The 105,708-nt window shown below is 58.5% G+C and carries 93 protein-coding genes and 4 tRNA genes; 56 read left to right on the top strand and 41 right to left on the bottom strand.

Annotated features, from left to right (window positions below):
* The 4 genes from IV01_RS0124700 to pvdM all read right to left on the bottom strand — a co-directional run.
* Nucleotides 1-6,117 (bottom strand): non-ribosomal peptide synthetase (locus tag IV01_RS0124700; protein WP_032626897.1); only part of this gene is annotated, 6,117 nt, incomplete at its 3' end.
* A gap of 270 nt (nucleotides 6,118-6,387) precedes the next feature.
* On the bottom strand, nucleotides 6,388-8,046 hold the full coding sequence (locus IV01_RS19150; RefSeq protein WP_032626899.1) for a cyclic peptide export ABC transporter: 1,659 nt from the start codon (nucleotides 8,044-8,046) through the stop codon (nucleotides 6,388-6,390).
* 245 nt (nucleotides 8,047-8,291) lie between these two features.
* Entirely contained in the window at nucleotides 8,292-9,170 is an 879-nt protein-coding gene (locus IV01_RS19145; protein ID WP_032626900.1) for a formylglycine-generating enzyme family protein, read from the bottom strand.
* Nucleotides 9,171-9,366: 196 nt separating this feature from the next.
* On the bottom strand, nucleotides 9,367-10,704 hold the full coding sequence (gene pvdM / locus IV01_RS19140) for a pyoverdine-tailoring dipeptidase-like protein PvdM (RefSeq protein WP_032626901.1): 1,338 nt from the start codon (nucleotides 10,702-10,704) through the stop codon (nucleotides 9,367-9,369).
* A gap of 416 nt (nucleotides 10,705-11,120) precedes the next feature.
* On the opposite strand from pvdM, the gene IV01_RS19135 reads away from it, so the two are divergent.
* Both IV01_RS19135 and IV01_RS19130 read left to right on the top strand, forming a co-directional pair.
* The gene (locus IV01_RS19135) at nucleotides 11,121-12,743 is read left to right on the top strand and encodes a hypothetical protein (protein WP_032626902.1); all 1,623 of its coding nucleotides are present in this window, start codon (nucleotides 11,121-11,123) and stop codon (nucleotides 12,741-12,743) included.
* A gap of 115 nt (nucleotides 12,744-12,858) precedes the next feature.
* On the top strand, nucleotides 12,859-14,193 hold the full coding sequence (locus tag IV01_RS19130) for a lysine N(6)-hydroxylase/L-ornithine N(5)-oxygenase family protein (RefSeq protein ID WP_032626903.1): 1,335 nt from the start codon (nucleotides 12,859-12,861) through the stop codon (nucleotides 14,191-14,193).
* Nucleotides 14,194-14,346: 153 nt separating this feature from the next.
* Here the strand turns inward: IV01_RS19130 and dkgB are convergent, their stop codons facing one another.
* The 5 genes from dkgB to IV01_RS19105 all read right to left on the bottom strand — a co-directional run bounded on the left by dkgB (nucleotide 14,347) and on the right by IV01_RS19105 (nucleotide 17,344).
* Nucleotides 14,347-15,150: a 2,5-didehydrogluconate reductase DkgB gene (gene dkgB, locus IV01_RS19125; protein ID WP_032626904.1), complete on the bottom strand. Its 804-nt coding sequence runs from the start codon at nucleotides 15,148-15,150 to the stop codon at nucleotides 14,347-14,349.
* Nucleotides 15,151-15,439: 289 nt separating this feature from the next.
* Entirely contained in the window at nucleotides 15,440-15,946 is a 507-nt protein-coding gene (locus IV01_RS19120) for a DUF1003 domain-containing protein (RefSeq protein WP_032626905.1), read from the bottom strand.
* A 193-nt stretch (nucleotides 15,947-16,139) separates the two neighbouring features.
* Nucleotides 16,140-16,337, bottom strand: a complete 198-nt coding sequence (locus IV01_RS19115; protein ID WP_032626906.1) for a hypothetical protein — start codon at nucleotides 16,335-16,337, stop codon at nucleotides 16,140-16,142.
* Nucleotides 16,338-16,459: 122 nt separating this feature from the next.
* Nucleotides 16,460-16,942: a GreA/GreB family elongation factor gene (locus tag IV01_RS19110; RefSeq protein WP_032626907.1), complete on the bottom strand. Its 483-nt coding sequence runs from the start codon at nucleotides 16,940-16,942 to the stop codon at nucleotides 16,460-16,462.
* 3 nt (nucleotides 16,943-16,945) lie between these two features.
* Nucleotides 16,946-17,344, bottom strand: coding sequence for a hypothetical protein (locus IV01_RS19105; RefSeq protein WP_032626908.1), 399 nt, complete (start codon nucleotides 17,342-17,344; stop codon nucleotides 16,946-16,948).
* 119 nt (nucleotides 17,345-17,463) lie between these two features.
* Between IV01_RS19105 and earP the strand changes: the two genes are divergently transcribed.
* A complete protein-coding gene (gene earP / locus IV01_RS19100; RefSeq protein WP_032626909.1) occupies nucleotides 17,464-18,621 on the top strand; it encodes an elongation factor P maturation arginine rhamnosyltransferase EarP in 1,158 nt (385 codons plus the stop codon).
* Between the two features lie 84 nt (nucleotides 18,622-18,705).
* On the top strand, nucleotides 18,706-19,275 hold the full coding sequence (locus IV01_RS19095; protein ID WP_032626910.1) for an elongation factor P: 570 nt from the start codon (nucleotides 18,706-18,708) through the stop codon (nucleotides 19,273-19,275).
* 201 nt (nucleotides 19,276-19,476) lie between these two features.
* Here the strand turns inward: IV01_RS19095 and IV01_RS19090 are convergent, their stop codons facing one another.
* Both IV01_RS19090 and IV01_RS19085 read right to left on the bottom strand, forming a co-directional pair.
* Entirely contained in the window at nucleotides 19,477-19,896 is a 420-nt protein-coding gene (locus IV01_RS19090; protein ID WP_020290626.1) for an organic hydroperoxide resistance protein, read from the bottom strand.
* 324 nt (nucleotides 19,897-20,220) lie between these two features.
* The gene (locus IV01_RS19085) at nucleotides 20,221-20,688 is read right to left on the bottom strand and encodes a MarR family winged helix-turn-helix transcriptional regulator (RefSeq protein ID WP_032626914.1); all 468 of its coding nucleotides are present in this window, start codon (nucleotides 20,686-20,688) and stop codon (nucleotides 20,221-20,223) included.
* 201 nt (nucleotides 20,689-20,889) lie between these two features.
* Here IV01_RS19085 and IV01_RS19080 point away from each other — a divergent pair, with 201 nt between their 5' ends.
* Entirely contained in the window at nucleotides 20,890-21,636 is a 747-nt protein-coding gene (locus tag IV01_RS19080) for a sulfite exporter TauE/SafE family protein (RefSeq protein WP_032627035.1), read from the top strand.
* A 6-nt stretch (nucleotides 21,637-21,642) separates the two neighbouring features.
* Here IV01_RS19080 and IV01_RS19075 read toward each other — a convergent pair whose 3' ends face one another.
* Nucleotides 21,643-22,524, bottom strand: a complete 882-nt coding sequence (locus IV01_RS19075) for a LysR substrate-binding domain-containing protein (protein WP_032626915.1) — start codon at nucleotides 22,522-22,524, stop codon at nucleotides 21,643-21,645.
* Between the two features lie 67 nt (nucleotides 22,525-22,591).
* Between IV01_RS19075 and IV01_RS19070 the strand changes: the two genes are divergently transcribed.
* Both IV01_RS19070 and IV01_RS19065 read left to right on the top strand, forming a co-directional pair.
* Nucleotides 22,592-22,819, top strand: coding sequence for a DUF1127 domain-containing protein (locus tag IV01_RS19070; RefSeq protein WP_032626917.1), 228 nt, complete (start codon nucleotides 22,592-22,594; stop codon nucleotides 22,817-22,819).
* Between the two features lie 49 nt (nucleotides 22,820-22,868).
* Nucleotides 22,869-24,086, top strand: coding sequence for a winged helix-turn-helix domain-containing protein (locus IV01_RS19065; protein ID WP_032626919.1), 1,218 nt, complete (start codon nucleotides 22,869-22,871; stop codon nucleotides 24,084-24,086).
* A gap of 85 nt (nucleotides 24,087-24,171) precedes the next feature.
* On the opposite strand, the gene IV01_RS19060 is transcribed toward IV01_RS19065, so the two are convergent.
* Entirely contained in the window at nucleotides 24,172-25,518 is a 1,347-nt protein-coding gene (locus IV01_RS19060) for a class II 3-deoxy-7-phosphoheptulonate synthase (RefSeq protein ID WP_032626921.1), read from the bottom strand.
* A gap of 264 nt (nucleotides 25,519-25,782) precedes the next feature.
* Here IV01_RS19060 and IV01_RS19055 point away from each other — a divergent pair, with 264 nt between their 5' ends.
* Nucleotides 25,783-26,538, top strand: a complete 756-nt coding sequence (locus IV01_RS19055) for a spermidine synthase (protein ID WP_032626923.1) — start codon at nucleotides 25,783-25,785, stop codon at nucleotides 26,536-26,538.
* 165 nt (nucleotides 26,539-26,703) lie between these two features.
* Here the strand turns inward: IV01_RS19055 and IV01_RS19050 are convergent, their stop codons facing one another.
* Nucleotides 26,704-27,495, bottom strand: coding sequence for a crotonase/enoyl-CoA hydratase family protein (locus IV01_RS19050; protein WP_032626925.1), 792 nt, complete (start codon nucleotides 27,493-27,495; stop codon nucleotides 26,704-26,706).
* A 387-nt stretch (nucleotides 27,496-27,882) separates the two neighbouring features.
* Here IV01_RS19050 and IV01_RS19045 point away from each other — a divergent pair, with 387 nt between their 5' ends.
* The 7 genes from IV01_RS19045 to csgH all read left to right on the top strand — a co-directional run bounded on the left by IV01_RS19045 (nucleotide 27,883) and on the right by csgH (nucleotide 34,085).
* Nucleotides 27,883-29,595, top strand: coding sequence for a DEAD/DEAH box helicase (locus IV01_RS19045; RefSeq protein WP_195758757.1), 1,713 nt, complete (start codon nucleotides 27,883-27,885; stop codon nucleotides 29,593-29,595).
* Between the two features lie 459 nt (nucleotides 29,596-30,054).
* Entirely contained in the window at nucleotides 30,055-30,498 is a 444-nt protein-coding gene (locus tag IV01_RS26185; RefSeq protein WP_080290230.1) for a CsgE family curli-type amyloid fiber assembly protein, read from the top strand.
* 14 nt (nucleotides 30,499-30,512) lie between these two features.
* On the top strand, nucleotides 30,513-30,932 hold the full coding sequence (locus tag IV01_RS19035; protein WP_050507319.1) for a curli assembly protein CsgF: 420 nt from the start codon (nucleotides 30,513-30,515) through the stop codon (nucleotides 30,930-30,932).
* A gap of 74 nt (nucleotides 30,933-31,006) precedes the next feature.
* Nucleotides 31,007-32,341: a hypothetical protein gene (locus IV01_RS19030; protein WP_032626935.1), complete on the top strand. Its 1,335-nt coding sequence runs from the start codon at nucleotides 31,007-31,009 to the stop codon at nucleotides 32,339-32,341.
* Nucleotides 32,342-32,394: 53 nt separating this feature from the next.
* Complete coding sequence (locus tag IV01_RS0124705; protein WP_032626937.1) at nucleotides 32,395-33,258, top strand: CsgG/HfaB family protein; 864 nt, start codon at nucleotides 32,395-32,397, stop codon at nucleotides 33,256-33,258.
* 22 nt (nucleotides 33,259-33,280) lie between these two features.
* Entirely contained in the window at nucleotides 33,281-33,787 is a 507-nt protein-coding gene (locus IV01_RS19025; RefSeq protein ID WP_032626939.1) for a curlin-associated protein, read from the top strand.
* Nucleotides 33,788-33,791: 4 nt separating this feature from the next.
* On the top strand, nucleotides 33,792-34,085 hold the full coding sequence (gene csgH, locus IV01_RS19020; protein WP_032626940.1) for a curli-like amyloid fiber formation chaperone CsgH: 294 nt from the start codon (nucleotides 33,792-33,794) through the stop codon (nucleotides 34,083-34,085).
* 28 nt (nucleotides 34,086-34,113) lie between these two features.
* On the opposite strand, the gene IV01_RS19015 is transcribed toward csgH, so the two are convergent.
* Complete coding sequence (locus IV01_RS19015) at nucleotides 34,114-34,881, bottom strand: DODA-type extradiol aromatic ring-opening family dioxygenase (RefSeq protein WP_032626942.1); 768 nt, start codon at nucleotides 34,879-34,881, stop codon at nucleotides 34,114-34,116.
* A gap of 102 nt (nucleotides 34,882-34,983) precedes the next feature.
* Here IV01_RS19015 and IV01_RS19010 point away from each other — a divergent pair, with 102 nt between their 5' ends.
* Complete coding sequence (locus IV01_RS19010; protein WP_032626944.1) at nucleotides 34,984-35,640, top strand: thiopurine S-methyltransferase; 657 nt, start codon at nucleotides 34,984-34,986, stop codon at nucleotides 35,638-35,640.
* A 488-nt stretch (nucleotides 35,641-36,128) separates the two neighbouring features.
* Here IV01_RS19010 and htpX read toward each other — a convergent pair whose 3' ends face one another.
* Together htpX and IV01_RS19000 are read right to left on the bottom strand one after the other, a co-directional pair.
* A complete protein-coding gene (gene htpX, locus IV01_RS19005; protein ID WP_032626945.1) occupies nucleotides 36,129-37,016 on the bottom strand; it encodes a protease HtpX in 888 nt (295 codons plus the stop codon).
* 321 nt (nucleotides 37,017-37,337) lie between these two features.
* Nucleotides 37,338-38,549, bottom strand: a complete 1,212-nt coding sequence (locus IV01_RS19000; RefSeq protein WP_032626947.1) for a pyridoxal phosphate-dependent aminotransferase — start codon at nucleotides 38,547-38,549, stop codon at nucleotides 37,338-37,340.
* Nucleotides 38,550-38,742: 193 nt separating this feature from the next.
* Between IV01_RS19000 and msrB the strand changes: the two genes are divergently transcribed.
* Nucleotides 38,743-39,141, top strand: coding sequence for a peptide-methionine (R)-S-oxide reductase MsrB (gene msrB, locus IV01_RS18995; RefSeq protein ID WP_032626948.1), 399 nt, complete (start codon nucleotides 38,743-38,745; stop codon nucleotides 39,139-39,141).
* 262 nt (nucleotides 39,142-39,403) lie between these two features.
* A complete protein-coding gene (locus IV01_RS18990; protein ID WP_032626950.1) occupies nucleotides 39,404-39,889 on the top strand; it encodes a glutathione peroxidase in 486 nt (161 codons plus the stop codon).
* Here the strand turns inward: IV01_RS18990 and IV01_RS18985 are convergent.
* Nucleotides 39,882-42,254: a hybrid sensor histidine kinase/response regulator gene (locus IV01_RS18985; protein WP_032626952.1), complete on the bottom strand. Its 2,373-nt coding sequence runs from the start codon at nucleotides 42,252-42,254 to the stop codon at nucleotides 39,882-39,884. The genes IV01_RS18990 and IV01_RS18985 overlap by 8 nt on opposite strands.
* A gap of 242 nt (nucleotides 42,255-42,496) precedes the next feature.
* Between IV01_RS18985 and IV01_RS18980 the strand changes: the two genes are divergently transcribed.
* Nucleotides 42,497-43,387, top strand: coding sequence for an ATP-binding protein (locus IV01_RS18980; RefSeq protein ID WP_032626954.1), 891 nt, complete (start codon nucleotides 42,497-42,499; stop codon nucleotides 43,385-43,387).
* Complete coding sequence (locus IV01_RS18975) at nucleotides 43,384-43,866, top strand: GAF domain-containing protein (protein ID WP_032626956.1); 483 nt, start codon at nucleotides 43,384-43,386, stop codon at nucleotides 43,864-43,866. The genes IV01_RS18980 and IV01_RS18975 overlap by 4 nt, the downstream gene beginning before the upstream one ends.
* 45 nt (nucleotides 43,867-43,911) lie before the next feature.
* Here the strand turns inward: IV01_RS18975 and IV01_RS18970 are convergent, their stop codons facing one another.
* Entirely contained in the window at nucleotides 43,912-44,670 is a 759-nt protein-coding gene (locus tag IV01_RS18970) for a hypothetical protein (RefSeq protein WP_032626958.1), read from the bottom strand.
* Between the two features lie 285 nt (nucleotides 44,671-44,955).
* Here IV01_RS18970 and IV01_RS18965 point away from each other — a divergent pair.
* The 4 genes from IV01_RS18965 to IV01_RS18950 all read left to right on the top strand — a co-directional run bounded on the left by IV01_RS18965 (nucleotide 44,956) and on the right by IV01_RS18950 (nucleotide 45,370).
* Nucleotides 44,956-45,031, top strand: a tRNA-Glu gene (locus tag IV01_RS18965).
* A 4-nt stretch (nucleotides 45,032-45,035) separates the two neighbouring features.
* Nucleotides 45,036-45,111: transfer RNA gene (locus IV01_RS18960), tRNA-Gly, on the top strand.
* 104 nt (nucleotides 45,112-45,215) lie between these two features.
* Nucleotides 45,216-45,291, top strand: a tRNA-Glu gene (locus tag IV01_RS18955).
* Between the two features lie 3 nt (nucleotides 45,292-45,294).
* A tRNA-Gly gene (locus IV01_RS18950) sits at nucleotides 45,295-45,370 on the top strand.
* A 168-nt stretch (nucleotides 45,371-45,538) separates the two neighbouring features.
* Here IV01_RS18950 and IV01_RS18945 read toward each other — a convergent pair.
* The 3 genes from IV01_RS18945 to yegQ form a co-directional block, all read right to left on the bottom strand.
* Entirely contained in the window at nucleotides 45,539-46,804 is a 1,266-nt protein-coding gene (locus tag IV01_RS18945) for a type II toxin-antitoxin system HipA family toxin (protein WP_032626960.1), read from the bottom strand.
* Nucleotides 46,804-47,118, bottom strand: coding sequence for a helix-turn-helix transcriptional regulator (locus IV01_RS18940; protein ID WP_032626962.1), 315 nt, complete (start codon nucleotides 47,116-47,118; stop codon nucleotides 46,804-46,806). Before IV01_RS18940 ends, IV01_RS18945 begins: the two co-directional genes overlap by 1 nt.
* Before the next feature lie 159 nt (nucleotides 47,119-47,277).
* Nucleotides 47,278-48,618: a tRNA 5-hydroxyuridine modification protein YegQ gene (yegQ, locus tag IV01_RS18935; RefSeq protein ID WP_032626963.1), complete on the bottom strand. Its 1,341-nt coding sequence runs from the start codon at nucleotides 48,616-48,618 to the stop codon at nucleotides 47,278-47,280.
* Nucleotides 48,619-49,060: 442 nt separating this feature from the next.
* Here yegQ and IV01_RS18930 point away from each other — a divergent pair, with 442 nt between their 5' ends.
* Entirely contained in the window at nucleotides 49,061-50,689 is a 1,629-nt protein-coding gene (locus IV01_RS18930; RefSeq protein WP_032627038.1) for a methyl-accepting chemotaxis protein, read from the top strand.
* Between the two features lie 50 nt (nucleotides 50,690-50,739).
* On the opposite strand, the gene IV01_RS18925 is transcribed toward IV01_RS18930, so the two are convergent.
* The 7 genes from IV01_RS18925 to IV01_RS18895 form a co-directional block, all read right to left on the bottom strand.
* Complete coding sequence (locus IV01_RS18925) at nucleotides 50,740-51,729, bottom strand: ABC transporter substrate-binding protein (RefSeq protein WP_032626965.1); 990 nt, start codon at nucleotides 51,727-51,729, stop codon at nucleotides 50,740-50,742.
* Between the two features lie 82 nt (nucleotides 51,730-51,811).
* Nucleotides 51,812-53,395 carry a rhodanese-related sulfurtransferase gene (locus IV01_RS18920; RefSeq protein ID WP_032626967.1) on the bottom strand — a complete coding sequence of 528 codons (1,584 nt, stop codon included), beginning with the start codon at nucleotides 53,393-53,395 and terminating at the stop codon, nucleotides 51,812-51,814.
* Nucleotides 53,392-54,000: a cysteine dioxygenase gene (locus IV01_RS18915; protein ID WP_032626969.1), complete on the bottom strand. Its 609-nt coding sequence runs from the start codon at nucleotides 53,998-54,000 to the stop codon at nucleotides 53,392-53,394. The genes IV01_RS18920 and IV01_RS18915 overlap by 4 nt, the downstream gene beginning before the upstream one ends.
* A gap of 65 nt (nucleotides 54,001-54,065) precedes the next feature.
* Complete coding sequence (locus tag IV01_RS18910; RefSeq protein ID WP_032626971.1) at nucleotides 54,066-54,266, bottom strand: hypothetical protein; 201 nt, start codon at nucleotides 54,264-54,266, stop codon at nucleotides 54,066-54,068.
* A 2-nt stretch (nucleotides 54,267-54,268) separates the two neighbouring features.
* Nucleotides 54,269-56,518 (bottom strand): xanthine dehydrogenase family protein molybdopterin-binding subunit, encoded by a 2,250-nt coding sequence (locus IV01_RS18905; protein ID WP_032626973.1) that lies wholly within the window; start codon nucleotides 56,516-56,518, stop codon nucleotides 54,269-54,271.
* Nucleotides 56,515-56,979, bottom strand: coding sequence for a (2Fe-2S)-binding protein (locus IV01_RS18900; protein WP_032626975.1), 465 nt, complete (start codon nucleotides 56,977-56,979; stop codon nucleotides 56,515-56,517). Before IV01_RS18900 ends, IV01_RS18905 begins: the two co-directional genes overlap by 4 nt.
* A 5-nt stretch (nucleotides 56,980-56,984) precedes the next feature.
* Complete coding sequence (locus tag IV01_RS18895; protein ID WP_032627040.1) at nucleotides 56,985-58,250, bottom strand: c-type cytochrome; 1,266 nt, start codon at nucleotides 58,248-58,250, stop codon at nucleotides 56,985-56,987.
* A gap of 286 nt (nucleotides 58,251-58,536) precedes the next feature.
* Here IV01_RS18895 and IV01_RS18890 point away from each other — a divergent pair, with 286 nt between their 5' ends.
* The 5 genes from IV01_RS18890 (at nucleotide 58,537) to IV01_RS18870 (ending at nucleotide 63,598) form a co-directional block, all read left to right on the top strand.
* Nucleotides 58,537-59,181: a DsbA family oxidoreductase gene (locus IV01_RS18890; protein WP_032626977.1), complete on the top strand. Its 645-nt coding sequence runs from the start codon at nucleotides 58,537-58,539 to the stop codon at nucleotides 59,179-59,181.
* Between the two features lie 38 nt (nucleotides 59,182-59,219).
* A complete protein-coding gene (locus tag IV01_RS18885; protein WP_032626978.1) occupies nucleotides 59,220-60,332 on the top strand; it encodes an alkene reductase in 1,113 nt (370 codons plus the stop codon).
* Between the two features lie 52 nt (nucleotides 60,333-60,384).
* On the top strand, nucleotides 60,385-61,527 hold the full coding sequence (locus IV01_RS18880; RefSeq protein WP_032626980.1) for an FAD binding domain-containing protein: 1,143 nt from the start codon (nucleotides 60,385-60,387) through the stop codon (nucleotides 61,525-61,527).
* A 114-nt stretch (nucleotides 61,528-61,641) separates the two neighbouring features.
* Nucleotides 61,642-62,541 (top strand): LysR family transcriptional regulator, encoded by a 900-nt coding sequence (locus IV01_RS18875; RefSeq protein ID WP_032626982.1) that lies wholly within the window; start codon nucleotides 61,642-61,644, stop codon nucleotides 62,539-62,541.
* 151 nt (nucleotides 62,542-62,692) lie between these two features.
* Nucleotides 62,693-63,598 carry a LysR family transcriptional regulator gene (locus IV01_RS18870; RefSeq protein ID WP_032626983.1) on the top strand — a complete coding sequence of 302 codons (906 nt, stop codon included), beginning with the start codon at nucleotides 62,693-62,695 and terminating at the stop codon, nucleotides 63,596-63,598.
* A 181-nt stretch (nucleotides 63,599-63,779) separates the two neighbouring features.
* Here IV01_RS18870 and IV01_RS18865 read toward each other — a convergent pair whose 3' ends face one another.
* Complete coding sequence (locus IV01_RS18865) at nucleotides 63,780-67,196, bottom strand: hypothetical protein (RefSeq protein ID WP_032626984.1); 3,417 nt, start codon at nucleotides 67,194-67,196, stop codon at nucleotides 63,780-63,782.
* A 747-nt stretch (nucleotides 67,197-67,943) separates the two neighbouring features.
* Here IV01_RS18865 and IV01_RS26835 point away from each other — a divergent pair.
* The 7 genes from IV01_RS26835 to IV01_RS18835 all read left to right on the top strand — a co-directional run bounded on the left by IV01_RS26835 (nucleotide 67,944) and on the right by IV01_RS18835 (nucleotide 73,899).
* Nucleotides 67,944-68,105 carry a hypothetical protein gene (locus tag IV01_RS26835; protein ID WP_195758758.1) on the top strand — a complete coding sequence of 54 codons (162 nt, stop codon included), beginning with the start codon at nucleotides 67,944-67,946 and terminating at the stop codon, nucleotides 68,103-68,105.
* Between the two features lie 127 nt (nucleotides 68,106-68,232).
* The gene (locus IV01_RS18860; protein WP_032626986.1) at nucleotides 68,233-69,177 is read left to right on the top strand and encodes an FHA domain-containing protein; all 945 of its coding nucleotides are present in this window, start codon (nucleotides 68,233-68,235) and stop codon (nucleotides 69,175-69,177) included.
* A complete protein-coding gene (locus IV01_RS18855; RefSeq protein WP_032626988.1) occupies nucleotides 69,174-69,533 on the top strand; it encodes a hypothetical protein in 360 nt (119 codons plus the stop codon). The genes IV01_RS18860 and IV01_RS18855 overlap by 4 nt, the downstream gene beginning before the upstream one ends.
* The gene (locus IV01_RS18850; protein WP_032627042.1) at nucleotides 69,533-69,868 is read left to right on the top strand and encodes a type III secretion protein; all 336 of its coding nucleotides are present in this window, start codon (nucleotides 69,533-69,535) and stop codon (nucleotides 69,866-69,868) included. The genes IV01_RS18855 and IV01_RS18850 overlap by 1 nt, the downstream gene beginning before the upstream one ends.
* Nucleotides 69,865-72,006: a type III secretion system export apparatus subunit SctV gene (gene sctV / locus IV01_RS18845; protein WP_032626990.1), complete on the top strand. Its 2,142-nt coding sequence runs from the start codon at nucleotides 69,865-69,867 to the stop codon at nucleotides 72,004-72,006. The genes IV01_RS18850 and sctV overlap by 4 nt, the downstream gene beginning before the upstream one ends.
* Nucleotides 72,007-72,065: 59 nt before the next feature.
* The gene (locus IV01_RS18840) at nucleotides 72,066-73,334 is read left to right on the top strand and encodes a type II and III secretion system protein family protein (RefSeq protein WP_154232189.1); all 1,269 of its coding nucleotides are present in this window, start codon (nucleotides 72,066-72,068) and stop codon (nucleotides 73,332-73,334) included.
* A 169-nt stretch (nucleotides 73,335-73,503) separates the two neighbouring features.
* A complete protein-coding gene (locus tag IV01_RS18835) occupies nucleotides 73,504-73,899 on the top strand; it encodes a hypothetical protein (RefSeq protein WP_032626994.1) in 396 nt (131 codons plus the stop codon).
* An 11-nt stretch (nucleotides 73,900-73,910) separates the two neighbouring features.
* Here the strand turns inward: IV01_RS18835 and IV01_RS18830 are convergent, their stop codons facing one another.
* A complete protein-coding gene (locus IV01_RS18830; protein ID WP_032626996.1) occupies nucleotides 73,911-74,693 on the bottom strand; it encodes a tetratricopeptide repeat protein in 783 nt (260 codons plus the stop codon).
* A gap of 217 nt (nucleotides 74,694-74,910) precedes the next feature.
* On the opposite strand from IV01_RS18830, the gene IV01_RS18825 reads away from it, so the two are divergent.
* From IV01_RS18825 to IV01_RS18760, 14 genes are all read left to right on the top strand, one after another.
* Nucleotides 74,911-75,474 carry a type III secretion protein gene (locus IV01_RS18825; RefSeq protein ID WP_418903513.1) on the top strand — a complete coding sequence of 188 codons (564 nt, stop codon included), beginning with the start codon at nucleotides 74,911-74,913 and terminating at the stop codon, nucleotides 75,472-75,474.
* An 80-nt stretch (nucleotides 75,475-75,554) separates the two neighbouring features.
* A complete protein-coding gene (locus tag IV01_RS18820) occupies nucleotides 75,555-75,776 on the top strand; it encodes a hypothetical protein (protein WP_032626999.1) in 222 nt (73 codons plus the stop codon).
* 14 nt (nucleotides 75,777-75,790) lie between these two features.
* A complete protein-coding gene (locus tag IV01_RS18815) occupies nucleotides 75,791-76,240 on the top strand; it encodes a hypothetical protein (RefSeq protein ID WP_032627000.1) in 450 nt (149 codons plus the stop codon).
* A 4-nt stretch (nucleotides 76,241-76,244) separates the two neighbouring features.
* Nucleotides 76,245-77,027, top strand: a complete 783-nt coding sequence (gene sctJ / locus IV01_RS18810) for a type III secretion system inner membrane ring lipoprotein SctJ (RefSeq protein WP_032627001.1) — start codon at nucleotides 76,245-76,247, stop codon at nucleotides 77,025-77,027.
* Nucleotides 77,024-77,653: a hypothetical protein gene (locus IV01_RS18805; protein ID WP_032627002.1), complete on the top strand. Its 630-nt coding sequence runs from the start codon at nucleotides 77,024-77,026 to the stop codon at nucleotides 77,651-77,653. The genes sctJ and IV01_RS18805 overlap by 4 nt, the downstream gene beginning before the upstream one ends.
* Nucleotides 77,653-78,282, top strand: coding sequence for a type III secretion system stator protein SctL (gene sctL / locus IV01_RS18800; protein ID WP_050507320.1), 630 nt, complete (start codon nucleotides 77,653-77,655; stop codon nucleotides 78,280-78,282). Before IV01_RS18805 ends, sctL begins: the two co-directional genes overlap by 1 nt.
* A gap of 17 nt (nucleotides 78,283-78,299) precedes the next feature.
* A complete protein-coding gene (locus IV01_RS18795; RefSeq protein ID WP_032627003.1) occupies nucleotides 78,300-79,607 on the top strand; it encodes a FliI/YscN family ATPase in 1,308 nt (435 codons plus the stop codon).
* 31 nt (nucleotides 79,608-79,638) lie between these two features.
* On the top strand, nucleotides 79,639-80,112 hold the full coding sequence (locus tag IV01_RS18790) for a hypothetical protein (protein WP_032627004.1): 474 nt from the start codon (nucleotides 79,639-79,641) through the stop codon (nucleotides 80,110-80,112).
* Nucleotides 80,109-81,137, top strand: a complete 1,029-nt coding sequence (sctQ, locus tag IV01_RS18785; RefSeq protein WP_032627005.1) for a type III secretion system cytoplasmic ring protein SctQ — start codon at nucleotides 80,109-80,111, stop codon at nucleotides 81,135-81,137. The genes IV01_RS18790 and sctQ overlap by 4 nt, the downstream gene beginning before the upstream one ends.
* Nucleotides 81,134-81,787: a type III secretion system export apparatus subunit SctR gene (gene sctR, locus IV01_RS18780; RefSeq protein WP_032627006.1), complete on the top strand. Its 654-nt coding sequence runs from the start codon at nucleotides 81,134-81,136 to the stop codon at nucleotides 81,785-81,787. The genes sctQ and sctR overlap by 4 nt, the downstream gene beginning before the upstream one ends.
* Before the next feature lie 4 nt (nucleotides 81,788-81,791).
* Complete coding sequence (locus IV01_RS18775; protein WP_032627007.1) at nucleotides 81,792-82,061, top strand: EscS/YscS/HrcS family type III secretion system export apparatus protein; 270 nt, start codon at nucleotides 81,792-81,794, stop codon at nucleotides 82,059-82,061.
* A 6-nt stretch (nucleotides 82,062-82,067) separates the two neighbouring features.
* A complete protein-coding gene (gene sctT, locus IV01_RS18770; protein ID WP_032627009.1) occupies nucleotides 82,068-82,880 on the top strand; it encodes a type III secretion system export apparatus subunit SctT in 813 nt (270 codons plus the stop codon).
* Nucleotides 82,881-83,048: 168 nt separating this feature from the next.
* Entirely contained in the window at nucleotides 83,049-84,095 is a 1,047-nt protein-coding gene (locus IV01_RS18765; RefSeq protein WP_032627011.1) for an EscU/YscU/HrcU family type III secretion system export apparatus switch protein, read from the top strand.
* Between the two features lie 288 nt (nucleotides 84,096-84,383).
* A complete protein-coding gene (locus IV01_RS18760; RefSeq protein ID WP_032627013.1) occupies nucleotides 84,384-88,160 on the top strand; it encodes a hypothetical protein in 3,777 nt (1,258 codons plus the stop codon).
* A 201-nt stretch (nucleotides 88,161-88,361) separates the two neighbouring features.
* Here the strand turns inward: IV01_RS18760 and IV01_RS18755 are convergent, their stop codons facing one another.
* The 4 genes from IV01_RS18755 to IV01_RS18740 form a co-directional block, all read right to left on the bottom strand.
* Nucleotides 88,362-91,160, bottom strand: a complete 2,799-nt coding sequence (locus IV01_RS18755; RefSeq protein ID WP_080290231.1) for an ATP-binding protein — start codon at nucleotides 91,158-91,160, stop codon at nucleotides 88,362-88,364.
* 561 nt (nucleotides 91,161-91,721) lie between these two features.
* The gene (locus IV01_RS18750) at nucleotides 91,722-92,189 is read right to left on the bottom strand and encodes a hypothetical protein (protein ID WP_032627017.1); all 468 of its coding nucleotides are present in this window, start codon (nucleotides 92,187-92,189) and stop codon (nucleotides 91,722-91,724) included.
* 355 nt (nucleotides 92,190-92,544) lie between these two features.
* The gene (locus tag IV01_RS18745; RefSeq protein ID WP_032627018.1) at nucleotides 92,545-92,955 is read right to left on the bottom strand and encodes a PA2817 family protein; all 411 of its coding nucleotides are present in this window, start codon (nucleotides 92,953-92,955) and stop codon (nucleotides 92,545-92,547) included.
* 99 nt (nucleotides 92,956-93,054) lie between these two features.
* Complete coding sequence (locus tag IV01_RS18740; protein WP_032627020.1) at nucleotides 93,055-95,502, bottom strand: acyl-CoA dehydrogenase; 2,448 nt, start codon at nucleotides 95,500-95,502, stop codon at nucleotides 93,055-93,057.
* A 444-nt stretch (nucleotides 95,503-95,946) separates the two neighbouring features.
* Here IV01_RS18740 and IV01_RS18735 point away from each other — a divergent pair, with 444 nt between their 5' ends.
* From IV01_RS18735 to arfB, 4 genes are all read left to right on the top strand, one after another.
* Nucleotides 95,947-96,570 (top strand): glutathione S-transferase family protein, encoded by a 624-nt coding sequence (locus tag IV01_RS18735; protein ID WP_032627021.1) that lies wholly within the window; start codon nucleotides 95,947-95,949, stop codon nucleotides 96,568-96,570.
* Nucleotides 96,571-96,728: 158 nt separating this feature from the next.
* Complete coding sequence (locus IV01_RS18730) at nucleotides 96,729-97,661, top strand: ABC transporter ATP-binding protein (RefSeq protein ID WP_032627045.1); 933 nt, start codon at nucleotides 96,729-96,731, stop codon at nucleotides 97,659-97,661.
* Nucleotides 97,658-98,449, top strand: coding sequence for an ABC transporter permease (locus tag IV01_RS18725; RefSeq protein ID WP_032627023.1), 792 nt, complete (start codon nucleotides 97,658-97,660; stop codon nucleotides 98,447-98,449). Before IV01_RS18730 ends, IV01_RS18725 begins: the two co-directional genes overlap by 4 nt.
* 114 nt (nucleotides 98,450-98,563) lie before the next feature.
* Nucleotides 98,564-98,977 (top strand): alternative ribosome rescue aminoacyl-tRNA hydrolase ArfB, encoded by a 414-nt coding sequence (gene arfB, locus IV01_RS18720; protein WP_032627025.1) that lies wholly within the window; start codon nucleotides 98,564-98,566, stop codon nucleotides 98,975-98,977.
* On the opposite strand, the gene IV01_RS18715 is transcribed toward arfB, so the two are convergent.
* The 6 genes from IV01_RS18715 to IV01_RS18700 form a co-directional block, all read right to left on the bottom strand.
* Entirely contained in the window at nucleotides 98,978-100,201 is a 1,224-nt protein-coding gene (locus IV01_RS18715; protein WP_032627026.1) for an MFS transporter, read from the bottom strand. It lies immediately after the preceding gene.
* 147 nt (nucleotides 100,202-100,348) lie between these two features.
* A complete protein-coding gene (locus tag IV01_RS18710; protein WP_032627028.1) occupies nucleotides 100,349-100,543 on the bottom strand; it encodes a hypothetical protein in 195 nt (64 codons plus the stop codon).
* Nucleotides 100,544-100,622: 79 nt separating this feature from the next.
* Entirely contained in the window at nucleotides 100,623-100,763 is a 141-nt protein-coding gene (locus IV01_RS26840) for a hypothetical protein (RefSeq protein WP_195758759.1), read from the bottom strand.
* Nucleotides 100,764-101,356: 593 nt separating this feature from the next.
* Nucleotides 101,357-101,713, bottom strand: a complete 357-nt coding sequence (locus IV01_RS18705) for a 4a-hydroxytetrahydrobiopterin dehydratase (RefSeq protein WP_032627029.1) — start codon at nucleotides 101,711-101,713, stop codon at nucleotides 101,357-101,359.
* Between the two features lie 15 nt (nucleotides 101,714-101,728).
* The gene (gene phhA, locus IV01_RS0124710) at nucleotides 101,729-102,559 is read right to left on the bottom strand and encodes a phenylalanine 4-monooxygenase (protein WP_050507321.1); all 831 of its coding nucleotides are present in this window, start codon (nucleotides 102,557-102,559) and stop codon (nucleotides 101,729-101,731) included.
* Nucleotides 102,560-102,917: 358 nt separating this feature from the next.
* Nucleotides 102,918-103,184, bottom strand: a complete 267-nt coding sequence (locus tag IV01_RS18700; RefSeq protein ID WP_032627031.1) for a DUF2790 domain-containing protein — start codon at nucleotides 103,182-103,184, stop codon at nucleotides 102,918-102,920.
* Nucleotides 103,185-103,571: 387 nt separating this feature from the next.
* Here IV01_RS18700 and acs point away from each other — a divergent pair, with 387 nt between their 5' ends.
* Nucleotides 103,572-105,527: an acetate--CoA ligase gene (gene acs, locus IV01_RS18695; RefSeq protein WP_032627033.1), complete on the top strand. Its 1,956-nt coding sequence runs from the start codon at nucleotides 103,572-103,574 to the stop codon at nucleotides 105,525-105,527.
* Nucleotides 105,528-105,708 lie beyond the last annotated feature (181 nt).

Genomic DNA, 105,708 nt, shown 5'->3' on the forward strand with positions numbered 1-105,708 from the left:
CCGCGCCTCAGGGCCAACGCCGCGATCAATCAGTTGATGAGCGACGCGATTGGCCTGCTGATTAAGCTCGGCATAGCTCAGTTGCTCACCCTCGAAAGTCAAGGCGATGGCCTCCGGCGAACGCATTACCTGCGCCTCGATCCGTTGGGCGAGGCTGTGCTCAATGCTGAAGCTGTCACGAGTCGGATTCCAGTCCGCCAGCGCTGCAACCCGGTCGCCGATAGTCAGCTCGCCCAGTGGGCGCTCCGGCTGCTCACTCAGTTCGATCAGCAGCTGCAAAGTCTGCACAGCAATGGCTTCAATCACCGGCCCGCTGAACTGCTGGCGGTCATGGTTGAAACGCAGGGCCAGACTGTCGCCAGCATTGATGACCAGGGTCAGCGGGTAGTTGGTCTGTTCGCGGCTGCTGATGTTGTCGAATCGCAAACCCTCGGGCGCGCCTTGCTCCAGTGCCTCTGCAATCGGGTAGTTTTCGAACACCAGCAAGGTGTCGAACAACGCTTCCCCGGCATGCCCGGCCCAGCGTTGCACATCCGCCAAAGCGCTGTGTTCGTGCTCGCGCAGGTTGAGGTTGTGCGCCTGCAAGCTTTGCAGCCATTGGCTGACGGGCAGCTCCGGTGGCAGGTTGCAGACCACCGGCAGGGTGTTGATGAACAGGCCGACCGTTTGCTCGATGCCGCGAATTTCAGTCGGGCGGCCTGCGACCGTCGCGCCGAAGCAGACGCTCTGCTGCCCGGTGTAGCGTTGCAGAATCAGCGACCATGCCCCTTGCAGCAGGGTGTTGAGGGTGACTTTCTGCTGGCGGGCGAAGTGATTGAGCGCCTGGGTCTGTGCCGGGCTCAGCGCCACGCTGTGATCGCCGTGGCCTGGCAAAGCTTGGCGTTCCGGCAACAGGCTGCGGGCTAGCAGAGTGGGTTCATCCAGCGCTGTGAATTGCTCGGTCCAGAACGCTTCGCTCTCGGCTTGATCCTGGTTTTGCAGCCAGTCGATGTAGTGGCGATAACGACCCTGCTGCGCGCCGATCAACTGACCGCTGTAGCGTTGCAACACCTCGCCCAGCAACTGCGAGGTGCTCCAGCCATCCATGAGAATGTGGTGATGGGTCAGGATCAGGTGATGACTACTGGATCCCGTGCGTACCGCGATCAGATTCAGCAACGGCGCATGATTCAGATCGAAACCACGCTGCAACTCGGCGGCTGCCAGATCGTCCAGCTGATCAGATACACCTTGCCAGTCAAGCAAAGCAAACGGCATCTTCAGATGGGCGTGCACCACTTGCAGAGGCTGTTGCAGGTCGCCTTGCCAGATGAAGTGGGTGCGCAGAATGTCATGGCGATCCAGCACCGCCTGCCAGGCCTGACGAAAGCGCTCCGGGTCCAGGCCGCTGACGTCCAGGCGCATCTGGTTCAGGTAATGCCCCGCCGCCTGTTCATGCAGGGTGTGGAAAAGCATGCCTTGCTGCATCGGCGCCAGAGGGTAGATGTCCTGGATCTGGCGAGGATCTAAAGGCAGAGCGTCCAGTTGTGCCTGGCTGATGCGGGCCAAAGGGAAGTCAGCTGGAGTGACGCCTTGATGATCCGCGCAATGCTCGATCAGCAAACGCAGTTCGTCGGCGTATTCATCTGCCAGACGCTGAATCAGCGCCTCATCGAACATCTCCCGACTGAAAGTCCAGCCGACCTTCAACTCACCGCCGTAGACCCGACCATTGAGCGTCAGCCAGTTGCTCAGCGGCGCGTCCGGACTTTGCTCGTTACCGGCGTTTTCAGCGGCGGGGGTGAACAGCGACTCGCCATCCGTTTCGAAGCTGCTATCGAACTGGCCCAGATAGTTGAAGGTAATCCGCGGAGTCAGTAGCTGGCTCAGGCACTGGCGATCAGCATCACGCCCCAGATAGCGCAGCACACCAAAACCGATGCCTTTGTTGGGTACAGCGCGCAGTTGTTCTTTCACAGTCTTGATCGACTGACCAATGTCCAGTTCGGGTGTCAGCCTGACCGGGTACAGCGTGGTGAACCAGCCGACGCTGCGGGTCAGGTCGATGTCATCGAACAGATCCTCGCGGCCGTGGCCTTCCAGTTGAATAGCCACGCTCTGGCGTTGGTTCCAACGCACCAGCACGCGGCTCAGCGCCGTCAGCAACAGGTCGTTGACTTGAGTGCGATAAGCCGCCGGAGATTCTTGCAGCAGACGCCGGGTAAGCTTTTGATCCAGACGCGTCTGAACTGTGATCGCCAAGGCATTGCTCAGCCTGGCATCAGGTTTCGCGCCAGGCAGATCCGCTGTTTCGCCTTGCAGCTGTTGCTGCCAATAACCTGTTTCGGCTCGCAATTGTTCGCTCTGGGCAAGCTGTTGCAAGTGCTGGCTCCAGTCTTGCAACGAGCTGCTGCGGGCGGGTAAAGACACTGGCTGAGCATTTTGCAGTTGTTCATAAACACGTTGCAGGTCGTCGAACAGCACCCGCCAGGAAACGCCATCAACCACCAGGTGATGGATCACCAGCAGTAGGCGTTGGCTGCCATCGGCGAGGCTGACCAGCACTGCGCGCAACAGCGGACCCTCTTGCAGATTCAGACTGCGCTGGGCTTCGTTGCCCAACTGCTCCAGCTCTGCGGGGTCGTTGAGCTGCGCCTGCCATAGTGTGAAGCTGCTCTGCTCGATGTCCTGATAAGTGGCTGTCCAGCCTTGCCCGCTCTCGGTGAAGTTCAAGCGCAGCCCGTCATGGTGCGCAAGCAGGGCGTGCAGTGCCTGTTCCAGCAATCCGGCATCCAGTGGTTTGCCGGGCTTGAGCAGTACCGACTGGTTCCAGTGCTGGCGCTGCTCGATGTCCATGGCAAAGAACAGCTGTTGGATGGGCAATAGCGTTACCGAGCCTTGGGCCGGGCCGCGTGCTACCTGCGGGGTGTCATCATTGATCCGCGCGACGTTGGCCAGATGCTGGATGGTCTGGTGTTCGAACAGTTCTTTGGGGGTAAAGGCAATCCCCGCCTGCCGGGCGCGGCTGACCAGTTGAATGGAGATGATTGAGTCGCCGCCCAGGTCGAAGAAGTTGTCGGTGATGCCGATGGACTTGCGCTTGAGTACGTCTTGCCAAAGGCTGACCAACTGCTGCTGGATCGGGTTTTGCGGCGCGACCCAGGCGTTGTGTTGTTGGCTACTGTCGGGAGCGGGCAGGGCATTGCGATCCAGTTTGCCGTTGGCGCTCAGAGGCATGCGCTCCAGAAACAGCCATTGGCCGGGCACCATGTAGTCCGGCAGATGTTGCGCCAGCCGGGCCTTGATCGAGTCCTGCAAGGCTGCGTGCTGAACGGTTTCCGCCGGCTGCACCGGAACCACATAACCGACTAGCTGTTGGTTGACTGCTATGACCACCGCTTCACGCACATCGGGCAATTGCAGCAGTTGGTTTTCGATTTCCCCCAATTCAATGCGCAGGCCGCGAATCTTCACTTGATGGTCGATGCGACCGCGATACTCGATCACCCCATCAGCGCGAAAACTGGCCAGGTCGCCGGTGCGATACAGGCGCTCGCCATTGCCGAACGGGCTGGTCACGAAGCGCTCGGCGGTCAATGCCGGTCGGCGATGATAACCACGGGCCAGCCCCGTGCCGCTGAGATACAGCTCGCCAATCACTCCCTGCGGCACGGGCTGCAAACGCGCATCGAGTATGTAAGTTGCCAGATTGGCAATCGGCGCGCCGATGGGCACGCTGTCGGCGCCTTCCTCGCGACAGGTCCAGTGGGTTACGTCGATGGCTGCTTCGGTGGGGCCGTACAGGTTGTACAGCGCAGCCTTTGGCAGTTTTTCGAAGACCTGTTGCTGGGTGTCGACTGGCAAGGCTTCGCCGCTGCAGATGATGCGTTTGAGGCCCGTGCAACTGCTCACGTCAGCGTCCAGCAGGAAGGCTTGCAGCATCGACGGCACAAAATGCAGGGTGCTGACGTGGTGGGTTTGAATCAACTGGATGAGCCGGGCTGGATCACGGTGGTCCCCCGGTCCGGCCATGGCCAGCCTCGCCCCACTGAGCAACGGCCAGAAGAATTCCCATACGGAAACGTCGAAGCTGAACGGCGTTTTTTGCAGCACGGTGTCGCTGCTATCCAGGGTGTAGGCCTGTTGCATCCAGCACAGGCGGTTGCTCAGCGCGCGATGGCGGTTGCCAGCGCCTTTGGGCTGGCCGGTTGAGCCTGAGGTGTAAATCACGTAGGCGAGGTTTTCCGGCGCGATGTCGATTCTGGGGTCGGATACTGAATAAGCCGACAGGTCCAGTGCATCCAGGCACAAGGTGTTCAGGGTGGCTGTGACGGGGAACAAATCGCGCAAGCTGGTTTGGGTCAGCAGCAACTGAATCCCGCTGTCCTCGATCATGTAGGCCAGTCGTTCCTGCGGATATTCAGGGTCCAGCGGCACATAAGCGCCACCGGCCTTGAGGATGGCCAGCAGACCCACAACCATCTCCACACTGCGCTCGACGGCGATGCCCACCAGCGTTTCCGGCTTCACGCCCAGCTCGATGAGCGCGTGGGCCAGTTGATTGGCCTGGCTGTTGAGCTGCTCGTAGCTCAACTGACGGTCGTTGAAAGCGAGGGCGCAGGCCAGGGGCGAGCGTTGTACTTGTTGCTCGATGAGCCGATGGACTGGCTGATCAAGGGGGTAATCGACCTGGGTCGCGTTCCATTGCTGCCGGGTTTGCAATTCACCGGGGCTGAGCATCGGCAGATCACCGATTGGCTGGGAGGGATTCTCCACCAGCGCCTGCAACAGATTCTGCCAATGCCCGGCCAGACGGGCGATGGTCTCGGGGGCGAACAGCTCGGCGCGATACTCGAACTCGGCGTGAATGGCTGTGCGTGAATAACTGACGTCCAGGCTCAGGTCGAATTTGGCCTGGGCCAGGGCGATGGGCAGGGGTGTCAGTTGCAGCTCGCCCAGATGAAGTGCTGTTTCAGCCGGTGCTGCCACGCGCCAGTTGAACAATGTCTGAAACAGTGGATTGGCCTGGCTGCTGCGTTGCAGATTCAGGCGATCCAGCAGCAGTTCGATGGGGTAGTCCGCGTGTTCCAGTGCCGCCAATGAAGCCTGGCGCAGGCCTTGCAGAAATGCGCTGCCCGGCTGATCTGTGTCGATGCGGGCGCGGTAGATCTGGCTGCTGACAAAAAAACCGACCAGTTCCTGAGTGGCGCTTTGGTTGCGGGTGGCATTGGGCACGCCAACGGTAAAGTCGCGCTGCCCGCTGTAGCGGCTCAACAGCAATTGCCAGGCGCCCAGCAGGACCACGAAAGGTGTCACGCCCAAGCGCTGACACAGGGTGCTCAACGGGCTGTTCAGGCTGGTGGGCAAGGCGAGCTGCAGGGTGCCGAGTCTGTTGCTGCGCACTGCGCTGGCAGGAAAATCCGTTGGCAGGGCCAGGGTCGGCAACTCATCGCCCAGATAGCCTTGCCAGTAGTCGGCGGCCTGATCATGGGCCTTGCTGAGGACATACTCTTCACGCTGCCAGCGGGCGTAGTCGCGGTACTGAATACTCGGCCGCTCCAGTGGCGTCGGGTCGCCCACCGCCAGGCGCTGGCAGGCCAGGGTCAGGTCCTTGGTGAGGATCGGGTTGGACCAGGCGTCCGATACGATGTGATGCAGGTTGAGCAGCAGCACGTGGTCTTGCTCGTCGACCTTGATCAAGGTGGCGCGGATCAGTGGCGCCTGGCTGAGATCAAAGGCGTGTGCGGCTTCGGCGGCTAGCAGTGTGTCCAGCTCGTCGGCGCTGCTCGAACTGATGTGGTTGAGCGTCAGCTGTGCCCCGTGATAGACGATCTGCTGCGGTACGCCGTCCACTTCAGCAAACCGCGTGCGCAAGATGTCATGGCGGTCCACGACCTTTTGCAGGGCGCGTTCCAGCCATGCAGCGTCGAGCGGACCCTTGATCGATAGCGCCCGAGGCAGGTTGTAGGCGGCGCTGTCCGGGGTGAACTGCTGCAACAACCACAAGCGCTGCTGGGCGAAAGACAACACTCCGGGACCTGTGGCCGAACCGGCACTGATGCCGTGGCCGGTGCCTTCTTCATCAGCCAGAAGCAACGCCAACAGGTCGTGGTCGGATTGTTGATTGATTTGATTCATGATCGCTCTCGTCGCCGTCGGCAGAGGAATTGGCTTTGTCAGAAAGACGAAGGGTGGCGTGGGAGATTTAGCGGGGTGTGGGGTGAGGCTCGGTGTATCGGGTAATGGTGGGCTTCTGTGGGAGATTCTATGTTTGCCTGCAAAACACATTTCTTGTGGGACCGGCTTTAGCCGGGAAGGCAGCATTTCAGACGATAAATACCGGGTGGATGTACTGGCCTCTTCCCGGCTGAAGCCGGTCCCACGTCGTCACACAGGTGTTCGCGTCCTTCAGCCCGTCGGTGCCAGCGCCCGTTCGCTCACCACCTGCCCGGCGTGCATGCGCACCAACTGATCGGCGACATCGAAATAACGGTCGTCGTGGGAGATGACGATGATGGTCTTGCCCAGGCGCTTGAGATCCGGAAGCAGTTCGGTATAGAAAATCCGCCGGAAGGTCGGGTCCTGGTCGGCAGCCCACTCGTCGAATACCAGCACCGGGCGTTCGTCGAGCCAGGCATTGACCAGCGCCAGCCGTTTACGCTGCCCGGTGGACAAGTCCGTTGTGGTGAACGCGCCGTCTTTCACGCTGACTTTATGGGCGATTTCCAGGCGTTCCAGATAGCGGGTGGCATCGCTGGGCAGTGCCTTATCGTTCTGGATCAGGTCATCAAACAGGTAATAGTCGGCAAATACCGTGGTGAACATCTGTCGATAGTCATCCAGCCCCCGGGCATCCACCGGCTTGTCGTTGAGGCGTACTTCACCCTGTTGCGGCGTGTACAGCCCTAATAACAGCTTGATCAGCGTGGTTTTGCCGCAGCCATTCTCGCCGACGATAAACAGAATCTCCCCCGGCTCGATGCTCAGATTGACTGGCCCCAGTTTGAACGGCTCACTGCCTTCCACTGGCGGGAAGGCGTAATGCACATCACGCAGTTCCAGATGGTCAAGTTGCGGGACTGGCTGATCAGAAGGCTCCAGCAGCAGGTGGGGTTCCGGCGACGAGAAGCGCGCTGACAGATCGGCGATGCGCCGGAAGGCAATCTGCGCCCGGCCGACGATAGGCAAGTTGCCGATCAGGGTTTCCAGCGGGCCTTTCATGTACAGCAGCACCAGCACAAAGCCGCTCATGACCGCCGGATCAGGGCTGGGCCACAGGGTTTGCAGGGTCAGGGTCAGGCCGATGACCACAAAAAACAGCATCGAGCCCAGGGCTTTGGCGATCACGAAGATATTGATCGAGCGCACGTGGGTGTCGCAGATATGGTCGGCGGTGCCCTGGATGTTTTTGCTCAACATGGCGTAGCGGCGCTGGCGGTGGATGCGCAGTTCCTTGGCGCCTTCGGCAATCGCCGAGTAATGCTTTTGCAGATCGTCCTCGGCTTCACGGGCTGCGAAAAAACCCTTGATGCCTTTGCTCTGGGCGAAGAACTGCACGGCGCAGCCAATGCCGATGGCGAGCAGGGTGATCAGGAATATCGGCAGTGACAGGGTCGCCAGATAGCCAAGGCAGCCGATGATGATGGTCATGGAAATTGCCAGCGGCGCGAAGGCGAAAGCCAGGTCGCTGATGGTGTCGACATCCCGGGTCAGTACCGGAATCAGGCGATGGGTGCGGTAGCGTTCGATCTGCTCGATGGGCGCTGACAGCACCTTGGCGCCCAAGTCCTTGCGCAGTCGGGCGATGACTTTCTGCCCCACGTAGTTGGTGCCGATATCAGCGGCGATGGTGCTCAACAGCGCCAGCAGGCAAAGGCTCGCAAAGGCGATCACTACCCCACGGCTCATGCCACCTTCACTGTGCAGGCCCTGATTGACCGTCGCCAGCAGCGCCGTCACGCTCAAGCCCCCGACAATCCCCAGGAGGACCGAGGTGATCACGATGGGGCGGTAGGGCTTGAGCAGGCTCAAGAGTTCACGAAGGGCGCTGCGCGGTGCTGCGGTCATGGGCTACCTCGGTCGAGACAAAGACGGGCTGTCAGTGCAAGGAACGAGTGATGGGGGAGGGGATTTAGCGTGGATGTCGGCGAATTTAACGGTTCAATCGATCCCTGTGGGAGCGGTGCTTGCCCGCGATAAGGCTGGACTCAATCCTAAGTCAAACCGCGTCCAGCCATATCGCGGGCAAGCACCGCTCCCACAGGAAATCGCATTTCATGTGCAAAGCCCGCGCGTTTCAGACTATTCGGGCATCAAAGCTCCCGCGCCACCCGGAACCCCAGCCAGTCGCCGCGGCTGGTGGGCCACATGGTGTTGCGGTTGCCGGAGCGGGAGAAGATCGGTGCTTCGGTCCAGTCGTTGCCGCGGATGCGCTGGATGTCGCAGTTACCGGTCAGCCAGGCGCTGCCGTCGGTGGGGGCGCCGACGTAGGAGTTATTGCGGCAATCAGCGACCCATTCGTACACGTTGCCGTGCATGTCATACACGCCGAACGCATTGGCCGGATAGCTGCCCGCCGGTGATGTGTAGGTGAAGCCATCCTGCGGGCCGTAGGTGTTGGCATGCTCGGCAATGCTGTATTCCTTGCCTTCGTCCATGGGGAACGGGAACGGCCCGGACGAGCCCGCCCTTGCCGCGTACTCACGCTCCGACTCACTGACCATGTGATAAACCTTGCCGGTTTTCTTCGACAGCCAGGTCACATACGCCTGGGCCTCCTTGTAGTCCATGCACACCGCTGGCTGGCGCTCAGTAATGGCGTAGCGCGGCTTGCCGGCAATGCACTCGCGGCCTGGGCGCTTGTCGCCATCGGGCATCACGTAGCCGGTTTCTTTCAGCCAGACATTCCATTCGCCTTGCAGGACCTGAAAGCGGCTGATGGCGAAGGGTTTCTTGAAGGTCACTTCATGCAGTGGCCCTTCGTCGTCCTGGCGACCCAGTTCATCGTCGGGGGTGCCCATGGTGAACGTCCCGGCGGGCAAGACCACCAGTTCCGGGCAATCCTTGCAGTCTTTGAATACCGTGCCGGGTTTGGGCTCAGCGGAATCGGCATGAGCGGCAACCGGCAGCAGCAGAGCCAGCAACGCCGCGCCAGCGAAACCGATGATCTTGCGAAAAGCTGTTTTTTTCATGGACGTCTCGTAACAGAAAGAAAGCGTTGGAAATTGGAGCTGCAGGTTTTACGTCGCCTTACGCGGTCTGTTGGAGCGAGGCTTGCCCGCGAACCAGACGCCGCGGGCTAGTCAGGTAAACCGAGTTATCGTTCTTCGCGGGCAAGTCGGAATGCCGCCCACTCGCTCCCACAGGGGACCGCACGAGGCAGTTAGCTCAACGCACGGCCACCGGTTTGGCGGAATCCTGAACCTGCTGCCAGACGCGCATGAAATTGCCGCCCCACAGCTTGGCGATGTCGGCTTCCGAGTAGCCGCGTTGCAGCAGCTCGGCGGTGACGTTGCGAGTGTCGGCGACGCTGTCCCAGCCCTTGAGGCCGCCGCCTTCGTTGAAGTCCGAAGCGATGCCGACGTGATCAATACCGATCTTGCGCACCGTGTAATCAATGGCGTCGCCCAGGTCCTTGAGCGTGGCCTTGGGTTCCCGGTCGAGGATGCCGTAGAGGCGGCTGGCGTACTGGCCGAACTTCTGCTCCGACCAGGCGGCAATCACTGGATCGCCGGGCATCAAGGCCATGGCCAGATTGGGCAGGGGAGGCAGATCGAAGTCGGCGCGCAGGGCATTTAGCTTGTCCTGGGTCTTGGCACTCAGCGGTTTCAGATAACCGCCGAAACCGACGATTTGCACCACGCCACCGCTGTTCTTGATCAGCAGCAACTCCTTGTCGCTGAGGTTGCGCGGAATGTCCACCATAGCCCTGGGCACTGAATGCGAGGCGACCATGGGCGTGCGGCTCAGATGGCTGATCTGTTCCAGTGCTTTTGTCGACATGTGCGACACATCGATGATTACCCCGAGATCATTGAGGCGTTGGACAGCGCGTTGGCCGATATCGGAAAGGCCGTCAAAGGCATCGGCGGTGTCATTGAAAAAAGGCAGTGGCCGCGAGGAGTCGGCCCAGTCGTTATTACCGATGTAACTGAAACCGAACATGCGCATGCCTCGCGCCGCCCACTTGTCCAGCAGGTTCAAGTCATTACCCAGCGGGTAGGCGTTGAGCATGCTGATGAAAATCGCGAACTTGCCTTCGCCCTGCAAGCGGCGCATGTCTGCGGGGGTGTAGGCGATGCCGACCTGATTGGGGAAATCACGGGCCATGGCGGAGATCGCTTTGTAGCGCACCTCTTGCTGATTGCGGGCTTCTTCGACGAAGCCTGCGGTCGGCCGGTGTGGGGCGTTGGGCCCGTTCCAGATTTCCGGCCAGCCAAATACCGTCAAGGCGGCTGCCGACAAGCGCCCGCGTCCGGCCTTGACCAAGTCGAACTGGCCTTTGCCGTCTTTGTCGGCTTCCTTGCCTTCAGTGCCGAAATCCAGCGGCAGCGTGACGTGGCTGTCGAATGAAACGATGCGCTCCTGGATTTCCCCGGCCTGCTTCATCACCTTGAGCGAATAGTCGGGATAACCGTCGAACCACTGCTGCCACGCCAGATAACCCGCACCGACGCTAAGCGCCAGGAGCAGAGGCAGGCCGATGTATAACGCTTTCTTATTCATTGCATTCCCAGGAATTCGCCATCGATTGCCGGCATTTGCTATCTGGGAAGAACGAGTCATCGGCGTGGAAATTTAGCGGACAGCCCGGATTGTCAGCGCTAATGCATTGCCAATACTCATCTATTCGCCTGTAAGTTCTGCTGTGGATGCTCTGACGTCATCGCGGGCAAGCGCGCTCCTACAGATAGATCGCATTTCAACCGTGGGAGCGCGCTTGCCCGCGATTCGGTTTATGACTCGCTGGATATTTCCGCTGAAACTAAGCCATCGCGAGCAAGCTCGCTCCTACAGGAATGTGGTTGACGCGCGATATTGCCGTCCCTGGGATCCTGCTGAGTCTTCGACAGTAAATTTCCCGCCCAACCCAACGTTCTAGCTTGGATGACGCCCGCTTCAGGGCTTTTACAGGTAGGGCGATGAAGATTTCTCGACGAGGGTTCATGGCGGGGCTGGCGTTGACAGGCGCCGCTGTTCCGGCTGCTTTTTACGCTCACCGTGAATTGACCCGGCCCGATGAACCGATCACGCCGGGTGAAGCGTCCTTTGACGTGCCGGATGCCGCAGGCCGGCAGTTGGCGGATAGCTTGCGCGGTGTATGGGACTTGCGTCTGGAAGGGGTCGATGCAGAACTCGACGGCCTGCCTCTGGATGGCCTGCAACTACTGCTTGATATAGCCCCTCGTGGCCGAGGCATTCGCGGTTATCTCGACAGCGAGAAAAACCTGCGCGCCGATGCCGAGCCGCGTTATCAGCTGCTTGGTGATCTGGCTCAAGCCAAAGGGGCTGAACTGAGCTGGCGCCTGACCCGCTCGGATTCCACCACCGGCAATCCTGACTACGAATTCAGTGTGGTGCTGGATGAAGTCTGGGCAGCGTTTGGCAATGCCGGTCCGGCCACCCTCAGCGGGCGTATTTTCCGACTCGATCGCGCCGTGGCACTGCCCATGCTGGACAGCCGTTTTGTCGCCCTCAAGCGCACCTTTCCCGAGGCTCGGCAGCGTATCGGCCTTGGTCCGGCGTTGCTGGCCAGTCTGATCAGCCCTGAACATCGGCTGTTCCACCAGCTCTGGCATGCCTCAAGGGATAAGTGGCACAAGCTGCCCGAGAACAAGCGCGAAGCTTTGCGTGGGTTGGGTTGGCAGCCGGGCCCACGGGACAAAGAGCGCGACGCCCGAGGTCCGCGCAAGGATCGCAATGCGTCCGGCGTGGATTTTTTCTTCATGCATCGGCACATGCTCGGCTCGGCACGGGCGCTACAGCCGCTGCCATCCTGGCAAAGGTTTCCCCTGCCGCAGCCTGAGCTGCAGCGTGATCGACAAGGTTTTGCTCGGTACTTCGACAACCCGGACGGCTGCTCGCTGCCGCCGACCTGGAGTGCCGAGGGCGACGACGCCTACACGCAGTGGGTCAGCGACGTGAAAAGCGCTGAGACCTACCACAGCAATTTCGAGGTCTGGGAATCGCAATACCGCGACCCGCGCTACCTGTCGAAACTCACCCTCGGCCAGTTCGGCTCCGAAGTGGAGCTGGGTCTGCACGACTGGCTGCACATGCGCTGGGCTTCGGTACCTCGGGATCCAGCCAACGGCCAGCCAGTGCCCATGGCCCGGGACCCGGCCGACTTCGCCGCCCGCTGGTTCGAGGCGGAAAACGATTTTCTCGGCGACCCGTTCTCCAGCCATGTGAACCCTGTTTTCTGGGGCTTTCATGGCTGGATCGATGACCGTATTGAAGACTGGTTTCGTGCCCACGAGCGGTTTCATCCCGGACAGGTGACGCGCCAGAACATCAATGGCGTGTTGTGGTTTGCCAAAGGCCGCTGGGTGGAAATCGATGATCCCTGGCTCGGTCCGGATACTCACGGCTGCAGCACGACGCCCGGCCTGGCTGTCGGCAAGAGCATGGAGCTGGATCCGGAGGTCATGAAGCTCGCGCTGAAGATCACCTTTGGTGACGAGAACAAAATCACCGGCCTGTTCCGCAAAGTCCCGCGTCGCCCGTGGTACGCCCGCCATCTTTCCCTCAAACGCTGGTTCTGAGCCGGGCGGGGCAATCGTTAAATTTTGTTTCTCTGCTCTCGTTCCCTACTGCAACAGGCCAGCTTGCTGACCATCCCGATTGACGAGTAAGCAACACCTTCCTGAGGACACTGGAATGACACAGGCTCTTGTATCTGCCGTGGTTCACGATCTGATCGGTATCGGCTTCGGCCCTTCCAATCTGGCGTTGGCGATTGCCTTGCAGGAACGCGGCGAGCAACAGGGCGCGCTGGATGTGTTGTTCCTCGACAAACAGGCTGATTACCGCTGGCATGGCAACACGCTGGTCACTCAAAGCGAGCTGCAGATTTCATTCCTCAAGGATCTGGTCACCCTGCGCAACCCGACCAGCCCATTCTCGTTCGTCAATTACCTGAAGCAGCATGGCCGGCTGGTGGACTTCATCAACCTGGGCACGTTTTACCCCTGCCGCATGGAGTACAACGACTACTTGCGCTGGGTGGCGGCGCAGTTCGAGGATCAAAGCCGCTACGGCGAGGAAGTCACGGCTATCGAGCCGATTCTGCACAAACAAAAGGTCGAGGCGCTGCGGGTTATTTCCCGGGATACCCAAGGGCAGAACCATGTGCGTACCACGCGCTCGGTGGTAGTCAGCCCTGGCGGGACGCCGCGGATTCCAGAAGCCTTCGTCGGCCTCAAAGGTGATGGCCGGGTGTTTCATCACTCTCAGTATTTGCAGTGCATGGCACGTCAGGCTTGCGTCAATGGCAAACCCATGCGCATCGCGATCATTGGCGGTGGGCAGAGTGCGGCCGAGGCATTCATCGACCTCAATGACAGCTATCCGTCGGTGCAGGTGGATGTGATCCTGCGCGGCTCGGCGCTCAAGCCCGCCGACGACAGCCCGTTCGTCAACGAGGTATTCTCGCCGGAATTCACCGACCTGATGTTCAGCCAGAACAGCGCGCAACGTGAACAGATGATCCGTGAATACCACAGCACCAATTATTCGGTGGTGGACATCGACCTGATCGAGCGCATCTACGGGGTGTTCTATCGTCAGAAAGTCTCCGGCATCGCGCGCCACACTTTTCGCAATCTGACCTCGGTGCAGAACGCCACGGCGACCGCCAACGGCATCGAGCTCGCACTGGGCAATATCGCCAATGGCGCGAGTAGCGTGCAAACCTACGACGCGGTGGTATTGGCCACAGGCTACGAACGGCAATTGCACCGTCATTTGCTTGAGCCGCTGCAGGAGTATCTGGGGGATTTCGAAGTCGCCCGGGATTACCGGATCAAGACCGACGCCCGCTGTCAGGCATCGATTTACATGCAGGGCTTTTGCGAATCCAGCCACGGTCTTAGCGACACCTTGTTATCGGTGCTGCCAATCCGTGCTGATGAAATCGCTGAGTCGCTGTACGCCAGCGTTGCCCAGAGCAGTCGGGATCAAGCGGTGCTGGAGCGGTTGTTGGCGGTGGGGTAAGGCCGATAAATCAGGATGCGCTGAAAATCTTGTGGGACCGGCTTTAGCCGGGAAGGCGGCAGTTTCGTCGACGTATATGCAGCGTCTGTACTGGCGTATTCCCGGCTGAAGCCGGTCCCACAGAGAAAGGCAGCATTTCAAATCAGGGCTTGATCAATCCCACTGCGGCGCAAGGCTCGCCGGGCTGGTCAGGCGATGGCCGCGGTCCAGGGCTGCAATCTGTGACATGTCTTCATCGCTCAGCTTCAGGTCGCAAGCCTTGAGGTTGCTCTCCAGGTTACTGCGCTTGGTGGACGACGGAATCACCGCATAACCCAGTTGCATCGCCCACGCCAGAGTGACCTGTGCGGGGGTAGCGTTGTGGCGCTTGGCAATCTGCTCGATGACCGGATCCTTGAGCGCTTCGCCATAGGCCAGGGTCATGTACGAGGTGATCTGAATACCGTTCTGTTGGGCGAACTCCACTACCTTGCGGTTTTGCAGGTACGGGTGCAGCTCGATCTGATTGGTGGCGATATTTTCCGCGCCTACCGCTGCGATGGCTTCTTTCATCAAGGCAATGGTGAAGTTGGAAATGCCGATCTGCTTGGTCAGCCCTTGCTTTTTGGCCTCCAGCAACGCGGTCATGAATTCCTTGACCGGCACCGCACCCTTGGGGGATGGCCAGTGGATCAGGGTCAGGTCCACGTGATCGGTCTGCAACTTGGCCAGGCTTTCCTTCAGGCTCGGGATCAGCTTGTCGGCGGCGAAGTTATCGGTCCAGATTTTGGTGGTGATGAACAGTTCATCGCGGGGCACTTTGCTGTCGGCGATGGCTTTGCCCACTTCTGCTTCGTTGCCGTAGATCTGCGCGGTATCGATTACTCGATAGCCGACCTCAAGGCCGTTGGTCACAGAATCAATGACGACCTGATCCTTGAGACGAAAAGTGCCGAGGCCGAATGCTGGAACGGTCATGTGCGGTGCTCCTTTGAGGAATGAATAAACAAGATATGGACGCAGTATCCCGGCTCTGATCCTTGGGAAAAACAGTGGAACGGGAAAGGGATATTTGCCTGCGCGTCACGAATAGGCTTGTTTATTGGGGCAGCGGCGGGGGGAGATCGTTCCGATGGTGTGTATTTGTCCGGACTGAACTGCTTTTTTCTGTAGGAGCGCGCTATCCGGAGGAGGCGGTGTGTCGGAGAAAAATTCCTTGCCTACCTGACGCTATCGCGGGCAAGCGCGCTCCTACAGGGATTGCCTGTTACTCCGGCTTTGAAGCCACCGGTTCGCGCTTGACGAAATGCTTGTGCATATCCGACGTCAGGGTCTCGATGCGTTCGGTCAGGGATTTGGTCAACTGGGTCAGTTGGGTGTTCTGCTCCAGCAAGGTCAGCATCTGCGCTGCCAGATCTTCCCGGTGTTGGGCGTCGGCATCGGCGTTGGCCTTGTCTCTGGCCGATTGTCGCGTCTGGGCCAGCAGGATCAGTGGCGCGGCATAGGCCGATTGCAGGCTGAACGCCAGATTGAGCAGGATGAAGGGGTAGAGATCGAATTGAGTCAGACCGGTGGCGTTACACACGATCCACAGCAGGACGATGACGGTCTGCGCACCCAGGAAGGCTGGCGTGCCAAAGAACCGCGCAAAAGCCTCTGCCTTCAGGGCAAAACTGTCGTTGCCAAAGGTATTGGCCAGATGCGCGTGGTGCTTGTGGAAGCGCAGGTGGTCGACGTTTTTCTTTTCGCCTGGTTCAGATCCAGCGGTGTTCATGACGGTTTCCTGATGGCCAATACATGCGGCCACTATAGGCGCTTGTAGAGTCATGAACTGGAGCTGAACCCTGTGGGAGCGAATTCATTCGCGAAAGCGGTTTAACAGGCGATAAGTATCTAGCGACTGTACCGGCCTTTTCGCGAATGAATTCGCTCCCACAAGGGCCGATATCCAATCTGGCGATCCAGACTCAATCCGGATGCAAAGGCTTGGATAGATGCATGATGCTCGCGTAGTCGTAGACGTACTGGCGTCCGGCATGGCTGGTCGAACGTAGTTGGTCGATCAGCAGTCGCTCTTTCTTGTTCAGGTATCTCAGCCCAGGGTGGTCACTTGACTTGAGGCGATCACGTTCATGGGCGTCAGGGAAAGCTATGACGTTAGTCATGAAATATCTCCTACTTAGTGAGTCCTTGCTTCCGGTTATGTAGTCCCGGTCACTTTGTGTGGCGACGAAGCCACCTTACCCAGAAAAAGTTGGAGCGATCAAGCCTGCAAATGACTAGCCGGTCACAGTATCTGCGTGACCTCAAAGGATTGGCGACTGCCGTTGACACTGATCTCAAGCTCATCCCCTGCCAGTTTGCCCAGTAGGGTCTGGCCCAAGGGCGCGCGGGAGGTGATCACCGTGACGATGAGTTCTGCGTACTGAATCTTCAGACCGGCGGCATCGGGTCCGAGGAACAGATGCTGCTCGACCCCCTGATGATTTTCCAGGGTGATCAGATCCCCCGGCTGAATGCCTTTGTCTTCGTTGAAAGGCGTCAGACTCATTTTTTGGTAGAGCACCAGTGACTGGCGGATTTCCTCCACGCGCTTTGCCTGGCCCGCCGCCAGATAGGACGCCTCCAGGCCCAGAGTGTCGTATTTGTTCTCGGCGATGTTTTCTTCGTGGGTTGCCGTCTCGTAAGCCGTTTGCGCGGCTCGCTGGGCGATGTCCAGGTCGATCGTCAGCTTTTCGACAATCAGCTGTAGGACTTCTTGCTTGTTCATGGTCTATCCGCAGAACTGGCTGACATTGGCGCGGCTTTTTTCGCTCGGCGCGGTTCGGTCTTGCTGAATCCAGAAGTTGCACTTCGGTGCGTTGAAACTCTTCTGCTGTTGTTCCTGAGCCTGTTCCCAGGCCTGGCGGGCTTCGCTTTCGCGCAGACTCTGTTCGTATTTCTCGAACATGGTCTTCTCAGCCTCAGGCGTAGCCTTTGCAGCAGGTGGTGCGCTCACTTGCGCGGCGGCATTGCTGATAACCTGGGTGTCGGATTCAGGCAGGGCTTTGTAGATCAAGAGGCCGGTCAACGCGACTGCAATGAAGCCAAGCCAGATGCCAATGGCGATGCAGGCGACGAGTTTCAGTGGATGGACAGAGACGTTCAGCGCGCGACGGCTTGAATCAGGCATGACAGTTACTCGACGTTGACTGCAGATGCTGGCGATTGTGACATGAGCGAAGGCTGGTGCATGCCGGTTGTCTGAACGACAATCGACGTTTTTTATCATTGGGCCTCAGGGAGCCGGGAATGAAAGCCTCTTGGGACATCTTTTGCAGCGTCGTGGATAACTACGGCGACATTGGCGTGACCTGGCGTCTGGCCCGGCAACTGGTGGCCGAGCACGACCTGGCGGTGCGCCTGTGGGTCGATGACCTGGCCGCCTTCGTGCGTCTGTGTCCAACCGCCGATGCCAGCGTCCAACAGCAATGGCAGGAAGGGGTCAGCGTCCATCAGTGGCCCCGAGACTGGCCTAAGCACTGGCAGCCCACCGAGGTCGCCGATGTGATCATCGAAGCCTTCGCCTGTCGTCTGCCGCCAGCTTACGTGGAGGCCATCGCCCAATGCTCGCCGAGGCCGATGTGGATCAATCTGGAATACCTCAGCGCCGAGGAGTGGGTCAGCGGCTGTCACGGGTTGCCGTCGGTGCAATCCAATGGTCTGCGTAAATACTTCTTCTTTCCGGGTTTTCTGCCTTCAACCGGTGGATTGCTGCGCGAAACAAACCTCTTAGAGAACCGTCAGGCGTTTCAGCAGGATCAAGCGGCGCAACGAATTTTCCTGCAGGGCTTAGGGGTTTCACCCGACGAAGGCGCGCGGCTGATCTCAGTGTTCGCCTACGAGAATACCGGAATTGGCTCATGGCTCGATGCCCTTGCCCATGATGATCGGCCTACCCACTTGCTGGTTCCGGAAGGACGCATTCTGGGAGATATTCAGCGCTGGCTCGGCGCTGGGGCATTGCAGGCGGGATCGGTGGAAAAGCGCGGCGCGTTGACGGTTCAGGTATTGCCGTTCGTCAGACAGGAGGATTATGACCGGCTGTTATGGAGCTGCGATTTCAACGTGGTGCGGGGCGAAGACTCGTTTGTACGCGCCCAATGGGCAGGGCGACCGCTGCTTTGGCATATCTATGAGCAGGACGATGATGCGCACTGGGCCAAGCTCGATGCGTTTCTTGAACTCTACCTTGCGGGGCTCTCGCCTGCCGCTGCGCAGGCTCTGACGGGTTTCTGGAGAACCTGGAACGCAGGCAGCGACGGTACTCAAAGCTGGCAGGCGCTGGCGGCCAATGCTGCCGAAATCGAACGCCACGCCCAAAGCTGGTGCGCCAGGCTGGCTTCGCACGTAGATCTTGCCGCGGCGCTGGTACTGTTTTGTGGAGTTTCGTATGATACGCGGCCTTGATATTAGGCTCTGTACGAAAAAGGCCCGTCAAAGGTGTTTCTCGTACAGAGCCTCGGCAATTCCATCCAAATTCGGATATACGCAATGAAAACTGGTAAAGAACTCAAACCCGGTACCGTAATTCGTCTGGAAAACGACCCTTGGTTGGTTCAGAAGGCTGAATTCACCAAGTCTGGTCGTAACAGCGCAATCATGAAGACCAAGCTGAAAAACCTGCTGACCGGTTACAAGACCGAGATCGTTTACAGCGCTGACGACAAGCTGGACGACGTAATCCTCGACCGCAAAGAAGCGACCCTGTCCTTCATCAGCGGCGACACTTACACGTTCATGGACACCACTGACTACACCATGTACGAACTGAACGCTGAAGACATCGAAGCCGTTCTGCCATTCGTTGAAGAAGGCATGACCGACGTCTGCGAAGCGATTTTCTTTGAAGAGCGTCTGGTATCCGTAGAGCTGCCGACCACCATCGTGCGCGTTGTTGACTACACCGAAGGTTCGGCTCGTGGCGACACATCCGGCAAGGTGATGAAGCCTGCCAAGCTGAGCAACGGTACCGAGCTGCAAGTGGCTGATTTCATCGAAATCGGTGACCGCATCGAAATCGATACCCGTGAAGGCGGTTCCTACAAAGGCCGTGCTAAATAAGCACTGCTTTTACCGCGTCCACAAAAAAGCCGACTTCGAGTCGGCTTTTTTGTGGGCGTTTGTTTTTCCGCAGTGTTGATGACATATCGGCCCCGTAGGAGCGCGCTTGCCCGCGATAACGTTGGATCAGGCGGCAACTTTGTGACTGAACCACCGCTATCGCGGGCAAGCGCGCTCCTACGGTCAGATACGCCGTCGTGATTACACGGTTACATGCAAACGCACATCAACGTTGCCGCGGGTGGCGTTGGAGTACGGGCACACTTGGTGGGCGGCTTCGACCAGTTGCTCTGCGTCAGCCTGTTCCAGACCTGGCAGGTTGATGTTCAAGTCGATGTCCAGACCGAAACCGCCGGGAATCTGGCCGATACCTACATGGGCGGTGATCGACGCGTCGGCCGGGATGCTGCGTTTGCTCTGGCCGGCAACGAACTTCAATGCGCCGATGAAGCAGGCCGAGTAGCCGGCAGCGAACAGTTGCTCAGGGTTGGTGGCTGCACCACCCGCACCGCCGAGTTCTTTTGGCGTTGCCAGTTTTACGTCAAGGATGTTGTCGCTGGAAACAGCACGACCATCACGGCCGCCGGTTGCAGTTGCGATTGCTGTGTAGAGAGTGTCCATGGCCTTTCCTCAATGTTGGTTGTGCAAGATCGTAGTGATCGGATGGGTTTAAAGCTTGTCTGTTTGCGCTAAATACTTGTGCGCTAACTGAGTGGGATGGAATGTAGCGCGCAATTAGTTTGCGCGCAAGATAATATTTTGAGAATGTCGCAGCTCTGAATCTGTAGGAGCGCGCTTGCCCGCGATTACGTCGGCACCAGCGACCAATATGTCGGCTTTGAAATCGAATCGCGGGCAAGCGCGCTCCTACCGGCCTGAAACCATGCAAAACCTGTAGGAACTGTCGAAGGCTGCGAACTTCGGTGAATCAGGCAGCCCACTGACTCAAACACTACCCTGCAAATTCCCCCGCAGCTTGAGCAGTTCACCTTGCAAGGTTTTAAGTTGTTCCAGCTCAAGGCCACTGGCAGACAGGATGCAGCCCGGTACTGTCAGGGCTTTTTGTTGCAGGGCCTTGCCCTGTTCGGTGAGGTACAACTGGACCACGCGTTCATCTTCCTTGCTGCGGGTGCGGCTGATGAAGCCTTCGCCTTCCAGTCGTTTGAGCAGCGGGGTCAATGAGCCCGGGTCGGTCAGCAGGCGAGCGCTGATTTCGCCTACGGTGATGCCATCCTGTTCCCATAGCACCATCATCGCCAGGTACTGGGGATAGGTCAGGCCCAGCGCCTGGAGCAGCGGCTTGTAGACCTTGGTCATCAATAGCGAGGTGGAATAAAGAGCGAAACAGAGCTGATTGTCCAGCAGCAGGGCATCGCAGTTGCTGTCGTGGGTGGAGCCGGCAGCTGCGGTCATGGGAGTACCTCGTAAACTTGTCATCGCCACAATTTAGTGGTGTGACCTTTAATGCGCCAGATAAATTCTGCGATCACTTGCCAGGCAACCGGTTCGAAGGCTGCCAAAAAAAGTAAAAGCTGCTGGATAGCGGCAATCTGATATTTGCCTGCACAGTCAGACTGCGTAGCATGCGCGCACGGGTTGAATAAGGGCGCTGGCGTGATTGAAATCGTGATGTTTGTATTGCTGGGAGCTGCCATGGGCACCCTCGGTGGATTGTTCGGCATTGGCGGTGGGCTGGTGGCCATTCCGGCGTTAGGTGTGCTGTTCGGGCTGGATCAACAGCTGGCACAGGGCACCGCGTTATTGATGGTACTGCCCAATGTGCTGCTGGCGCTGTGGCGCTACAACCAACGCAATCGAGTCTCGCTGCGCAATGCCCTGATGCTGATTATTCCCAGTTTCTGCTTTGCCTGGCTGACATCGCTGTGGGCAGTACGGCTCGATCCACAATACATGCGCATCAGCTTTGTCGGCTTTCTGATCTTGTTGACGCTGTTCAATCTTGCCCAGATGTACTGGCGCAAAAGCCAGCCCGGTACCGAGCTGCGGCATACCAACCAGCTTTGGCTGCTGGGCATCGGTTCTGGGGTCACCGGCGGAGTGTTCGGGGTCGGCGGCGGGGTCATTGCAACGCCGATTCTGACCGGAGTTTTTGGCGCCACCCAAGTCGTTGCCCAAGGTCTGGCATTGGCGTTGGCGGCGCCGACCACGGGCATCACCCTGGTCATGTATGCGCTGCACGACCACGTCAACTGGAGCATGGGCATCCCTCTGGCGCTGGGCGGTCTCGCCAGCATCAGTTGGGGGGTAAAGCTCGCGCATTCGCTGCCAGAACGCCTGCTGCGCGCATTGTTCTGCGGCTTCCTGATGATCTGCGCAGTGATTCTGCTGTTCAAAGTCTGAACAGGCTTAAAGCCTGAAACCCTCAGCGATGTGCTCGGCCAGGCATTCGGTGATAGGGGAAACACTCTGCGGGTTGCGCAGCAGAACGATGCTGGCAGACGGCAACTGTGGAAGCCCTTCAGCCTCACCCAGAATGCGCAGATCCGGGGTAATCAGGCTTTCGAGTTGCGCGGTGACTGCCAGACCCGCGCTGACCACCGCCATGATCGCCGACAGGCTGGCGCTGGTGTAAGCGACCCGGAAATCACGTTGCGCTGCGTCCAGCGCGTTGCAGGCCCACTCCCGGCAGAAGCAATCAGTGTTGAACATCGCCAGGGGGATCGGACTGGTTTCATGGGGGCAGAACCCCACGGCTTCGGCCCAGACGAAACGCTCCTGGCGCAGGGTCTGGCCGATCTCAGTGCCGGGTTGGCGGGTGACGATGCTCAGGTCCAGATCCTTGCGCTGCAGCAGGGACACCGAAGACTCGCAATGCACTTCCACCTGAATCAGCGGATAAGCCTGAGCGAAGCGCGACAGAATGCCTGGCAGAAAACGCATCACGTAGTCATCCGGCGTGCCGATCTTGACCACACCGACCATGTGCGGCTCGCGCAGGGTGTTGAACACTTCACTGTGCAGTTTCAGGATGCGTCGGGCGTAGCCGAGCAGAACCTGACCTTCGGCAGTGAGACTGACGGTGCGGCCGTCACGCTGAAACAACGCCCGCTGCAAGATATCTTCTTCCAGACGCTTCATCTGCATGCTGACCGCCGATTGAGTGCGGTTTACCACTTCGCCTGCACGGGTGAATCCACCCTGATCGGCAATCGCGACAAAGGTGCGCAGCAATTCTGTGTCGATGCTCGGATAGTTGGCCAATACATCAATCTCCCAGATGCAGTACATAAGAAACATTCGTTGGATTGATCTTAGCCCCGAAGCGAGACTTTAGTCATCACACACGGAGGGCAAGATGATGAAAGGTCAAAAAGGTTATGTACTGGTCCAGCCTCAGCGCTCATTCGTCGAACGCGCATTCAGATCGGTTAAGGCTTACGTATCGCGCTGGCACGAGCTGCATCGCCAGCGTCGGCAATTGGCTCAGTTGAGCGACGAGGCGTTGAAGGATCTGGGTCTGAGCCGGGCTGACGTGTATCAGGAGGCCGAGCAGCATTTCTGGAACGACACGATGAACCGCTGACAGCGGCGTGCCGTTTCGGTTAGCGTTGGGGGCTCTTCAGGAGCCCCCTATGATTTCAGACATGTCGCTCAAGCACGCTCGTCGGCTGGCGTTGGCTGCGCAAGGATTCAACGGGCGTTCGCCGCCAGCCAACATCAAGGCCAGCCACGTCACGCAGTTGATCGAGCGTCTGGGTGTGGTGCAAATCGACTCGGTCAATGCGCTGGTCCGCTCCCATTACCTGCCGCTGTTTTCGCGATTGGGCGATTATTCCCAGACGTTGCTCGATCAAGCGGCCTGGAGTCAGGGGCGACAGCGCAAGTTATTTGAATACTGGGGCCATGAAGCCTCTTTGCTGCCGGTCAGTCTCTATCCATTAATGCGTTGGCGGATGCGTCGCGCAGCGCAAGGCGAAGGCATTTACCAGCAACTGGCGAAATTCGGCCGGGAACAGCAGCCGACGATCGCACGAGTACTGCAGGCCGTTCGTGAGCAGGGCGCATTGGGCGCAGGTAGTTTGAGCACTCGCGAGGAACGCGCCGGACCCTGGTGGGACTGGAGCGCGGAAAAGCTTGCGCTAGAGTGGTTGTTCGCTGCCGGAGAACTGACGGTGGCTGGTCGCCGGGGGTTCGAGCGGCTTTACGATTTACCCGAGCGAGTGCTGCCGGACGCTGTGCTCAATCATCCTGACCTTCACGAAGACCATGCGCAGCGCGGGTTATTGCTGCATGCGGCGACGGCGCTGGGCGTCGGAACCGAAAAAGACCTGCGTGATTATTTCCGCCAGGATCCTCTACCCAGCAGAAAAGCCTTGGCGGAACTGGTGGAAGAGGGGGCATTGGAGATCGTCCGGGTCCAGGGCTGGCGTCAACCTGCATTCCGCCTGCCGGACAGCAAAGTGCCGCGCAAAGTCGAGGCCAGCGCGCTGTTATCGCCTTTTGATTCGATGGTTTGGGAGCGCTCCCGTACCGAGCGACTGTTCGATTTTCGCTACCGGCTGGAAATTTACACTCCAGCGCACAAGAGGGTTTATGGCTATTACGTGTTGCCGTTCCTGCACAACGAGCGCATCGCCGCCCGGGTTGACCTGCGCGCGGAGCGAGCTATGGGACGGTTGGCGGTGCATGCTGTGCATGAAGAACAGTCAGGGCTGGATGAAGAGGGTATGCAAGCGTTGGCGCGCAACCTGCGGCAATTGGCAGGTTGGCTGGGTTTGCCGGAGATTCAGATTAATTGTGAGCGGGCCAGTGGGTTGCGCCTGAAAGGAGCGTTCGCACAGGATCTGTAGGAGCGCGCTTGCCCGCGATGCGATTTTGGAACCAGCGTATTTATCGCCTGTGCAAACGTCATCGCGGGCAAGCGCGCTCAGAGAATCAGCGCTTCACCTGTTTCAGCGTCTCGGCAATCAAAAACGCCAGCTCCAGCGACTGGTCGGCATTCATGCGCGGATCACAATGGGTGTGGTAACGATCCGACAAGCCGTCTTCAGTGATCGGCCGTGCGCCGCCGATGCATTCGGTGACGTTCTGCCCGGTCATCTCGATGTGAATGCCGCCGGCATAAGTCCCTTCGGCCTGATGCACCTGGAAGAACTGTTTCACTTCACCGAGGATCTGCGCGAAGTCGCGAGTCTTGTAGCCGCTGCTGGCCTTGATCGTGTTGCCGTGCATCGGATCTGAACTCCACAGCACCTTCTTGCCTTCGCGCTCCACGGCGCGGATCAGCTGTGGCAAGTGGTCGCCGACCTTATTGGCGCCCATGCGGGCGATCAGGTTCAATCGCCCGGGGTCGTTGTCCGGGTTGAGGATGTCGATCAGGCGAATCAGTTCCTCGGTGTTCATGCTCGGCCCGACCTTGACCCCAATCGGGTTGTTCACGCCTCGCAAAAACTCCACATGTGCGCCGTCCAGCTGCCGGGTGCGGTCACCGATCCACAGCATGTGCGCGGAGCAATCGTAAAAGTCGTTGGTCAGGCTGTCGCGACGCACGAAGGCTTCTTCGTAATTCAGCAATAAGGCTTCGTGGGCGGTAAAGAAACTGGTTTCGCGCAATTGCGGCGAGCTGTCCATACCGCAAGCACGCATGAACGCCAGGGTTTCATCGATGCGGTCGGCCAACTGGCTGTATTTTTCCGCCAGTGCCGAGTTGGCGATGAAATCCAGGTTCCATTTATGCACCTGATGCAAGTCGGCAAAACCGCCTTGGGCGAAGGCGCGCAGCAGGTTCAGGGTCGCGGTGGACTGGTTATAGGCCTGGATCAGCCGGTCCGGATCAGGTACCCGGCTTTTCTCGTCGAAGCCGATGCCGTTGACGATGTCACCGCGGTACGCCGGGAACGTCACGCCGTCGATGGTTTCATCATTGGCTGAGCGAGGCTTGGCGAACTGGCCTGCCATGCGGCCCACTTTGACCACCGGACAGCCCGCGGCGAAGGTCATGACGATGGCCATTTGCAGCAGCACTTTGAAGGTGTCGCGGATCTTGGCGGCCGAGAACTCGACGAAGCTCTCGGCACAGTCACCGCCCTGCAGCAAAAACGCACGGCCTTCGGTGACCTCTGCGAGCTGGCGTCGCAACTCTCGAGCCTCGCCCGCGAACACCAACGGCGGATAACTCGCCAGCGTCTGCTCGACTTTCAACAAGTGCGCGGCGTCGGGATACTGAGGCTGTTGTTGAATCGGCAGTGCCCGCCAGCTGTCGGGGCTCCAGGGTTGGCTCATCATGAACTCGAGGTCAGTGCAATCGGACTCGCATGTTAGCAGTTCCCGCTACGACTGGCGCAGGCGTGCAGAACAGTGCAGGCTTGCGCGGCCAATGACATATGTAGGCGCTCACGAGCACCGCGAGGCAGCGATAGCGGACCGTCTGACACACCGCCAGCGCGGCCGTCGTCACCTCCGATGGCTCCTACAGGTCACGCGCTCGATCAGACAGCTGCGGTTGTCTGGCGTAATTTTTTATGTTCGACGGGAGACGAGGAAGCAATGACTGAGGAGCGCGTGGAGCGGATTCTGGCGGAAGTGCACGACGACTTCGGCATGATTCGCGTGCTGGAAGTGGATGATTACCGCTTTCTGGAATTCGGCGATGCCATCGAGCAGAGTTGTACCTTCACGGCTGATCCCAGTTGGCTAGAGTACGACTATACCCGGGCGATGTTCATCGGCGCGCTTTGCCACGAGTCACCGGAAAGCGCTTTATTCCTCGGCCTGGGCGCCGGGACGCTGACCCAGGCGTGCCTGAAGTTTCTGCCACTGGAAGACGTTGAAGCCATCGAACTGCGCCCTGACGTGCCTCGTCTGGCGATTGAGTACATGGGTCTGGATGATGACCCTCGTCTGTTCATCCGGATCGGCGACGCCCTCGAATTGCTGGGAACCGCAGAGCCCGCTGACCTGATCTTTGTCGATCTCTACACCGATGTGGGGCCGGGGGTCGGGCACCTGGCATGGAAATTCCTCGAGAACTGTCAGCGACGTCTGAATCCGGGCGGCTGGCTGGTGATCAATCAATGGGCCGCGGATGACGGCAAGCCACTGGGTGCGGCGTTGTTGCGCGGGCTTTATCACCGCCACTACTGGGAGCTGCCGGTGAAGGAGGGCAACGTGATTCTGATCGTGCCTGCCGACCTTGAACAGAACCTGGACAATGACGCACTGATCGAGCGTGCCGAAGCGCTGGCACCACAGCTGGGTTATTCGCTGTTGAAACTGATCAAGGACATCCGGCCTGCGACCTGATGGCGGAGACTGGAGACTCTGCGTTGGACTGCAATGCACCTCCGACGTGGGACCGGCTTTAGCCGGGAAGAGGCCGGTAGATCCACTCCATATTTATCGGCAGAAATACCGCCTTCCCGGCTAAAGCCGGTCCCACGTCGGAGGTTGACCTCCTGTGGGATCCGCTCAGGCGCCTTTAAATACCGCAGGTCTGCGTTCGAGCATGGCCTGCAGGCCTTCTTTGGCGTCCTGGGTGTTCATCACGCTATTGATCAAGCCCGGTAATTGCAGGGCGGCAGCGCTTTCACCTTCCAGGACCGCCTGTCGGGCCGAGGAGATAGTGGCGCGGATTGCCAACGGGGCCTGATCGGCGATGCGTGCGGCCAATAGCAGGGCGTAGGGCATCAGGTCCTCGGTGGCGGTGACTTCCTGCACCAGCCCCATGCGACAGGCCTCCCGGGCGTCGAATTCATCGCCGGTCAGCAGCCAGCGCATGGCATTTCCCCAGCCGGCAATCTGATGCAGACGCAGCGTTGCGCCGCCAAATGCAAAGATCCCGCGGTGGACCTCAAGCTGGGCAAAACGGGTATTGCTCGCACATAAATTGATATCGGAGGCGAGCATCAACTCGATGCCCATGGTCAGGCAATAGCCCTGGGCGGCGATGATCACTGGTTTGCTGACCCGCGGCCCGGCGAATACACCCCAAGGGTCGCAGCCGCCTTCAGGCACTTGCCAGCCATTGATCAGTGCCGGGCCTGCTTCGGCCAGGTCCAGCCCTGCGGTGAAGTGCTCGCCATGGGCGAAAACCACCGCCACCCGCGCCTGATCGTCGCGTTCGAACTCGCCATACGCCAGGCTCAACTGGTTGAGCAGATCAAGATCAAAAGCATTGCGCTTGGCGACGCGATCCAGTCCGATGAGCATGACGTGATCATGCAATTCACGACTGACGCGGCCTTTGATTGAGGAGGTCATGTAGGAAGTCCCTGCGCTTTGAGTAGGATCGGAGGTGAGCTGCCTGACTGAATCGGTGAACCGTTTAAGCACCGCCGCCAGTGATACCGGGCCTTGTGCAAAATAGACACTCCTTCAGGTTTGCGCAAAGCCTGCAGGGATTGGACATCTCCCTTTGTTTGCCGTGAAAAAAATCCTCACTTTTTTACGTAATTCCGGTATAGTGCGCGCCGGTCTTTAACAGGACCCTCGTCAAGGTATTGCAATTCCCCGAAGTCAGCTTCGGCTGCTTGTTCGCTCAGCGGACTATCCTAGGCGATCCATTCATCAAAACGTTTTCGCAAATCCCCGCCGACAAAGCAGCCAGGGTGACTCTAGGGTCGTACACGGCACGCGCAGCTTTGGAGCATGGGTCTTTGCGGATGCACTAGAGGCAGACCCATGACCCAGGAATTCGGCGGCTTCGCCGCTTTTGAACTTCATCCAAATATCCTTGCAGCCGTCATCGCGACTGGCTACGAAGAACCTTCGGCCATCCAGCAGCAGTCGATCCCGATCATCATGGCCGGTCACGACATGATTGGTCAGGCACAGACCGGTACCGGCAAAACTGCCGCGTTCGCTCTACCGATCCTGCACCGCATCGATCCAGCCAAGCGCGAGCCGCAAGCGCTGATTCTGGCTCCGACCCGCGAGCTGGCTCTGCAAGTGGCCACCGCTTTCGAAACCTACGCCAAGCAAATGCCGGGCGTTACCGTTGTGGCTGTCTATGGCGGTGCGCCGATGGGCCCGCAACTGAAAGCCATCCGCAATGGCGCACAGATCGTTGTCGCCACCCCGGGCCGTCTGTGCGACCACCTGCGTCGTGACGAGAAAGTCCTGGCGACCGTGAACCACCTGGTCCTCGACGAAGCGGACGAAATGCTGAAGCTCGGCTTCATGGACGACCTGGAAGTCATCTTCAAGGCGATGCCTGAAACCAAGCAGACCGTACTGTTCTCGGCTACTTTGCCACAGTCGATCCGTGCCATCGCTGAGCGCCATCTGCGCGATCCGAAGCACGTCAAGATTCAGACCAAGACCCAGACTGTTACCGCGATCGAACAGGCTCACCTGTTGGTTCACGCTGACCAGAAGACCTCTGCTGTCCTGAGCCTGCTCGAAGTTGAAGATTTCGACGCGCTGATCATGTTCGTGCGCACCAAGCAAGCGACCCTGGACCTGGCAAGCGCTCTGGAAGCCAAAGGCTACAAGGCTGCTGCACTGAACGGCGACATCGCCCAGAACCAGCGTGAGCGCGTCATCGAGTCCCTCAAGGATGGCCGTCTGGACATCGTTGTAGCGACCGACGTTGCTGCTCGTGGTCTCGACGTTCCGCGTATCACTCACGTGTTCAACGTTGACATGCCTTACGATCCAGAGTCCTACGTTCACCGTATCGGCCGTACTGGCCGTGCCGGTCGCGAAGGTCGTGCATTGCTGCTGGTGACGCCACGTGAGCGCCGCATGCTGCAAGTGATCGAGCGTGTAACCGGTCAGAAGGTTGCGGAAGTCCGCCTGCCGGATGCCCAGGCTGTTCTGGATGCCCGCATCAAGAAATTGACCAACAGCCTGTCGCCACTGGTTGGTGATGCTGAATCGACCCACGGCGAACTGCTTGATCGCCTGACTGCCGATATCGGTTGCAGCCCGCGTGCCCTGGCCGCTGCTCTGCTGCGTAAAGCGACTAACGGTCAGGCTCTGACTTTGGCCGCCATCGAGCGCGAGCGCCCACTGGTTCCGAACAACGCCCCGCGTGAGCGTAGCGATCGTTCGTCGTCCGGTGATCGTCCAGAGCGTAGCGGTGATCGTGAGCGTCGTGCTCCGGTTCCACTGGCTGAAGGTCGTGCTCGTTGCCGTACCGCGCTGGGTGCGCGTGATGGTATCGCTGCCAAGAACCTGCTGGGTGCAATCCTCAACGAAGGCGGCCTGGCCCGCGAAGCAATCGGCCGCATCCAGGTGCGCGACAGCTTCAGCCTGGTCGAGCTGCCGGAAGATGGCCTTGAGCGTCTGCTTACCAAACTCAAGGACACTCGCGTTGCAGGCAAGCAGTTGAAGCTGCGTCGTTATCGCGAAGATTGATCAGCGCTGAGTTGATCGTCTGAAATAAAAAATCCCCGACTGGTTCGGGGATTTTTTTTTATCCTGCGTTCATGTCCCGCCGCGAGCAGCCGATTATTTGAGTAAGCAAGGTGTGCTGTGTTACTCAAACTGCACCTTCCTCCCCGCTATAAAGCTCACCCTCCTGTAACAAACAGCGCCTCATCAGCTCCTGTCCGCTAATGGTCAAAGGCTGACGCAGCTATTTACGTGCGCGTTATTTGACGTCATAAAGTCGTTCGTGACTCAGTCTCATATAAAGTTTGAATTATTGACGCCGTAAACGACGACAAACTAAACCAACTAAGGGGTGTTTGTTTGAGTTCGAGTTTGTTATTTGACGCCAGAAAAAAAGAGTGTCAAATTTTTGAAAATACTAATGGCGCTTTGCTTTTCTCTTGGCTAGATTAGGCATCAGAACTTGCTAGCGACCGGCGACATATGAATTACTCACTGTTATTTAGCGCTGCAGTTTTGCAGTTGTGCGTGATCACAACGACCCTTGCCGAAACAAGCGTCAGTGAGACCGCGACACTGGCGGAACGGCGGACGCTTAATAGCAAGGAAGTTGGCGGGTTAGTTATAGGGCAAACCATGACAATGGCAGGGCGAGCCTTTTATGATTCGTTTGCTAGTGCTTGGACTGATAAGGATGAGAACGGACGTTTTACGGTTGCCATCTCTGAACGACCCACGGCGCGTCTTGGTAGTCAGGTGTTTGTTGATTATGGCAATCGCCGCATGTTTCAGACGTTTCTGCCACCCAATCGCGCGTTGATACCTGCGATCGGTGCCGATGCGGCGAATATCGTTTACCAGGCAATCCTGGACGATCAGCTCTCACAGTTTTTTGGTGATCCCGATCTCGGGCGTGATGAATTTTAAAGGACTCTTTTTCTATGCACCGTTCATGTCTGGTAGCTGTCGGCCTGAGCCTGTTGACCGCCGTATGCGGTAGCACCAATGCCAGTGAGCTGGTTTATACCCCCAACAACCCATCGTTTGGCGGCAACCCCCTCAACGGCCCGGTTCTGCTGAATCAGGCAGCGGCGCAGAACAAATTCAAAGAGTCCACTTCGTCAGGCGAACAGTCGGCACTGACTCAGTTCAACAGCATGCTGCAGAGCGCCATCCTCAGTCGGGTTTCGTCGGCGGTCACGTCCAGTATTGTCGGGACTGACGGCAGGCTATCCCCGGGGACTGTTGAAACTACAGATTTCAGAATTACGATCACTAACTTGCAAGCCGGGTTATTGCAGATAGTGACCACGGATAAAAGTACTGGGCAAACTACTCAGTTTCAAGTGAACCAACCGTAATCGCTGTACCGGCTGCAACCTGCTCGACCTTAACTTAAATAACATACACAACTTTTTATCAAAGGAAGGTTTTTATGCGCGCTCATAAATCAGTTCTGTCTATCGCTATTCTTGTTGCCATCTCCGGTTCAGCGTTCGCTGATCAGAGCACTGCCAACGTTAACCAGAATGGCGCCAACAACAAAGCCGACTCTTTGCAGGTCAGTGCTACCCGTTCTTCGGTCGGTATTGAGCAGGTCGGCCAGCGTAACGATGCCAAAGCCACCCAGACTGCTAATGACAGCGTTCTGAACATCGGTCAGAAAGGCAACGCTAACTCCGCTACTTCCAATCAGAAGGGTGGTTACAACAATTCCAGTATCTCCCAGTTGGGCGACGCTCAGACTGCTCTGATCAATCAGGGTAGCCAGCGCAACAACGCCAGCATCAGTCAGACTCTGAACACCACTACCGGTGCAAAGATCGACCAGGGTTACACCTACTCGGGTAGCTACAACAACGCCAGCGCCGTTCAACAAGGCAACCTGGGTACCACCGCCTCCATCACCCAGTGGGGCAATGGCGACACCGCATCGACCAAGCAAGTTGGCAACAGCAACACCGCCGCCACCGTCACTCAACGTGATGGCGCTGCTAACAACGGCTCGATCGTTCAGTCCTTCAACCGCAACGGTACCCAGGCTCTGGTTTCCCAGCGCGATGCATACAATGGCAAGGCATCTGTCGCTCAGGTGAGCTCTTCGAACAGCAAAGCCTCGGTTGATCAATCCTGGGGCAACAACAACGCTGGCTCCGTTAACCAGGAATCTGTTGCCGGTACTTCGGGCTCTGTGACCCAGACTCGCGGCAATCACAACGAAGGCAACGTCGCTCAGAACCTGGTCAGCAACAGCAGTGCAGCGATCAACCAGTCCTACGGTGATCATAACGTTGCCAATGCTTCTCAAACCTACGGCTATGAGCAGAAAGCTGCTATCGCTCAGACTGGCAGCTTCAACACTGCATCGACCGTTCAGTATGCTGGCAATGACATGACCGCTAGCGTGTCGCAGAATGGCAAGGACAACAAAGCCAACGTCAGCCAGACCTGGAGTAATGAGTTGACTGCTTCTGTGCAGCAGACAGGCGACCGTAACTCTGCCTACGCTACTCAGCGCGGTTACAGGCTGGAGGCTGACATTACTCAGACTGGTAACGGTAACAAGGCAAACAGCGCTCAGACTGGTGCCTTCAACGAAGAAACTCTGCTGCAGAAAGGCGACTACAACAACGCCTACATCAGCCAGAGCGGCGTAGGTACGTCGAGCCAGGCCAACATCGTGGCTGTGAATCAGCTGAGCAACAGCAACGTCGCCAACGTCGTTCAGACCGGCGCCGCTGGCAACATCGCCAATATCACCCAGCGTTAATTGTTGCAGCCCCGCCGATGTTCGGCGGGGCTCATCTTTATAGGGGAATGACGATGTACCTGCGTTCGTTGTCGATGCTTGTCAGTGTCGTAATGCTTGTCAGCGGTTGTGCTACTTCACGTCCAGCGGCGACGTTTAACCGCGCCTCGCTGGCGCCGCCTACCCAGATTTCCCGTGACTTGGTCAACCTGCCAGCACCGGCCGGCCCTATCGCTGTGGCCGTGTATGGTTTGCGTGATCAGACCGGACAATACAAACCGTCGCCAGACAGTTCTTTTTCTACCGCTGTGACCCAGGGTGCTGCGTCCTTGCTGGTGACTGCGTTACGTGATTCGCGCTGGTTCAAGCCGGTCGAACGCGAAAACCTTCAGGACGTGCTCACCGAGCGCAAGATCATCCGCGCCCTCGAGCAGCCAAGTGACACGGCCCAAGTCACGCTGCCGCCGCTGCGTCCGGCCAACCTGATCATCGAAGGCGCAATCGTCGCCTACGAGAGCAATGTCCGCTCCGGCGGTCTGGGTGTGCGTTACCTGGGTATTGGCCCGTCGGAGCTCTACCGCCAGGATCAGGTGACCGTCAACTTGCGGGCAGTGGATATCCGCACCGGCGAGATTATTCAGAGCGTAACCACGACCAAGACCGTGTTCTCAATCCAGGTCGATTTCGGGGTGTTCAAGTACGTGTCTCTCAAGCACTTGCTGGAAGTTGAAACCGGGATCAGCCGTAACGAGCCGGTTCAGCAATGTGTGCGTGAAGCCATCGAGACCGCGTTGGTGCATATGGTCGCTCAGGGGGCCCGTGATGGCAGCTGGTTACTCAAGAATCCGGATGACCTGAACAAGCCACTGCTGCAGAGCTATCTGAAAAGTTATGACGAACAGACGTTGACCGTGCCTTTGACTGGTTCGGATAAATAACCCTCATCACATGGAGCCAATCATGGCACTCAACACCAAATACCTGCGATGGCTGGCTGCAACGTTGTTGATCACCAGCGGAATTTGTCAGGCTTCAGACCTCAAGTCCGAAGCGCGTTACGCCAACATCAGTCGCGGCAATGTGGCGACCATCAGTCAGATCGGCAGCGAGAACAGAACCCGCGTTGACCAGGCTGGCTCGGCTCAGCAACTGCAGCAGGTGCAGAACGGCGTTCGCAATCGTGCAGTGATCAGTCAGGCAGGTACGGGTAATCAGGCCTACGTCCGGCAGAACGGTAATGACAACAGTCTGACGATTGCTCAGGAAGGGAGTTACAACCAAGTTTCCGCCCTTCAGGAAGGGGCGAACAACTCGGCGACGGTTAGTCAGACGGGGGCTTATAACCAGGCTTACATCGCTCAGTATGGCTACGGCAACCAGGCCAGCGTTCAACAATACGGCTCGCAGGGCACCGCTTCGGTGACTCAGCATGGCGACAACTCAACTGCGACAGTAAAGCAGTGGTGATCTGATGATCGACCTTTCTCAATTGATCGTATCAATCGACGCCCAGCGTCAGGGCGAAGTTGTACTGATCCGCCCCCAGCTCCAGAATCCGACTCCGCTGACCCTGCAATACCGGATGACGGTAAGCCAGCGCAGCGCCAGCGGCACTTCAAGCGTCAACCAGAGCGGTGACCTGCAAAGTGGCAACAACGGCTCGTTGATCAGCCTGAGCATGCCTGCCGATGCCACCTGCCAGGTACGTCTGGAAGTATTTCAGGACGACCGCCTGGTCAAAACGGCCGATAGCGACTGTCACTGACGAACCAATTTTTTGATGAGCGCTGCGGTTAGCCGAACCTGTAAATATCCATCCCCAGCGCGCCCATTGTGAAGCCTTTGTGTGCGACGCTGAATTCCCCACCCGCACCCCGAGCAAAATACAGCGGCAGCAAATGTTCGTCGCTCGGATGATTGCGCACGGCGTTCGGGGCCTGCGTCCGATAGTCATGCAGAGCCGCTTCGTCATTGCTGGCGAGCTTCTCGATCATCCAGTCACGAAAAGCCTTGGCCCAGGGCTCAACGCTTTCCGGGCCTGCGTGCCAATCCAGTTCACGCAGGTTATGGGTGATGCTGCCCGAGCCGATGATCAACACACCATGTTCGCGCAGGCTGGCCAGGGCCTGGCCGACCCGGGTCTGTAACGCCGGGCCTGCGCGGGTGGGCAGGGAAACCTGCACGATGGGAATGTCTGCACTTGGGTACATCAACGACAGCGGCACCCACACCCCATGATCAAAAGGTCGCTGAGTCGTGGTGTTTGCCGGTAGTCCGGCCGCCTTTAGCAGCTCCACGACCTCAGTACTCAGTTCCGGCAAACCCACGGCCGGGTATTGCACAGCGAAAAGCGCCGCCGGAAAACCTCCGAAGTCATGCCAGGTTTCTGGCTGAGGGTTGGCATTGACCAACAATTCGGTGCTTTCCCAGTGTGCAGAGACGATCACAATAGCCCGCGGCCTGGGCATCTCTGCTGCCAGACGTGCCAGGGCCGGACCGCTTTCGCCGGGTTCCAGCGCAAGCATCGGCGAGCCGTGAGAGATAAACAGGCTGGGAAACATAAAGGAGTCCTGAGAGATTAAGATGGAGCATCTTCAGCCAGATCATTGATCTAAATCTAATATAAGTTTTAGGGCTATTTGATCGAATTAACGGGAGCTTTCATGGAGGCGGATTTTTGGCATCAGCGTTGGGCAGCCAACCAGATAGGTTTTCATCAGCCAGAGGCCAATCCCTACCTGCAGCGGTACTGGCCTGGCCTGCAACCAGAGCCTGCTGGCAAGGTGCTGGTGCCGTTGTGCGGCAAGAGCCTGGATCTGAGTTGGCTGGCAGGGCAGGGGCATAAAGTGCTGGGGGTGGAGCTGTCCGAGAAGGCGGTGCAGGAGTTCTTCAGTGAGCAGGCTCTGGAGCCAGTGGTCAGCCAGCACGGGGCCTTCAAGGTCTACAGCGCCGAAACTGTCGAGCTATGGTGTGGCGACTTTTTCAGCCTGCGTGCCGATGACGTCGCCGATTGCACGGCGTTTTATGATCGTGCTGCATTGATCGCCTTGCCGCCGGCCATGCGCGAGCGATACGTTGAGCACCTGAATAATGTGCTGCCAATGGCGTGCAAGGGGCTGCTAATTACTCTGGATTACGACCAGGCAAAAATCGACGGACCGCCTTTTTCCGTACCGGATGAGGAAGTGCAACGCCTGCTGACACCGGCCTGGGAGCTGGAGGTGTTGGAGTCCTGCGACGTGCTGGAGCAAAGCCCGAAGTTCCTCAAGGGTGGCGTAGAGCGGCTGCAAGAGCGCGTGTATCGTTTGGCGCGAAGCTAACAGGCGTTATGGTCCCCTGTGGGAGCGGTGCTTGCCCGCGATGAAGGCGACGCGGACTGCCTGGCTTACCGAGGTGTTCTTATCGCGGGCAAGCGCGCTCCTACGCGGTATGTGGGCTTTGGTTGGGGCGGTGCTTGCCCGCGATGAAGGCGACGCGGACTGCCTGGCTTACCGAGGTGTTCTTATCGCGGGCAAGCGCGCTCCTACGCGGTATGTGGGCTTTGGTTGGAGCGGTGCTTGCCCGCGATGAAGGCGACGCGGGCTGCCTGGCTTACCGAGGTGTTCTTATCGCGGGCAAGCGCGCTCCTACGCAGTATGTGGGCTTTGGTTGGAGCGAGGCTTGCCCGCGATAAGGGCGACGGAGATTTCAGGTGAATCGTCCAACCTTTTCGGGGGCAGGCACCGGTCCGGCAGGGGTAGCCTCTCTCAGCCGAGCGACAGGCACAAAAAACCCGGCCAAGGCCGGGTTTTTTAATACCACTGCAAGATCAACCGCGGCGACGCAGTGCTTCGATACGATCTTCCAGAGCCGGGTGGCTCATAAACAGACCGGCCAGGCCGTGCTTGAGGCCGCCGTTGATGCCAAAGGCCGTCAGGCTGTCGGGCATTTGTACCGGTACGCCCTGTTCGGAGCGCAGGCGTTGTAGTGCACCGATCATGGCGCTGGTGCCAGCCAGTTGAGCGCCAGCTTCGTCTGCCCGGTATTCGCGTTTGCGCGAGAACCACATGACGATGGCGCTGGCCAGAAAGCCCAGTACCAGCTCGGCAAAGATCGTGGTCACGTAATAAGCGATGCCCTGACCGTTTTCGGTCTTGAAGATCACCTTGTCGACGAAATTGCCGATGATGCGGGCGAAGAACATGACGAAAGTGTTCACCACGCCTTGCACCAGTGCCAGGGTCACCATGTCGCCATTGGCTACGTGACCTATCTCGTGAGCCAGAACCGCCTTGACTTCATCCGGAGAGAAACGCTCCAGTAAGCCCTGGCTGACGGCAACCAGTGCGTCGTTCTTGTTCCAGCCCGTGGCGAAGGCGTTGGCTTCGTAGGCAGGGAAGATCCCGACTTCCGGCATTTTGATGCCAGCGTCGCGGGACAGTTGTTCAACAGTCTGCACCAGCCATTGTTCATGGCGAGTGCGCGGCTGGGTGATGATCTGGGTACCGGTGCTCATTTTCGCCATCCACTTGGAGATGAACAGCGAGAACAGCGAGCCAGCGAAACCAAATACAGCGCAGAAGATCAGCAGCTGACTGAGGTTTAGATCAACCCCATTGGCCGCCATGAACCCGTTGAAGCCAAAAAGGCTCAGGGTGATGCTGGCAATCAGCACGACCGCCAGGTTAGTGGCCAAAAACAGCAAAATGCGCATCATGGTTTGGATGTTCTCCTCGTGACGAATATGTAACGCGTTGCGGGGTATATAAGGTGATGTCATCGCCTATTCAACTGGGCGACTATTTCAAACTGTGTCGCCCTCTACGAACTGCTAACCATTCTCTTTAGTCGAACGAGTGCCGAGCCAGAGCGGCCGGTCCCAGATGCCGTGTTGGGGGGGGTATTTATTGTGTTGCGGCATGCGCGCATCGCCGTCAGGGCGGTCTCTGCTGGAAAGTAGACCACCGAAGTGCTGCCGCAATTGCGCTGCGCGCTGTCATCCGGGATGACAACAGCGCGGCAGCGTAGCAATGGTCAGTTACTGACGATAAGTCTTGAGGAAATTGCCAATACGACCGATGGCCTGTTCCAGATCATCCACCCGCGGCAGCGTGACCACGCGGAAGTGATCCGGGAATGGCCAGTTGAAGGCCGTACCCTGAACAATCAGCAGTTTTTCGGAGAGCAGCAGGTCCAGAGCGAACTTTTCGTCGTTGTGGATCGGGCAGATCTTCGGGTCGATGCGCGGGAACGCATAGAGCGCGCCCATTGGCTTGACGCAGCTGACGCCGGGGATGTCGTTGAGCAGCTCCCAGGTACGGTTGCGTTGTTCCAGCAGGCGACCCGGCGGCAGCAGCAGGTCGTTGATGCTTTGATAGCCGCCCAGCGCAGTCTGGATCGCATGTTGGCTCGGCACGTTGGCGCACAGACGCATGTTGGCCAGGATGTCGATGCCTTCGATGTAGCTCTGTGCGTTGTGTTTCGGGCCGGAAATCGCCACCCAGCCGGAGCGGAAGCCTGCTACGCGGTAGGACTTGGACAGACCGTTGAAGGTCAGGCACAACAGGTCGGGAGCCAGAGAGGCGGTGCAGATGTGAACGGCGTCGTCGTAGAGGATCTTGTCGTAGATCTCGTCGGAGAACACCACCAGATTGTGCTGACGGGCCAGTTCAAGCATGCCCTGCAATACTTCTTTGGAGTACACCGCGCCAGTCGGATTATTCGGGTTGATGATCACCATGGCTTTAGTGTTGGGGGTGATCTTGGCCTTGATGTCAGCCAGGTCAGGCCACCAGTTGGCCTGCTCGTCGCACAGGTAATGCACCGGGTTGCCGCCAGACAGGGCAACCGCAGCCGTCCAGAGCGGGTAGTCCGGGGCCGGGATCAGCACTTCGTCGCCATTATTGAGCAGCGCCTGCATCGACATCACGATCAGTTCGGACACGCCGTTGCCCAGGTAGATGTCCTCGACGCCGACACCTTCGACCTGCTTCTGCTGGTAGTACTGCATCACGGCCTTGCGCGCGCTGAACAGGCCTTTGGAGTCGCTGTAGCCCTGTGCAGTCGGCAGGTTGCGGATTACGTCCTGCAGGATTTCGTCCGGCGCTTCGAAACCAAACGGAGCAGGGTTGCCGATATTCAGCTTGAGGATGCGATGGCCTTCCTCTTCCAGACGTTTGGCGTGCTTGAGCACTGGCCCGCGGATGTCATAGCAGACGTTGGCGAGCTTGTTCGATTTGCTGACCTGCATGGTGTTTGATCCCGAAAATGGACGAGCCGTAGCTGAGTGAATACCTGGGTCGCCGGGTATGACGCCGTAAAAATGGATTTGTATGGGCGAAACGTGAGTGACAGACTGGCGTCTAACGAAGGCGCAATGATACGTGCCACCCGTTCTGTGGAGAAGATACAGATCGGCCTTTTTCGACTGCGGAGGTGTACCTGTGGAAAAGTTGGACAAAACCCTCGAGGAATGGCGGGCCATGCTCGATCCTGAGCAGTACAACGTCTGCCGCCTGAAGGGCACCGAACGGCCGTTTTCCGGCAAGTACAACAGCACCAAGACCGATGGCGTCTATCACTGCATTTGCTGTAACGAGGCGCTGTTCGATTCCACCACCAAGTTCGACTCAGGTTGCGGCTGGCCGAGCTTTTATGCGCCGCTGGAAGGCAGTGCAGTGGTTGAAGTGCGGGACATCAGCCATGGCATGATCCGCACTGAAGTAGTGTGCGCCAAGTGCGATGCGCACCTGGGCCATGTATTCCCGGATGGCCCGCCACCTACTGGGCTGCGTTATTGCATCAACTCGGTATGTCTGGATCTGGTACCGCGCGAGGCGTGAGTGATGACCTGCTCGCCCGCAGGTGATCTCATTATTGACGATGTCGTGGGACCGGCTTTAGCCGGGAAAAGGCCGTCATGATCACTGATGATTTGTGGTCAGAAATACCGCTTTCCCGGCTAACGCCGGTCCCACGTAGCACTTCAGATTTATAACAGGTCCGTGTCGCAGGCTTATAAGCCTCCATCACGCCCGCAAATCAACGTGCGCGCCAGTCAATGGCGCGCTAATTTCAGCTGCCGCTTCTCTAGGAATCACCGTCATGAGCGCCAACCTGCTGAGCATTCCCTGCACGACCATCAACGGCGAGCAGAAAACCCTGGCGGATTTCGCTGGCAAGGCAGTGCTGGTGGTCAATACGGCCAGTAAGTGCGGCTTTACCCCACAATACAAAGGCCTTGAGAAGCTCTGGCAGGATTACAAGGATCAGGGGCTTGTTGTTCTGGGTTTTCCCTGCAATCAGTTTGGCAAACAGGAACCCGGCAACGAGGGCGCTATTTCAGAGTTCTGCGAATTGAATTACGGAGTCAGTTTTCCGTTGTTCAAGAAGGTCGACGTCAACGGCAATGCCGCGCATCCGTTGTTCGTGCAGTTGAAAAAGCAAGCGCCGGGCCTGCTCGGTTCGGAACGTATCAAATGGAATTTCACCAAGTTTCTGATTGGCAAGGACGGCCAGTTGGTGAAACGCTTTGCCCCGCTGACCAAACCTGAAGAGCTGACTGGCGAGATCGAAGCATTGCTCAAGTAGTCAGCCTGGAGCTTGACTCATGCTGTGAGGCGGGCAGCCATTGTTCCAGCAGGCTGACCAGTTCGGCGCGACGGAATGGCTTTGCCAGATAGTCACTCATGCCCGCTGCCCGGCAGCGTTCGCGCTCTTCGGGCATGGCGTTGGCTGTCAGCGCGATGATCGGCAGTTGCGACCAGCGTCCGCTCTGGCGGATCTGTCGGCTGGCTTCATAGCCATCCATGATCGGCATGTTGCAGTCCATCAATACCAGGTCGAAAGGGCCGAGCTTCAATTGCTCCAGCGCCTCTGCACCATTGCCGCTGACCACCACCTCGCAACCCAGTTTGCTCAGCATGCCTTTGGCGACCAATTGGTTGACTGGATTGTCCTCCACCAGAAGGATTCTGGCCGGGCGCAGGCTTTTGTTGTCGTTGTCCGAGAGGCTCTGCTCCGGCCCTTGATCAGGTTGCAGCGCCCGGCGCAGGCTTTGGTACAGCGCATTTCGAGCCAGGGGGCGAGCGTGTTGAAGTAACGGCGCCAGGGCGCTGACCTGTTCGCTGGGCATGAAATTACCGTAAGCGGTGACCAGCAGGATCGGCACGTGAGTCGTCGGACGCATGCTGAACAGGCATTCCGGGCAGTCGGTGATCAGCAGGTCAGGGTTGGCATGGCCTTCCAGCTGCATGGCCTTGTCGTCGACCCCCCAACGCTGGAAGTCGATACCCCAGCCGGGCAGATAACTGCTCAGCAGTTCCACCAGACCGCTACCGGATTGGCTGACCACCACCACACGGCCTTTGAGCTGGGGCGGGGCAATGGCAGGCAAATGGATGGGCAGGGGCAAGTCAGCGCAGAACTGGCTGCCAAAGCCTGATTGAGACTGGATACTCAAGCGCCCTGACATCGCCTCACACAGGTTATGGGTGAGCGCCAGGCCCAGCCCGGTTCCGCCGAATTGCCGGGTAATGGCCGCTTCTGCCTGGGTAAACGGCTGAAAAATTCGCGCCTGGGCTTCCTGCGCAATGCCGATGCCGGTATCGCGAACGTCGATGCGTACCCGGTTTTCCTGGGTTAGCGGGTCCTGATAATGGCTCAGACGGACGTCTACCCGACCAAAGCGAGTGAACTTCAGTGCATTTGAAAGCAGATTGCTGACGATTTGCCGCACCCGGGTCGGATCGCCCAGCACCAACGCCGGGAAGTGCGGATCAATCAGGCAGGTCAGTTCTACACTGGGGGCGGCGTTCTGGGACAGCAGGTTGGCGGTGTCTTCGATCAACAGCCCGAGATCGAACGGAATGCGCTCCACCTGTAAATGCCCGGCGTTGAATTTAGACATGTCGAGGATGTCATTGAGCAACTCAACCAGGACCTTGCCCGAGTCATGGGCAATGGAGAGCTGCTGACGCTGCTCGGGGTTCAGCGGGCTATCGAGTGACAGGGACAGCATGCCCAGCAGGCCATTGAGCGGCGTGCGGATTTCATGGCTCATGTGGGCAAGGAAAGCGGTTCTGGCTTGCGCCATTTCCATAGCAGTGCTGCGGGCGGCCTGCAGTTCTTCATTGGACTGGCTCAGCCGCGCGTTGCTCGCCTCCAGTTCCTGGGTGCGGGCAGCGACGATGTCTTCCAGCTCATTGAGGTGCCGGGTGAGCTGGTCTTCTGCTTGCCTGCGTCGGGCGAATTCGGAGACGACACTGTCGAGCTGGCTATTGGCAACTTTGACCAGTACGCCGATTTCGTCCTTTTCATGATTGGGCGGGCATGCCAGGCGTCGCTGCACGGGATTCCTGGAGTCGCGCTTGGCGAGTTCGCGAATAACGGCCACCAGTGGTTTGGTCAATGTCATGTAAAACAACAGCATCAGGATACCCGCCAGCACCAGGCTGCGGACGAAGCCATTGAGCAGGGTAATGCCTGCTCGCTGCAGGAACTGGCTGCCGAAGGCGAAGGTGTCGACGGTCAGACGCAGTGTACCAATGGCTTCTTTGGGCAGATGCGCCAGATAGAGAGTGTCTTCGAACTGCCGGCTTTCGCCGAACAGAAAGTCACTGACCGAGCGATAACGGCTCTGGGCATAGGGTCGCTCCACACTGGAGAGCACCATGTTGTTGTTATCGGTCAGCCGCGCGCCGATCACAGCAGGGGATTGCAGCAGCCCCAGGGTCAATTCCTGCGCGAGCTCGGCATCAATGTTGTAGGCGATTCGCGAAGCCGGGTTGTGGCTGATTTCCAGGAGGGAGCGAATTTCACGATTGATGGCAGCATCTTCACTGGCATAATCGATGGCAATTTGCAGCAGGCTGAGCAAGGCTCCCAGAATGAACCCGAGCAGAACGGTCAGGCGAGCCTGCTTATAGGAGAGCCGGTTGGTGAACGCTATATCCATAAAGAGCACTGCTATGTCATGTGGCCTTCGCGGGGGCAAGCATAGCTGATCGCGTTGGGATGGCGGGGATTGTGTAAATGATGCATTTATTTGCGCGCACTCAGGTCCTGCAGGAGCGCGCTTGCCCGCGATGGCGTCAGGTCAGGCAATACTTTTTTTGCTGAAATACCGCATCGCGGGCAAGCGCGCTCCCACAGAAATTGATGAGAGCTGCGCTTACATCAGATAATCAAGGAGACATCGTGGATTCTCGTTTGAATGCTTTTCTCGAACGCGCCGACGCTGTGCTGGCGCGACTGGAGCCGTTGTTGCCTGCTCCTAGAGAGCCGGTCGACTGGTCGCGCGCGCTGGCGGCCCGCTGGGTTCGTGAGGGTCGCAGTGGCTACCTTATGCCGCTGGCGGTCAGCCTCGATATGCGTCTGTCCGATCTGATCGGTGTCGACCAGCAGCGCGACCAGTTGGGGCGCAATACCCGTCAGTTCATCGACGGCCTGCCTGCCAACCATGCTTTGCTGTGGGGCTCGCGCGGGACCGGCAAGTCATCGCTGATCCGTGCCCTGCTGGCCGAATATGCCCCGGCAGGCTTGCGCCTGATCGAAATCGAGCGTGATCACCTGGGTGATCTGCCCCGTGTCGTGGAGCTTCTGCAAAAGCTGCCGCAGCGTTTTGTGCTGTTCTGCGATGACCTCTCTTTTGAAGCGGGCGAGAGCGATTATCGCGTGCTCAAAAGTGTCCTCGACGGCTCGCTGGAGCAGGCCCCCGACAACGTTCTGTTGTATGCGACTTCCAACCGTCGCCACCTGGTGCCGGAAAAAGAGAGCGATAACCTCCATTGGCAACAGGTCGATGGCGAGGTACATCCGAGCGAAGCGGTCGAGGACAAGATTGCTCTGTCCGATCGGTTTGGCTTGTGGTTGTCCTTCTATCCATTCACTCAGGAGCACTTCCTGAATGTCGTTGAACACTGGATCACCCAGTTGGCCTCGTCTGCTGGCCTGAGCTGGCAACGTGATGACGAACTGGACAAGCACGCGATTCGCTGGGCAACTGGCCGCGGCAACCGCAACGGTCGCTGTGCGTATCAATTCGCGCGTTACTGGGTAGGTCTTAAATTGTTGGAGCAACAACCATGATCGATTTGCAAAACGCCGGAGCCGGATTGGATGGCTACGGCCTGTTGGCGGCACAACTGGAGTCACTGCTGGCCGATGAGCGGGACTTCATTGCCAACGCCGCGCAGTTCTCGGCTTTTCTATACACCCAGATTGAAGACCTCAACTGGGCCGGCTTTTACCTGAATCGTGACGAGGAGCTGGTTCTGGGACCGTTTCAGGGCCAGATCGCCTGCGTGCGTATTCCGTTCGGTCGTGGCGTATGCGGTGCGGCTGCCCAGAGCAGGCTGACCCAGCGGGTTGAGGACGTGCACGAATTCCCGGGGCATATCGCCTGTGACAGTGCGTCGAACAGCGAACTCGTGGTGCCGTTGGTCAAAGCAGGGCGTTTGATTGGTGTTCTGGATCTGGACAGTCCGAGTGTGTCGCGGTTCTCGGAGCAGGATCAGGCAGGGATCGAGCAGTTGGCGGCGATTTTTCTGAAGTTGACTGACTGCTGAGAAAACAACCGGTTGGCGCACCCGCTGTGCGCCAACCGCAAGTTATCAGTCGTAGATGACCTTTTTCTTCCATTCCGATTCGACGTCGTCAGCCTTCAGGCCTTCGGTCAAGGCGTTATCGTCGTCCTCGGTCGGTGCAGTATTGGTCAGTACCATGGAATTGGCTCGAGCCAGTTGTTTTTCCATGGTCAGCAACGCGTGCTGATAGGTCACTGGATCAGGCTGGTTTTTCAGGTATTGCACACCGCGTTCGAATGCCAGGCGGGCCTGACCGGGTTGATCCTGCTGAAGCGCCGCTTGACCCAGGTTATTGAAGAACTCGATGTGTAGCATCACCAGAATGTTGCGGATCTCGCGGATCCAGTGCTTGGCTTCGCTTGTTTGCAGGAATCCATCATGAGCCGCGCGGGTCACCTGGCCGTGCAGCGCTTCCAATAGAAAGCGTACGTCCTTGGCCTTGGCTTCCGTGAGGATCGGGCTTGCGGGGTTAGTGACAGCGATGGCGTCACCCTGGGCAACCAGTGTCTCCAGTTCGGCAACCCGGGTTTTGATCTGAGCGTCATGCTTGTCCATGCCTGCCATGCGCTGCATGACATTGAGCTCAAGACGGGTCATCAGAAGTTTCAGCGCGGGGGTAACCAACTGGCCGGGGAAGGTGTCGGAAATTTCCGAGCAGCGACGCAGGCGGTCGGCAAGCTCAAGCTTTGCTCTGGCTTTGTCCAGTTTGGAGTTTTCTGCCACATGGTTGAGATAGCCGATCGCGATCAGGAGCGCGATACCGGCTACTACCATTAGGGTAATCATGAGTGGGGTCACCGCGCGAACCTCTATATAGCTGTAGTCAATTGAGCCGAGTGTAGTGGCTAAGCACTATTGCGCATAGATGTACCGGTCGGAGTTTGTGCGTTCCCAACTCAAATGAGTGACCTTTGGTCTGGCGCGGCCTATTAAGGAAAGCAGAGCGAAGTCATTGATTTAGATAAATTTTAACAATGGGGTTGACGACCCCTCAATCCATCCATAGAATGCGCGCCACTTACAGCGTAAAGCATCAAGCGAAACGCAAATAAGTAGTGAAGTTGTACGTGTGTCCCCTTCGTCTAGTGGCCTAGGACACCGCCCTTTCACGGCGGTAACAGGGGTTCGAGTCCCCTAGGGGACGCCATATTGCGGGAATAGCTCAGTTGGTAGAGCACGACCTTGCCAAGGTCGGGGTCGCGAGTTCGAGTCTCGTTTCCCGCTCCATTTTTAAGCAACCTTGCTTTAGGGCGAGGTTGAGTGAAGCCAGAACCAAGTCTTCGGACTCGGATTTGGGCACTGAAATACACACCATGTGTTTCAGTTAGCGTGTCCCCTTCGTCTAGTGGCCTAGGACACCGCCCTTTCACGGCGGTAACAGGGGTTCGAGTCCCCTAGGGGACGCCATTTGCGGGAATAGCTCAGTTGGTAGAGCACGACCTTGCCAAGGTCGGGGTCGCGAGTTCGAGTCTCGTTTCCCGCTCCATATTCAACAAAAACGCCGCTCATAAGAGCGGCGTTTTTGTTTGTGCGTTTAGCAGAGCGGACAGCTTTCTGTAGGAGCTCACGAGCACCGCTAGGCAGCGATGGCGGTGCATCAGGCAGACCGCTATCGCTGCCTAGCGGTGCTCGTGAGCTCAAGTCTCGGTTTGTGTCACCCAATCCTGAAATCAGGATGCAGCTGCTTCCAGTGAGCCCGTAATACATTTCTCTGGTTTTCGGGCATTTCGCTCCCCTCCAGCGCGGCGGGCCAAAGAGCGCGAGCTTTTTCCAGGGTTGCCCTCAAATTGTAAAGAACGGGCCGCCACGGGATATCTCCATATTCCGCCCATCGTTTGAAATGCTCGAAAGAGACTTCATACCAGTTTTTTGTTTTATCCATATTCAGACCGAACTGGACCTCATCAGGGATGTAGGCCTTGGTCACGACGATATCGTAGGCAGGGGAGAGCTCGGCGTTGCGGCCATCCGGGTAGATCATGCTCCAGTTCTTCAGGTGTGCATCCCCGTTTGCCAGCAGAATATTCACCAGCAGTCGTATGGCCATCTGCACCGCGTCTCGTTGGCCGTGACTGGAATTCTGGTAAAGCAATTTGCCAATCTGGTCATAGCTGCCAGCTGTGTACTTGTCATGCGCGTAGGCGAATAGGATCTGTGCGAAATCTTCCGAGTGGACGCGTTTGTTATCGGGCAGTCGATCATATCGACGTATCCCATAGGCATAGCGCTCGTTCGGTAGATTTATGTTCGGGAGTGCTTCGATGTTAGACATGGGGATCAGCTTTATTTCGGGTATGTCGACCCCGGCTAGGGCGGCGAGGGTCATCGCCGTGTATTCGTTGAGCGGCGCAAAGGGATGCACGGTCGACGGCGTCTTGATAATCCAGTCACCAGGGGCATTGCGGTCGCCGGTAATGTAGCGACCCTCCTGATCACGCATGGAGAACTTCATCTGGACCCCTGCCAGGGAGAAGTGTGCTCGGCTATCGGGAATGTCGATGACGGCAGGCTCGATCTTTCCATGTTGCTGCAAGGCCAGGGCCGGGACCTGTGAGGCCTCGATAGGGTCGGCTATCAAGGCTCCGGGCAAATCGCGGCCCAGCCAGCCCAGGAGAGGAAACTCATTGTCCCGGTGGACCTTCATTGCCTGGGAAAGGTAATCACGCAAAGCGCCTTCAGGTAGAAGATTGCTGAGTACCGGATGCAATTTGTGGCTGCTGACATACGGGTGGTAGCGAGCCTGTTGCCGGGCCAGGGATGCGGGATTGGCATGGGACAGAGTCAGCGGCTGTCTGGCTTCGTTGTGCAGATACTCCGGAGCAAGGGTAAATACATTCTTGCCATTGGAATATCCCGCGACATATCCGACGTTTTCACCTTGCAGTGTGAGTCGTAAAGCCGAGACCGTTTCCTTGATCATCAGAGGTCACCCCAAGGATTCTCGACCTCTTCACTCGCGTTGAGGGCTTGCGCTGCAGGCTCAGGATAGCCCTCAGTCTGCAGTTCGCCGCTCAGGATTCTTTGTACGGCGGCAAGTTGCGACTTGGGGACCAGAAGCAGCGCAGCGTCAAGGCCTTCAGCGATCTGGTCGAGGGTGTTGAGGCGCGGATTGCCGCCCGCTTCGATCTTTCCGTACTGCTGCCGGGTAAGCCCCGCACGTAATGGCATTTCCTGGATTTTTAGCCCAAGTGCCAGGCGACGTTTGCGAATCTGATCGAGTAGGGTGGTCTTCATGGCGTGATCTCACAGTGAGTGGCCATTATGTAATCTATGTGGCTCTAGTCAACTAATGAGAGTCACATAGATTACATTTAATCGGTATGAGCTCTATAAGGCTCTTTCTCTAGTTTTGAGCCATATAGATTGCATATTCGCGACGTGTCTTGGCCTCGCTCAAACCACGCTCACATCGCGCATCAGCAACCCAAAACGCAGATCAACCGCTTCTGGAATCCGTATATACACCGTATGCCCGTCACCAGGCGCCACGCCGATGGCTTCACCCTTGGCATTCTGCAGGCAGGCCAGATCGAAATGCAGGTTGCCGGCTGGGGTCATCAGCTCCAAATTGTCGTCCACGTAGAAGCGGTTTTTTACCCGGACTTCTGCCAGGCCGTTGCGTCGTTCGCCGGTCAGTTCACCGACAAACTGCTGTTTCTCGGAGACCGAGCTGCCGTTTTGATAGTTCTGATATTCGTCATGCACATGCCTGCGCAAGAAGCCTTCGGTGTAGCCGCGCTGAGCCAGTGATTCAAGATCGCCCATCAGACTGCGGTCGAATTCACGACCCGCCACAGCGTCATCAATGGCACGGCGGTACACCTGGGTCGTGCGCGCGCAATAGAAGTGCGATTTGGTTCGGCCTTCGATTTTCAACGAGTGCACGCCCATTCGGGTCAGGCGCTCCACATGTTGCACGGCGCGCAGATCCTTGGAGTTCATGATGTAAGTGCCGTGTTCGTCCTCGAAGGCGGGCATCAGTTCGCCGGGTCGATTGGCTTCCTGAAGCAAAAACACCTGATCGGTCGGCGTTCCTTCGCCTAGCGTCGGTTCAGGCTGGAAGGTTTGCACGATATCGCCGAGCTGGTTTTGCGTGGCCTCCTGCGCCGAGTATTTCCAGCGACAAGCGTTGGTGCAACTGCCCTGGTTCGCGTCGCGCTTGTTCATATAGCCCGACAGCAGACAGCGGCCGGAATAGGCCATGCACAATGCGCCATGCACAAAAACCTCCAGCTCCATGGACGGTACCTGCTGGCGTATTTCCTCGACTTCCTCCAGCGATAGTTCACGGGACAGAATGATCCGGCTCACGCCTTGCAACTGCCAGAATTCGACACTGGCCCAGTTCACGGTATTGGCTTGTACCGACAAATGGATGGGCATCTGCGGAAAGTGACGACGGACCAGCATGATCAGGCCGGGATCGGACATGATCAAAGCATCGGGTGCCATGGCGATGACCGGTTCCAGATCCTTGAGGAAGGTTTTGAGCTTGGCGTTATGCGGCGCGATGTTGACGACCACGTAGAAACGTTTGCCCTGGGCCTGGGCTTCTTTGATACCGACGGCGAGGTTCGCGTGATCGAACTCATTGTTGCGCACCCGCAGGCTGTAACGCGGCTGGCCTGCATAAACGGCATCGGCACCGTAGGCGAAGGCATAGCGCATGTTTTTCAGGCTGCCGGCCGGAGCCAGTAGTTCGGGTGTGAAGGGAGTAGCAGTCGGAATTGGCATGTGATGGCGTCGGTCGCAAATCGGCGAGGGTAGCCGACTTGCCATAAGCCTTTATTGATCTGGGTCCATGCCCGTGCTGGCAAAAAGCCTTTTTTGCACTGTTATAAAACTAGTAGCACATAGCTATGCCTCATCACGAGGCGTTGTGTTCTGTTCTCCTTGCCGTCTTGCTCGCCGATACGCTCATGACAAGGGCATCGGCGGGTTGAATGCTTACTGGCACAGACGCTGCATAACCCGTTTCGGGTCCTCGGCGCAGGTCGTCGAGAGGCCCGTCTCATTGGTCAACGAAGATCAATCAGTCAGCAAGAGCAGCGCAGCATTGGGGGAGATCGGGCAGAGGCCGGGTCAACCAGGTAAACGAACAGGCAATGGCGCCTGGAACCGCAAGGTTTCAGGCTTTTTTTTTGCTGAAGACTTGTTGATCACTGGAGCGGTAAAAATGGCCCGACTAAGCACGGCAAAACGGATTTTCATCGGCTTCGCGATTGCGCCTTTGGCGCTGGCCGGCATGGTGCTCTATGCCTTGCAGGACATGGCGACGCTAAAGGCTCAGTCAGTGGTGATCGTCAAGGAAGACTGGCCGAAAATTGCGCCGATGATGGCGATTGCCACAGGGGTTCGCGATAACGGCCGAAACACTCGGGACTTACTGCTCAATAAGGATAGCCAGCAGACCCATGACGCCATCGATGCCACCAAAAAACGCATCACTCAGGCGTTCGAAACGCTGGAACCTCTGCTCTACACCCCCGAAAGCAAAAGCGGCTACCTGGCCCTCAAGAAAAATCGCGAAGCCTATGTGGCTGCTTTCGTTCAGGTGCAGGCTCTGATCAAGCAAGGCTCCCCCGACGCAGCCATGACTCAGTTGCAGCAAAAGGTTATCCCGGCCGAGCAGGAGGTCTATAAAAGCCTGGATGAACTGATGGCGCTGCAAGGACGGATATTTGCCGAGCGCGAACTGGCTGCGCAGACACTCTACAGCGATGCCCAGCGTAATCTGCTCGCCATACTCCTGGCATGCATCGCCCTGATGGTGCTCGCGGCAGTGATCGTCACGCGCAGCGTCATTCGCCCGCTGGGTGGCGAGCCTGATGACGCCGCGCGGGTCTTGAGCCGCATTGCTCAGGGCGATCTGACGATTGCCGTGCCCTTGCGTGCTGGGGACAGCGGCAGCTTGATGATGAACATGCACGAAATGCAGGAAAACCTTAACGAAATGGTCCGTGGGATTGCGACTTCGGTGGATCGAGTGGCCAGCTCCTCCGAGCAATTGAGTGCGGTCAGCAGCCAGACCACTGGCAGCCTGCAGGCTCAGGGCCTGGAAATAGAGCAGGCAGCGGCGGCGGTCAACCAGATGACGGCAGCGGTGGACGAAGTTGCACGTAACGCTGTCAGCACCAGTGAAGCCTCACGCCAGTCGGAGCAGACGGCCCATCGCGGTCGCCTGCAGGTACAGGAAACAGTGGCTTCTATCAACGCCTTGGCGAACGGAGTGACTGACACCTCCGGTCGAATTCAGCAGTTGGCCGGGCGGGTGCAAGATATCAGCAGCGTACTGGACGTGATTCGCAGCATTGCCGAGCAGACCAACCTGTTGGCACTGAACGCAGCCATCGAAGCGGCGCGTGCCGGAGACGCTGGTCGTGGTTTCGCAGTGGTCGCCGACGAGGTCCGGGCGCTGGCGCATCGTACTCAGGTCTCCACTCAGGAAATCGAGCAAATGATTGGCAACATACGGCTCGACACCGGTGAGGCGGTATCGGCCATGCACAGCAGCAGCGAACTGGTCCAGGCGACGCTGGCGATCGCCATGCGTTCCGGTGATGCCCTTGAGGAAATCACCCGTTCGATCTCGCAGATCAATGAACGCAATATGCTGATTGCCAGTGCTACCGAAGAGCAGGCGCTGGTCGCTCGGGAAGTGGATCGCAATCTGGTAGGCATTCGCAGTTTGTCCGAACAGGTGCTGCAAGGTGCGCAGCACACCCATACCGCAGGCCACGAACTGGCGCAGATGGCCAGCGCGCTGCATCAGACCGTGGCGCGGTTCAAGATTCAGGTGGGTTGAGTGGGGCGTCGCTTAGCAGGCCTGAATCTGCGACATGGATTGGTCTGTGGTTATTGAACGGCTGTCTGCACAACCTGAGCACGCGAAGCATTGAAGCTTTTGTCGAAGCCTTTTGAGACGTCGATCGATTTGCTCAGGATGCCTTCCTGCTGGTAGATATCCGCCGTGGTTTGCAGGCCCTTGATCACGTTGTCGTCGATCTCAACCCGCTGCATCTTGGTGGCGTTGGCGATTTCCTGATGCACCTCGATGGGCAGGCCGGTGATTGCGGCCTGGGCCATGGCGTATTGGTTGGGGTGGGCGTTGGTCCACAAGAAGGCGCGCTCGACCCGGGCGACGAAGTCATCCAGCTGCACACGCTTGTCGCTGATCGCCTTGCCGGTCGCTGTCAGGTACAGATGGTTGCTCAACAGTTCGCTGCCGCTGATCAAGACGCGGTCGTGGCTCTGAGTGGTGGCGACGGTGGTGTACGGGTCCCAGGTGGCCCAGGCATCGGCACCGCCACTGGACAGCAGAATCCGCGACTCGCCGGGCAACAGATTGATGAACGTCACATCGCTGGTTTGCAGGCCCGCCTGACGCAAGGCCTTGATCGCCAGGTAGTGGCCGATGGAGCCACGGCCAGTGACGATGCGCTTGCCCTTGAGGTCAGCCACGGTCTTGACCGGGGAGTCCTTGGGCACGAGCAAGGCAGTGGTGAAACGCCCTTGGGCATGGGTGATGCTGACCACTTTCAACGGCGCGCCGGCACCGAGAGCAAACACATAGGGCGCGTCGCCGAGGGCGCCAACGTCAACCGCCCCGGCATTCAGCGCTTCACCCAGTGGAGCGGCAGAAGGGAATTCAGAGAAGCGGATCTCGTAAGGCACATTTTTCAATTCGCCGGAGACTTGCAGCAGCGCCTTGATAGTGGATTTCTGATTGGCGACCAGCAGAGGTTCAAGGTCGGCCGCCATGGCCTGCTGGCCGAGGGTCGCGCTTAGCAATGCGCCTAGCAGCAGGGTTTTCAGAGGGGGGCGTTGGAACGAAAAAAGCGACATGGGTGCATCTCCAGGCGGATAGGATGTTGGCTGGCAGGACATCCGCCTGGAGGGGTCTGTCCTGCTTTCGTAAGGTTTGGGGTCAGATCACGTGAAAGCCATGCGTCCCGTCACGGGCAAGCTGCTCCACCAGGCCAAACTCCCAGTCGAGATAGGCTTGCATGGCTTTGCGGGGTGCATCGGTGCCTTCATACGGGCGGCGATAGCGGTCAATGCGCGGCGAGGCAAGATGACTTTCCCCGGCTTCCAGCGGCAAGCCGACCTTGACCCAACTGGCGGTGCCGTTCTTGAGCAGGAACACCTGCTTGCCGGTCAGGGCTTCGACTTCAGGCACGGCAAAGCGTGCCAGCTTGCTGCTGCCGCAAGTCAACACGTAGCGCTCTGCGCTGGGGATGACTTGCAACGCATCCTGCAGCTGAGCGCGCAAAGTCCACCACGCGCCGGGAATGTGCTGTTTGACGTAATTGGCGCTGGCAGTGAAATCCAGCACGGCGACGTCGCCATGTTGCTGCCATTGCGCGAGGGTTTGCGGGCTGATTTCTTCCACCTGAACAGGCGTCGGAATCGGCGCATTCCAGTCGCCTTGTTCACTGAAATCCTCTGCCTGCAGATCATCGACCACAGCCACGTCCCAGCCCAGTTGCGCCAGCCAGGAAGCCGACATGTTGGCGCGTACGCCGTCGTCGTCCACCAGCACCAGCCGCGCACCGCGCACGCTGGCGTAGTGATCGGTTTCCTGAACCAGTTGCCCGCCAGGGGTAGATCGCGAATCTGGCAGATGGCCGGCGGCGAACTCTTCCGGGGTACGGACATCAAGCAGGTAAGTGGTGCGCGATTTGTCTGCCTGCCAGCTGTGCAGCTCGGCTGCTGTGGCGCGCTTGACCCCGGCTTTATCGGCCACGCGACGGGCATCGGCGCTGGCGGTTTCTCGGGTCTCGTCGCCAACGGCGGCAAAGCGTCGAGCCTGCCCGTGATCCAGCGTCTGCCCGGCCAGCAGCCAGCCAATGGTGCCGTTGCGCAGGGCGTTCACCTGATTGGGAATACCGGCGTTGACCAGCGACTGGGTGCCGATGATGCTGCGGGTGCGGCCGGCACAGTTGACGATGATTCGCGTGCTCGGGTCCGGGGCCAGTTCCCGGGCGCGCAGCACCAGTTCCGCGCCGGGGACGCTGATGCCGCCCGGAATGCTCATGGTCTGGTATTCGTCGTAACGGCGGGCGTCGAGGATCACGACGTCGGCCTTGGATTCGATCAGTTGCAGAACGTCCTCGGCTGCCAGCGATGGCGTCTGCCGATGGTGCTCCACCAGTTCGCCGAAGGCTTTGCTGGGCACGTTGACGTCGATAAACAGCTCGCCGCCAGCATCGCGCCAACCCTGAAGCCCGCCTTCCAGCAGTTTCACGTCGCTGTAACCCAGGGTCTGCAAACGCTCAAGCGCTCGCTGGGCCAGACCTTCGCCATCGTCGTATACCGTGACGGCAGTGTCGCGGCGGGGGATGCGCGAGTACACCTCCAGCTCCAGCCTGGATAACGGAATGTTGGCTGCAAACAAAGGGTGAGCCTGAGCGAAAGGTGCTTCTTCACGTACATCCACCAGGGCCAATTCCTCATGGGCCAGCAATGCCTGACGAATATCGGCGAAGGAGCGGGTAGTGGGCTGAGTCATTGTGCTTGGCTCTCTTTGGACAAGTCCCAGATGTTGGGCAGAAAGGCGTTGGAATAGCCGGAGATAAACAGTTTTTCAGTACCGTCGGGTTGATACACCGCGCGCCGCACGGCGCCGATATTTGCACCGTAGACGTGAATGCTGATCGACACCTGGTCGCTGAAGGCATTGCTGACCTGATGGACGTCATTGCTGTGAGGCGACAGCGCTTCGACGTGGCCGGGCTCCAGGCGAATGGCCTCGCCTTGCCGTATAAGGGTGCCGTCCTCGCTGCGGCTGAAACCCTGGGAATATTCCGCGCCGCGCAGCATCCCGATCAGACCCCACACGCGATGGTCGTGAATCGGCGTGCTTTGGCCCGGGCCCCAGACAAAGCTGACAATCGAAAAGCGCTGCCGGGAGTCGGCGTGCAGCAGAAATTGCTGATAACGCTCCGGACTGGGAATGGCGTATTCGTCGGGGAGCCAGTCGTCGTGATTGACCAGTTGGCCCAGCAATTGGCCGCCGCGCTGCAGCAGATCGCCTTCGCGAGGGTTGCTGTCGATCAGCTCGGCGAGTGCCCCAATAAAAGCTCTGAGTCGTTCCGGGTGTCGGGTCTGCGTCATGTCTATACCAGCGCGAGATTAAAGCGTGACTTAATATAAACATAATGAACTGGTTTAATATGCGATTATTTTATTATCAGGTTATAACCAAAGGTGCTGATGCTGACCTTGGTAATTTCAGGGAAATGAAAAGACGCCAGATACTTTCCCTTCTCCCCATGGGCGACCTTGATTGGAGGAGGGCGGTGTGAGTAATCCTCCACCGCCTTTTTTATTCCAGGTATGCGACAGGCAACCGATTTTTCCAGCCTGTCTGGATCGCTCATGATCACAACGCTTCCTGCCAGCCACGTCGAGCCAGTGGGAGATCGAGCAAGCGCTTGCCAGTCGCATCATTGATGGCGTTACCCAGCGCCGCAGCCATGGGGCCCTGGACAATTTCCGCAGCACCGAGAAATGGCTGGTTCGGCTGATCGATCATGTGCACGTCAACCTGTTTCGGCAACTCTAGAAAACGCATGATCGGATAGCCACTCCAATCGAAGCTTTGCACGCCTTTGGCGTCATACAGCACTCGCTCATAAAGCGTCCAGCTGGCGGACTGCACGATGCCGCCCTGAATCTGATTGAGCAGCCCATCAGGGCTGACAATTTGCCCCACATCGACAGCGGCAACCACGCGATCAATCGTCACTTGCCCGGTCTGGCGCTGGACATGCAACTGCACGGCAATGGCGCAGTAACCCATGATGTTTTTATAGCGTGCGAAGGCGAATCCGATTCCACTGCCGGGGCCGGTTGCTTTCTGCGGCCAGTGGAACTCTCTAGCCACCCGCTCCACCACCGCTCGTGCCCGCGGATCACTCAAGTGATTCATGCGAAATTGCACCGGGTCCACAGCGGCCTGAGCCGCCAGCTCATCCATGGTGCTTTCGATGGCAAACACGTTGACATGGGCGCCAAGCGAACGCATGGCGGAGGTCCTGAACGGCATGGTCAGCACAAAGTTCAGGTCAACCTGCAGGTTGGGTATCTCATACAACGGCACCGCGTTACGGTCGCCGTCACCCTCGGGTTGGGCGATCGGGACTGAAGGCGCCGGGGTGAAGGGTTTGGCCAAAAGCCATGCCGGTAACAGGCGCCCGGCATTGACGATGCGTTCATTGTGCGGAGTACTCCACAGCTCGTATTTCCAGTCACGTAAACGCCCGCTGTCGTCCAGCCCCGCCTCCACTTCGGCCAGCATTGCCGAGCTGTAGGGCTCCCAGAGATTTTCCTGTTCGCGCATCCACTGCACACGTATTGGCTTGCCAGGCAGGGCCATGGCGATCAATGCGGCATCGGCTGCGGCGTCATCGGCACCATTGTGACCATAGCAACCGGAGCCTTCGGCATGGATGCAGCGTACCTGCTCCACGGGTAGCCCGAGCATCTCGGCGATGCCCGTGCGCAGAGGATAAACCCCCTGGGTGTGAGTCCAGATGGTCAGCATTCGATCCTTGAACTGCGCCACCGCACAGGACGGCCCGATGGAGCCGTGCATCAGGTATTGCTTGGTCACCCGCGCCTTGTACGTATGTGGCTCAGGTTGCGTGAGGAGACCCTTGGCGCTCACCGGGTAGCGCCGCGCCGGTAGCTCGGTGAGCAGTTGATGAATATGTGTCGAGTCAGGTAGCGGGTTACCTTCGGTCCAGCGCGCAGTGCCATAGCCCTCGCGCATGGCCTTGACCGCCAGCCATTCATCGGTGGCGACCACGGCGAGGTAACTGCCGTTGCGGACCAGCTTTACCACACCGGGGAGTCTGGAGAGGGCCGCCTCGTCAATGTCCACAAGCTGACTGCCGCGCCTGGGCGGGCGTATCACGCGGGCATGCAACATATCGGGCAGGCGCATGTCTTGCACGTAAGCCGCTCCACCGCTGACCTTGGCCGGGATGTCCAGCCGCGGCAGTGATTTGCCGATCAGGGTGAAGCTGCTGGCTGGCTTGAAGGGCGAACTGGCAGATGCAAAGCGATGCATTTGAACACCGACCACCGCTGCTATGTAGGTCATGTTGCGGCCTTGGCCATCGGAGATCACAGCGTCCCGCGTGCTCAGGGTGTCGATGTTGCATCGCCATTGGCGTGCCGCAGATTCGAGCAACAACTGACGCACCTGGGCCGCAGCGTTGAACAGCGCGGTGCCGCTGTCGACGATCGTATGGCTGCCAGCGGTGTAACCCTCATTTGGGGTCAGCGCTGTGTCGGCAGTGAGAAAACGGATCAGGCCAGGCGATACTTCCAGGCGTTCAGCGGCGATCTGCAGAAGCGCGGTTTTGACGCCAGTACCCAGCTCCACTTTGCCGGTGTAGACGGTAATGCCGTCTTTCGCGTCAATGCGGATCCAGGCGTCCAGATAGGGCGTGGCCCGCAAGCTGCCTGGCAAATCAGGGGCCAGGATTGCCGTACCCAGGGTGTCCACTTCGGTGTCAGCAAAGGCGCGCGGGATACCCGGAAGCATTGCAAACCCCATCACCAACGCACCGTTTATGACGAAGGCGCGGCGGCTCAGATCGACGTATTGCGTTGAGGGCTTCATGCCTTGTCTCCCTGCGCGATGACCGACTTGATAGCGGCGAGAATCCGAATGTGAGTGCCGCAGCGGCACAGGTTAGGAGCCATGTGGCGACGGATCGTTTCGTCGTCCGGATGAGGGTTTGCCTCCAGTAGAGCCTGCGCCCGTACGATCATCCCTGCGATGCAATAACCACACTGGGCCGCCTGCTCGTCGATAAAGGCTTTTTGCAACGGGCCCGGATTTTCGGCACTGCCCAGACTCTCCACGGTGCGCACGGATTTGCCGGCCAGTGCGCCGCAGGGTGTCAGGCACGAAAAGACCGGTTTGTCGTTGACTAAGACAGTACAAGCGCCGCACTGACCCAGACCGCAGCCGTATTTCGCGCCATTGAGCCCCACCTGATTGCGCAGGGCATACAGCAGTGGCATGTCGTCAGCAATGTCCAGTTCATGCGTCTTGCCGTTGATGTCGAGTGTGATCACGGTGGCTACTCCTGAGTCCGAATGCTTTTGATTGTCTTGTCCAGGTCCGTCCAGGGTCTGGTCGGGCAGCTCTCGTTGCGTAAGTACTCGGCAATGGCGGCCAGGTGGGTGTCATCCAGACTGTCTGCGAAGGCAGGCATGTAGTGGCTGGAGGCGGCACCGGACATCGGAATACCTTGCAAGATCGTCTGGATCAGGTTTCGTGGGGAGTCCGCCGTGACTGCACTGCTCTTCACCAGCGCGGGCCTCGATTCAATGGTGCGCATGGGAGCAGCGGAGCCGTGGCAACTTGCGCAGGCACCTTTGAACAGCGCCGCACCGGGCAGCGCCTTCACTGTGGGATTGGCGGCAGGGGGGCAGGGCAGTGACGGGGCGTGCGAAGCGCTTTTTTTGAGATCGAGAATGTAGTGGGCGATGGCCTGGGCATCTTCCGCCGGCAATTGCGCGATGCTAAGACTGACCGGCAACATCGGGCCTGCCGCTGCACCGTGATCTTCGGCGACCTTGCCCGTCAGATAAGCGACCAACTGTGCTTCATTCCAGGGGTTTTGTGCTTCGGCCATGCCGCGCAGAGAAGGGGCCGTCCAGCCGTCGACGATAGCGCCGTTGAACAGCTCGCTGCTCTTCTCGCCGCCAATCAGGTTCAGGGGCGAATGGCAGGACGAACAATGCCCCGCGCCTTCGACCAGATAGCGTCCGCGGTTCCATTGCTCTGAGCGGGCGGGCAGTGGTTCCAGCGGACCTCCATGCAGGAACAGCAAGTTCCAGAAAGACACCAGCGGCCGGAAATTCATGGGGAAAACCATGTGGTTTTCAGGTGCGGTGTAGTTGACCGGATCCACGCTCATCAGAAAGGCGTAGGCATCCGCAATATCCGCCTCGCTCAACTTTCGGTAATGCACGTAAGGGAAGGCGGGATAGAGGAAGTGGCCGTCGCGGGCGATGCCTTCTCGCATGGCGCGTTCAAAGGCCGGCAGCGACCACTTGCCAATACCTGTTTCCCGGTCCGGAGTGATGTTGGTGGTAAACAGTGTTCCGAAGGGCGTTTTCAATGGCAAACCGCCCGCCATGTAATCGCCTCCTGGTCGTGTATGGCAGACCGCGCAGTCTCCCGCTTCGACGGTGCGCCGGCCTCTGTCCAGAGTTTCGCGTCCGGCGTTTTGAGGCTGGCTGATAGCAGGGATTTCCGGCCTCCACATCATCCAGAACGCGAATCCTATCCCCACCACGCCCAGCGCCAGAACGGCACCGATAATCGTCTTGCGCTTCATCGCCATACCTCTCGAACTGAGTAAACGACAGATTTTTCAATCCGCCGCGTGCGATTGGCGTACGGCGACTTTCTACTCGGCGAGCTTAGACAGGGCGCTCAACAGGGAGTAGCCCATCAAGGCGCAACGCTACATTGCGCAGGGCGCAACGACGGCGGTGAATCGGCGGGTAGATCACCTCAGCGTTGCGTTCTGCGAAAAGCAACGTTGCGTGGCAGGTGGATTTTCGGGAGAGCGCCGGACGCTTACCTTGGGGGTGTGAAAACATTCAGCCACGGAGACCGTCATGAGTTCGAACTCAACCACTATTCAGGTGACCTACGACTTCATCTGCCCATGGTGCTGGATCGGTGAAGAAAACCTTGAGCGGGCGCTTGCCACGCTGGGTTTTTCAACTGACCACCCCATTCAGTTCCTGCCTTACCAGTTGAACCCGGACATGCCTGTTCCGGGCATGGATCGCAAAGCCTATCGCTCTGGCAAATTTGGCAGTTGGGCGCGCAGCCAGGCCATGGATGCGCAGGTCACCCATGCCGGTAAAGCCGTCGGCCTCGGATTCCACTATGAGCGCGTCGAAAAAACCCCCAACACCCTGGCCGCGCATCGCTTGATATGGCGTGAACAACGGGCAGGCAAAGGGGCTTCGTTCCTGGTCAAGGCCATTTTCAAGGCGTATTTCGGCGAGGGCCGGGATATCGGCGACCTCGATGTGTTAGCCGATATCGCTGGCGAAACAGGCCTGGCCCGACAGGCCATTGTCGATTTTCTCCACACCGACGAAGGCACGGCCGAAGTCTTGAGGCTCGAAGAGCAAAGCAAGGCGTCCGGGGTGCGTTCAGTGCCGACCATTCAGATCGCCGGTGACGTGATCAGTGGCGCGCAACCCAGCGAAATCATGATCCAGATACTGGAACGCAAACAAGCCGCCTGAGGCGCTTGTTCAACCCCGAATCCTAGAAGGAAAGCATCATGTCCCAGCACTTGTTCAGCCCAATCACAATCGGTCGACTCAACCTCGATCACCGTGTCGCCATGGCCCCTCTGACTCGCTCCCGCGCGGGCCAGCCCGGCAACGTGCCGACACCGATGAACGTCGAGTACTACCGCCAGCGCGCCAGTGCCGCGTTGATCATCACCGAGGCCACTCAGATTTCGCAGCAGGGTCAGGGTTACGCCTGGACGCCGGGGATCCATAGCGACGAGCAGATTCACGGCTGGAAAGCGGTCAGCGAAGCCGTGCATGCGGAGGGCGGGCGCATGTTCCTGCAACTCTGGCATGTGGGGCGGGTGTCACACCCGGTGTTTCAACCGAACGGCGGCTTGCCGGTGGCACCGACCGCACAGCCTGTCCCCGGCAAGACCTTCATCCTCAATGAGCAGGGGGAAGGGGTGTGGGGTGATGTACCTGTCCCTCAGGAACTGGACATCCCGGGGATCGACGCGATCATCTCCGACTTCCGCAAGGCCGCGCGCAACGCGGTTCTGGCCGGTATGGACGGGGTGGAAATCCACGCGGGCAATGGCTACCTGCTGGACCAATTCATCAACAGCGCCAGCAATCAGCGCAGCGATCGCTATGGTGGGAGTATCGAAAACCGTGCACGGCTGTTGCTCGAAGTGGTTCAAGCGGTGACCGAAGAAGTCGGTGCCGAACGCGTGGCTGTGCGTCTGACACCAATGGGGCGTTTCATGGGCATGGGCGATGACACCCCGGAGCAGACGTTTGGCTACATTGCTTCTCGGCTCAATGAATGGAATCTCGCTTACCTGCACCTGGTTGAACCGATGATGGTCGGCACGGTACTCGATGAAAGTAATGATCCACGCTGGGACGCCATCATCAAACAGCTGCGGACTGACTTCCACGGCGTGCTGATGCTGGCGGGGGGTTACACCGCAGAGACCGCTGAACGAGCCATCGCGCAGGGCCGCGCCGACCTCATCGCGTTCGGTCGCCCGTTCATTGCCAACCCCGATTTGCCGGCTCGCCTGCGCGGTCGTACCGAGCTCAACCCGGCGGACGGCAACAGCTTTTTTGGCGGCGACGCCAAGGGGTACATCGACTATCCAGCGCTGGCATAACGCAGCTCAACCCGGTTGGTGCGGGAATCACCCATCTGCAAGGAGTAGGGTAATGAAGAGTCCGGATAGTCCCAAGGCGATGGTCATTGGCGGTTCTCTGGGCGGCCTGTTTGCCGCCACAGCGTTGCGCGCGATTGGCTGGCAAGTCGATGTTTTCGAGCGCTCCCCCGCAGCCATGGATAGCCGTGGCGGTGGCATCGTTCTGCAAGCGGATGTCCTGCAGCATTTTCGCTATGCAGGCATTCAACAGACTCATCCGCTGGGTGTCCGGTCTCATGATCGTCTGTATCTGGATCAAGCCGGTACCGTCTTGCATAAAGAACCGTTGCCACAAACCCAGACGTCGTGGAACACCGTGTACAACCTGTTGTATGGCGCATTTCCTGCCAAGCATTACCACCGCGGCAAGACGTTGGTGGATCTGACTCAGAACGAGCAACGAGTCACGGCGTTGTTTGCCGATGGCAGTCGTGCCGAAGCAGACCTGCTGGTGGGGGCCGATGGTGCAGGTTCTTCAGTGCGCAGCAGGGTGCTGTCCGGGGCCCAACCCTACTATTCGGGCTATGTGGTCTGGCGTGGGCTGGTTGACGAAGACCGACTTCCAGACTTCGCCAAGACGCAACTTTACGAGAGTTTTGTCTTTCAACAGGACCCAGGATCGCTGATGTTGGAATACATGGTGCCGGGTTTGAACGGCTCCGTTGTCCCAGGCGAGCGTCGGTTCAACTGGCTGTGGTATTTGAAAGCCGCCCAAGGGCCGGAACTGGACGCCGTGCTCACTGACCGCCTCGGCCAGCGGCGTAGCCACTCCATTCCACCGGGGAGCCTGGCTGCGGAGCAGGAGGCTTACCTGCGGGAGATTGCAGAGCGGCATGCAAATCCGGCCTTTCGCGAGCTGATTCGCCAGACCAGCGATATTTTTGTCCAGGCAATTGTTGATCTGCACGTTCCACAAATGGTTTTCGGGCGCGTGCTGTTGACCGGCGATGCCGCGTTTGTGCCGCGACCCCATACCGCTGGAAGCACGGCCAAGGCGGCCCGCAATGCATTGTTCCTGGCGCAGGCCATTGACGACAGTGGCGACCTCGACAAGGCACTGCAGACCTGGCAAAGACAGCAGCTTGCAGAAGGTCAGCGCATGGCGGACTGGGGAGTGAGCATGGGCAATCGGATCATGGGTATCACGTCATCCTGATCCGGCGGCTCGGGCCGGGTTTAATCCATCCCTGATTAAGCACAGTCATGCAAGACCCACAATGCATGGGCATGCACAGTCGCTACCTTCCCCGTACGTTCCAGGATGCCGTTTATGGACAAGTTGCTGGCGCTCAAAATGTTTGTCGAAACCGTACGCTGTGGGGGTTATTCGTCAGCGGCGCGCAAGCTTGGCATCTCCACTTCGTCCGTGACCCGGCAGGTAGCAGGGCTGGAAAGTGAACTGGGTGCAAGCTTGCTCAATCGCACCACGCGCAGCACAAGCGTCACGATGGCGGGGCAGCACTATTTCGATAAAGCCTTGGCAATCCTTGAGGCCATCGACGAGGCCGATGCCGTGGTGACCGACCGTGGCAGCGAAGCCCAGGGACGCTTGCGGGTCAGTGTCCCGGTGGAGTTCGGTCGACGCATTATCGCTCCGCATCTGGGACGACTGCTTGATCGTCATCCTGGCCTTGAGATCAGCCTTTCACTGAGCGACGAGGTCAGTGACCTTCTCAGCCAGCAAATAGATGTATCAGTGCGCCTGGGTTCATCGGTGATCAATGAGGATATTGTCAGCAAGCGACTGGGGTGTTTCGAGCGATGGGTGGTGGCCAGTCCCGACTACCTGACACGCGTTGGATTACCCCGAACCCCTCGCGACCTGTTAGAGCATCAATGCCTGCGTTTTGATTACCGCACAGCCCACCAGAACTGGACATTTCAGGGGGCTGAAGAAGTCATTCGCCTGGATGTGCAAGGCCGGCTGCAAAGTAACAACGCCGACATTTTGCGAGAGTCGGCACTGGCTGGCGCAGGGGTGACGCTATTGGCAGATTGGCTGGTGCGCGACGATGTCAACGCAGGTCGTTTGACGCGCTTGCTGGAGCAATATGAAGTCAACCCCGGCAGCGCGAGCGCTTGCATCAATGCGCTGTACCTGCCCAATCACCGTGGTTCCAGTCGCATCAATGTATTCATTGAGTTTCTTCAGGAAATTCTCACGCCCTGAGCGAGAGTTGTGGACTCGCTATTGCTGCTGATTTCTGCGCAACGAGCAACGGCTTGGTGAGCGCGTACTCTTCGCCCTCAGCTATCCAGCCACGGCAAACCCGACTATGCTTTTCGTCTATCTTTTCCCTGCTTCTTTATGTGCGGTCTGAATGAAAATTGATGATATCGATGCCTTCGTGGCGGTGATTCGTTGCCAGTCGATCAGCCATGCGGCGCATTCTCTGAACCTGACTCAACCGGCGATCACCCGACGGGTGCAGAATTTCGAGCAGGCGCTGGGTGTCGAGTTGTTCGACCGCAACACCAAGCCGCTCAAGCCGACGCAGATGGGCAATCAGGTTTACCAGCGCTGCCTGTCGATCCTGCGCGAGATGGATGCCTTGCGTGAGCTGGTCGCCAGCGATACGCCGCCCAGCGGTTTGCTGCGCCTGGGTGTGCCGCAAACCATTGGCGATGTGGTGTTGCTCGATGCTCTCAAACAGATGCGCAGCCAGTTCCCGGATCTGCGCGCGCAGGTGTCCACTGGTTGGGGCAGTCAACTGGTGAGCAAGATCGAGAACGGCGAACTGGACGCCGCCGCAGCGCTGTTCCCGGCGGGCAAGATCTTCCCGGAGAACATCATTGGCGAGTCCATCGGCAAGATGGAGCTGGTGGTGGTCTGCGCACGCTCCGCTTTGCCAAAAGGCTCGGTGAAACTGGCGGACTGTTATGAACAGGGCTGGGTGCTCAATCCTGATGGCTGTGGTTTCCGCGCGGGCCTGCAACGAACCTTGTCGGATCAGGGCCTGAGCCTGAAGGTCAATCTGGAAACTTTCGGCACTGAATTGCAGCTGGGACTTGTAGCCGACGGCATGGGCCTTGGCCTGGTGCCGCGTCCATTGCTGGAGCGTAGCGTCCATCGTGAGCAACTGGCAGTGTTGCCAGTCAAGGATTTCAAACCGGTGATGGACCTGTGGCTGATCTACCCGCGCTTCCTCGGTAACCTGCAAGGGCCGGTCAGTTCCTTTGGCGAACTGGTGGCGCACTCGTTGAAACAGGTCAAAGACGCGGCCTGATTGAAAGCAATTGCAAACACATGCATTTGAATTTGAAATCACTCTTCTGTAGGAGCTTGCTTGCTCGCGATGCGGTTTTCCTATCGATGCAGTGTTGTCTGACCTGACGCTATCGCGAGCAAGCTCGCTCCTACAGAGGGCTGAGCTTGCTGGCGGACAGCGTTGTGTCAGGGCTTACCTGCTAGCGCTTGTCTTCCCCATATTCCTTGTGGAGTTCGTAATCCAGTCGATTGCTTGATGAGCCGCCTTTCTGGGGCGTTTCGTCGAAGTGCTCCCATTCGGCTTGCTGGAAGCGGAACAGGCTGTCGTCTTCCGGTGCTTCGCGTTCGCCATACTCGTGAATCGAGTAATGCAGGTACTCGACCTTGTCGCCCCAGTCCGCTTGCAGCAAACCGTCGGCCGCCAGGTCGCGATACCAGTCGTTTTCCTTCTCGCTGGCCTTCTGTTTTTTGTTGTGGTCAACGAAGTAGCCGATGATCCCGCCGATAACCGCCAGCACCACCCCGACCAGAAAGAACGGGCCGGTCAATGCGGCCGCCGAGCCTGCCCCGACCAGAGCGGCTGCGCCCAACACCCCGGCCGAAGCGCCGAAGGCACCGGCTGCGATTTGCAGGCCGCCCGCCGCCTTGGCCAATGGGTCACCGGTTTCGATGCCGCTTTTGATGGTGAAGGCGCCGAGCACGATGTCGGCGAAGCCACCCACCACGTCGGTAGCCGGGCCGAGCACTTTGATTACCGAACCTGCGATCTTCGCGGATTTGCCAGGGGCCAGTTTGGCAGCGCCCGAGCCTGCAACCGCATCGTCGATGTGCTGGCTGATGCCGTCCTGGACCGAGTTCAGCGATGCAGTGTCCGACAGGTCTGTAGGGTCAAAACCGGGCACATTTTTCAGCGTCTGTTCAATTTTGGTGGTCAGCTCGCCGGGCATTTTGGTCAGGCGATATTCCATCTTGCCTTCCTGAACACCGCCTTTGCCCCAGATCTCCGGAACGGTCTTGTCCAGGCCAAGGAAGTCGACCATGCCGCCTTTGCCCATCAGGTTGGCTACTGCATCGCCGACTCTGACAAAGTGGCTGGAAGCCCCGGCGAAACTGAGGAAGTCCTTGGCAATCGCCAGACGCTGAAGCGGGGTTTCCGCCAGCTTTCCGCCATTGCCTGCCAACTGATAAATCCCGGAAAACAACGAAACACCAGCCCCCATCGAACCCAAAATGCCTTTGCTGTTCAGAGCGCTGAACACTTCGCCGAGCTTGCCGCGTTCGGCTATCGGCACATACGGCTTGGACAACGCCGTCTTGATATCCGCCTCGGAGATGGTCCCGCCGTTTTTGTAGACCTCACCGAGCTCCTGCAAGGCCTTGGTCACCGCTGACGACTTCTCTTTACCCTGCATGCCTTCTTCAAGAAATTTCTCGATGGTCTCCTGAGTACGACGCGGCAGGTCGAGCAATTCGCCTTTGAGCACACTTTTCAGCAGGCCGAACATATCCTTGGTGGCCAGCTCGCTGTTCTCTTCGGAGATCTTGCTCGGGTCGGCGATCAAGTCATTGAGGTCGCTGGTCAACCCGTCCGCCTGAATAGATTGTGCCGCCTTGGTCGCAGCATCCGGGTCGAACATCGACAGAGAGGTCAGGGTGTCGCTCAGGTCCTGTTGCGCTTCATGGGCCTTGCCTTGCTTCTGCAGGTCCTTGAGGTAGGCGATGTAGTCCGGGTTATTGGTCAGGTCGAGGAGTTTCTGTTTGATCTCATCCTTGTTGGGGATGCGGTTGATGGCGCCATCCATCTTCGACTTGTAGTCGGCCTGCACCGTGGGGTCAGAGAACAGCTTGCCGATCTGTTCCTGTAATTTGGGGCCGTCGATGATGTCGTGCATATCGGCCGAAGACAGCTCGGTCTGCTTGTCATCGAACACTCGCCAGGTCCCACCGAACGCGCCGGGTTCTTCCTCGTAGCCGGTCAGGCCGCGACCGTTTTGATACGCCGCCTGAGCCTCAAGGGCGCGGACCAGCTGCGCCCGCGGGTCATCCTTTGGAATCGAACCGTCCTTTACACCTGCGCGATAAGTGTCGAGCAGTTCTTTGGTAGCGAGTTCGCTGACGGTCAGTTCGGGGGATTTATCATCATCGGGATCGGCTTTGACGCCGGTGCCGAGGTTCAATACATCCAGCTCGTCGTTGGACGGCAGATTGAAATTGCCCCGGGTGCTGTCGACATCGCCGGCAGTCCAGGCTTCCCACTTCGCGACGACATCGTCGTACAGCTGCGGGCTTATCTCTTTAGACACAATCACTTTGCCTTCGCTGGTCTCATAGCGGATAAGACCGTTACCCAGATCGTCGGGGGAGCCGAAGGTGATGTCTGTGTTCTTGAGGAAGTCGTTAGGGCCGGCCAGCTTGTAGCCTTCGGATTCGCTGCTGTGAATTTTGCTCCAGGTTTCGTTGGCGGTGCTGGCGCTTTTGAACAGTTCAGGGGTGAGGTCTTTGGACACCACTACATTCTGACCGTCGTGGGTTTCGTAGGTCAGGGTTTCGCCTTCCTGGCCGACCGTCCAGAAGAAGTTCTTGTAGTCGTTAAGGCCGGGTAATTCAGTGCCCTGATCGGCGAGGGTGGCACCTCCGGAAATCGCCGTATTGATATCGCCTGATTTGGCCGGGTCATTGATGACTTCGTGAAGAGCGGCCAGATAGTCGAACAGCTTGGGGTTGTCATCGCGGGCCACTACGACTTTCTCGTTGCCGTTGTCATAGCGAATCAGGCCGGGACCGACTTCATCGACTGCACCGACTGCTGTGCCGTTGTAGGGCGGCCAGGCTTCGTTATCGGTGGCGCGACGATAACCGTCCGCTTCACTGCTGGTGATGCCACTAAGGCTGGCATAGGCGTCGTTGACCTTGTCGAACAGCGCCGGGTTATCGCGTTTGGTGACCACGTACTTGTTGCCGTCCTGCGAGACATAGCGAATCACACCAGGGCCCATCTCTTCGGCAGGCCCGATCGCCAGATAGTCACCCAGTTTCTCAGGCCCTGCCTGATCGGCGCCCAGCCACTGATAACCGTCAGCCTGACTGGCGACCACGCCGGTCAACGACTTGAAGTCTGCCGAGACTTGTTTGAACAGCTCCGGGTTGTCCTGCTCGGCAAGAATGAGCTGCTGGCCGTCGCTGGTCACGTAACGAATCAACCCGGAGCCCATTTCGTCAGGCGGGCCAATGGCCTTGTAGCCGTCCAGGGTTTCTGGGGCTTTAGCGTCGGCGGCGGCCAGCTTGTAGCCTTCACTGGCGCTCTGCTTGATGGCTTGCAGAGCAGGGCGATCTTCAACCACCTGCTTATAGAGTTTTGGGCTGGTGGATTTGAGGACCAGTACCTGATCGCCACTTTGCGTGACATAACGGACAGTGTCCGCCGCTACCGTTCCGGGTTCTTCAATGGAGACATAATCCTTGAGCGCCGGGGCCTTTTCGTCAGCGGTAGCAGGGCGATACTGCTCGGCGTTTTTTTCACTGCTCTTGAGCAACGCAGTGAAGGGCGTTTTCGGCAGTGGGTTATTACGCGTTAACGGTTTGGCGTCGGCCGTGCGGCTCAAAGGAAGCGTCGACATCAGGGTGAACTCCAGTTAATGACATCAACCATTAATAACAATAGCGACGTCATGAGGACGATGAGTTATCGACCAGCGCGCTACACGCCCGCCCGTCTTTACTGCCCGTCATTATTAAAGTGACTTGTAGCTCGTTCTTTATACGGCGAACTTCCAGTGCAGAAAGTGTGATGCAGTGCTCACTACCATCCGGAGAACTCGCGTCACTCAATTGCGCGCATCATCGGGAGGGTCAGCCTCGGCGGTTGGTTTTCACCCGTCAATGATGGAAGTGTCGATGAAAGTGCCTGAAAACAGTACCACGGCCGGGGACTGGGGAAGGTGGTGAAAGATGGAATTCACAACTTTTCACAACCGTTAAGAGGTTTTATGTGAATGCAGACGCATGATTTGACTGGTTTTTTTCAGATGTTTTGTGTGGATGTGCTGTCCTGAGAGGTTCGGAGACAGCATAAAAAAACAAAGTTCAACCGCAACTAATAATAAATTTAAAAGAGCGGTTTGGCTGAGTAAACTCAGATGGCGGCATAATGATATTGCACTCTTTGCGACCCTCGCGTCGTCAACTTTTCAAGCTTTCACAAGTTTTCACAGCAGGGCCTAATTTCAGTTGCGTACTATTGATTCATGCAAAACAGCTCAGGCACTGAAGTGAGTTTGTAATATTTAAGTCCTACTGTAGTGCATGCAACAACAGATCGCCGCTCAGCGGCTGAAGACATCCCCATCCCTGTAAGGAGAAACAAAATGGCAGACGTCCCTCCAGTAAGCTCCGGCGGCGCAGATTCGGCAATCGCCAAGATGGAAGCCACTTTCAATATGGCAATCGAGAAGTCAGCAAAGATCACCGAGCTGACCACAGCCAAGAAAGCTGAGCTCGACGCAACCAAACAACGTCCTCAGAACTGACGTTGTCATGCGGGCAGCTGCAAGGCTGCTCGCATGCCGTTCATTTCCTCTCCAACGCTGCATGCCAACCGTTTTGCCCGGCGCTTGATTCGCCCCTGAATACGCATCCCACTGGGGTAATTCGATCATGACTGCTCTGATTTCCTTGACCTCGATGCCTGATTCCACGGCTTCGGGCAAGAGCACTCCAGTGCTCAATATCACCCACGGTCTGCATCAAGGGGTTTGCCTTTCCCTCGACAGGTCCGTCTACATTATTGGCAGTGCCGCCAACGCTGATCTCTTGCTCAGCGACGCAGGCATTGCCGAGCGGCACATGGCGCTGCGTTTCGCCAACGGTCAGGTGGCCGTCGAAGCAATCGGTGGTGATGTGCTCGCCTTTGGCAGCCATGGCCGGGAAATCAAAATCCCCGCTGGCAATGGCCACCGCGCCCGATTGCCCCTGGATATCCGGATCGGTGACGCGCGTCTGACGCTGACCAACGCAAGCGGCACCCAGCCAAAACCTTCTCCTGCCCGCACGACACCTGCCTGGCTGCGCAAACCACAGTGGGTCATTGCGCTGCTGCTGATGTTTCTGTGCGTGGGAGCGTTTGCCTTTCGTAGCGAGCCGGTTTCGCCGTTAGCCATGGCAGACAAAGATGTTTCGCCTGCGCCGCAGGCACACAAGCCATCAGCGACTGCGGCTGAAGCAGGAAAATGGCTGCAACAGCAACTGGCTGCGGCCAACCTGAAGCAGATCAAGGTCAGCGAAGTCGAGGGCCAGCTTGGCGTCGCAGGCACTTATGACCCTGCACAGAAAGGCCAATGGCGCAGTGTGCAACAGGCGTTCGACGCCCGTTTTGGCCAGCAGGTGGTGCTGCATCCTGACGTGACAGCGCGAAGCGAGATCGCCAAGCCGCGCGTGCGTTTCCAGGCGGTCTGGTTCGGCCCCAATCCTTACGTGATCAACGACAGCGGCAAACGTCTGTACCCAGGCGCAGCGCTGGCCGATGACTGGACGCTGGACAGCATCGAAAACAATCAGGTGATTCTCGCCCGCGGTGAAGAGAGGTTCACCTTCACGCTATGAGAATTGACCCGCGCCCGCTGCTGCCCACTACCCCCGAGAAAACCCCAGCGGTCGAAAGCGTTCAGCCTGCCAGTCAGCGTCAGGGCGCGCGCTTCGAAGCTGTCCTGAACAAGCGCGAAGTCCTGGCGCGTCGTTCTCTGCGTGGCGATGTCGAGCAGTCGGCCAACACCAGCGCAGTCAATGCTGAATTGTTCGGCTGCACTCGCTCCCTGGAAATCCTTGAGTACGTCCTCAACAACGTGCTGCCGGAACTGGATGCAGAGCCAGAGATCCGGGCCTTGGCCCATGAATTGATCAACGAGGAAATTGATCTGCGCCGCAGCCTTGAGCAGCAACGTGCCGAGGTGCAAGCGTGATCAGCAAGGAAGAGCAAGACAGCGTCGAGCTGCTCAAGGGGCTCGGTGAGCTATATCGACGCAGCGGCCAGTCGCAACGAGCGCTGGTGATGCTGCTGATTGCCGTGCAACTGGCGCCGGATGACAGCTCACTGTTGCGCAACCTGGTGATGGCGTTCACCGACAGCGGTCAGGCAGACCGAGCCCTTGCTGCGCTGGACCGGTTACATGAATGCGAAGGGGAATCCCCTGGTTTGTTGTTGCTGCGCAGTCGCGCCCTGTGGAGCGGCGCCCGCAAGGAAGAAGCGCGGCAATGCTTCAAACGCTACCTGATCGCCCGGAGAGCCGCGCAATGATGGTCCTGAATCGCCTCAACAGCCTGGCCCAGATGGCTTCCAAACGCAGTGACATCATCATTGTTGCCTTTATGTTGATGGCCATCGTGATGATGATTATTCCCCTGCCGACCTGGCTGGTGGACGCGCTGATCGGCCTGAATATATCCCTGAGCATCCTGATCCTGATCGTGGCGTTCTACATCTCTCACTCGGTGGAGTTTTCGGCGTTGCCGCCGTTGATTCTGCTCAGCACCCTGTTTCGTCTGTCGCTGTCGATCACCACGACGCGTCTGATCCTGCTGGACGGGGACGCCGGACACATCGTCAAAGCCTTCGGTGATTTTGTGATCGCCGGGCAAGTCGTGGTTGGTCTGGTGGTGTTTCTGATCATCACCGTGGCGCAGTTCGTGGTGATCACCAAGGGTGCGGAGCGGGTAGCGGAAGTGGCGGCACGCTTTACTCTGGACGCCATGCCCGGCAAGCAGATGAGCATCGATAACGACCTGCGCAACGGCGATATCGATCAGCCGGAAGCACGCCGCCGCCGTTCCCGTCTGGAGCGCGAAAGTCAGATGTTCGGGGCCATGGACGGCGCCATGAAGTTCGTTAAAGGTGACGCCATTGCCGGTCTGGTGATCCTCTCGGTCAACCTGCTGGGCGGGATCATGATCGGCATGCTTGAGCGCGATATGGCATTTGGGGCTGCGGTGCATACCTATTCGCTGCTGACCGTGGGCGATGGCTTGATCGCCCAGATTCCGGCGCTGCTGATCTCGGTCGCGGCCGGTACCGTGGTGACCCGCGTCAACAGTGATGGCGTGAAGGGCAACCTGGGTACCGAGATCCTCGTGCAGCTGGGCGCCAGCCATCGGGCGTTGACTTTGACCGCCCTGATCCTGCTGGGCGTGGCCCTGCTGCCGGGGTTCCCGGCGTATGTTTTTGTCGGGCTGGCGATGATTTTTGGTGTGTCGGCTTTCGTCATCTACCGCCGGGAACAGCGTGCCGATGACGCCCCCACTGAAGAACTCGTCGAGGCTGTCGAGCCTGAGGTCCTGGCCGAGGAACAGAGCGAGTCCTTTGCCAAACCACTGGACAGCCGCATCCTGTTGACCATGGGTTCAGCATTGGCCCAGGCCGCGCCCGAGCATCCACTGCGCCAGCGTATCGAAGCCCTGTGCCACGAAATTCGCGGTGACCTGGGCCTCGAAGTTCCGGTTCCGGATATCTATGTGGACCGCGCCATGGACGCCAATCGTTTCGTTATCGAGCTGGAAGGCGTCCCGGTGAGCGAGGGTGAATTACCTGCCGACTGCCTGTTACTCAAAGGCGATCCGGTGCACGCGCAGTTGCTGGATATACCAGTGCTGGAAGCTGATTCGCCCTTGAGTCGTCGTCCGGCGCAATGGATCGAACGGCATCACGAAGACAGCCTGCGCGACGCCGGGATTGGCTTCCTGTTTACCGACGAAGTGCTCCGTGCCGTGGTGGATCGCACCTTGCGTCGCTACGCCGCAGACTTTTTGGGCATCCAGGAAACCCGGACGATTCTTGAGCGCCTTGAAGGTCACTACGGCGAACTGGTCAAGGAAGTACTGCGCATCGTGCCCTTGCAGCGGGTAGCCGAGGCTTTGCGTCTGTTGATTGCTGAAGGCGTGTCGATCCGCAATCAACGAGCTTTGCTGGAGGCCATGGTGGAATGGGGCAGCCGTGAAACCGACGCGAGTCGTCTGGCCGAGCACCTGCGAGCGTCACTGGCGCGGCAGATCAGCCATCAGTACGCCGACCGTAACCGGGTGATCAGCGCCTTCGTATTGGCCCCGGCGGTGGAAGAACAACTGCGATCCGGCCTGCGCCGTCAGGACAACGCCCGTGAGTCGATTCCGGAAGCAACCAATCGTGCGCTACTGACCCAACTGCGTCAGGTCTGTGAGCGTCTGCAAGAGGACGATTGCCCAGTGCTGCTGGTCCACCCTGAGTTGCGCCGTGGCCTGCGCCGCCTGGCGGTGCGAGGCGAACTGGAGTTGGCGGTGCTGTCGTTCCGCGAGCTGGCCGGCGAATACAACTTGCAGGCGGTGGGCAGCATCAGCCTGACCGATATCACTCATCGCCGCACAGCCAGCGGCGTTCCGACCACTCCCATGGCGACCGCTTCATGACCTGTTTTTCCCTGTTTCGACTGCCTGTGCGTATTGGCTTTCTGCTGGTCGCTTGCTCGATGCTGCTGCCAGGACTGGCCAGTGCCCAGAACATTGCCAGAGGCAGTACCGGCACTATCGACCTGGCGCCAGGAGAAGGGCGCATTCTGCATTTCAAGGCGCCGGTGGATTCGGTGCTGGTGGCCGAGCCTGGTATCGCCGATCTGCAAGTGGTATCGCCAGGTGTGATCTATATCTTCGGCAAAGCTGCTGGTCAGACCAGCCTGATTGCGCTGGGGCCGGAAGGCGAAGAACTGGCAAACCTGAGTCTTGCGGTCAGCAGCGGCACCCAAACCGTGGCCCGGCCTTTGAAAGATCTGCATCCCGGTAGCGAGGCGCAGATTACCGGGGCAGGCAATCGCGTGGTCGCCAAAGGTGTGGTCAAAAGCGTCGGCGAAGCGACTGACTTGAACGCCTTGCTCAGCAGCGAAGGCCAGGACTTCAAAACCTCCTTGAACGGTGCTTCGTATGCGGGCTCCGCACAGGTCAACATCCGCGTGCGCTTTGCTGAAGTGTCGCGCTCCGAGCTGCTGCGTTATGGCGTCAACTGGAACGCGCTGTTCAATAACGGCACGTTTTCCTTCGGTCTGCTGACAGGTGGCGCGCTGGCGGGTGACGTGGCCAGTGGTGCGTCAAACGTGGTCAGCGCAGGCCTTGCTTCAAGCAATGTCAACATCGACGCGATGCTTGAGGCGCTTCAAAGCAATGGCGTGCTGGAAGTCCTTGCCGAGCCGAACATCACAGCCATGACCGGCCAGACCGCCAGCTTCCTGGCCGGCGGCGAAGTGGCCGTGCCGGTGCCGGTCAACAGCGATCTGGTGGGTATCGAATACAAGCCCTATGGCGTGTCGTTGTTGTTCAGCCCTACGGTCTTGCCCAACGATCGCATCGCCCTGCAAGTACGTCCCGAAGTCAGCAGCCTGATGGGCGGCAGCACGGTCAACGTCAATGGCTATCAAGTGCCGTCGTTCCGCGTGCGCCGTGCCGATACCCGGGTGGAAGTGGGCAGCGGGCAGACGTTCGCCATTGCCGGTCTGTTCCAGCGTGAAAGCAGCCAGGACGTCGAGAAAGTGCCGATGCTGGGCGATATGCCGATCCTCGGCAATCTGTTCCGCTCCAAGCGTTTTCAGCGCAATGAAACTGAATTGGTGATTCTGATCACGCCGTATCTGGTCCAGCCGGTGCGCGCTCGGACGCTGGCCACGCCACTTGATGCCCGGCCCGCTGGCGCGACCACCGCCTCAACCGGACCGCGCAACAACGGCGTGTTCGGCTTCTACATGAACTGATCGAGGAGCGACCATGAACCGAGCAAGCTGTCGCACAGCGAACACAGAACTTGTAGGAAACGCCGAACCTGTGGGAGCGGTGCTTGCCCGCGATAAGGACGCTGCGGATCTCAGGTCTATCGCGTCCAGCCTTATCGCGGGCAAGCACCGCTCCCACAGGTTTAGCGGTGTGTTCATAAGTAGCGTGTTGCTAGCCTTACTCACCGGCTGCAAAACCCACCTGGATCCGGCTTCCTATTCCCCTGATTATCAGACGCTGACCCGTGCAGACGGCCGGGTCGAGTTGATCCCGGTGGAGTGCCTCAAGCCCTCCGCCGAGGACCAGTTCGGTACCGACGAAGAACAATACGTGTCATTGCTGCCGCCGGGTTGCGCCAACAACCTCACCCTGCTGCAGATGGTCGAGCAACGCTCGGATTTGCTGCAAGGGCGCCAATCAGGTCCCACCATGGCCGCGCCCGTGGGCCGAGCGGCGCAGGTGTATATCGACGGTTATGACCGGGAAGAGCTGCGTCGCCGCCAGGCTGAACAAGAGAAAAACGCCAACACCCAGGAGGGCCGATGAACTGCGTCTTCTCAGTGGGTATCGACCAGCCCCAATTCACGGGCCTGAACGACCGGGTCCTTGATGGCCTTGATGCGTCGCGCCTCGGTCACCAGCTTCTTGCGTTCACTGGCGGGAATGTCTTCCAGGCGCATGGACTGGACGTCCTTTTCACGACCGGCCAGCACCGTAATCAGCAACTCATTGCGCTGGTGACGGGGCTGCGCACGGGGCGATTCACTGACCGCACGAATGTTGTCCAGAGCCAGTTGCGACTGGTCGCCCAAGGCGTAAGCCAGGGCCAGATTACAGCGGGTATCCAGGTCGTTGGGCGCCAATGCCAGACTCTTGCCGAAGGCAGTCTGGGCTGCGTCGGCATGACCGAGCAGGATTTGCGCGATGCCCAGACGGTTGAACGCATCCGCCTGGCCAGACAGTGCGGCGGCCTGGGTCAAGGCACTGACCGCCCGTTCCAGTTTGCCTTGGCGCAACTGCGCGGTACCCAGCCCGAGCAGGGCGTCGGCACTGTCAGTCTTGAGTTCAAGGGCTTGCTGGTAGGCGCGTTCGGCACCTCGGGCATCGCCGCTGGCCAGCCGGGTTTCACCCAGTTTGAGCCAGGCTTCGATCTGCGCTTCGGGTTGCTGCGTCGCCTTTTCATAGAGGGCCGCCGCACTGTTGGAGTCGCCGCGTTTCTGCAGGTCGCCAGCCAGTTGCATGAAGCGTTGATAGCCGCCGTCGGAAGCGGGTTGAGTGGCGCAGGACGCAAGCGTGACGGTGGCAAGCAACAGCAGGCTGGACGCAAAACGAGTGGGCATAAACAGGACTCTTCAGGCGTGAGTGGCGAGGCGCAAGACCTTGTGGAAACCGCAGCGGTTCAACTGCATCCGGATGCTCGACGAGGCGGTCATTTTATCGACTTGAGCCTGAATAGCGACCGTTATATGTGCGGTTTTTCGGCCCGGTTCCGGGCTGCCAGCTCGCAGGCACGAGGGCTGTGTCATGGGTAAAAACTACTTGGTTGTCTGCCTGCTGATGCTGCTGATGATCACCACCATCGCACGCGCGCAGGACGAACAGGCCGACGCCAATCCGGACTGGTTCGCCAAGCCTTACGCCTATGTTCTGGTAGAGCAGGACGTGCGCTCGGCACTGGAAGAATTCGGCCACAACCTGGGCCTGATCGTGGTCATGTCGGACAAGGTGCGCGGCAAGTCGCGGAGCAATGTGCGGGGTGAGTCTGCTGGCGAGTTCCTGACGTTGCTGTGTGATTCCAACGGCCTGAGCTGGTACTTCGACGGCAACATCTTGCACCTCACCGCCGACAGTGAGACCGGCACGCGGTTGTTCAAGGCCCAGGGGCAAGCCCTCGTTCAACTGCAGGACTATCTGGCCAGCCTTGATGTGTATGGCAAGCAGATGTCAGTGCGTCCCGGCCCCGATGGCAATGAGCTGTTTGTCTCAGGGCCGCCCGCGTATCTGGCGATGATCCAGCAACACGTCGATCACCAGCAACGCCCTGCGCCTGTCCAGCAAGTGGCGCGTGAGCGTGGCGTGCGGGTGTTCCGTGGGGGTGTGGTTACAGAAGTAAGCAACTGAGCTCAACAACTGAGCTCTGCAACTGAACCTCAACGGCAATCCCTTAACCGCTAATACATCAACGACGAAGGAGAAACACCATGTCAATCAGCCCAGTAGACAGCAGCACCAGCAACATCACCGCGACGCCGGAAGCGCAGTTCAATGCGGCGGTGGACAAGTCCAAAGAAGCGGAAATGAGTGATGAGGAGCTCACCGAGGCCCTCATCACCCAGGCCGTTACCATTGGCGGGCAGTTCATCATCATGCCCAAAGCGCAGGAAATGCTGAACGAAGCCCAGTCCTCGGAAGATGACGAATAATAAAGGCCGCGATCATGACCGTTAGTCTTGCAGGAACAGCGACGGCGGCCCTGCCCCCGTCAGGAGGGCAGGGAGGTTTACAAGCCTCCCAGAACCTCTTTGAACACATGGCCAACAGCACAAAGGGCATGCCTGCAGGCGCCAGCCCCCATCAGATCGGCGACGGTCTGATGGAGCGCCTGAATGGCTTTATCGATCGCTCGCGCACGTTCTCCGAGCGGGCCGACGTGCTGACCAATGGCCCCACGCCCGCCAGTTCGGCGACCCCCGGCACAGAGAAAAGCTTCTCGGTAGCGAACGCCTCCAGCACTGGTGAGCCGCCGAAAAAAGTGGGTGATCAGCAGATCGATCAGGTCGTGCATTCACTGGGCAAGATGTTCGATTACTCCATCGAAACCCAGATGGTGGTGCGCGGTGCCACGCAGATTTCCGGTTCCGCCAACACGCTCTTGAAAGGTCAATAAAACCATGTCCAGCCGCTGTCGTGCTTTGCGTTTGATGATCGTCGTCGTCCTGGCCGGGCTGTTGCAGGCCTGCGATATCGACCTGTACACCAACCTTAGCGAGCGCGAAGCCAACGCGATGGTTGCGGTGTTGTTGCGCGAAGGCGTACCGGCGTCACGCAAGGTCCAGGACGACGGTCAGCTCAAAGTGGTGGTGGATGAAAAACGCTTTGCCGAGGCCATGAAACTGCTCGATAAAGCCGGTTTGCCAGGGCAGACCTTCTCCAACATGGGCGCGGTGTTCAAGAGCAATGGTTTGGTCTCGTCGCCGGTTCAGGAGCGGGCACAGATGGTGTTTGCCCTGAGCGAAGAACTGTCCCACAGCGTGTCGCAGATCGACGGCATTATCTCGGCCCGTGTGCATGTGGTATTGCCGGATAACGATTTGCTCAAGCGGGTCATCTCACCCTCGTCGGCGTCGGTGCTGGTGCGTTATGAGCCGAACACCGATATCAATCAATTGATCCCGCAGATCAAGACGCTGGTCGCCAACGGCATTTCCGGTCTCAGCTATGAAGGCGTTTCGGTGACGGCGATCAAGGCCACCGTGACGACCGACAAGGCCGGTTCGCAACCACGGCTGGTCAGTTTCTTGGGCTTGTGGATGCTTGAAGACAACCTGCCCCAGGCGCGCATGATGTTTGGCGGCCTGCTGCTGTGCGCACTGGCCTTGGCGGGTGTGCTGGGCTGGCAACAATGGCAGCGCAGCAGGTCCCAGGCGTTGTACGTATTGGATGACCTCAAATGAACGCCCTGTCCAGCCAGCACCAAGCGTGGCAAAGCCTGCTTGATCAGCCGCTGAGCTTTGTCGGCGCGGAGCACGTAAAAGCATGCTTCCCGGCCAGTGTCAGCCCGCAACAATTGGCTGCACTGCGCCAACAGGAGCGTTTCCAAGAGCGCCTGCTGCAACTGCTCATGAGTCATTTCGGGTTACAGGCGCTGGAGCTTTCGGCGCAGCCCGACCCACTGGACCTGCCGGTGTTGCTGCTGCCTGCGCAAACCTTCCAGGAACTGCCACGCCTGTGCGGCGCGGTGTGGCATGGGTCGACCCTGAGTCGCGAGATTCGTGGCGATGTGGTCAGCGAACTGCGCCGTTTGTTGGGTAATGAGGTGTTCGCGCTGGCCCTTGCTCATCGTGGGGCGGGCGGAGCTGCCGACCTGCTGCGCCAACCGGCTGAGTTGCTGGAAGTGATTGACCGTGACGGTGCCGCTTGCGTGTCCGCCTGGCTGCGGGCGCAGCCTGCTGAGTTGCGCCAGTGGTTGAGCCTGCGTTTCGACGACCCACAGGTGCATGACCTGCAAATACCTGGCGCTCTCGGCATCGTGCGCAGCGTGGCGGCGAGCCGGACCCGACCAGCAGAGGAGGTTGCCTGATGAGCCAGTTACCTGACGAGCCAGTGACTGAGCTGGCTAACCAACTGCCAAGTCGTCCTGCGCTGCGCATCATTCGCGCCGCGCAGGCCCAGCAATGGGTGGATGGCTATGCCTTTCTGCAGGCTGCAAAAGACCAGGCCGAAGCCATCCGGAAGGACAGCGCCGACTGGCTGGAGCAAGCCCGCGCGCAAGGATTTGAATCGGCACGCCAGCAAGGTGCCGAACAGATCAGCGTGCTGTTGGCAGAAACCTCGCAACAGGTTGACGGATGGTTGGCTGGACTGGAAACGTCTCTGGCTGACCTGGCCCTGAGCATCGTCCGTGAAGTGCTCGATGAAATGGACGATGCCGAGCGCGTGGTGCGCTGTACCCGCAAGGCATTGAGCGCGTTTCGTCAGGATCAGGCCCTGACCCTGTTCGTGCCCCGCCAGGAAGTCGATGCGGTGCGGCGGCGGATCAAGGCCGAACAGGACAGCCTGCCAAACATTGCCGTGGAGTCCGACGATCAGTTGTCCGCCGGGCAGGCGCGTTTGAGCAGCCCGGTGGGTTCGGTGGAATTGGGACTTGAGGCGCAGCTGCAGAATCTGCGCCGCACATTAATTCCTTTTGCTGAAGATACGCAGTCTTGAACGTCGTCTTACAGGACATGCTGCCGCGTCTGGCCGAGCGATTGAGCGAAGCCCGTTTGCGGCCAATGAAAGGCACCATTCGCAGTATTCGGGGCGTTCTGCTGCGGGCCAGCGTGGCGGGGGTCAGCATTGGTGAACTGTGCCAATTGCGCGACCCGAGCAGTGGTCGCAGTCTGGCGGCCGAGGTCATTGGCTTTGATGAGGACGAAGCGATCCTCTCGCCCATCGGTTCCATGGAAGGCTTGTCGACCCGCACTGAAATTACCGCCACAGGAGAAACCCTGGGGGTCAGTGTTGGCGACGGACAGTTAGGCCGCGTGATCAGCCCCATGGGTGATTTTCTGGATGGCGACGGCATACCGCCGCTGGGTGTGATGCAGCGCTATCCGTTGCACGCCGAGCCGCCTGCACCCTTCAGCCGGCAGTTGATCGTCAACCCGATGTCCCTCGGCGTGCGCTCCATCGACGGCTTGCTGACATTGGCTCAGGGCCAGCGCATGGGGATCTTCGGTGAGCCTGGTGTGGGTAAGTCTTCGCTATTGGCGAGCATCGTGCGCAACACCGACGCCGACGTGATCGTGATTGGCCTGATCGGCGAGCGCGGCCGGGAAGTGCGGGAGTTGCTGGATGTGCAACTCGATGCTCAGGCTCGCGCACGCACGGTGGCCGTGGTCGCCACGTCAGACCGACCCGCTGCCGAGCGGGTGCGCTCTGCGTTCGTTGCCACGGCCCTGGCGGAATACCACCGCGATCAGGGGCGCAATGTGTTGTTGCTGATGGACAGCCTGACCCGCTTTGCTCGCGCCCAACGGGAAATTGGCCTGGCCGTGGGCGAGCCGCCGACCCGTCGCGGTTATCCGCCGTCATTCTTTTCTGCGCTGCCACGTCTGCTGGAACGCGCCGGTCCAGGGCAGACGGGCAGTATTACGGCGCTGTATACCGTGCTGACCGAGGGCGATGCGTCCATGGACCCCGTGGCTGAAGAGACCCGCTCGATTCTCGATGGCCACATCGTGCTCAGCGCTGAACTGGCTCAGCGCAACTACTTCCCCGCCGTGGATGTCCTGCGCAGCCGCAGCCGCTTGATGGATCAGGTGTGCAGCGAAGAGCAGCGCCACATGGCCATGCGCATTCGTGAGCTGATGGCGCGGCGCAACGAAATCGAAATGCTGATCCGCGTCGGCGAATACGCCGCCGGCAGCGACCCCCTGGCAGATGAAGCCATTGCCCGACATGACGCGATCGAAGCGTTCATGCGTCAGGGTTCCAGTGAACCGAGCAGCGCCGCGCAAACCCTCAAACATATGCGCAAGGTACTGGCATGAAGACTGCCGTTGAAAAGTCAGGAAAGGCCCAATGAAAACCAACGACCTGCGTAGTCTGCAAGCACTGCGTCAATTGCGTGAACAGCGCGCATCCAGCCAACTGGCGGCGCAACAACAGCGCTGCCGCGAGACCAACAGCGCACTCGATGACGCCAAGGAAAAGCTGCGCCTGCATCGCGAATCCATTGCCCGCGAAGCGGAGAAAATCTACGGCTCATTCAGTGAAGGGCTGTCGATCAACGCCTGGCACGCGGCGCAGGAACATTTGCAGGACTTGTCCGACAGCCAGCAGCAACTTGAAGTCAGTGTCAGCGAAGCCACTCAGACCCTGGAAACCCAGGAGCAGGAGCGGGAGGTATTCCGCATCGCCCGTATGGCTCGGCAACGTCAGGCCGAGGCCTGTGATTCGTTGCTCGACAGCCGTGAACGGCACGAGCGACGGGCGGGCGAGCACCGCGATGAGGCCGATGAAATGCCCCGTGCAATGCCCGGAGGCCTTGGATGACCTGTCTGGAAAACCAGCCATGGACGCCATTCGCCGCTGAGTTGAGCCATCTCGACCCGCAATGGCTGGCACTGCACAACCGTTTGCATCGCCAGCGCCAGCTCTGGACAGGCCAATGCGCAGGGCTAGCGATGACGGTGCAGTGGTCTGGCGCTGTGCAGTCTGCCGACACCGGGACCGAAGTGGCGCTGATCTTGGGGGATGCGCCGATCAAGATGACCTTGCCCGCTGCGGCGCTGGAACTGCTAGGCCTCAGGTCGGTTGATCTCGCCGGGCTGCCTGGTGCGATGCTGCTTGAGCTGGCTTTGCTCAGCGTGATCGAACCGGTTGAGCTATTGGCCGGGGTGCCGCTGCGGATTGTGGATAACAGCGCTGTGCTGGATACCCAGCCGTTGGTGTTGAACCTGACCATGGTGATTCAACTGGCTCAGGGCGGGCCGTTGAGCGTGGCGCTGCAACTGAGCGCCGTAGCCGCCACCTTGCTCGCCGAACTGCTTGAGCGACACGCCACGCCCGCTGCGCACCCACTGCCCGCGCTGAGGGTCCCATTGACGGTGGAGAGCGGCGAAGCCGAGCTGAGCGTTGCCGAACTGCGCAGCCTGAACCCCGGTGATGTGGTGATGCTCGATCACTGGCCTGACAGGCAGGCGCGCCTGGTGCTGCAAGGACGCCGCTTGCAGGCTCGGGCCGAGCTGCACGGCAACACCCTGACGCTGCTTGAACAACCGATTGCGCTCAATCTCTTGAAGGAAGACGACATGACTGGATCTGCCGAATCTGCTGCCTCGCAAAGCCTGGACTCGCCCCTGGATGATCTGCCGTTGAAGCTGGTATGTCAGGTCGGCAGCGTCGAGTTGTCTCTGGCGCAGTTGCGTGAGCTGGGCACCGGCAGCCTGGTGCAGCTGAGCCCGCAACTGCATGACGGCGTGGACCTGATGGTCAATGGTCGCCGGGTCGGCCAGGGCCAACTGGTGAAGATCGGCGACGGGCTGGGTGTACGTCTGCTGAGCTTTGCCACTCCATGAATGGATACCAGCCCAATCTGATCGAGATCATCGTTGTCGTTGCCAGCATCGGGTTGATCCCGCTGGCAGTGGTGACCTTGACCGGCTTCATGAAAATCTCCGTGGTGCTGTTCCTGATTCGTAACGCTCTGGGCGTGCAACAGACGCCGCCGAACATGGTGCTGTACGGCATCGCCCTGATCCTCTCGGTTTACGTCACGACGCCGTTGATTGGCGACATGTACCGGCAAGTGGAAGGGCGCAACCTGAACATGGAGAACGTTGAACAGCTCAAGGAGCTGGGCGATGCCCTGAGGCCGCCGTTGCAGGAGCACTTGAAGCGTTTCGCCAACGAAAGCGAACGGGGCTTTTTTGTACAGGCCACGGAAACCATCTGGTCCCCCGAAGCCCGGGCTGACTTGCGTGACGATGACCTGGTGGTGCTGGTTCCGGCCTTTGTCAGCTCCGAACTGACCCGCGCCTTCGAGATTGGCTTTTTGCTGTACATCCCGTTTCTGGTGGTGGATCTGCTGGTGGCCAACGTGCTGATGGCCATGGGCATGTCCATGGTTTCACCGACGCTCATATCGATACCGCTGAAGATTTTCCTTTTCGTCGCTTTGAGCGGCTGGTCGCGCTTGATGCATGGCCTGATTCTTAGCTACGGGTGATTTTATGGGGCAGGACGTTTTCCTTTCGTTGATGAACCAGGCACTGATGACCGTGCTCCTGTTGTCTGCACCAGCACTGATTGCTGCGATCCTGGTTGGGCTGGGTGTGGGCTTGTTGCAGGCGTTGACGCAAATCCAGGACCAGACCCTGCCGCAAGTGGTGAAGCTGGTGGCCGTGCTGCTGGTCATCGTGTTTGTCGGGCCATTGCTGGCCAGCCAGGTGGCTGAACTGGGCAGTCAGGTGCTGGACAACTTTCCGTTGTGGACGCGCTGACCCGGCATGGATGCAAACCTTGCCACGACGTTCATTGAGGTCGCCTATCCGGTGATCAGCTCGGCGGCCTTGTCTGCCAGCCGCGCCATGGGCGTGGTGGTCATCACGCCGGCGTTCAATCGTCTAGGGCTGACCGGGATGATCCGCAGTTGTGTGGCGGTGGCCATTGCCATCCCGATGTTCGTACCGGTGTTCGGTGCATTTACTGCGCTGCCGGAGCATGGCAGCGTGTTTCTCGCCGCTTTGATGATCAAGGAATTTCTGATAGGACTCTTGATCGGCCTGCTGTTTGGCATTCCCTTCTGGGCGGCTGAAGTGGCGGGGGAACTGATCGACTTGCAGCGCGGCTCGACCATGGCGCAACTGGTGGACCCTTTGTCTTCGGGGGAATCCAGTGTCATGGCCACTTTACTGACGGTGATGCTGATCACCCTGTTCTTCATGTCCGGTGGCTTCATTCTGATGGTGGATGGCTATTACCACAGCTACCAGCTCTGGCCCGTCACTGCATTCACCCCTTTGTTCGCCAGCTCGGCGCTGATCGCGGTGCTGCAGATTCTCGATCAGGTCATGCGCATCGGAGTGGTCATGGTTGCGCCGCTGATCATCTGCATGCTGGTCACCGACCTGATGCTGGCGTACCTGTCGCGAATGGCACCCAACCTGCACATTTTTGATTTGTCGCTGCCGGTGAAAAACCTGTTCTTCACGGTCCTGATGGTGATCTACATCAGCTTCCTGATCCCTGTGATGCTCGACCAACTGGCGGAATTTCGTGGCACCGTGGAATTCCTCAAGACGCTGGCGGGTTCGGTATGACGCTGTCGCTTAGCAAACGCGGTCCCTGTAGGAGCGAGCTTGCTCGCGATAGCGTTGGATCAGGCAGATTTCTTTTGACTGGGAAACTGCTATCGCGAGCAAGCTCGCTCCTACAGGGACCTCGTACTGAACGACAGCGTGGCGTAATCATGACCTCGCGAGGCAATCATGGCTGATACCAGCGAAGAGAAATCCCAGCCGGCCACGGACAAGAAGCTGCGCGACGCCCGGGATAAGGGGCAGGTTGCCAAGAGTCAGGACCTGGTGTCCGGTATGGTCATTCTGTTTTGCACGCTGTGCATTTCGATCATGGTGCCCAGGGCTCAAGCGCAGATCACCGCGCTGATTGATCTGGTGGCACTGATCTATATCGAGCCCTTTCATAGTGTCTGGCCCCGGGTGCTGGATACCGCCGAGCAACTGTTGCTGAGCCTGACCTTTCCAGTAGTCGGCGTCACCGTTGGGGTGGTGATCCTGACGAATATCGTCAGCATGCGCGGGGTGGTGTTTTCAGTCGAACCGATCAAGCCTGACTTCAAGCGCATCAACCCGGCCGAGGGCTTCAAGCGCATTTTCTCCATGCGCAGTTTTGTCGAATTCCTCAAAGGGCTGGTCAAGCTGGTGCTGCTGGCGCTGGCGTTTTACGTAGTAGGGCGTATGGCCTTGCAGGCGTTGATGGAGTCTTCAAGATGCGGGGCAGGGTGCATCGAATCAACGTTTTATCTGGTGCTCAAGCCGTTGGTGTTCACGGTACTGGCGGCGTTTTTGTTGGTGGGTGCAGTGGATGTATTGATGCAGCGCTGGCTGTTCGGCCGCGACATGAAAATGACCCGCAGTGAGCAGAAGCGCGAACGCAAGGATGTCGATGGCGACCCGCTGATCAAGAGCGAACGTCAGCGTCAGCGTCGGGAGATGCAGGCGCTGGCGACCAAGCTGGGTCTGAATCGTGCGTCGCTGATGATTGGCACCGCCAATGGTTGGGTAGTAGGCGTGCGTTATGTGCGCGGCGAAACCCCGGTGCCGGTGGTGGTTTGCCGAGCGGACCCACAAGATTCCAAGGCCATGCTTGCCCAGGCCACGACACTGAGCATCGCTCACGCCATGGACCCGAAACTGGCCAGCGAAATCGCCCGCCGCGCTGTGCCGGGCGATCCGGTGCCGGATAACACCTTTCAGGCGGTGGCGGACCTGTTGGTAGCGGCGCGGCTGATTTGAGGTGTAGCGATCAAATCTGGTCCTCTGTGGGAGCGGTGCTTGCCCGCGATGAGGCTGGCTCGATGCACCTGAAACACCGCAGCGTCTGCATCGCGGGCGAGCACCGCTCCCACAATTGATAGCGTTCCGCTTTGCTGATTTGCCATTATAAAGCCACCACGTTCCGGCCTTTATCACAACCTTTCACAGCATTTTGCAGGTGATCACAGTAAGAATTGGCGAAGTCCTTTTTTCGCTTTTTTACTTGCGGCCTTGCCTTCAAGGTCAGCCTTACCTTGCGAGGCGCTCATGAACATCACGCCCAAAACCGACACCACTCCACGCGAAGGTTTTGTCGATTTCGAGTCAAGGCTCAAGCGCAGCATTCTGCTTGCAACTAAAGGCAACGAAGAAAAAAAGCCTGACCGCATCGCGACGGATAACGAGACATGGCCGCCCATTGACGGCACCAGTGTGTCGGTGACGGACAACGGCGACATGCGTTATGAGCGTGACGGGCAGGGTGTCGTGGTTGCCGCCTCGACCAATCCGCAGTTGTTCAAATTCCTCAAGCAACTTGACTCGTTGAACCAGTCCGCTGCGCAGAAAAGCCAGGTGCAGAGCGCCATTGATAACGGCAACGTCATTGCCGATCGCAATACCGAAGTCCCGGCGTGGGCAGACATCAAGAACTTCGAATGGCAGGGTGAACTGGAAACGGCTGAAGTCGTCACTTACGTCAATCAGGACGGGGACAAGGTCACGGTCTCCAAAGCGCTCACCCCGGAGCTGTTCGCGAGCATTCAGCAGATGGGCCTGTCCAGGGTCACCCTTGAAAATCGCGTCAACAACGAAGGCCGTGAAGTCGCCGACGAGAATGTCTACGTTGCCGAGCACGACATCATGAAGCCCGGTCTAGAAGATGATCTGGGCAACGGCGTAATTGAGTTTGAAAGCCGTGACGGCAAGAAGTACGTGGTTTCTGAATTCCAGAACAAAGAATTGTACGACCGGGTCTCGGACAAGAGCAGCGACGGCGTGCAAGGCGACATCCAGACGATCCGCGATGCGCACGGGCTGGGCAATCTCGACGATCTGGATATTCTGAGCAAGCCCACCGGCGTGAAGGCGGACGAAAAGGACAAAGAGTCTGAAGACCTGACGGTGGTCGAGCTCGCCACCAAAAACCTGATGGACAAGTACCAGAAGCTGGTCGACGACAAGAAAGTCGACAAGGACAGCGATATCTACAAGCTGGTCATGGCCATTGAGGCCAAGGCTGCCATGGAAAGCGGGCGTGAAATCACGCCGTACGTGGAGGACCCCCGCGGCGCAGAATCCTGGCGCAAGTTCGACGACGAAGGGGAAACCCTGACCGACGCCGACATGCAGGACATTCTCAACGGCAACAATATCGACAAAGCTCTCAGCGAGCTGTTCGCCAATGGCGATGGCGAGAAAGACAAGATCGGCAAGGAATATCAGGCTGAGATGGACGCGGCCATCGAGAAAGTCAGCGGTGGCGACAAGGAAGCCCTGGCCAAGGACCTGCACAGCAAGCTCACCAGTCTGGAGTTTGTCGAATACCTCAACGATCTTGAGAAGTCCGGCAAGAACGCGGAAGGCCAGTCAGATGTGGCGCGCCTGCTCTCCAGCCTTGAGTTGCTTGATCCGGAATTGGCCAAGGATGCCCAGGCCGAGTTGAAGAAAAACAGCGTGATGGCCGAAGTCGACAAGCTGATGGCCGACCCCGGCGGCATCCCCGATGAATACAAGGAGCTGGCCCTCAAGGACATTTTCTCGGCGCTCAAGCAAGGCATCAAAGGTATGGCGGACATCCCCCGCCGCACTCAGGACACCATCGAGAAATTCATCAATGAGCTATTGGATAACAAGACCAAGCTCAGCGATTTCTCGGACCAGATGGACAAGCTCAACAAAGGCGAGATCACCCAGGCGCAGTTCGAGGAAAACCTCGCGGGTAAATACGTGGGGGCCGAGGACAAGGAGGGCTTCAAAAAAGCCATCGGTACGCTCAACAAAAACGGCGTATTCGGCACTGCGGCAGGCTTCACCTCGTTGGGTGGCGCCATTTACATGCTGTCGGCCAAGAACGGTCAGCTCAGCGACGATCCGCTGGAACGTCTGGCCATTGCCAAGGACTTCATCACCTTCCTGGGCTCGGGCGCGCAGTTCGAGAAGACCGGCGTCTTTGATCTGTTCACCAAAACCAATACCGCCGAGCTGCTGGGCTTGAGCAAGTCCTTGCCGGAGATCTGGGGCAAAGAAGCGCCGTGGACGAAAAAGATCGATGCAGCGCAGGCGGCCAACGACGTTCCCGCTGTGGACGAAGGCCTGCAAAATCGACTGGAAAGCGTCTACGAACTGCAGAGTATCAATGCGGGTAACGGAGGCGGCAACGTCATTGATCAGATCGGCCTGGTCAACGAAGTCAACGAAGCAGGCACGCTTTCTCAAGATGTCAGCCGCGAACTGCTGGACGATATCGTCACCCGCGCGGGCGGCAATCCTCCGGGGGATTATTCGAAATACGGCAACCTGAACGAGTTGGCAACGGACCTGAACCTGAACATCACTCAGGACTCCCTTCTGCAGAGCATCAATGCCCAGCGTGCGGCTGCTGACCTGCCGCCCCTGGACGCTGATGATGCTGGCAACATCGCCACAGAGCTGGAGCGCGCTGCCAACACCGCCGCACCAGAGTCGGTGGCCAGCTCGGGCTATTCCAATTACAGCGACGCGGTTTCCACGCTGTATGAAGACGCTGTCGAGTACATGACCGCCCGTGATATTCCACCGCCGACACGAGAGGCGTTCGCTGCCGGGATCGAGGAGCAACTGGATCGCAACGGCCAAGCGGTGCCTGCTGATAATGACCGGGTTAATCTTGCCGAAATGCTCGGCAATGGCGAGATTGATCGCGAGTCGATCAACGTCATGCTCGAAGCGGACAACCGCCCCGTCCCCGCCGATGATGTAGTCGACAGCATGCGCATCTCCGTTGCGGACGCGGCTGCCGGAAGCGCGGGCGCCGGTAGCCTGGTGGACGTGCAAAGCGTTACGCAAAGTGTTGAAGGCGTTGCGCCGGAAGGTGCCGCCAAAGTGTTGCCTAACGTCTCGGCGCGAATTGCAGGGTCCGTGGTCAAGGTGCTGGGCGTAGCTCCGGATGTCATGAGCATCGCCGACATCGTCATGGGCGGAATCGCCATTAAGGATGGCATCAAGTCAGGCAGCGATCTGGCCATTGCCAACGGCAGCCTTCAGATCGTCTCGGGTGCGGCCGGGACTGTCGCGGCAGGCATCGGCATCGCGGGATTGATCACTCCGGCAATCGGCGCCATTGCAGGCGCCACAGCACCGCTGTTCCTGATCACCGCGGGCCTGGGGATTATCACTGGCATCATCAGCGTGTTCGTCGACCACCAGAAAAAACAGAAGGCGACCGATAAGGAAGGCCAGTGGTTCAAGGACCAGGCCGAGCTGGGCTTCGCGCAGAGCGACTGGGGCGACAAGCTTGAATACGGTCGTTACAGCTTCTACGAATACGAAGGGCGCGATGCCCCGGATGACCAGAGCATCTTCGATTATCAGGCCGAGGAGTGGAAACACTTCCAGGAAACGCCGCAGGATCAGGGCTCATCAATGATTCGTCTCGATGAGAGCCTGCACAAGGACAAAAATGGCATCGTCGGCGAGAACACCAATGGCTTGCCGATGGACGTCTACAACAAGGCCTATTACGACGCGCACAAGGAAGAGATCGAGACCATTCGCGAGAAGTGGGACGACTGGAATGGCAAGGACGATATCGTCAGCAAGAAGGACTTCGAGAAGATCCTCAACGATGGCGACGAGAAGGAAAAAGCCGCCGCCGAATTCATCCTCAATGACAAAGGCTTCTTCGACTTGCTGGATAACCTCTGGAAGAAAGACAAGCGCGATACCAAGCTCAGCACCGACGATCTGGATACGTGGCTCAAACTCATCGACGTCATGGACCGCACCCCGGGCGAGACGGTGTTTTACGAGAAGCCGGAATCCAATAGTCCTTATCGGTTCAAGTAGACAGTGAGCAAGTCAGAGTGCTGTCACGCGCTCCATCGGGTTAGAGATGGTCTGTAGGAGCCGAGCTTGCTCGCGATGAACGATGACGCGGTGCGCCCGCTAAATCATGGTGCCCTTATCGTCGGAATGCCGCCCAGACCAAGCCTCGCTCCTACAGGGGCATACGTTTGCCGTTCGACAGCGCGTCGGGTCCGGCGCTACTCAATTCCCCCCCGAACACACCAGCTCCACTGGTAGCAGCCGGGCCTGGTCGGCGGCGATGCGGGCGGTCCAGAAGTCGGCGCCCTGATTGCGGGCTTCATTCATGGCCTCGCGCAGTGTTGCATTGGCCAAGGGTAGCAGTGAAGGTTTGTCTTGTTTAAGCAGCAATTGCGCCTTGATCCGCAGTAATTCAGGCACGAACCATCGTTCGCCTCGGGCCTGGGCGATGTGCAGGGTTTCGCTGATCACTTCCAGTGCCAGTTGTTCAAGACCCAGCAACGCCAGTCCTTGGGCATATTCACTGCGCAACAGGCTGTAAAGCGGACTGTCGCCCTGAGCGTGCAACTGCAGCAGGGCCTCACCCAGGCGCGGCACGCTTTCTTCCGGCGAACCCTGACGGATCAGCAATATATTCTCGAAACACAGGGTGAACTGATGCCAGATGTGCAGATCGTTCCCGGCCATGCTGTCTTGCAGCAACGACAAGTAATAACGGGCCTTCTGCAAATGGCCGACCAGCAATGTGGTAGGAATCGCGCTGAGGCACAGGGTGTACCAAAGCGTCGCGGGGTGGTTGAGAGTAATGGCCTGGCTGACATTCTCATCAATGATCAGCATTGCCGGGCCAACGTTACCTTGCAGCAGTTGAATTTGCGCCTTCAGCGAGCGAGCGGCGATGCGCTGATCGAAATGCTTGTCGATCACGTGCGCATCGGCAGGGAGTGGAGAGCTCAAGGCTTCCAGGATTGCTTGCCGGGCGCCGTCGAGATCCGCCATGTAAAACAGCGCCGTGGCGCGCATGCGTTTGGCGAGCAATTCACGCTCGGTGCTGTTGGAGCTCTTGCTCAGGGCTGAGTAGCGGTCAGCCAGTTCCAACGCTTCGGGGTAGTGGTTACTGCAGCAGCGGTCGTTCCACAGACCCCAGAGGGCGCGCAGTTGGTGTTCGGTATCGTCGAGCATCCGCGCGTCCTCGCTGACCTGCAGCCAGGCCTGACGAATCTTTTCGCCGGCGCCATAAGTCAGGACCATCACGCTGGCTGAAACCGTCAGCAGCAACATCCGCTGACGGGGCTGTATCGGGGTCAGGCGATTGTGGTTTTCCAGGCCGCGATGGACCCAGTCATGGCATTCGCCAACCAGTGAAAGGCGCAGCCAGAGTGGCACGCTGATAAGGGTTAGCTCGATACCCAGGTCAACATTGCCGCTGTCCGAATACGCCCAGTCCAGCGCAGCCCGGACGGTATCGATCAAAGCCCCGTACTGCTCAAGCCAGGCACTAGGTGAAGTGCTGGCGAGATTTTGCACTGCCTGTTTCAGCTCCAGCAGCGCATAGGTGGCGTGACGCAGCGCACAGGCATCGGTTTCTGCGTGCTGGGCAAGTTTTTGTGCTGCATACAGGCGCGTGGTTTCCAGTAATCGGTAGCGTTTGGCCGGGCCCTGTTCGCAGGCGATCACCAACGATTTGTCCATCAGGCTTTCCAGCAGTTGCGTAAGGTCCTGAGTGCCGGTGAGCGCGACGACGTCCTTGACTGCCCCAAGGGTGAACAGTCCGGTGAACACGGACAATTGACGCAGCATGGCCTGTTCATCAGGCGAGAGCAGGGCGAAGGTCCAGTCCAGGGCCGCGCTCAACGTCCGATGACGGGGCAGAGCGGTGCGTCGACCGGTCATCTGCAAGCGAAAACTGCCATCCAGCAAATCCACCAGGTGAGCAATGCCAAACGCCCGGACCCGAGCCGCAGCGATTTCGATGGCCAAGGCATTGCCGTCCAGTTTTCGGCAGATCTCGGCGGCGGCCGGCACATCCTGATCGGTGAAAACGTAACCCAGATCGTGAGCAGCGATGCGCTCGACCAGGAGGCGAATGGCGGGATAGTCCAGAGCCTTCGCGGCGGTCAAAGCACTGGCATCGGTAGGCGAGGGCAGCGGCGCCAGGTCGTGGACAAACTCGCCTTCGGCATGCAGCGGCTCACGGCTGGTGACCAGTACTGAACAGTGCGGGGCGTTGCGCAAGATCGCTTCCACTGAAATGGCAGCTTCCTCAAGCACATGCTCACAGTTGTCGAGAATCAGCAGTGCCTTGCTCGCTGCCAATTGGCTTGTCAGCACCTGAAGTGGATCTTCAGTGGTGCAGTTAATGCCCAGTGTCGAAGCAATGACCACGCTGACCCGTTGGGTGCGGCTCACCGGGGCCAGGTCGATAAAGCTGATGCCCTGCGGGTATTGCGCCAGCAGCCGGTTTGCGAGGGCGAGCACCAGAGTGGTTTTGCCGATGCCGCCGGGGCCAGTGATGGTGACGAACCGTCGGCTGGCGATTTGTTCTTGTAGAACATCGAGTAAGGCATCCCGGCCGATGATCTGACTCATCATGCCCGGCAATTCTGCGTTGGGCTCCTGCGCAGCGGCCTGTTCGGGAGCCAGTGCCTGGGTTGCGACCGGCGCGACGAAGCGATAGCCCCGGCCAGGTACCGTTACGATGTAACCAAAATCCCCGTCATCCCCCAGTGCGCGGCGCAAGGTGACGATTTGTGCGCGCAGGTTGCACTCTTCAACCACGAGCCTGGGCCACACCAATGCAAGCAATTCGGCTTTGCTCAACAGTTCGCCCGAGCGACTGGCCAAGGCAATCAACAGTAGCAGTGCACGGCTGCCCATCGGTACAGGTTCGCCATTCCTGAGCAGCAAATGCTGCCTGGGTAAAAGCACAAACGGGCCGAAGCAGATCGCCTCTTCCGGCTCAGACCTGTCAGCGGCTTCTGAGGCGCCGGGCATTCCGGGACTGACTCTGTCGAGATTCATGAGTAAACCTTTAATGATGAGGTTCTTATCGTCCAGTCAGGCTGCAGTATCCAACCTGATGGTTACGGCTTTGAGTGCTTCTGAATCCTTGATGTCAACAAGCCACAGATCTAGCCCAAGGACTCAGGTGCAAACGCACTAGGAACAATCACAGTGCAATTGTCGAAGGATCAATAAACGCACCAGAAGTGAGCGTTCTTCAGAGGGTGTAACTTATAGTGCGCAATGACTTCGGGTCTGTTTCTATCTAGTAGGTAACCTAAGCAGGTTGTGTGCCAGTTGTTATGCATTAGCTGGAAGTGTAAGTGCTTGAATGATATCGGGAACTATAGTGCTGTTGAATGGTCGTCACGCTATATGTTCGGAAATCCGAACTTTATTGTTATTCCGTTCGGAAAGCCGACGGTTGCTGAGTGTGTTAACCAATGCGTAAGTTAATCCGTGAGCATCGAGGGATGCTGGATAGCGGTGCAGGCAGGATATCGGCGAGAATCACCAAGCGCTTGATGAATGTGCGGTGTACCCAGGATTGGCGTACACCGCATCTTCTATCGAGGAGTATCAGCTTTGTGGACGCTGCTTGGTGGCATCCAGTTCAGCTTTCTTGCCAGTGGTGATCTGGGTGATCTCGGCAGATTTGGCGATCGCCAGATCGAAGGTGTCAGTCATTTTGGCAATGGCTTCCACCGCCGTGCCGTTCAGCCCGCCTTGAGCGGCCCATTCCAGGTTCCAGACCCCGGATAGGTTGTCAGCCCCCGCCACGTCGTGGGTTTCAATGGCGGTGAAGACATCCGAGTGTCGGGTCATGTAATCCGCTGCCGCCGATACTTCTGCCGACACATCGTCTGCCGGCGCATTGGCCAGGCGCGAAAGCTCATCGGCATTGATCGCCGACTTGCCATTGTCTTTCAGATAATCCACGAGAATCTGGCTGGACTTCGCAATGTCCAGCTTCGCATCAAAGCTGGAGGATTTATGCGAGCTGGGAGTTGAGCTGGTAGAGGGCGGTGTAGCTGAGACTGTAGACATCGAATTCTTCCCTGGCAGAGTTATATGACAGTTCGTAATGGTCTCCAATACAACTTTCAGCCCGCAGGTGTTCGCGCTGATTTAATAAGTGGCTGCGAGAATACAAAGTTGACGGAGGTCCCGAGTATCCATTAGCCCGACAGCCTTAACAAGCCTCGTTCAGCTGTTTGGTTTGGCGATGAGCCAGCAGGTGGATTTAATTTGAACGGGTTCACATAAAATTGAAGGGGGGCTCGAGTTTTGCCTGGGGTAACAAACATAATGTTCTTACAGTCAAACGCCGATTTAAATCACTAAGTGACCTTTGCTTAATGGTTCAGTTCGGCGTCTGGCAAATTGGATCATGCCCCGCAGATCAGTGCTTATTGCCCTCGGCGGGCATCGCCAACAGCTGTTTTTCCATGTTCCAATCGAACGGTTCTTCGTTCTGTTCGGCTTCATAGCGACGCTCTTCAAGCGACTGATAAAGCTGGATTTCCTCGTCCGGCATGAAGTGCAGGCAGTCACCGGCAAAGAACCAAAGCAGGTCGCGCGGCACCAGATGGGCGATTTGCGGGTAGCGCTGGATCACCTGGCAGAGGATGTCCTGGCCCAGATACTGGCTTTCGATAGGGTCTTGCGGCAGTAACGTCAGCAGTTCGTCGAAGCGCTCCATGAACAGCGCATGGCTTTCCTCAGGAACCTGCTCGGCCTCGCCCAGTGCGACCAGGATGCTGCGCAGGTGGGCCAGCAGGTTCAGTTGGTGGTCGAGAGTGGCGTCGGCCATGGTGGAATCCTCAAAAACAAAAAAACAGGCGCGAGAGTATAAAGCTCTGCGCGCCTGCTGTGGGATTGGGCTGACGAGCCCTTGAATAAATGAGCCCTTTTATCGAATTTTGCCCTCGGTCAGCGTCAGCTCCTCTTTATCGAAGTCATCCACATCAATCACCTTGCGGCGTGCCGCTTCCGCTGCGCGCAGGGTTTCGGCCTCGGCTGATTGCAAGACACTGGCGTTCAGCGCTGCGTCGATGACGTGTTCACCAGCAGACGGCTGGAACTGGCCTGCCTTGAACGCCACGTGAAGCTTCTTGTGCAGCGGTTTTGCGGCGTTCAGCAAGTCGCTGGCATGTTGCAACGCGCCCACGGCATCGTCCGGGTTTTGTGGGCGGTAGCAACCGGCGAGCAATTCTTCCAGAGTCGGATCGCCCTTCGCCCGGCCCAATACGCTGGCCACTTGCGCGTCCAGTGCATCGGATGGGCCTTTGTGACGACGGCCGAACGGGAAGACGACCCCGCGAAGCAGAACGCCAAGGACCCGATTCGGGAAGTTGGTGAGCAGTTCGTCCAGCGCGCGCTCGGATTCGCCCAGCGCTTCTTCCATGGCCCAGCGGAACAGCGGTTGCAGATGCTCCGGATAATCCAGGTCGTGATAACGCTTGAGTGCGGCCGAAGCCAGGTACAGATGGCTGAGGACGTCGCCCAGTCGCGCAGACAAGCGTTCGCGGCGTTTCAACTCGCCACCCAGCATCATCATGCTCAGGTCGGCAAGCATGGCAAATGCAGCGGCCTGCCGGTTCAGGGCGCGGTAGTAGCCCTGACTCAGGTGATCGCCGGGTGCCTTTTCGAAACGACCAAAACCGAGATTGAGGATGAAGGTACTGGCGGCGTTGCTCACGGCAAAGCCAATGTGATTGAGCAGCAGGGTGTCGAACTCGGCCAAGGCCTGTTGCTGGTCTTCACGACCCACCAGGGCCATTTCCTTGAGCACGAATGGGTGGCAGCGAATCGCGCCCTGACCGAAGATCATCAGGTTGCGCGACAGGATGTTCGCGCCTTCAACCGTGATGAAGATCGGTGCGCCTTGCCAGTTGCGGCCCAGGTAGTTGTTCGGGCCCATGATGATGCCCTTGCCGCCGTGTACGTCCATGGCATGGGTGATGCATTCGCGGCCACGTTCAGTCAGGTGATACTTGAGGATCGCCGACAGTACCGACGGTTTCTCACCCAGGTCCACGGCATTGGCGGTCAGCATTCGCGCGCTGTCCATCAGCCAGGCGTTGCCGCCGATTCGTGCCAGAGACTCCTGAATACCTTCAAATGCCGACAACGGCACATTGAACTGCTCGCGCACCTGCGCATACTGGCCGGTGACCAGGCTGGTGAACTTGGCGGCGCCGGTACCCACTGCAGGCAGAGAAATGGAGCGGCCTACCGACAGGCAGTTCATCAACATCATCCAGCCTTTGCCGAGCATCTCCTCACCACCGATCAGGTACTCCAGAGGGATGAACACATCCTTGCCGGAGTTCGGGCCGTTCATGAACGCTGCGCCCAGCGGCAGGTGACGGCGGCCGATTTCCACGCCCGGCGTTTCGGTGGGGATCAACGCCAGGCTGATGCCCAGATCTTCTTCTTCGCCGAGCAGGTGTTCCGGATCGTAGGCTTTGAACGCCAGGCCCAGCAGGGTGGCAACCGGGCCGAGGGTGATATAGCGCTTTTCCCAGTTCAGGCGCAGGCCGATGACTTCTTCACCTTGCCACTGGCCTTTGCAGATGATGCCGGTGTCGGGCATGGCTCCTGCGTCGGAACCCGCCAGCGGGCCGGTCAGGGCGAAACACGGAATATCATCGCCACGGGCCAGACGCGGCAGATAGTGGTTGCGCTGCTCGTCGGTGCCGTAATGCAACAGCAGTTCGGCAGGACCGAGGGAGTTGGGGACCATAACGGTAGACGCCAGGTCGCCACTGCGGGTTGCCAGCTTCATGGCCACTTGCGAGTGAGCGTAGGCCGAGAAGCCTTTACCGCCGAATTCTTTCGGGATGATCAAGGCAAAGAAGCCATGTTGCTTGATGTGTTCCCAGGCCCGGGGCGGCAGGTCCATGGCCTGACCGATTTCCCAGTCCGTGACCATCGCACATAGCTCTTCGGTAGGGCCGTCGATAAAAGCCTGTTCTTCTTCAGTCAGCTGGACTTTCGGATAGCTGAGCAGCAGGTCCCAGTCCGGGCGACCACTGAACAGCTCGCCGTCCCACCAGACGGTGCCGGCGTCGATGGCGTCGCGCTCGGTTTCAGACATGGGTGGCAATACTTTTTTGAACCAGCTGAACATCGGCGCGGTGAAATGCTTGCGCCGCAGGTCAGGCAATGCAAGGGGCAATGCCACGGCCAGCAGGGCAATCCAGAAGATCGCCATCAGCCAGCCCGGCGCGTGACTGAACACGCCCATCGCCAGCAGGTAAACCGCAACCACGCCTAGCGCAGGCAGCGGCGACATCCGACGGTGCGCCAACCAGGCGATGCCGATAACCAGAACCACAATCCACAACAACAGCATAAGTAATCCTCCGTGATGACAGCAGCGAGCAGCCACTATCAAGAGCCGGGACATGTTCCGTCAAGACGGGGCCCGATCGAGTGCATGGATAGTGACCCTGGCGGGGAGGGGGAGTTTCACTGCATGATTCGGTCTCAATCTGAAATGCGGCCCCTGTGGGAGATTCTATGTTTGCCCGCAAGCGGATGTGACGTGGGACCGGCTTTAGCCGGGAAGGCGGCATTTCAGACGATAAATATCGGATGGATGTACTGGCCTCTTCCCGGCTAAAGCCGGTCCCACGTCGTCGCGCCACTATTGAGATCACTTTTGTGGGAGCGGTGCTTGCTCTGGGCGGCCTTATCGTCGGAATGCCGCCCAGAGCAAGCACCACTCCCACATAAAGCACCACCCACATGACTGTATTTCAGGTCTATCCTGTCGCCCACTCTCGAGGAGAAACCAATGCTTAAAATCTGGGGTCGTACGAATTCTTCCAATGTGCGCAAGGCGCTGTGGATTGCTGAAGAGCTGGGGCTGGCGTATGAGTCTGTAGCGGCGGGCGGGGCGTTCGGGCTGGTTGACGGGCCTGAGTATCGGGCGAAAAACCCCAACGGGCGCATCCCGATGATCGAGGATGGCGACTTCGTGTTGTGGGAATCCAACGCCATCGTGCGTTATCTGGCAGCGCGCCATGCTCCGGATTCGGCACTTTATCCGGCTGACCCGCAACAGCGGGCCGTGGCGGACAAGTGGATGGACTGGACGACTTCAAGCTTTGCCGATCCCTTCCGTCATGTGTTCTGGGGCGTATTGCGTACTCCGGCCGAGCAGCAAGACTGGGTTCAGATCAATGGCGCTATCAAGACCGTCCAAAGCCTTCTGGTCATGGTTGACGAAGCGCTGACCAGACAGCCTTACCTATCGGGTGATGAATTCGGTATGGGTGATATCCCGCTGGGCAGCTTTATTTATGCCTGGTTTGAAATGCCGATTGAACGACCGGCCATGCCACACCTCGAAAGCTGGTACGAGCGCCTTAAAGCACGGCCCGCTTATCGGTCTGCTGTGATGACTGCTTTGACCTGATGCGTCAGGTTGATGCCTTGTGTTGATAGCTACTATCAATAGATCGCGCTGTACTTGAGCGGCGTAGCCAAGCACCATTGCATGGCGCGCCGCAGTTGTAATCAAGTGTGTACGCCCTCATCTTCATCCTCTATTTCTTGACTGGTATTTTTTCCGATATGAGTTCTGCTCTGTCCATCCGGCAGCTAACCAAAACCTACGGCAACGGTTTCCAGGCATTGAGTGGTATCGATCTGGATGTCGCCGAAGGTGACTTTTTTGCCTTGCTCGGCCCCAACGGCGCCGGCAAATCCACCACCATTGGCATCATTTCCACCCTGGTCAACAAGACCAGTGGCACGGTGAACATCTTTGGCCATGACCTGGACCGCGAGCCCGCTGCGCTCAAGCGCTGCATCGGCGTGGTGCCCCAGGAATTCAATTTCAATCAGTTCGAAAAAGCTTTCGACATCGTCGTGACTCAGGCCGGCTACTACGGCATCCCGCCGAAGATTGCCAAGGAGCGCGCCGAACAGTACCTGACCCAGTTGGGCTTGTGGGACAAGCGCGACGTGCCGTCGCGTTCACTTTCGGGCGGCATGAAGCGCCGGCTGATGATTGCTCGCGCCCTGGTCCACCAGCCGCGCCTGTTGATTCTCGACGAGCCAACCGCAGGTGTGGACATCGAGCTGCGCCGTTCGATGTGGAGTTTTCTCACTGAGCTGAACGAGCAGGGCACGACCATCATTCTGACTACTCACTACCTTGAAGAGGCCGAGCAGCTGTGCCGCAACATCGGCATCATCGACCACGGTGTGATTGTCGAGAACATGGGCATGAAGCAGTTGCTCAACAAGATGACGGTCGAGACGTTCCTGCTGGATCTGAAGAACGAGTATCAAGTGGCGCCGCAATTGGTGGGCTACCCGAGCAAGCTGATCGACAGCCACACCCTGGAAGTCCAGGTCGACAAAAAGGTCGGTATTACCGCGTTGTTCGGTCAACTGGCGACGCAGAACGTCGAGGTGCTGAGCCTGCGCAATAAAACCAATCGTCTTGAGGAGTTGTTCGTGTCCCTGGTGGAAAAAAACCTGTCGAAGGTGGCGGTATGAGCAACCCGACCGGCTCCGAGCTGCGGCCCAACCTGATTGCGCTGAACACCATCATCTATCGCGAAGTGCGACGCTTTATGCGCATCTGGCCGCAGACACTGCTGCCGCCAGCGATCACCATGGTTCTGTACTTCGTGATCTTCGGCAACCTGATCGGCCGTCAGATCGGCGACATGGGTGGTTTCACCTACATGCAATACATCGTGCCGGGCCTGATCATGATGTCGGTGATCACCAACTCCTACGGCAACGTGGTATCGAGCTTCTTCGGTGCCAAGTTCCAGCGTTCGGTGGAAGAGCTGATGGTCTCGCCGGTATCACCCCACACCATCCTGGTAGGCTACGTCGCGGGCGGCGTCTTGCGCGGTTTGATGGTTGGCGTGATCGTCACCATTCTGTCGATGTTCTTCACCGATCTGCAGGTTCACCACCTGGGTGTCACGGTCGTGGTGGTGGTGCTGACTGCGACTATCTTCTCGCTATTGGGCTTCATCAACGCCGTATTTGCGCGTAACTTCGACGATATTTCGATTATTCCTACATTCGTGCTGACGCCACTGACCTACCTGGGCGGAGTGTTTTATTCGATCAACCTGCTGCCGCCGTTCTGGCAGACCGTATCGATGGCCAACCCGGTCCTGCACATGGTCAACGCGTTCCGCTTTGGCATTCTGGGTGTCTCCGACATCCGCATCAGCATCGCCATGGCATTCATGGTGGTCGCGACTATCGTCCTGTATCTGGGCTGTGCGCGGTTACTGGTGAGCGGACGCGGGATGCGCCAGTAGATGCTTAAGATCCTGTTGGAGCGAGGCTTGCCCGCGAAGAACGATAACGCGGTGTGTATGCCAAACCGTGTCGCCTGATTCGCGGGCAAGCCTCGCTCCAACAAGGATCCTCCCATGCTCATAATTTCCAACAACGTCCATCTGCCCGATGCCGAAATCGAGTTGACCGCCATCCGTGCCCAAGGCGCAGGGGGGCAGAACGTCAACAAGGTTTCCAGCGCCGTGCACTTGCGTTTTGACATCAACGCCTCGTCGCTGCCGCCTTTCTACAAAGAGCGGCTGCTGGCGCTGCGTGACAGTCGGATAACCAGTGATGGCGTGATTGTGCTCAAGGCGCAGCAATACCGCACCCAGGAACAGAACCGTGCCGATGCGCTGGAGCGATTGACCGAGCTGATTGTGAATGCGGCAAAGGTCGAGAAGAAGCGCCGACCCACCAAGCCGACGCTGGGTTCCAAGACGCGTCGTCTGGAGTCCAAGACCAAGCGTGGCTCGATCAAGGCCGGGCGCGGCAAGGTGGATTTCTGATCAGGCGCTGCTCTGAGTGGAGTTGCTCTGGCGCATGACCTTGGCCTGTTTGTAGAGCCAGACACTCAATGCCAGACCGCTCAACGAGGCGAGGGCGGCAAACAGGAATATCGAAGAGAAGCCAAAACCAGCCGCTACCGCACCAGCCAGTGGACCGGTAATCCCAAGGGACAGGTCAATAAACAGCGAATAGGCACCCACCGCCGCGCCTCGACTGGACGCCGGTACCAGATTCACCGCCTCGACCCCCAGCGCCGGGAACACCAGCGAGAATCCGAAGCCGGTCAACGCCGCGCCAGCCAACGCCAGCTCGGGCGAAGGCGCCAACCACAACAGCAGCAGGCCGAGCGTTTCCACGCTCAGGCAGGCGATCGCCACCTTGAAGCCGCCAATACGGTTGATCATGTTGCCGAACAACAACCGCGCGCTGATGAATGAACCGCCGAACAGGCTCAGGCACAGCACTGCGTTTGGCCAGCTATGGCTGGCGTAATACAGAGTAATAAAGGTTGCGATGGTACCGAAACCGATGGAGCCCAGCGCCAGGCCCATGCCGTGGGGCAGAACTTTGCCCAGCACGTGTATGAACGGAAGACGCTCACCGTGCACGATGGGCGCGGCCTGTTTTTTCCAGCCCAGTCGCAGCCCCAGTAGCGCCAGCAGAATGATGCTGACGCCCATACTCCAAAGCCCCAGCGTATTGACCAGCAACACTCCCAGCGGTGCGCCAATGGCCAGCGCGCCGTAGCTGGCGATACCGTTCCAGGAAATCACTTTAGCTGTATTGGCTGAACCGACGCGGCCGATGCCCCAGCCAATCGAGCCGGAACCCACCAGACTTTCCGCGCTGCCCAGCACAAGACGACCCACGAAAAGGCAGATCAGGCTCACCATGGGCCAGGCTTGCAGCCAGCTGGAAACCAGCATGAATAAACCGCTCAGTCCACAACCGGCCAGCCCGATCAACACCGCCTTCTTGGCGCCCAGGTTGTCGATGATGCGTCCGGCATAGGGCCGGCTGAGCAAGGTCGCCAGATAGGCCACGCTGATCACCAGCCCCGCCGTCACGGCGCCAAACCCCAGATCGGTATGCACGTAACCCGGCAGCACTGCCAGGGGAATACCGACATTCAAGTAGCCGATGAAGGTGAACATTACGATGGACACTACTTGCAGGGTAATGGCCATCGGGCGTTGCGGGGCGGTTTGGGGTGTTTCAGACATTAGGGGACGGTCCACGAAAAACGGCAGAGTGAGTCAAAGCGGAGTGCAGGCCTGGAAAGCTGACCAAGTGCTCAATGATAGCGGTGCGTTGAGCGTTAGAAGCAGGCAGCTTAGAAACTTTTTACGTGAGGGAGTGAAGCGCTGGTGTCAGGTGCTGGATCGGGTTTTGGTTTCAGGTGCAACCAGCTGGCTGGTCACGAGTGCGGCGAGGGCGTTTTCCTGATTGCCGAAACGGGCGAGCAGGAGTTGCTTCTTTTCCGGGCTCAACTGCGCCCAGACTTTGATCATGCGTTCGGCAGTACCGATCAGGGTGTTGGCTTGTGCTTCGTTGAAATCGTTCATCTGCAGCCTGTGGTCGTGGGCATTTCAGGCGTATGAAACCACAGCAAGTGATGGTTCCGATACGCCTGAAAAGTCGCCCTCAGTCTTCGCTGGAGGCTTGCTGGCTTGGTTCAGCCTGCGCGCCGGCTTTCATTTCGACCGGCTGTCCGAGTTCCAGTTGAGCCAATGTCGACTGCTCTGGTTCTTTCTGGCTTGGGGGAAAGTTTGGGATTTCATGCATCGAAGTCGCTCCTTGCAAGAATTTTAGTTGCTGGGCAGAACCGTGCTTCTAAAAAGCTTGGGCAGGATACAGCAGACAAAATGACAAACAGACGTTTATCTCGACCGTTGGTCATGTACGGAAACAAAAAGCCGATTTTGCTGTCCTGGGTCATTGCAGCAAAAAACCGGCTGCCCCTGTAGGAGCTCACGAGCACCGCGAGGTAGCGATGGCGGTGTGTCGGATTTACTGAAACGGTCGCCGTTGCACCTGCCGTAGGAGCGCGCTTGCCCGCGATAGATGACGACGCGGTGTATCAGACCGGCCGCCATCGCTGGCCTCGTAACCTCGGTGAGCTCCTACAGGTCTCGCGTTTACTCAGTCACAGCTCGGTCATTGCCGAGAAAAAACAGGCCACCCCTGTGGAGCTCACGAGCACCGCGAGGTAGCGATGGCGGTGTGTCGGATTTACTGAAACGGTCGCCGTTGCACCTGCCGTAGGAGCGCGCTTGCCCGCGATAGATGACGACGCGGTGTATCAGACCGGCCGCCATCGCTGGCCTCGTAACCTCGGTGAGCTGCAATAGGTCTCGCGTTTATTCGCTAATAAGGCGCTATTTGATTCCTTCGGCGCCTTTCGCCACCTCATCGGTCCGGGCCGCCATGATGAAATCGTTGCGGTGCAGGCCTTTGATCGAATGGCTCCACCAGGTCACGGTCACTTTGCCCCATTCGGTCAGCAGCCCGGGGTGATGGCCCTCGGCTTCGGCGATTTCCCCGACGGCATTGGTGAACGCCAACGCAAATTTGAAATTCTTGAAGCGATAAACCTTTTCCAGCTGCATCACGCCATCACGCACTTCGATGTTCCAGTCCGGGATCTGCTTGAGCAGCGCCGGAAGCTCGGCCTCACTGACCTGCGGAGCGTTGGCGCTGCAGGCTTCGCAATGAGCTTGGTTGAGGGTCGTCATAAAAGGTTTTCCTGTTCAGGCCAACTGGTGGCTGGATGTCTTTTCCGGAGGGAGCTTTTCTTTAGAGAGTTTTGGCGGGAATTTAGCTTCGTGCAGGCCCAACTGCATCGCTTGGCCAACCATGCCCATGATGTCTTGTCGGGCGAGATCGAACAGCTGCTTGAGGTCGGGCAATACAAAATACAGAGGTTGCAGAATATCGATGCGGTAGGGCGTGCGCATGGCTTCAACGGCATCGAAAGGCTGATGTTCAGGGGTCATCGACAGGCTGTAAACCGCTTCTCTGGGTGAGGAGAGGATGCCGCCACCGTAGATTCTGCGACCCTGGGCGGTCTCCAACAGGCCGAATTCGATGGTCATCCAGTACAGCCGCGCCAGATAGACACGTTGCTCCTTACTGGCGTTGAGACCAAGCCGGCCATAAGTATGGGTGAATTCCGCAAACCACGGATTGGTCAGCATCGGGCAGTGCCCGAAGATCTCGTGGAAGATGTCCGGCTCTTGCAGGTAGTCCAGTTCCTCAGCGCTGCGGATGAAAGTGGCAACCGGAAACTGTTTGTTGGCCAACAGCTCGAAAAACTTTTGGAAAGGGATCAGCGCCGGTACGCGCTCCACTTGCCAGCCTGTGGTTGCCCCCAGCACTCGATTGATTTCTGCCAATTGCGGAATGCGATCGTGAGGCAGGGCAAGTTGCGCGATGCCGTCCAGATATTCCTGGCAGGCGCGTCCTTCGATCACCTGCATCTGCCGGGTGATCAGGGTATTCCATACCTGATGATCGGCGGCCGGGTAATCAATGAACCCTTGTGCGTCGGGCTCACGTGCCACATAGGTGGTACTGCTCATGCTGCTCTCCCTTGGGGTTCTTTTTATAGGGTTTGTCGCGAACGCCCAATGGAACGATAGCTCAAGTGTCGAGTAATTTCAGCATGTCAGTAGGGGGAGGTGGGAATACGTGAATTACATACGCTGTGATCTTGCTGCGACTTATAAAGCGACTATAGGCGGACGGATTTGCACGTCACTGCATATCCTGTATCCAATACTTATTTGATTGAAATACACATCTGTGGGAGCGAATTCATTCGCGAAGAAGGTCAGCACCAAAAAACCTGGATGACTAACACACAGCTTTCGCGAATGAATTCGCTCCCACAGGTAACTTATCTACTTCAGATCAGCGTTGTTTGCGCAATACCAGTGTTTACCCGTTAGTGCAGCCATTGCCCATCACCTGGTAGCCCATCACGTGCTGATGGCCGTCGTGATCTTCGTAGGTCATGCGCATAGGCACGACTGCGCAGACGTTGGGGATTTCGGTGACCGAAATGACCTTGGCGATATCGGGATGGCTTCCATACTTATATTGCTCGACGCGGGCTTGTTGGGCAGCAACTTTTGCTCCGGATTCTTCAGCCATTGCAAGTGTGCTGAAACCACAGAGCGCCAGAACCAACAGTGAAACTTTCATCTCTTTTACCTTCTTGAGTTCGACAGGGGGCACACCACCGTAGAGCGGTGATGTGTGTAGCCAGTTTCTATAATTAAGATCAACTTGCCGTGGGAGGCTGTCAGTTGTTAATCATGTGCCGTGTTGGCGGAGCTGATTCTATGCCTGCATCAACACGCCATACAGAAACACTTTTACAAAGATTATTAGTCGATTCGGTAACAATCCCTGAACGGCCCGGTCCAGAGCTGCCTGCTTGCTTTCTCACGGGCGGAGGCGCAAATGTAGTGCCTGCGGGGGCTGAATGGCAGCCGGGCAGGTCGGTAAGACCATCGTCGAATGGTCCGAACGGCGACAGGCGGCTACAACTGACACATAAAACAACAACTATCCACCGAGGTAACCAAGATGAGTGCAGCTTCCCTGTACCCCGTCCGCCCAGAAGTCGCAGCGACTACGCTGACCGATGAGGCGACCTACAAGGCCATGTACCAGCAGTCAGTGGTCAATCCTGACGGTTTCTGGCGTGAACAAGCTCAGCGCCTGGACTGGATCAAGCCTTTTACCTCGGTCAAGCAGACTTCGTTCGACGATCACCGGGTCGATATCAAATGGTTTGCCGATGGCACCCTCAACGTTGCCTATAACTGCCTGGATCGCCACCTCGCCGAGCGCGGCGACAGCATCGCGATTATCTGGGAAGGCGATGATCCTTCCGAAAGTCGCAACATCACTTACCGTGAGCTGCACGAAGAAGTCTGCAAGTTCGCCAACGCCTTGCGGGGCCAGGATGTGCATCGCGGCGACGTGGTGACGCTTTATATGCCGATGATCCCTGAAGCCGTGGTCGCCATGCTGGCCTGTGCACGGATCGGCGCGATTCACTCGGTGGTCTTCGGCGGCTTCTCGCCCGAAGCGCTGGCCGGTCGTATCATCGACTGCAAATCCAAAGTGGTGATTACCGCTGACGAAGGTCTGCGTGGCGGCAAACGCACCGCTATGAAGGCCAACGTTGACCGCGCGCTGACTAACCCTGAAACCGCCAGCGTGCAGAAAGTCATCGTCTGCAAGCGCACTGGCGGCGAGATCGAGTGGAACCGCCATCGCGACATCTGGTACCACTCGCTGCTGGAAGTGGCCTCCGCGACCTGCGCACCGAAAGAAATGGGCGCTGAAGAATCGCTGTTTATCCTTTATACCTCCGGCTCCACCGGCAAACCCAAGGGTGTTTTGCACACCACCGCCGGTTATCTGCTGTACGCGGCCCTGACTCATGAGCGGGTGTTCGATTACAAGCCGGGCGAAGTCTACTGGTGTACCGCTGACGTGGGCTGGGTCACTGGCCACAGCTACATCGTCTACGGCCCGCTGGCCAATGGCGCGACCACCTTGCTGTTCGAAGGGGTGCCGAACTATCCGGATATCACCCGCGTGTCGAAGATCGTCGACAAGCACAAGGTCAACATCCTCTACACCGCGCCGACCGCGATTCGCGCCATGATGGCAGAAGGCACCAAGGCGGTTGACGGTGCTGACGGTTCCAGCCTGCGCTTGCTGGGGTCGGTGGGCGAGCCGATCAATCCGGAAGCCTGGAACTGGTACTACAACACCGTGGGCAAGAAAAACTGCCCGATTGTCGATACCTGGTGGCAGACCGAAACCGGCGGCATCCTGATCAGCCCGCTGCCTGGCGCAACTGCATTGAAACCAGGTTCGGCGACCCGTCCGTTCTTCGGCGTCATCCCGGCCCTGGTGGATAACCTGGGCAACCTGATCGAAGGCGCAGCGGAAGGCAATCTGGTGATCCTGGATTCCTGGCCGGGTCAGTCCCGTTCGCTGTATGGCGACCACGATCGTTTCGTCGACACCTACTTCAAGACTTTCCGTGGCATGTACTTCACCGGCGACGGTGCGCGCCGTGACGAAGATGGCTACTACTGGATCACCGGCCGCGTGGACGACGTACTCAACGTTTCCGGCCACCGCATGGGCACGGCCGAGATCGAAAGCGCCATGGTTGCCCATCCGAAGGTTGCCGAAGCCGCTGTGGTCGGTGTGCCTCACGATCTGAAAGGGCAGGGTATCTATGTGTACGTGACCCTGAACGGTGGCGAAGTGCCGGACGAAGCGCTGCGTATCGAGTTGCGTAACTGGGTCCGCAAAGAGATCGGCCCGATTGCCTCACCGGACGTGATTCAGTGGGCCCCAGGACTGCCGAAAACCCGCTCGGGTAAAATCATGCGCCGCATCCTGCGCAAAATCGCCACCGGTGAATACGATTCCCTTGGGGATATCTCCACCCTGGCCGATCCAAGCGTGGTTCAGCATTTGATCGATACCCACAAGACCATGAGCGTGGCCTGATAGTCACGGCCTGAAAAAGCCCCATTCGGTGTGAGCCGGGTGGGGTTTTTTGTTGGTTCTCTGGTTAAAACCGATGCGCCCTTATCGCGGGCAAGCCTCGCTCCCACAGATGAAACACGCATTTTATGAAGTGCGCCCCAAAAGTTGGACACCCGTCCAACCTCTGGGGTGTTTTTCATGA

The organism is Pseudomonas syringae, from assembly GCF_000737245.1.
In the GTDB taxonomy this organism is placed as follows: Bacteria; Pseudomonadota; Gammaproteobacteria; order Pseudomonadales; family Pseudomonadaceae; genus Aquipseudomonas; species Aquipseudomonas syringae_J.

What these genes read in the sequence shown, in the direction of transcription:
- IV01_RS19150 (WP_032626899.1), bottom strand. Translation starts at nt 8,046, where the DNA reads ATGACCGCAGCACCGCGCAGCGCCCTTCGTGAACTCTTGAGCCTGCTC.
- IV01_RS19145 (WP_032626900.1), bottom strand. Translation starts at nt 9,170, where the DNA reads ATGAAAAAAACAGCTTTTCGCAAGATCATCGGTTTCGCTGGCGCGGCG.
- pvdM (WP_032626901.1), bottom strand. Translation starts at nt 10,704, where the DNA reads ATGAATAAGAAAGCGTTATACATCGGCCTGCCTCTGCTCCTGGCGCTT.
- IV01_RS19135 (WP_032626902.1), top strand. Translation starts at nt 11,121, where the DNA reads ATGAAGATTTCTCGACGAGGGTTCATGGCGGGGCTGGCGTTGACAGGC.
- IV01_RS19130 (WP_032626903.1), top strand. Translation starts at nt 12,859, where the DNA reads ATGACACAGGCTCTTGTATCTGCCGTGGTTCACGATCTGATCGGTATC.
- dkgB (WP_032626904.1), bottom strand. Translation starts at nt 15,150, where the DNA reads ATGACCGTTCCAGCATTCGGCCTCGGCACTTTTCGTCTCAAGGATCAG.
- IV01_RS19120 (WP_032626905.1), bottom strand. Translation starts at nt 15,946, where the DNA reads ATGAACACCGCTGGATCTGAACCAGGCGAAAAGAAAAACGTCGACCAC.
- IV01_RS19115 (WP_032626906.1), bottom strand. Translation starts at nt 16,337, where the DNA reads ATGACTAACGTCATAGCTTTCCCTGACGCCCATGAACGTGATCGCCTC.
- IV01_RS19110 (WP_032626907.1), bottom strand. Translation starts at nt 16,942, where the DNA reads ATGAACAAGCAAGAAGTCCTACAGCTGATTGTCGAAAAGCTGACGATC.
- IV01_RS19105 (WP_032626908.1), bottom strand. Translation starts at nt 17,344, where the DNA reads ATGCCTGATTCAAGCCGTCGCGCGCTGAACGTCTCTGTCCATCCACTG.
- earP (WP_032626909.1), top strand. Translation starts at nt 17,464, where the DNA reads ATGAAAGCCTCTTGGGACATCTTTTGCAGCGTCGTGGATAACTACGGC.
- IV01_RS19095 (WP_032626910.1), top strand. Translation starts at nt 18,706, where the DNA reads ATGAAAACTGGTAAAGAACTCAAACCCGGTACCGTAATTCGTCTGGAA.
- IV01_RS19090 (WP_020290626.1), bottom strand. Translation starts at nt 19,896, where the DNA reads ATGGACACTCTCTACACAGCAATCGCAACTGCAACCGGCGGCCGTGAT.
- IV01_RS19085 (WP_032626914.1), bottom strand. Translation starts at nt 20,688, where the DNA reads ATGACCGCAGCTGCCGGCTCCACCCACGACAGCAACTGCGATGCCCTG.
- IV01_RS19075 (WP_032626915.1), bottom strand. Translation starts at nt 22,524, where the DNA reads ATGTACTGCATCTGGGAGATTGATGTATTGGCCAACTATCCGAGCATC.
- IV01_RS19070 (WP_032626917.1), top strand. Translation starts at nt 22,592, where the DNA reads ATGATGAAAGGTCAAAAAGGTTATGTACTGGTCCAGCCTCAGCGCTCA.
- IV01_RS19065 (WP_032626919.1), top strand. Translation starts at nt 22,869, where the DNA reads ATGATTTCAGACATGTCGCTCAAGCACGCTCGTCGGCTGGCGTTGGCT.
- IV01_RS19060 (WP_032626921.1), bottom strand. Translation starts at nt 25,518, where the DNA reads ATGAGCCAACCCTGGAGCCCCGACAGCTGGCGGGCACTGCCGATTCAA.
- IV01_RS19055 (WP_032626923.1), top strand. Translation starts at nt 25,783, where the DNA reads ATGACTGAGGAGCGCGTGGAGCGGATTCTGGCGGAAGTGCACGACGAC.
- IV01_RS19050 (WP_032626925.1), bottom strand. Translation starts at nt 27,495, where the DNA reads ATGACCTCCTCAATCAAAGGCCGCGTCAGTCGTGAATTGCATGATCAC.
- IV01_RS19045 (WP_195758757.1), top strand. Translation starts at nt 27,883, where the DNA reads ATGGGTCTTTGCGGATGCACTAGAGGCAGACCCATGACCCAGGAATTC.
- IV01_RS26185 (WP_080290230.1), top strand. Translation starts at nt 30,055, where the DNA reads ATGAATTACTCACTGTTATTTAGCGCTGCAGTTTTGCAGTTGTGCGTG.
- IV01_RS19035 (WP_050507319.1), top strand. Translation starts at nt 30,513, where the DNA reads ATGCACCGTTCATGTCTGGTAGCTGTCGGCCTGAGCCTGTTGACCGCC.
- IV01_RS19030 (WP_032626935.1), top strand. Translation starts at nt 31,007, where the DNA reads ATGCGCGCTCATAAATCAGTTCTGTCTATCGCTATTCTTGTTGCCATC.
- IV01_RS0124705 (WP_032626937.1), top strand. Translation starts at nt 32,395, where the DNA reads ATGTACCTGCGTTCGTTGTCGATGCTTGTCAGTGTCGTAATGCTTGTC.
- IV01_RS19025 (WP_032626939.1), top strand. Translation starts at nt 33,281, where the DNA reads ATGGCACTCAACACCAAATACCTGCGATGGCTGGCTGCAACGTTGTTG.
- csgH (WP_032626940.1), top strand. Translation starts at nt 33,792, where the DNA reads ATGATCGACCTTTCTCAATTGATCGTATCAATCGACGCCCAGCGTCAG.
- IV01_RS19015 (WP_032626942.1), bottom strand. Translation starts at nt 34,881, where the DNA reads ATGTTTCCCAGCCTGTTTATCTCTCACGGCTCGCCGATGCTTGCGCTG.
- IV01_RS19010 (WP_032626944.1), top strand. Translation starts at nt 34,984, where the DNA reads ATGGAGGCGGATTTTTGGCATCAGCGTTGGGCAGCCAACCAGATAGGT.
- htpX (WP_032626945.1), bottom strand. Translation starts at nt 37,016, where the DNA reads ATGATGCGCATTTTGCTGTTTTTGGCCACTAACCTGGCGGTCGTGCTG.
- IV01_RS19000 (WP_032626947.1), bottom strand. Translation starts at nt 38,549, where the DNA reads ATGCAGGTCAGCAAATCGAACAAGCTCGCCAACGTCTGCTATGACATC.
- IV01_RS18990 (WP_032626950.1), top strand. Translation starts at nt 39,404, where the DNA reads ATGAGCGCCAACCTGCTGAGCATTCCCTGCACGACCATCAACGGCGAG.
- IV01_RS18985 (WP_032626952.1), bottom strand. Translation starts at nt 42,254, where the DNA reads ATGGATATAGCGTTCACCAACCGGCTCTCCTATAAGCAGGCTCGCCTG.
- IV01_RS18975 (WP_032626956.1), top strand. Translation starts at nt 43,384, where the DNA reads ATGATCGATTTGCAAAACGCCGGAGCCGGATTGGATGGCTACGGCCTG.
- IV01_RS18970 (WP_032626958.1), bottom strand. Translation starts at nt 44,670, where the DNA reads ATGATTACCCTAATGGTAGTAGCCGGTATCGCGCTCCTGATCGCGATC.
- IV01_RS18945 (WP_032626960.1), bottom strand. Translation starts at nt 46,804, where the DNA reads ATGATCAAGGAAACGGTCTCGGCTTTACGACTCACACTGCAAGGTGAA.
- IV01_RS18940 (WP_032626962.1), bottom strand. Translation starts at nt 47,118, where the DNA reads ATGAAGACCACCCTACTCGATCAGATTCGCAAACGTCGCCTGGCACTT.
- yegQ (WP_032626963.1), bottom strand. Translation starts at nt 48,618, where the DNA reads ATGCCAATTCCGACTGCTACTCCCTTCACACCCGAACTACTGGCTCCG.
- IV01_RS18930 (WP_032627038.1), top strand. Translation starts at nt 49,061, where the DNA reads ATGGCCCGACTAAGCACGGCAAAACGGATTTTCATCGGCTTCGCGATT.
- IV01_RS18925 (WP_032626965.1), bottom strand. Translation starts at nt 51,729, where the DNA reads ATGTCGCTTTTTTCGTTCCAACGCCCCCCTCTGAAAACCCTGCTGCTA.
- IV01_RS18920 (WP_032626967.1), bottom strand. Translation starts at nt 53,395, where the DNA reads ATGACTCAGCCCACTACCCGCTCCTTCGCCGATATTCGTCAGGCATTG.
- IV01_RS18915 (WP_032626969.1), bottom strand. Translation starts at nt 54,000, where the DNA reads ATGACGCAGACCCGACACCCGGAACGACTCAGAGCTTTTATTGGGGCA.
- IV01_RS18910 (WP_032626971.1), bottom strand. Translation starts at nt 54,266, where the DNA reads ATGAGCGATCCAGACAGGCTGGAAAAATCGGTTGCCTGTCGCATACCT.
- IV01_RS18905 (WP_032626973.1), bottom strand. Translation starts at nt 56,518, where the DNA reads ATGAAGCCCTCAACGCAATACGTCGATCTGAGCCGCCGCGCCTTCGTC.
- IV01_RS18895 (WP_032627040.1), bottom strand. Translation starts at nt 58,250, where the DNA reads ATGAAGCGCAAGACGATTATCGGTGCCGTTCTGGCGCTGGGCGTGGTG.
- IV01_RS18890 (WP_032626977.1), top strand. Translation starts at nt 58,537, where the DNA reads ATGAGTTCGAACTCAACCACTATTCAGGTGACCTACGACTTCATCTGC.
- IV01_RS18885 (WP_032626978.1), top strand. Translation starts at nt 59,220, where the DNA reads ATGTCCCAGCACTTGTTCAGCCCAATCACAATCGGTCGACTCAACCTC.
- IV01_RS18880 (WP_032626980.1), top strand. Translation starts at nt 60,385, where the DNA reads ATGAAGAGTCCGGATAGTCCCAAGGCGATGGTCATTGGCGGTTCTCTG.
- IV01_RS18875 (WP_032626982.1), top strand. Translation starts at nt 61,642, where the DNA reads ATGGACAAGTTGCTGGCGCTCAAAATGTTTGTCGAAACCGTACGCTGT.
- IV01_RS18870 (WP_032626983.1), top strand. Translation starts at nt 62,693, where the DNA reads ATGAAAATTGATGATATCGATGCCTTCGTGGCGGTGATTCGTTGCCAG.
- IV01_RS18865 (WP_032626984.1), bottom strand. Translation starts at nt 67,196, where the DNA reads ATGTCGACGCTTCCTTTGAGCCGCACGGCCGACGCCAAACCGTTAACG.
- IV01_RS26835 (WP_195758758.1), top strand. Translation starts at nt 67,944, where the DNA reads ATGGCAGACGTCCCTCCAGTAAGCTCCGGCGGCGCAGATTCGGCAATC.
- IV01_RS18860 (WP_032626986.1), top strand. Translation starts at nt 68,233, where the DNA reads ATGACTGCTCTGATTTCCTTGACCTCGATGCCTGATTCCACGGCTTCG.
- IV01_RS18855 (WP_032626988.1), top strand. Translation starts at nt 69,174, where the DNA reads ATGAGAATTGACCCGCGCCCGCTGCTGCCCACTACCCCCGAGAAAACC.
- sctV (WP_032626990.1), top strand. Translation starts at nt 69,865, where the DNA reads ATGATGGTCCTGAATCGCCTCAACAGCCTGGCCCAGATGGCTTCCAAA.
- IV01_RS18840 (WP_154232189.1), top strand. Translation starts at nt 72,066, where the DNA reads ATGCTGCTGCCAGGACTGGCCAGTGCCCAGAACATTGCCAGAGGCAGT.
- IV01_RS18830 (WP_032626996.1), bottom strand. Translation starts at nt 74,693, where the DNA reads ATGCCCACTCGTTTTGCGTCCAGCCTGCTGTTGCTTGCCACCGTCACG.
- IV01_RS18825 (WP_418903513.1), top strand. Translation starts at nt 74,911, where the DNA reads ATGCTGCTGATGATCACCACCATCGCACGCGCGCAGGACGAACAGGCC.
- IV01_RS18820 (WP_032626999.1), top strand. Translation starts at nt 75,555, where the DNA reads ATGTCAATCAGCCCAGTAGACAGCAGCACCAGCAACATCACCGCGACG.
- IV01_RS18815 (WP_032627000.1), top strand. Translation starts at nt 75,791, where the DNA reads ATGACCGTTAGTCTTGCAGGAACAGCGACGGCGGCCCTGCCCCCGTCA.
- sctJ (WP_032627001.1), top strand. Translation starts at nt 76,245, where the DNA reads ATGTCCAGCCGCTGTCGTGCTTTGCGTTTGATGATCGTCGTCGTCCTG.
- IV01_RS18805 (WP_032627002.1), top strand. Translation starts at nt 77,024, where the DNA reads ATGAACGCCCTGTCCAGCCAGCACCAAGCGTGGCAAAGCCTGCTTGAT.
- sctL (WP_050507320.1), top strand. Translation starts at nt 77,653, where the DNA reads ATGAGCCAGTTACCTGACGAGCCAGTGACTGAGCTGGCTAACCAACTG.
- IV01_RS18795 (WP_032627003.1), top strand. Translation starts at nt 78,300, where the DNA reads ATGCTGCCGCGTCTGGCCGAGCGATTGAGCGAAGCCCGTTTGCGGCCA.
- IV01_RS18790 (WP_032627004.1), top strand. Translation starts at nt 79,639, where the DNA reads ATGAAAACCAACGACCTGCGTAGTCTGCAAGCACTGCGTCAATTGCGT.
- sctQ (WP_032627005.1), top strand. Translation starts at nt 80,109, where the DNA reads ATGACCTGTCTGGAAAACCAGCCATGGACGCCATTCGCCGCTGAGTTG.
- sctR (WP_032627006.1), top strand. Translation starts at nt 81,134, where the DNA reads ATGAATGGATACCAGCCCAATCTGATCGAGATCATCGTTGTCGTTGCC.
- IV01_RS18775 (WP_032627007.1), top strand. Translation starts at nt 81,792, where the DNA reads ATGGGGCAGGACGTTTTCCTTTCGTTGATGAACCAGGCACTGATGACC.
- sctT (WP_032627009.1), top strand. Translation starts at nt 82,068, where the DNA reads ATGGATGCAAACCTTGCCACGACGTTCATTGAGGTCGCCTATCCGGTG.
- IV01_RS18765 (WP_032627011.1), top strand. Translation starts at nt 83,049, where the DNA reads ATGGCTGATACCAGCGAAGAGAAATCCCAGCCGGCCACGGACAAGAAG.
- IV01_RS18760 (WP_032627013.1), top strand. Translation starts at nt 84,384, where the DNA reads ATGAACATCACGCCCAAAACCGACACCACTCCACGCGAAGGTTTTGTC.
- IV01_RS18755 (WP_080290231.1), bottom strand. Translation starts at nt 91,160, where the DNA reads ATGAATCTCGACAGAGTCAGTCCCGGAATGCCCGGCGCCTCAGAAGCC.
- IV01_RS18750 (WP_032627017.1), bottom strand. Translation starts at nt 92,189, where the DNA reads ATGTCTACAGTCTCAGCTACACCGCCCTCTACCAGCTCAACTCCCAGC.
- IV01_RS18745 (WP_032627018.1), bottom strand. Translation starts at nt 92,955, where the DNA reads ATGGCCGACGCCACTCTCGACCACCAACTGAACCTGCTGGCCCACCTG.
- IV01_RS18740 (WP_032627020.1), bottom strand. Translation starts at nt 95,502, where the DNA reads ATGCTGTTGTTGTGGATTGTGGTTCTGGTTATCGGCATCGCCTGGTTG.
- IV01_RS18735 (WP_032627021.1), top strand. Translation starts at nt 95,947, where the DNA reads ATGCTTAAAATCTGGGGTCGTACGAATTCTTCCAATGTGCGCAAGGCG.
- IV01_RS18730 (WP_032627045.1), top strand. Translation starts at nt 96,729, where the DNA reads ATGAGTTCTGCTCTGTCCATCCGGCAGCTAACCAAAACCTACGGCAAC.
- IV01_RS18725 (WP_032627023.1), top strand. Translation starts at nt 97,658, where the DNA reads ATGAGCAACCCGACCGGCTCCGAGCTGCGGCCCAACCTGATTGCGCTG.
- arfB (WP_032627025.1), top strand. Translation starts at nt 98,564, where the DNA reads ATGCTCATAATTTCCAACAACGTCCATCTGCCCGATGCCGAAATCGAG.
- IV01_RS18715 (WP_032627026.1), bottom strand. Translation starts at nt 100,201, where the DNA reads ATGTCTGAAACACCCCAAACCGCCCCGCAACGCCCGATGGCCATTACC.
- IV01_RS18710 (WP_032627028.1), bottom strand. Translation starts at nt 100,543, where the DNA reads ATGAACGATTTCAACGAAGCACAAGCCAACACCCTGATCGGTACTGCC.
- IV01_RS26840 (WP_195758759.1), bottom strand. Translation starts at nt 100,763, where the DNA reads ATGCATGAAATCCCAAACTTTCCCCCAAGCCAGAAAGAACCAGAGCAG.
- IV01_RS18705 (WP_032627029.1), bottom strand. Translation starts at nt 101,713, where the DNA reads ATGACGACCCTCAACCAAGCTCATTGCGAAGCCTGCAGCGCCAACGCT.
- phhA (WP_050507321.1), bottom strand. Translation starts at nt 102,559, where the DNA reads ATGAGCAGTACCACCTATGTGGCACGTGAGCCCGACGCACAAGGGTTC.
- IV01_RS18700 (WP_032627031.1), bottom strand. Translation starts at nt 103,184, where the DNA reads ATGAAAGTTTCACTGTTGGTTCTGGCGCTCTGTGGTTTCAGCACACTT.
- acs (WP_032627033.1), top strand. Translation starts at nt 103,572, where the DNA reads ATGAGTGCAGCTTCCCTGTACCCCGTCCGCCCAGAAGTCGCAGCGACT.